100 protein-coding genes, 3 tRNA genes and 1 pseudogene (1 of these 104 cut by a window edge) are annotated in these 114181 nt (G+C 71.7%); 53 read left to right on the forward strand and 51 right to left on the reverse strand.

Annotation, left to right across the window (positions count from 1 at the left end; all coding sequences use genetic code 11):
- Nucleotides 1–148 precede the first annotated feature (148 nt).
- Together AB0J04_RS01690 and AB0J04_RS01695 are read left to right on the forward strand one after the other, a co-directional pair.
- Nucleotides 149–3265 carry a glycoside hydrolase family 38 C-terminal domain-containing protein gene (locus tag AB0J04_RS01690; protein WP_363166363.1) on the forward strand — a complete coding sequence of 1039 codons (3117 nt, stop codon included), beginning with the start codon at nt 149–151 and terminating at the stop codon, nt 3263–3265.
- Nucleotides 3266–3360: 95 nt separating this feature from the next.
- Nucleotides 3361–4611 carry an alpha-L-fucosidase gene (locus AB0J04_RS01695; RefSeq protein WP_363166364.1) on the forward strand — a complete coding sequence of 417 codons (1251 nt, stop codon included), beginning with the start codon at nt 3361–3363 and terminating at the stop codon, nt 4609–4611.
- A gap of 320 nt (nt 4612–4931) precedes the next feature.
- Here AB0J04_RS01695 and AB0J04_RS01700 read toward each other — a convergent pair whose 3' ends face one another.
- Both AB0J04_RS01700 and AB0J04_RS01705 read right to left on the reverse strand, forming a co-directional pair.
- Nucleotides 4932–6620: a carbohydrate binding domain-containing protein gene (locus tag AB0J04_RS01700; RefSeq protein ID WP_363166365.1), complete on the reverse strand. Its 1689-nt coding sequence runs from the start codon at nt 6618–6620 to the stop codon at nt 4932–4934.
- A gap of 265 nt (nt 6621–6885) precedes the next feature.
- Nucleotides 6886–8025 carry an ATP-grasp domain-containing protein gene (locus AB0J04_RS01705; protein WP_363166366.1) on the reverse strand — a complete coding sequence of 380 codons (1140 nt, stop codon included), beginning with the start codon at nt 8023–8025 and terminating at the stop codon, nt 6886–6888.
- Nucleotides 8026–8434: 409 nt separating this feature from the next.
- Between AB0J04_RS01705 and AB0J04_RS01710 the strand changes: the two genes are divergently transcribed.
- Both AB0J04_RS01710 and AB0J04_RS01715 read left to right on the forward strand, forming a co-directional pair.
- Nucleotides 8435–9262, forward strand: a complete 828-nt coding sequence (locus AB0J04_RS01710; protein ID WP_363166367.1) for a metallophosphoesterase — start codon at nt 8435–8437, stop codon at nt 9260–9262.
- Entirely contained in the window at nt 9259–9948 is a 690-nt protein-coding gene (locus AB0J04_RS01715) for a 4'-phosphopantetheinyl transferase superfamily protein (RefSeq protein WP_363166368.1), read from the forward strand. Before AB0J04_RS01710 ends, AB0J04_RS01715 begins: the two co-directional genes overlap by 4 nt.
- Nucleotides 9949–10409: 461 nt before the next feature.
- Here AB0J04_RS01715 and AB0J04_RS01720 read toward each other — a convergent pair whose 3' ends face one another.
- Entirely contained in the window at nt 10410–10670 is a 261-nt protein-coding gene (locus tag AB0J04_RS01720) for a hypothetical protein (protein WP_363166369.1), read from the reverse strand.
- Between the two features lie 242 nt (nt 10671–10912).
- Here AB0J04_RS01720 and AB0J04_RS01725 point away from each other — a divergent pair, with 242 nt between their 5' ends.
- Nucleotides 10913–11944 carry an alpha/beta hydrolase gene (locus AB0J04_RS01725; protein WP_363166506.1) on the forward strand — a complete coding sequence of 344 codons (1032 nt, stop codon included), beginning with the start codon at nt 10913–10915 and terminating at the stop codon, nt 11942–11944.
- Nucleotides 11945–11997: 53 nt separating this feature from the next.
- On the opposite strand, the gene AB0J04_RS01730 is transcribed toward AB0J04_RS01725, so the two are convergent.
- Nucleotides 11998–12528 carry a toxin-antitoxin system, toxin component gene (locus tag AB0J04_RS01730; protein WP_363166507.1) on the reverse strand — a complete coding sequence of 177 codons (531 nt, stop codon included), beginning with the start codon at nt 12526–12528 and terminating at the stop codon, nt 11998–12000.
- Between the two features lie 32 nt (nt 12529–12560).
- Nucleotides 12561–13214 (reverse strand): helix-turn-helix transcriptional regulator, encoded by a 654-nt coding sequence (locus AB0J04_RS01735; RefSeq protein ID WP_363166370.1) that lies wholly within the window; start codon nt 13212–13214, stop codon nt 12561–12563.
- 244 nt (nt 13215–13458) lie between these two features.
- Here AB0J04_RS01735 and AB0J04_RS01740 point away from each other — a divergent pair, with 244 nt between their 5' ends.
- A complete protein-coding gene (locus tag AB0J04_RS01740; RefSeq protein WP_363166371.1) occupies nt 13459–14127 on the forward strand; it encodes a hypothetical protein in 669 nt (222 codons plus the stop codon).
- Nucleotides 14128–14224: 97 nt separating this feature from the next.
- Here AB0J04_RS01740 and AB0J04_RS01745 read toward each other — a convergent pair whose 3' ends face one another.
- Genes AB0J04_RS01745 through AB0J04_RS01760 form a run of 4 tightly spaced genes read right to left on the reverse strand, consistent with a single transcriptional unit; the run spans nt 14225 to nt 17584 of the window.
- Nucleotides 14225–15037 carry an ABC transporter ATP-binding protein gene (locus tag AB0J04_RS01745; protein ID WP_363166372.1) on the reverse strand — a complete coding sequence of 271 codons (813 nt, stop codon included), beginning with the start codon at nt 15035–15037 and terminating at the stop codon, nt 14225–14227.
- A 29-nt stretch (nt 15038–15066) separates the two neighbouring features.
- Complete coding sequence (locus AB0J04_RS01750; RefSeq protein WP_363166373.1) at nt 15067–15846, reverse strand: ABC transporter permease; 780 nt, start codon at nt 15844–15846, stop codon at nt 15067–15069.
- Complete coding sequence (locus tag AB0J04_RS01755; protein ID WP_363166374.1) at nt 15843–16616, reverse strand: ABC transporter permease; 774 nt, start codon at nt 16614–16616, stop codon at nt 15843–15845. The genes AB0J04_RS01750 and AB0J04_RS01755 overlap by 4 nt, the downstream gene beginning before the upstream one ends.
- A complete protein-coding gene (locus tag AB0J04_RS01760) occupies nt 16613–17584 on the reverse strand; it encodes an ABC transporter substrate-binding protein (RefSeq protein ID WP_363166375.1) in 972 nt (323 codons plus the stop codon). Before AB0J04_RS01760 ends, AB0J04_RS01755 begins: the two co-directional genes overlap by 4 nt.
- Before the next feature lie 147 nt (nt 17585–17731).
- Between AB0J04_RS01760 and AB0J04_RS01765 the strand changes: the two genes are divergently transcribed.
- A complete protein-coding gene (locus AB0J04_RS01765) occupies nt 17732–18583 on the forward strand; it encodes an IclR family transcriptional regulator C-terminal domain-containing protein (protein ID WP_363166376.1) in 852 nt (283 codons plus the stop codon).
- Here the strand turns inward: AB0J04_RS01765 and AB0J04_RS01770 are convergent.
- The 5 genes from AB0J04_RS01770 to AB0J04_RS01790 all read right to left on the reverse strand — a co-directional run bounded on the left by AB0J04_RS01770 (nt 18498) and on the right by AB0J04_RS01790 (nt 23048).
- Nucleotides 18498–19436, reverse strand: a complete 939-nt coding sequence (locus AB0J04_RS01770) for a PDR/VanB family oxidoreductase (protein ID WP_363166377.1) — start codon at nt 19434–19436, stop codon at nt 18498–18500. The two genes, AB0J04_RS01765 and AB0J04_RS01770, sit on opposite strands and share 86 nt — an antisense overlap.
- Complete coding sequence (locus tag AB0J04_RS01775; RefSeq protein ID WP_363166378.1) at nt 19433–19648, reverse strand: hypothetical protein; 216 nt, start codon at nt 19646–19648, stop codon at nt 19433–19435. The genes AB0J04_RS01770 and AB0J04_RS01775 overlap by 4 nt, the downstream gene beginning before the upstream one ends.
- On the reverse strand, nt 19645–20712 hold the full coding sequence (locus AB0J04_RS01780; RefSeq protein ID WP_363166379.1) for an aromatic ring-hydroxylating dioxygenase subunit alpha: 1068 nt from the start codon (nt 20710–20712) through the stop codon (nt 19645–19647). The genes AB0J04_RS01775 and AB0J04_RS01780 overlap by 4 nt, the downstream gene beginning before the upstream one ends.
- A gap of 590 nt (nt 20713–21302) precedes the next feature.
- Nucleotides 21303–21923 carry a hypothetical protein gene (locus tag AB0J04_RS01785; RefSeq protein ID WP_363166380.1) on the reverse strand — a complete coding sequence of 207 codons (621 nt, stop codon included), beginning with the start codon at nt 21921–21923 and terminating at the stop codon, nt 21303–21305.
- Nucleotides 21924–22034: 111 nt separating this feature from the next.
- Nucleotides 22035–23048, reverse strand: a complete 1014-nt coding sequence (locus AB0J04_RS01790) for a helix-turn-helix domain-containing protein (RefSeq protein ID WP_363166381.1) — start codon at nt 23046–23048, stop codon at nt 22035–22037.
- Nucleotides 23049–23860: 812 nt separating this feature from the next.
- Between AB0J04_RS01790 and AB0J04_RS01795 the strand changes: the two genes are divergently transcribed.
- Complete coding sequence (locus tag AB0J04_RS01795; protein WP_363166382.1) at nt 23861–24400, forward strand: GNAT family N-acetyltransferase; 540 nt, start codon at nt 23861–23863, stop codon at nt 24398–24400.
- Nucleotides 24401–24574: 174 nt separating this feature from the next.
- Here AB0J04_RS01795 and AB0J04_RS01800 read toward each other — a convergent pair whose 3' ends face one another.
- From AB0J04_RS01800 to AB0J04_RS01815, 4 genes are all read right to left on the reverse strand, one after another.
- On the reverse strand, nt 24575–25918 hold the full coding sequence (locus AB0J04_RS01800; protein ID WP_363166383.1) for a hypothetical protein: 1344 nt from the start codon (nt 25916–25918) through the stop codon (nt 24575–24577).
- Nucleotides 25919–25945: 27 nt separating this feature from the next.
- Nucleotides 25946–28462 (reverse strand): M48 family metalloprotease, encoded by a 2517-nt coding sequence (locus AB0J04_RS01805; protein ID WP_363166384.1) that lies wholly within the window; start codon nt 28460–28462, stop codon nt 25946–25948.
- Entirely contained in the window at nt 28459–29019 is a 561-nt protein-coding gene (locus AB0J04_RS01810) for a hypothetical protein (protein ID WP_363166385.1), read from the reverse strand. The genes AB0J04_RS01805 and AB0J04_RS01810 overlap by 4 nt, the downstream gene beginning before the upstream one ends.
- Nucleotides 29020–29168: 149 nt before the next feature.
- On the reverse strand, nt 29169–30041 hold the full coding sequence (locus AB0J04_RS01815; RefSeq protein ID WP_363166386.1) for a hypothetical protein: 873 nt from the start codon (nt 30039–30041) through the stop codon (nt 29169–29171).
- A 370-nt stretch (nt 30042–30411) separates the two neighbouring features.
- Here AB0J04_RS01815 and AB0J04_RS01820 point away from each other — a divergent pair, with 370 nt between their 5' ends.
- Nucleotides 30412–32466 (forward strand): phosphocholine-specific phospholipase C, encoded by a 2055-nt coding sequence (locus AB0J04_RS01820; RefSeq protein ID WP_363166387.1) that lies wholly within the window; start codon nt 30412–30414, stop codon nt 32464–32466.
- Nucleotides 32467–32515: 49 nt separating this feature from the next.
- Here the strand turns inward: AB0J04_RS01820 and AB0J04_RS01825 are convergent, their stop codons facing one another.
- Both AB0J04_RS01825 and AB0J04_RS01830 read right to left on the reverse strand, forming a co-directional pair.
- Nucleotides 32516–33472 (reverse strand): hypothetical protein, encoded by a 957-nt coding sequence (locus AB0J04_RS01825; protein ID WP_363166388.1) that lies wholly within the window; start codon nt 33470–33472, stop codon nt 32516–32518.
- Nucleotides 33469–34272, reverse strand: coding sequence for a phosphatase PAP2 family protein (locus tag AB0J04_RS01830; protein ID WP_363166389.1), 804 nt, complete (start codon nt 34270–34272; stop codon nt 33469–33471). The genes AB0J04_RS01825 and AB0J04_RS01830 overlap by 4 nt, the downstream gene beginning before the upstream one ends.
- A 266-nt stretch (nt 34273–34538) precedes the next feature.
- Here AB0J04_RS01830 and AB0J04_RS01835 point away from each other — a divergent pair, with 266 nt between their 5' ends.
- Nucleotides 34539–35165, forward strand: a complete 627-nt coding sequence (locus AB0J04_RS01835; protein ID WP_363166390.1) for a TetR-like C-terminal domain-containing protein — start codon at nt 34539–34541, stop codon at nt 35163–35165.
- Between the two features lie 149 nt (nt 35166–35314).
- On the opposite strand, the gene AB0J04_RS01840 is transcribed toward AB0J04_RS01835, so the two are convergent.
- Nucleotides 35315–36340 (reverse strand): DUF2510 domain-containing protein, encoded by a 1026-nt coding sequence (locus tag AB0J04_RS01840; RefSeq protein ID WP_363166391.1) that lies wholly within the window; start codon nt 36338–36340, stop codon nt 35315–35317.
- A gap of 308 nt (nt 36341–36648) precedes the next feature.
- On the opposite strand from AB0J04_RS01840, the gene AB0J04_RS01845 reads away from it, so the two are divergent.
- Nucleotides 36649–39366 (forward strand): AAA family ATPase, encoded by a 2718-nt coding sequence (locus AB0J04_RS01845; RefSeq protein ID WP_363166392.1) that lies wholly within the window; start codon nt 36649–36651, stop codon nt 39364–39366.
- A gap of 79 nt (nt 39367–39445) precedes the next feature.
- Here the strand turns inward: AB0J04_RS01845 and pcaD are convergent, their stop codons facing one another.
- From pcaD to AB0J04_RS01880, 7 genes are all read right to left on the reverse strand, one after another.
- Entirely contained in the window at nt 39446–40609 is a 1164-nt protein-coding gene (pcaD, locus tag AB0J04_RS01850) for a 3-oxoadipate enol-lactonase (protein WP_363166393.1), read from the reverse strand.
- Nucleotides 40606–41910, reverse strand: a complete 1305-nt coding sequence (gene pcaB, locus AB0J04_RS01855; RefSeq protein WP_363166508.1) for a 3-carboxy-cis,cis-muconate cycloisomerase — start codon at nt 41908–41910, stop codon at nt 40606–40608. The genes pcaD and pcaB overlap by 4 nt, the downstream gene beginning before the upstream one ends.
- 107 nt (nt 41911–42017) lie before the next feature.
- Nucleotides 42018–42623: a protocatechuate 3,4-dioxygenase subunit alpha gene (pcaG, locus tag AB0J04_RS01860; protein ID WP_363166394.1), complete on the reverse strand. Its 606-nt coding sequence runs from the start codon at nt 42621–42623 to the stop codon at nt 42018–42020.
- A gap of 6 nt (nt 42624–42629) precedes the next feature.
- On the reverse strand, nt 42630–43403 hold the full coding sequence (gene pcaH / locus AB0J04_RS01865; protein WP_363166395.1) for a protocatechuate 3,4-dioxygenase subunit beta: 774 nt from the start codon (nt 43401–43403) through the stop codon (nt 42630–42632).
- Nucleotides 43404–43421: 18 nt separating this feature from the next.
- A complete protein-coding gene (locus AB0J04_RS01870) occupies nt 43422–44636 on the reverse strand; it encodes a thiolase family protein (RefSeq protein WP_363166396.1) in 1215 nt (404 codons plus the stop codon).
- Nucleotides 44633–45280, reverse strand: a complete 648-nt coding sequence (locus AB0J04_RS01875) for a CoA transferase subunit B (protein ID WP_363166397.1) — start codon at nt 45278–45280, stop codon at nt 44633–44635. The genes AB0J04_RS01870 and AB0J04_RS01875 overlap by 4 nt, the downstream gene beginning before the upstream one ends.
- Entirely contained in the window at nt 45280–46077 is a 798-nt protein-coding gene (locus tag AB0J04_RS01880) for a CoA transferase subunit A (protein WP_363166398.1), read from the reverse strand. Before AB0J04_RS01880 ends, AB0J04_RS01875 begins: the two co-directional genes overlap by 1 nt.
- Before the next feature lie 198 nt (nt 46078–46275).
- On the opposite strand from AB0J04_RS01880, the gene AB0J04_RS01885 reads away from it, so the two are divergent.
- On the forward strand, nt 46276–46740 hold the full coding sequence (locus AB0J04_RS01885; protein ID WP_363166399.1) for a MarR family transcriptional regulator: 465 nt from the start codon (nt 46276–46278) through the stop codon (nt 46738–46740).
- Nucleotides 46741–46767: 27 nt separating this feature from the next.
- Here the strand turns inward: AB0J04_RS01885 and AB0J04_RS01890 are convergent, their stop codons facing one another.
- Nucleotides 46768–47814 (reverse strand): DUF3048 domain-containing protein, encoded by a 1047-nt coding sequence (locus AB0J04_RS01890; protein WP_363166400.1) that lies wholly within the window; start codon nt 47812–47814, stop codon nt 46768–46770.
- 214 nt (nt 47815–48028) lie between these two features.
- Here AB0J04_RS01890 and AB0J04_RS01895 point away from each other — a divergent pair, with 214 nt between their 5' ends.
- The gene (locus tag AB0J04_RS01895) at nt 48029–49219 is read left to right on the forward strand and encodes an alcohol dehydrogenase catalytic domain-containing protein (RefSeq protein ID WP_363166401.1); all 1191 of its coding nucleotides are present in this window, start codon (nt 48029–48031) and stop codon (nt 49217–49219) included.
- 13 nt (nt 49220–49232) lie between these two features.
- Here AB0J04_RS01895 and AB0J04_RS01900 read toward each other — a convergent pair whose 3' ends face one another.
- Together AB0J04_RS01900 and AB0J04_RS01905 are read right to left on the reverse strand one after the other, a co-directional pair.
- Nucleotides 49233–50324, reverse strand: coding sequence for an ATP-dependent DNA ligase (locus tag AB0J04_RS01900; RefSeq protein ID WP_363166402.1), 1092 nt, complete (start codon nt 50322–50324; stop codon nt 49233–49235).
- A gap of 253 nt (nt 50325–50577) precedes the next feature.
- Nucleotides 50578–51222 (reverse strand): PASTA domain-containing protein, encoded by a 645-nt coding sequence (locus tag AB0J04_RS01905; RefSeq protein ID WP_363166403.1) that lies wholly within the window; start codon nt 51220–51222, stop codon nt 50578–50580.
- Nucleotides 51223–51312: 90 nt separating this feature from the next.
- Here AB0J04_RS01905 and AB0J04_RS01910 point away from each other — a divergent pair, with 90 nt between their 5' ends.
- Nucleotides 51313–52056: a hypothetical protein gene (locus tag AB0J04_RS01910; RefSeq protein ID WP_363166404.1), complete on the forward strand. Its 744-nt coding sequence runs from the start codon at nt 51313–51315 to the stop codon at nt 52054–52056.
- Nucleotides 52057–52176: 120 nt separating this feature from the next.
- Nucleotides 52177–53214: a non-homologous end-joining DNA ligase gene (gene ligD, locus AB0J04_RS01915; RefSeq protein WP_363166405.1), complete on the forward strand. Its 1038-nt coding sequence runs from the start codon at nt 52177–52179 to the stop codon at nt 53212–53214.
- Between the two features lie 34 nt (nt 53215–53248).
- Here the strand turns inward: ligD and AB0J04_RS01920 are convergent, their stop codons facing one another.
- Complete coding sequence (locus AB0J04_RS01920; RefSeq protein ID WP_363166406.1) at nt 53249–55474, reverse strand: family 16 glycoside hydrolase; 2226 nt, start codon at nt 55472–55474, stop codon at nt 53249–53251.
- 20 nt (nt 55475–55494) lie between these two features.
- Nucleotides 55495–57972, reverse strand: a complete 2478-nt coding sequence (locus AB0J04_RS01925; RefSeq protein ID WP_363166407.1) for a ThuA domain-containing protein — start codon at nt 57970–57972, stop codon at nt 55495–55497.
- Between the two features lie 210 nt (nt 57973–58182).
- On the opposite strand from AB0J04_RS01925, the gene AB0J04_RS01930 reads away from it, so the two are divergent.
- Both AB0J04_RS01930 and AB0J04_RS01935 read left to right on the forward strand, forming a co-directional pair.
- The gene (locus AB0J04_RS01930; RefSeq protein WP_363166408.1) at nt 58183–59226 is read left to right on the forward strand and encodes a multicopper oxidase domain-containing protein; all 1044 of its coding nucleotides are present in this window, start codon (nt 58183–58185) and stop codon (nt 59224–59226) included.
- Between the two features lie 86 nt (nt 59227–59312).
- On the forward strand, nt 59313–60341 hold the full coding sequence (locus tag AB0J04_RS01935; RefSeq protein WP_363166409.1) for a LacI family DNA-binding transcriptional regulator: 1029 nt from the start codon (nt 59313–59315) through the stop codon (nt 60339–60341).
- Between the two features lie 362 nt (nt 60342–60703).
- Here the strand turns inward: AB0J04_RS01935 and AB0J04_RS01940 are convergent, their stop codons facing one another.
- The gene (locus AB0J04_RS01940; RefSeq protein ID WP_363166410.1) at nt 60704–61495 is read right to left on the reverse strand and encodes a VOC family protein; all 792 of its coding nucleotides are present in this window, start codon (nt 61493–61495) and stop codon (nt 60704–60706) included.
- Nucleotides 61496–61785: 290 nt separating this feature from the next.
- Here AB0J04_RS01940 and AB0J04_RS01945 point away from each other — a divergent pair, with 290 nt between their 5' ends.
- From AB0J04_RS01945 to AB0J04_RS01970, 6 genes are all read left to right on the forward strand, one after another.
- A complete protein-coding gene (locus AB0J04_RS01945; RefSeq protein ID WP_363166411.1) occupies nt 61786–62031 on the forward strand; it encodes a WhiB family transcriptional regulator in 246 nt (81 codons plus the stop codon).
- A 76-nt stretch (nt 62032–62107) separates the two neighbouring features.
- Nucleotides 62108–62180: transfer RNA gene (locus AB0J04_RS01950), tRNA-Gly, on the forward strand.
- Nucleotides 62181–62189: 9 nt separating this feature from the next.
- Nucleotides 62190–62261: transfer RNA gene (locus AB0J04_RS01955), tRNA-Glu, on the forward strand.
- 28 nt (nt 62262–62289) lie between these two features.
- Nucleotides 62290–63654 (forward strand): SDR family oxidoreductase, encoded by a 1365-nt coding sequence (locus tag AB0J04_RS01960; RefSeq protein WP_363166412.1) that lies wholly within the window; start codon nt 62290–62292, stop codon nt 63652–63654.
- Complete coding sequence (locus tag AB0J04_RS01965) at nt 63651–64883, forward strand: ribonuclease inhibitor (RefSeq protein WP_363166413.1); 1233 nt, start codon at nt 63651–63653, stop codon at nt 64881–64883. The genes AB0J04_RS01960 and AB0J04_RS01965 overlap by 4 nt, the downstream gene beginning before the upstream one ends.
- Nucleotides 64872–64947 (forward strand) — tRNA-Trp (locus tag AB0J04_RS01970). Before AB0J04_RS01965 ends, AB0J04_RS01970 begins: the two co-directional genes overlap by 12 nt.
- Nucleotides 64948–64960: 13 nt before the next feature.
- Here AB0J04_RS01970 and AB0J04_RS01975 read toward each other — a convergent pair.
- The 4 genes from AB0J04_RS01975 to AB0J04_RS01990 form a co-directional block, all read right to left on the reverse strand.
- Nucleotides 64961–65935 carry an acyl-ACP desaturase gene (locus AB0J04_RS01975; protein WP_363166414.1) on the reverse strand — a complete coding sequence of 325 codons (975 nt, stop codon included), beginning with the start codon at nt 65933–65935 and terminating at the stop codon, nt 64961–64963.
- 220 nt (nt 65936–66155) lie between these two features.
- Complete coding sequence (gene ddaH / locus AB0J04_RS01980; RefSeq protein WP_363166415.1) at nt 66156–66932, reverse strand: dimethylargininase; 777 nt, start codon at nt 66930–66932, stop codon at nt 66156–66158.
- A gap of 162 nt (nt 66933–67094) precedes the next feature.
- The gene (locus AB0J04_RS01985) at nt 67095–68717 is read right to left on the reverse strand and encodes an ABC-F family ATP-binding cassette domain-containing protein (protein WP_363166416.1); all 1623 of its coding nucleotides are present in this window, start codon (nt 68715–68717) and stop codon (nt 67095–67097) included.
- Nucleotides 68718–69030: 313 nt separating this feature from the next.
- A complete protein-coding gene (locus AB0J04_RS01990) occupies nt 69031–69447 on the reverse strand; it encodes an SsgA family sporulation/cell division regulator (RefSeq protein ID WP_363166417.1) in 417 nt (138 codons plus the stop codon).
- A gap of 223 nt (nt 69448–69670) precedes the next feature.
- On the opposite strand from AB0J04_RS01990, the gene AB0J04_RS01995 reads away from it, so the two are divergent.
- Genes AB0J04_RS01995 through AB0J04_RS02005 form a run of 3 tightly spaced genes read left to right on the forward strand, consistent with a single transcriptional unit; the run spans nt 69671 to nt 71896 of the window.
- Nucleotides 69671–70780 (forward strand): oxidoreductase, encoded by a 1110-nt coding sequence (locus tag AB0J04_RS01995; protein ID WP_363166418.1) that lies wholly within the window; start codon nt 69671–69673, stop codon nt 70778–70780.
- 50 nt (nt 70781–70830) lie between these two features.
- Nucleotides 70831–71163: a plasmid stabilization protein gene (locus tag AB0J04_RS02000; RefSeq protein WP_363166419.1), complete on the forward strand. Its 333-nt coding sequence runs from the start codon at nt 70831–70833 to the stop codon at nt 71161–71163.
- 25 nt (nt 71164–71188) lie between these two features.
- Nucleotides 71189–71896, forward strand: coding sequence for an endonuclease V (locus tag AB0J04_RS02005; RefSeq protein WP_363166420.1), 708 nt, complete (start codon nt 71189–71191; stop codon nt 71894–71896).
- On the opposite strand, the gene AB0J04_RS02010 is transcribed toward AB0J04_RS02005, so the two are convergent.
- Nucleotides 71872–72060, reverse strand: coding sequence for a hypothetical protein (locus AB0J04_RS02010; protein WP_363166421.1), 189 nt, complete (start codon nt 72058–72060; stop codon nt 71872–71874). The genes AB0J04_RS02005 and AB0J04_RS02010 overlap by 25 nt on opposite strands.
- A gap of 249 nt (nt 72061–72309) precedes the next feature.
- Here AB0J04_RS02010 and AB0J04_RS02015 point away from each other — a divergent pair, with 249 nt between their 5' ends.
- On the forward strand, nt 72310–72456 hold the full coding sequence (locus AB0J04_RS02015; RefSeq protein ID WP_363166422.1) for a hypothetical protein: 147 nt from the start codon (nt 72310–72312) through the stop codon (nt 72454–72456).
- A 24-nt stretch (nt 72457–72480) separates the two neighbouring features.
- On the opposite strand, the gene AB0J04_RS02020 is transcribed toward AB0J04_RS02015, so the two are convergent.
- Nucleotides 72481–73653 (reverse strand): saccharopine dehydrogenase NADP-binding domain-containing protein, encoded by a 1173-nt coding sequence (locus tag AB0J04_RS02020; protein ID WP_363166423.1) that lies wholly within the window; start codon nt 73651–73653, stop codon nt 72481–72483.
- Between the two features lie 91 nt (nt 73654–73744).
- Here AB0J04_RS02020 and AB0J04_RS02025 point away from each other — a divergent pair, with 91 nt between their 5' ends.
- The 4 genes from AB0J04_RS02025 to AB0J04_RS02040 all read left to right on the forward strand — a co-directional run bounded on the left by AB0J04_RS02025 (nt 73745) and on the right by AB0J04_RS02040 (nt 78949).
- Complete coding sequence (locus AB0J04_RS02025) at nt 73745–74125, forward strand: MmcQ/YjbR family DNA-binding protein (RefSeq protein ID WP_363166424.1); 381 nt, start codon at nt 73745–73747, stop codon at nt 74123–74125.
- A gap of 138 nt (nt 74126–74263) precedes the next feature.
- Nucleotides 74264–75472 (forward strand): CaiB/BaiF CoA-transferase family protein, encoded by a 1209-nt coding sequence (locus AB0J04_RS02030; RefSeq protein WP_363166425.1) that lies wholly within the window; start codon nt 74264–74266, stop codon nt 75470–75472.
- 41 nt (nt 75473–75513) lie between these two features.
- Nucleotides 75514–76728, forward strand: a complete 1215-nt coding sequence (locus AB0J04_RS02035) for an acetyl-CoA C-acetyltransferase (RefSeq protein ID WP_363166426.1) — start codon at nt 75514–75516, stop codon at nt 76726–76728.
- A gap of 43 nt (nt 76729–76771) precedes the next feature.
- A complete protein-coding gene (locus AB0J04_RS02040; protein ID WP_363166427.1) occupies nt 76772–78949 on the forward strand; it encodes a 3-hydroxyacyl-CoA dehydrogenase NAD-binding domain-containing protein in 2178 nt (725 codons plus the stop codon).
- Here the strand turns inward: AB0J04_RS02040 and AB0J04_RS02045 are convergent.
- Nucleotides 78933–79702 (reverse strand): annotated as a pseudogene (locus AB0J04_RS02045) (MerR family transcriptional regulator). The gene AB0J04_RS02040 and the pseudogene AB0J04_RS02045 sit on opposite strands and share 17 nt — an antisense overlap.
- 78 nt (nt 79703–79780) lie before the next feature.
- Here AB0J04_RS02045 and AB0J04_RS02050 point away from each other — a divergent pair.
- Nucleotides 79781–80263, forward strand: coding sequence for a macro domain-containing protein (locus AB0J04_RS02050; RefSeq protein ID WP_363166428.1), 483 nt, complete (start codon nt 79781–79783; stop codon nt 80261–80263).
- A 53-nt stretch (nt 80264–80316) separates the two neighbouring features.
- Nucleotides 80317–81228, forward strand: coding sequence for an adenosine kinase (locus AB0J04_RS02055; protein WP_363166509.1), 912 nt, complete (start codon nt 80317–80319; stop codon nt 81226–81228).
- 15 nt (nt 81229–81243) lie between these two features.
- Here the strand turns inward: AB0J04_RS02055 and AB0J04_RS02060 are convergent, their stop codons facing one another.
- Together AB0J04_RS02060 and AB0J04_RS02065 are read right to left on the reverse strand one after the other, a co-directional pair.
- Entirely contained in the window at nt 81244–81411 is a 168-nt protein-coding gene (locus tag AB0J04_RS02060) for a hypothetical protein (protein WP_363166429.1), read from the reverse strand.
- A 77-nt stretch (nt 81412–81488) separates the two neighbouring features.
- The gene (locus tag AB0J04_RS02065) at nt 81489–83030 is read right to left on the reverse strand and encodes a M1 family metallopeptidase (RefSeq protein ID WP_363166430.1); all 1542 of its coding nucleotides are present in this window, start codon (nt 83028–83030) and stop codon (nt 81489–81491) included.
- Between the two features lie 201 nt (nt 83031–83231).
- Between AB0J04_RS02065 and AB0J04_RS02070 the strand changes: the two genes are divergently transcribed.
- Nucleotides 83232–85202, forward strand: coding sequence for a Xaa-Pro dipeptidyl-peptidase (locus AB0J04_RS02070; RefSeq protein WP_363166431.1), 1971 nt, complete (start codon nt 83232–83234; stop codon nt 85200–85202).
- Between the two features lie 123 nt (nt 85203–85325).
- Here the strand turns inward: AB0J04_RS02070 and AB0J04_RS02075 are convergent, their stop codons facing one another.
- Entirely contained in the window at nt 85326–86336 is a 1011-nt protein-coding gene (locus AB0J04_RS02075; RefSeq protein WP_363166432.1) for an FAD-dependent oxidoreductase, read from the reverse strand.
- A gap of 94 nt (nt 86337–86430) precedes the next feature.
- On the opposite strand from AB0J04_RS02075, the gene AB0J04_RS02080 reads away from it, so the two are divergent.
- On the forward strand, nt 86431–88071 hold the full coding sequence (locus tag AB0J04_RS02080) for an ABC-F family ATP-binding cassette domain-containing protein (protein WP_363166433.1): 1641 nt from the start codon (nt 86431–86433) through the stop codon (nt 88069–88071).
- On the opposite strand, the gene AB0J04_RS02085 is transcribed toward AB0J04_RS02080, so the two are convergent.
- The 4 genes from AB0J04_RS02085 to AB0J04_RS02100 form a co-directional block, all read right to left on the reverse strand.
- Nucleotides 88068–88658, reverse strand: coding sequence for a DinB family protein (locus AB0J04_RS02085; RefSeq protein WP_363166434.1), 591 nt, complete (start codon nt 88656–88658; stop codon nt 88068–88070). The two genes, AB0J04_RS02080 and AB0J04_RS02085, sit on opposite strands and share 4 nt — an antisense overlap.
- A gap of 41 nt (nt 88659–88699) precedes the next feature.
- Nucleotides 88700–89263 carry a putative glycolipid-binding domain-containing protein gene (locus AB0J04_RS02090; protein ID WP_363166435.1) on the reverse strand — a complete coding sequence of 188 codons (564 nt, stop codon included), beginning with the start codon at nt 89261–89263 and terminating at the stop codon, nt 88700–88702.
- 279 nt (nt 89264–89542) lie between these two features.
- Nucleotides 89543–91942: a Tex family protein gene (locus AB0J04_RS02095; RefSeq protein WP_363166436.1), complete on the reverse strand. Its 2400-nt coding sequence runs from the start codon at nt 91940–91942 to the stop codon at nt 89543–89545.
- Between the two features lie 112 nt (nt 91943–92054).
- Nucleotides 92055–92804 carry an enoyl-CoA hydratase/isomerase family protein gene (locus AB0J04_RS02100; protein ID WP_363166437.1) on the reverse strand — a complete coding sequence of 250 codons (750 nt, stop codon included), beginning with the start codon at nt 92802–92804 and terminating at the stop codon, nt 92055–92057.
- A gap of 311 nt (nt 92805–93115) precedes the next feature.
- Here AB0J04_RS02100 and AB0J04_RS02105 point away from each other — a divergent pair, with 311 nt between their 5' ends.
- Nucleotides 93116–93640: an ATP-binding protein gene (locus AB0J04_RS02105; protein WP_363166438.1), complete on the forward strand. Its 525-nt coding sequence runs from the start codon at nt 93116–93118 to the stop codon at nt 93638–93640.
- Between the two features lie 20 nt (nt 93641–93660).
- On the opposite strand, the gene idi is transcribed toward AB0J04_RS02105, so the two are convergent.
- The 3 genes from idi to galE form a co-directional block, all read right to left on the reverse strand.
- Nucleotides 93661–94254, reverse strand: a complete 594-nt coding sequence (gene idi / locus AB0J04_RS02110; RefSeq protein ID WP_363166439.1) for an isopentenyl-diphosphate Delta-isomerase — start codon at nt 94252–94254, stop codon at nt 93661–93663.
- A 193-nt stretch (nt 94255–94447) separates the two neighbouring features.
- Nucleotides 94448–95389 (reverse strand): cation diffusion facilitator family transporter, encoded by a 942-nt coding sequence (locus AB0J04_RS02115; RefSeq protein WP_363166440.1) that lies wholly within the window; start codon nt 95387–95389, stop codon nt 94448–94450.
- Nucleotides 95390–95550: 161 nt separating this feature from the next.
- Nucleotides 95551–96519: a UDP-glucose 4-epimerase GalE gene (gene galE, locus AB0J04_RS02120; RefSeq protein WP_363166441.1), complete on the reverse strand. Its 969-nt coding sequence runs from the start codon at nt 96517–96519 to the stop codon at nt 95551–95553.
- A 340-nt stretch (nt 96520–96859) separates the two neighbouring features.
- Here galE and AB0J04_RS02125 point away from each other — a divergent pair, with 340 nt between their 5' ends.
- The 17 genes from AB0J04_RS02125 to dxs all read left to right on the forward strand — a co-directional run.
- Entirely contained in the window at nt 96860–98647 is a 1788-nt protein-coding gene (locus AB0J04_RS02125) for a DUF5941 domain-containing protein (RefSeq protein ID WP_363166442.1), read from the forward strand.
- Nucleotides 98644–99396: a phosphocholine cytidylyltransferase family protein gene (locus tag AB0J04_RS02130; RefSeq protein ID WP_363166443.1), complete on the forward strand. Its 753-nt coding sequence runs from the start codon at nt 98644–98646 to the stop codon at nt 99394–99396. The genes AB0J04_RS02125 and AB0J04_RS02130 overlap by 4 nt, the downstream gene beginning before the upstream one ends.
- Nucleotides 99384–100445 carry an iron-containing alcohol dehydrogenase family protein gene (locus tag AB0J04_RS02135; protein WP_363166444.1) on the forward strand — a complete coding sequence of 354 codons (1062 nt, stop codon included), beginning with the start codon at nt 99384–99386 and terminating at the stop codon, nt 100443–100445. Before AB0J04_RS02130 ends, AB0J04_RS02135 begins: the two co-directional genes overlap by 13 nt.
- Nucleotides 100423–101202 carry a CDP-alcohol phosphatidyltransferase family protein gene (locus AB0J04_RS02140; protein ID WP_363166445.1) on the forward strand — a complete coding sequence of 260 codons (780 nt, stop codon included), beginning with the start codon at nt 100423–100425 and terminating at the stop codon, nt 101200–101202. The genes AB0J04_RS02135 and AB0J04_RS02140 overlap by 23 nt, the downstream gene beginning before the upstream one ends.
- On the forward strand, nt 101199–102083 hold the full coding sequence (locus tag AB0J04_RS02145) for a glycosyltransferase (RefSeq protein ID WP_363166446.1): 885 nt from the start codon (nt 101199–101201) through the stop codon (nt 102081–102083). Before AB0J04_RS02140 ends, AB0J04_RS02145 begins: the two co-directional genes overlap by 4 nt.
- A gap of 99 nt (nt 102084–102182) precedes the next feature.
- Complete coding sequence (locus AB0J04_RS02150) at nt 102183–103112, forward strand: ABC transporter permease (protein ID WP_363166447.1); 930 nt, start codon at nt 102183–102185, stop codon at nt 103110–103112.
- Nucleotides 103105–103905 (forward strand): ABC transporter ATP-binding protein, encoded by an 801-nt coding sequence (locus AB0J04_RS02155; protein ID WP_363166448.1) that lies wholly within the window; start codon nt 103105–103107, stop codon nt 103903–103905. The genes AB0J04_RS02150 and AB0J04_RS02155 overlap by 8 nt, the downstream gene beginning before the upstream one ends.
- 378 nt (nt 103906–104283) lie before the next feature.
- Nucleotides 104284–105195, forward strand: coding sequence for a squalene synthase HpnC (hpnC, locus tag AB0J04_RS02160; RefSeq protein ID WP_363166449.1), 912 nt, complete (start codon nt 104284–104286; stop codon nt 105193–105195).
- A complete protein-coding gene (gene hpnD / locus AB0J04_RS02165; RefSeq protein ID WP_363166450.1) occupies nt 105192–106142 on the forward strand; it encodes a presqualene diphosphate synthase HpnD in 951 nt (316 codons plus the stop codon). The genes hpnC and hpnD overlap by 4 nt, the downstream gene beginning before the upstream one ends.
- Nucleotides 106142–106294 carry a DUF6380 family protein gene (locus tag AB0J04_RS02170; RefSeq protein WP_363166451.1) on the forward strand — a complete coding sequence of 51 codons (153 nt, stop codon included), beginning with the start codon at nt 106142–106144 and terminating at the stop codon, nt 106292–106294. Before hpnD ends, AB0J04_RS02170 begins: the two co-directional genes overlap by 1 nt.
- On the forward strand, nt 106291–107712 hold the full coding sequence (hpnE, locus tag AB0J04_RS02175) for a hydroxysqualene dehydroxylase HpnE (RefSeq protein WP_363166452.1): 1422 nt from the start codon (nt 106291–106293) through the stop codon (nt 107710–107712). Before AB0J04_RS02170 ends, hpnE begins: the two co-directional genes overlap by 4 nt.
- A 74-nt stretch (nt 107713–107786) precedes the next feature.
- The gene (locus tag AB0J04_RS02180; protein WP_363166510.1) at nt 107787–108851 is read left to right on the forward strand and encodes a polyprenyl synthetase family protein; all 1065 of its coding nucleotides are present in this window, start codon (nt 107787–107789) and stop codon (nt 108849–108851) included.
- 119 nt (nt 108852–108970) lie between these two features.
- Nucleotides 108971–110992, forward strand: a complete 2022-nt coding sequence (gene shc / locus AB0J04_RS02185) for a squalene--hopene cyclase (protein ID WP_363166453.1) — start codon at nt 108971–108973, stop codon at nt 110990–110992.
- Nucleotides 110992–111633: a 1-hydroxy-2-methyl-2-butenyl 4-diphosphate reductase gene (locus AB0J04_RS02190; RefSeq protein ID WP_363166454.1), complete on the forward strand. Its 642-nt coding sequence runs from the start codon at nt 110992–110994 to the stop codon at nt 111631–111633. Before shc ends, AB0J04_RS02190 begins: the two co-directional genes overlap by 1 nt.
- A 5-nt stretch (nt 111634–111638) precedes the next feature.
- On the forward strand, nt 111639–112661 hold the full coding sequence (gene hpnH, locus AB0J04_RS02195; protein WP_363166455.1) for an adenosyl-hopene transferase HpnH: 1023 nt from the start codon (nt 111639–111641) through the stop codon (nt 112659–112661).
- A 5-nt stretch (nt 112662–112666) separates the two neighbouring features.
- Nucleotides 112667–113824, forward strand: a complete 1158-nt coding sequence (gene ispG, locus AB0J04_RS02200; protein WP_363166456.1) for a flavodoxin-dependent (E)-4-hydroxy-3-methylbut-2-enyl-diphosphate synthase — start codon at nt 112667–112669, stop codon at nt 113822–113824.
- A 26-nt stretch (nt 113825–113850) separates the two neighbouring features.
- Nucleotides 113851–114181, forward strand: the beginning of a protein-coding gene (gene dxs, locus AB0J04_RS02205) for a 1-deoxy-D-xylulose-5-phosphate synthase (protein WP_363166457.1). The gene runs 1559 nt beyond the window's last position; 331 of the gene's 1890 nt are visible here — the first part of the coding sequence; its start codon is at nt 113851–113853; the stop codon falls past the right edge of the window.

Genomic DNA, 114181 nt, shown 5'->3' on the forward strand with positions numbered 1-114181 from the left:
AGTACGTCCAGTACGAGGACTTCCGGCCGGCACGCCGAGAGCACGCACCGGACGCCGCTCCTTGACGGGCAAACGTTGCCTGCCGCGGCACTAGCTCTAGCCGTCCCCGAGTTCCCCGCCCTCCGTGGTCCCTCTCTGGAGATTCCCCATGCATGACGAACGCCGCCGCATCGAGGAGCGCGTCGAGCGCGTCCACAACCAGCGCATCAAGCCCGCGATCTACGCGGCGACCGTGCCCTTCGAGGTCGAGGCCTGGCAGGCGCCGGGGGAGCCGGTCCCCTTCGCGGAGGCCGCGGCCGCCGCCTACAAGCCCTTCGCCATGGACACCCCGTGGGGCCCGCCCTGGGGCACCACCTGGTTCCGGATGCGCGGCCGGGTGCCCGCCGAGTGGGCCGGCAAGCGCGTCGAGGCCGTCATCGACCTCGGTTTCGTGGGCGACTGGCCCGGCAACCAGGCCGAGGCCCTCGTCCACCTCACCGACGGGACGCCGCTCAAGGCGGTCAACCCGCTCAACCAGTACGTGCCGATCGGCAACCCGGCGGTGGGCGGGGAGAGCATCGACTACCTCGTCGAGGCGGCCTCCAACCCGGACATCCTGGCCAACGACTTCGCGGCGCCGACGCCGCTGGGCGATGTGCTGACGGCAGGCGACCGTCCACTGTATACATTCCGCCGCGCCGACATCGCCGTCCTCGACGAGGAGGTCTGGCACCTCGACCTCGACCTCCAGGTGCTGCGCGAGCTCATGGTCCACCTCGGCGAGCACGAGCCGCGGCGCCACGAGATCATGCACGCCCTGGACCGGGCCATGGACGCCCTCGACCTGGACGACGTCTCCGGCACCGCCGCCGCCGTCCGCGAGGTCCTCGCCCCCGTCCTGGCCAGGCCCGCCCACGCCAGCGCCCACACCGTCTCCGGCGTCGGCCACGCGCACATCGACTCCGCCTGGCTGTGGCCCATCCGCGAGACGAAGCGCAAGACCTCCCGCACCTTCTCCAACGTCACCTCGCTCGCCGACGAGTACGACGACTTCATCTTCGCCTGCTCGCAGGCGCAGCAGTACGAGTGGGTGCGCGACAACTACCCGCAGGTGTGGGCGCGGATCCAGGAGTCGGTGCGGCGCGGGCAGTGGGCGCCGGTCGGCGGCATGTGGGTCGAGTCCGACGGCAACCTGCCCGGCGGCGAGGCCATCGCCCGCCAACTGGTCCACGGCAAGCGGTTCTTCATCGAGCACTTCGGCATCGAGACCAAGGGCGTCTGGCTGCCGGACTCCTTCGGCTACAACGCCGCCTACCCGCAGCTCGCCAAGCTCGCCGGCAACGACTGGTTCCTCACCCAGAAGATCTCCTGGAACCAGACGAACAAGTTCCCCCACCACACCTTCTGGTGGGAGGGCATCGACGGCACCCGCATCTTCACGCACTTCCCGCCGGTCGACACCTACAACGCGCGCTTCAGCGGCGAGGAGATGGACCGGGCGGTCCGCAACTACTCCGAGAAGGGCGGCGGCACGCGCTCGCTCGCCCCGTTCGGCTGGGGCGACGGCGGTGGCGGCCCCACCCGCGAGATCATGGAACGGGCGCGCCGGCTGGCCGACCTGGAAGGCTCGCCGAAGGTCGTCGTCGAGCACCCCGACACCTTCTTCGCCAAGGCCCGCGAGGAGTACCCGGACGCGCCCGTCTGGGTCGGCGAGCTCTACCTCGAGCTGCACCGCGCCACCTACACCACCCAGGCCCGCACCAAGCAGGGCAACCGCCGCAGCGAACACAAGCTGCGCGAGGCGGAGTTGTGGGCCACGACGGCCGCACTGCACGCGCCGGGCTACGCCTACCCGTACGAGAAGCTCGACCGGCTCTGGAAGACGGTGCTGCTGCACCAGTTCCACGACATCCTGCCGGGCTCCTCGATCGCCTGGGTGCACCGCGAGGCGGAGGCCGAATACGCGCGTGTCGCCGAGGAGTTGGAGGTGCTGACGGCCGAGGCGGTCGCCGCGCTCGGCGGCGGCCGGGCGGGCGAGGGCCGGCCGGGCGACAGCGCGGCGCGGGTGTTCAACACCAGCCCGTTCGACCGCGCCGAGGTGGTCCGTACGCCCGAGGGCGCGCCGGCGTATGTCGAGGTGCCCGCGAGCGGCAGCGCGCCGCTGGCGGGTTCGGCGGGTTCGGCAGGCGGCGGGCAGCCGCCGCAGCCGGTGACGGTGTCCGGCCGTGTCCTCGACAACGGGCTGGTGCGTGTACAGATCGCAGAAGACGGCACACTGTCTTCTGTATACGATCTACGGGCGAACCGTGAGGTCCTCGCCGACCAGGGCAACCTGCTGCGTCTGCACACCGACCTCCCCAACTACTGGGACGCCTGGGACATCGACAAGCACTACCAGAACCGCTACACCGACCTGCTGGAGCCGGACGCGGTGACGGTCGTCGAGGAGGACCCGCTCGTCGGCGCGATCCGGATCACCCGCTCCTTCGGCAAGGGCTCGACGATCACCCAGACCGTCACCCTGCGCGCCGGCAGCCCCCGCATCGACTTCGAGACCGACATCGACTGGCACGAGGCGGAGAAGATCCTCAAGGCGGCCTTCCCGGTGGACATCCGGGCCCCGCACTCCTCCGCCGAGATCCAGTTCGGCCACATCCAGCGCCCCACCCACACCAACACCAGCTGGGAGGCGGCCCGCTTCGAGGTCTCCGGCCATCGCTGGGTGCACATCGGCGAACCCGGCTACGGCGTCGCGGTCATCAACGACTCCACCTACGGTCACGACGTCTCCCGCACGGTTCGCGAGGACGGCGGCACGACCACCACCGTCCGGCTCAGCCTGGTCCGCGCCCCGCGCATCCCGGACCCCGAGGCCGACCAGGGCCGGCACCGCTTCGCCTACGCGCTGCTGCCCGGCGCGAGCATCGAGGACGCGGTCGCCGAGGGCTACGCCCTCAACCTCCCGCTCCGCGTCGCGGACGTGGCGGACGCGGCTCACGCGCCCGAGCCGGTCGTCTCGGTGGACGGCGACGGCATCACCGTGGAGGCCGTGAAGCTCGCCGACGACGAGTCCGGCGACGTCGTGGTCCGGCTCTACGAGTCCCGCGGCGGGCGGGCCACCGGCGCGCTGCGCACGAGCTTCCCGCTCGCGGGCGCGCAGATCACCGACCTGCTGGAGCGGCCGCTGGAGCCTGCGGTCGTCGGTGCGGGCGGCGGAGTCGACGTCGTACTGCGGCCGTTCCAGATCCTGACGCTCCGTCTGGAACGCGCCGCCACCGGCCGCTAGCAGCGGTCCCTCGGGGCGGGCGCACACTCCACGCGCCCGCCCCTGCCCTGAAGTGCCCAGCTCTGAAGTGCCCTGTTCTGCGGAGGAGTTCATCCGTGTCCATGCAACCCTGGTTCACCGACGCCAAGTTGGGGATCTTCGTCCACTGGGGCATCTACGCCGTCGACGGCGTCCAGGAGTCCTGGTCGTTCTACGACGACATCGTCCCGCACGACCAGTACATGTCCCAGCTCGACCGCTTCACCGGCGCCGCGTACGACCCGAAGGCATGGGCCGACCTGTTCGAGCGCGCCGGCGCCAAGTACGCCGTCCTGACCAGCCGCCACCACGACGGCGTCGCCCTGTGGGACACCGCGTACGGTGACCTCAACCTGGGCCGCGACTACCTTTCCGGCTACGCGGACGCCCTGCGCGAGAAGGGCCTCAAGGTCGGCCTGTACTACTCGCACTCCGACTGGAACCACCCCGACTACGCCTCCACGCGCAAGCCGGGCCGCCCGCCTGAGCTGGAGGACAACCGCTACTCCGAGTGCTCCGCCGAGGACGAGGACCTGGACGCCTGGGAGCGGTTCATCGTCTACCGGGACGGCCAGATCAGGGAGTTGGCCTCCCGCTACCGGCCGGACCTGATGTGGTTCGACGGCGAGTGGGACCGCAGCGAGGAGCAGTGGCGCATCCCGGAGCTCGCCGCGCTGATCCGCTCGTACTCGCCGCACGTCGTCTTCAACGCCCGCATGCTCAGCGAGGGCGACTACGCCACCCCCGAACAGGGCGCGCCCATCGAACCGCCCGCCGGTCCCTGGGAGTTGTGTCTCACCATCAACGACTCGTGGGGGTACCAGCACCACGACCACAACCACAAGTCGCTGAGCCAGCTGATCCGTTACTTCGCGGAGACCATCGGAGGCGGCGGCAACCTGCTGCTCGACGTCGGCCCGAAGGAGGACGGCACCATCCCGCAGCCGCAGGTCGAGCGCCTCGAAGGTCTGGGGGAGTGGATCCGCAAGCACTCCGAGGCCGTGTACGGAACGGTACGGGGGCTGCCGGCCGGGCACCACTACGGGCCGAGCACCCTCTCCGTCGACGGCCGTACGCTCTACCTCACCCTGTTCGACATCCCGCGTGCCGAGATCGGCGTCCGGGGTCTGGTCACGCCGGTCCGCAGGGTCACCGTGCTCGGTACCGGCACGGAGCTTGCCCACCGGGTCGTCGGCGGTCTGCACGAGGCGGTCGGCGTGCTCTGGATCGACCCGCCGGCCGGCTCCGACCTCGACCCGCACGCCACGGTCCTCGCCGTCGAACTGGACGGCGAACTGGAGCTGTACCGGGGTTCGGGACGCTTCTGACGGCCACCTGGCCACCTGGCCACCTGGTCTCCCGGTCGGGTCGGTCGGTCGCTCCCCGTGACAGCGGCCGACCGACCCGATCCCCCGTTCCCCCGGGAATCCCCCGTCGATTCCCGTGTTTCCCCCGTCGATCCCTGTGCTTCCCCCGAGGCGCCGTGCTCCCCCAGCCGTTCCCCGGTGGGCCCTACACACTTAGGAGCAGCCACCCCGGGCCCTGATACACCCCTCAGGAAAAAAGTCCCCCGGACCGGAACCCGGGGGACTTTCGCTCGCGCAGTCTCGCTCGGCAGCCGAACCGAGCTGCTCGGCAGCCGAGTCGCTCAGCCGGTGAAGCCGGCCGTGATCGAGGTGAACTGCCAGGTGCTCTGGCTGATGCCGGAGCAGTTGCTCACCACGCCCCCGCCCGGGCACGGCCGGTCGCGGTTGACGGCCCAGAAGGCGAGCCGGGCGATGTGGTGGCCGTTGGCCCAGTCGCGGATCGACGTCCAGATCGCCGGGGTGGTGTTCTCCTGCTGGTCGGACAGTCCGTTCATACCGGAGATGCCGATGTGCGCGTAGGCGGTCGCGTCGTCCCAACCGAAGGTGGACTTCAGCTTGTTCTTCAGTCCCTCCGTGGCGTTCACGGTGTTGCCGTACATGTCGGCACCGCCGCCGAAGTCGAACGGCATGATGGTGAAGACGTCGATGTCGGCGCCGAGGGACTTGGCCTGCTCGATGAGACGGTTGCCGTAGTAGCTCGGCCCGGTCGTGGACGTCCCGAAGGTGACGATGGTCTTCAGGCCGGGGTTGTTCGCCTTGACGGTCTTCAGCGCGGTGAGGATCCGCGCCTGCACGGCCTCGTTCTCGAACTCGTCCGTGTTCTCGATGTCCATGTCGATCGCCTTGAGCGAGTAGGCGTCGATCACCTTCTGCAGCGCGGCCGCCAGCGCGCTCGCCGAGGAGCAGTTGGCGCCGAGCTTGCTGCCCTGCCAGCCCCCGAACGACGGCACGATGTCCCCGCCCGCCGAGCGGATCTGGTTGATCACGCTCTGGTCGACGCCGCCGGTCAGCGGACGGTTGCTGTCCCACATCGGATTGCAGCCGCCGCCGTCCAGCATGAAGGCCATGGTGAACCACTTGACGCCGGTCGCGTTCATCACCGTGGTCGCGCTCGGCGGATCGCCCCAGCCCTCGAACAGATAGGGCGCAGCCTGCTTGAACCCGGTGCCGCCCCCGCCGCCCGCGTTCGTCGTGACGGACACGGAGTTGGAGGCCGCGGAGGTGTTCCCGGCGGCGTCGCGCGCCTTCACCGTGAAGGTGTACGCCGTGCTCGCGGACAACCCGCTGACCGTGGCGGACGTACCGGAGACGGTGAGGACGTTCGTGGACCCGCGGTAGACGTCGTAGGCCGTGACGCCGACGTTGTCGGTCGAGGCGTTCCAGGACAGCGACACGCTGGACGACGTCTTGCCGGTCGAGGTGAGCGCGCCGGGCGCGGTCGGTGCCTGGGTGTCCGAACCGCCGCCCCCGCCGGGACCGTCGAGGCTGATGTCGTCGGCGTAGTAGGTGCCCTGGGCGTACCAGCCGTGCACATAGATCGTGGCGCTGGTCTGCGCGGCCCCGGTGGTGAAGGACACCGACAGCAGGCTGTAAGTCGACGGCGACGACGTCCAGGTGGAGGCTCCGCCGTCGACGCCGAGGTAGACGTAGGAGCCGCGCACCCAGCCGGTCAGCGCGTAGGTGGTGTTCGGCCGGACGGCGACGGTCTGGCCGCACTTGGCGATGTCGCTCGAACTCACGGCCCCCGCAAGGGCCTTGGAGCCGCCGTGCACGGGTGAGGAGACGATCGAGCCGAGGTTGCCGCTGCAGGACCAGGGCGAGACGGCGCCCGACTCGAAGCCGGGATTGGTGAGGACGTTGGCCGCCTGAGCGGTGCCCGGCAGGGCGACGGCCCCGGCGAGGGCGAGCCCGGCGGTGCCGAGCAGGGCGAGGAATCGACGCCATGGGCGTCCGAGGGATCTGGTGCGCACGCGATCTCCCTGAAGGTATGGGGGTGTTCGGGAGTGCAGGGGAGTGTGCAGGGGTGCGCAACAAAGTTGGTATGGACCAATCCGCCTGTCAAGGCGACGGGCGGAATTGGTCCATACCGGTGAGGAGAGATTCAGTTTCTTGAGGCGTACCGCCGGACTCGACGTGCTGCCCGGCGCGGCGTATCGCCTAGGGGGCTTCTGATGGATCTCCGTGGGAGAAGGAGCGGCGTTCGGTGCGACGCCGCGGAGATCTATCAGAAGCCCCCTAGTGCTGCAACGCCTCGGCCGCACCCGCAGGCGCCACCTCGACGGCCTCGGCAGGCGCCGGCACGGCAGGCAGCAGCGGCTCGGGCGTCTCGTCCACGCGCTGGTGCGGAAGCGAGACCGCGCGTAGCGGCCGCGGGCCCGACACCACGGTGTAGTCCTGCCCCAGGAACGGCGGCACGATCTCGCCCGGGTCCTCGCCGAGCGCCAACTGCACCGCCGCCCACGGCGCGTTGACGCCGCACAACGACAGCTGGTGGAGTCCGCCGGCCGGGCGGGTGTTGACGTCCATCAGGACCGGCCGGTCGCCGAACATCCGGAACTGGATGTTGGACAGGTAGTGCAGCCCGAAGCCCTCGGCGATCAGACGCGCGGGCTCCAGCCACTGCTCGTGCAGCGTGAAGCCACGGCGACGGCCGTTCTTCGTGCGGCCGATGGCCATCCGCAGGACGTTGTCGGGGCCGGTGAGGCAGTCCACGGACACCTCGGGCTGCTCCAGGCGGGGCATGACCAGCAGGTCGACCGACTCCTCGGACTGCTTCAACGCCTCGACCACCATGTCCAGTTGGACGTACGCGCTTGGGAAACCGCTGAGGTGCATGAGTGAGAACGGGGCCCGGGTGATCATGCGGAAACCGACACCGCCGGCGCCGGACGCGGGCTTGAAGCAGGGCTTGTGTCCGGCCGCCTCCAACTCCTCGACAGCACCGACGAGTTCGTCCGCGGAGCGGGCCCGGTACCACGGCGGCACGGGCACGCCGATCGCCTTCACGGCCTCGTACGCGATCACCTTGTCGTGGAAGACGGCGACGGCCTCCGGCGGCGGCGCCAGCAGTGCGGTGCCGATCGCCTCGAAGTCGGCGCGGTGCGCCACGATGGCCGACTGGTTCAGCCGGGGCACGAAGACGTCGATGCTGCGGCGCTTGCACTGGGCGAGCGCGTACTCGACGTACGCGGCCGGGGAGAGACCCTCCGGCTCCAGCTCGGCGGTGTCGGCGGCGGCCAGCACGGGAGAGTCGGCGTCACCGTGCGTGGCATGGATCTCGACGGCGCGATCGCTGGGATTTCGTCGCAGCTGATCCGTGAAGAACACGTTCTCCGCGTACGTGCGGTTGAGCCAGACGCGTACGCGAGAGACCATGCGAGGCCGCCTTTCACGGTTCGCGGGCAGGGCGGAGCAAGCCCGGCCCGGGCAGGGGGAATGGTGGGTCACCAAAACCGCCCTGCGGAAGGGACGTCCATGGCGGTGGTGTTGGGGCGATCATACGGGTTCTCGGGGGTGCGGCGTGCAACGCGCGTGTTACGGATTTTCCGATCTTGTTCACGTGTGGCGTGCGGTCGGGTAGTGGCGCGCTCCGGCGCAGGTGGCGCCGGGTGTCGACGTGGCGGGCGACCCGATCCGACCTTGAACCGCAGGCGTGAATGTGTTCTCGTGGTGGCACTGGTGTGTTCGTGAGGATGCGGAGCGTGGGCGACGTGAGCGGGGGCGCAAGGTGACGACGACGGCCGGTGACGCAGGGCGACGGGCCGGACCACCCGCCGGACGACTGTTGGCCATCAGCGATCTGCACATCGGATATCCCGAGAACCGCGCCCTGGTCGAGGCCATGGCCCCGGAGTCGGACGAGGACTGGCTCCTCGTCGCCGGCGACGTCTCGGAGAACGTGGCCGACATCCGCTGGGCGCTGAAGACCCTCGCGAGCCGGTTCCGCAAGGTCGTCTGGGCCCCCGGCAACCACGAGCTGTGGACCCATCCGAAGGATCCGGTCACCCTGCGCGGGGTCGCCCGCTACGAGCACCTCGTCGAGCTCTGCCGCGACCTGGGCGTGACGACGCCCGAGGACCCCTATCCGGTGTGGGAGGGGCCCGGCGGCCCGGTGGCCGTCGCACCGCTTTTCCTGCTGTACGACTACTCGTTCCTGCCCGCCGGCTGCTCGACCAAGGCGGAGGGGCTGGCGTACGCGGAGGGCACCGGGATCGTCTGCAACGACGAGTACCTGCTGCACCCCGACCCGTATCCCACCCGTGAGGCCTGGTGCCGGGCACGGGTCGCCGAGACCGAACGCCGGCTCGCCGAGCTCCCGGACGACCTGCCCGTCGTCCCCGTCAACCACTATCCGCTGCACCGGCATCCGATGGACGTGCTGTGGCACCCCGAGTTCGCCATGTGGTGCGGCACCGAGCTCACCGCCGACTGGCACCGCCGGTTCCGCATCGAGACCATGGTCTACGGCCACCTCCACATTCCGCGGACCACCTGGCACGAGGGCGTCCGCTTCGAGGAGGTGTCGGTGGGCTACCCCCGCGAATGGCGCAAGCGGCCGCAGCCTCCGGGTCGGCTGCGGCGCATCCTGCCCAGGGAGGCCGAGGCCGAGTGATCGAGGAACTGTTGCCGGAGTCGGCGGTGGCGGTGGAGGCCTTCGGCGAGGAGGGCGTCCGGGAGTTCGGGGACGGGCCGCTGTACCCGGAGGAGGAGGCGCTGGTGGCGCGGGCGGTCGAGAAGCGGCGCCGCGAGTTCACCGTCGTACGCGCCTGCGCCCGGCGCGCCATGGAGAAGCTCGGCGTGCCCCCGCAGCCCGTGCTGCCCGGCGAGCGCGGCGCGCCGCAGTGGCCGGACGGCCTGACCGGCAGCATGACCCACTGCGAGGGCTACTGCGGCGCGGCGCTCGTCCGGGCCGACGATCTGGCCTCCCTGGGCATCGACGCCGAACCCCACGCGCCCCTGCCCGAGGGCGTGCTCTCCGCCGTCGCCCTGCCCGCGGAGGCGGAGCGGCTCGGCCGTCTGGCCGCGGACCGTCCCGAGGTGCACTGGGACCGGCTGCTGTTCAGCGCCAAGGAATCCGTCTACAAGGCGTGGTTCCCGCTCACCCGTAAGTGGCTGGACTTCAGCGAGGCCGACATCGACATCACCGCCGACCCCGCCGACCCCTCGCAGGGCGCCTTCCGCGCCCGGCTCCTCGTGCCCGGCCCGCTCGTCGGCGACCGTCGGCTCGGCCACTTCGACGGCCGCTGGACCGTCCGCCGCGGCCTGGTGGCCACGGCGGTCACGATCCACCACGCCTGAGGAGACCGACCACCCGTCAGCCTGCCCGGCCGCGGCCCGACGGATCAGGGCGCGGCTGGCACGGTCCCCCGGACCCGAGGCGACCACTCGCAGGCATGCCCGGCCTCGGCCGGGACGGCGAACGGCAACCGGAAGGACCGCTACTCGTCGTCAGCTGGGCACGCATCGGCCGGGACGGCGACCGTCGGCCGGCCGGCGGCCGCCGCGGACCGAGGCCCGACGCCACGGGCCATCACGCCCGGGCGCGCCCGGCGACGTCACGGCGCGGGCGCCGGCTGCGCGGCTGCCGGAAAGAGCGCTGGTCGTCGTGGTCGACGGCGGCGGCCATGCGTCGGCCGGGGCAACGGGCGGTGGACCGAGCCGGGGCGGTACGGTCCACCACGCCCTGAGGGCGAGCGCACGACGGCGTCACGGGCCGGGGCGGGCACGGTCTGGCAGGCCCGCGGCGACGGCCCGCGGCATCATGGGCCGGGGCACCAGTTGTGCAGCAGGCGGAAGAATTCCTCCTCGTTGCCGGCCAGGCCCGCGTCGGCCAGGGCCTGTTCCGCCTCGGCCAGGACGGCGGGTGGGACCACGGGCGGCAGCCGGTCGTACGGGGGTCCGGAGGCGCCGGCGCCCCGGCCGGCCCCCTCGTCGCCGAAGGCGGCTCGTACGGTGTGCAGCAGCCGCAGGTAGGCCTGTACGGCGGTGCGCTCGCGGTCGGTCAGTACGGCAGTGGGCATCGGTCGGCTCTCCCCGCGTCGGCGTCGGCTCCCACGCGCCCTGACGGCGCGTACGCCCCCATGCGGCGGCGCACCCCCCAGCTTGCCGCGCACCACTGACAATCCGGCCGTCCTCCACTTCGGTTCGCCCGCTTAGCGGAGGTGAAACCTGTCCGAAATCCCCTGGGGGAAAGGGGTCCTACGCTGGCGGGAAGGGCTTTCGGCGGACTGCCGTGCGGCCGGTGGAACAGGGAGGCGAGCGGGTGGTCGACGTCCCGCAGCGGCGCCCCGCGCGCGCCGCACGGCTGCGCTCGGTGGGCGACGGAGAACTGGAGCTGCGCCACCGGGTGGTGCACGGTTACCGGCGTGCCTTCCGGATGGCCGGAGAGGGTCCGGCGCTGGTCCTCATCCACGGCATCGGCGACTCCTCGGCGACCTGGGCCGAGCTGATTCCCGACCTGGCCCGCACCCATACCGTGATCGCCCCCGACCTCCTCGGTCACGGGGCCTCCGACAAGCCCCGTGCCGACTACTCGGTGGCCGCGTACGCCAACGGCCTGCGTGATCTGCTGTCCGCGCTCGGCGTGGAGTCGGCGACCCTGGTCGGGCATTCGCTGGGCGGGGGAGTGGCCATGCAGTTCGCCTACCAGTTCCCCGAGCGCACCGAACGGCTGATCCTCGTCAGCGCGGGCGGAGTCGGCCGTGAGGTCAACCCCGCGCTGCGGTTGGTCTCGCTGCCGGGCGCACAACTGGCTTTGTCCGCCCTCCGGCTGCCGGGTGCGCGGCTCCAAGTAGGGCTGGTGATCAAGCTGATGGAGCTGCTCGACACCGATCTCGGCCAGGACGCACCCGACTTGCTGCACCTCGTCGACGCCCTGCCGGACGAGACCTCCCGCAGCGCCTTCATCCGCACCCTGCGTGCGGTCGTCGACTGGCGCGGCCAGGTCGTGACCATGCTCGACCGCTGCTATCTGACGGCCGGCATACCGACGATGCTGCTGTGGGGCGACCGGGACAGCGTGGTGCCGGTGCGGCACGCGTACGGCGCCCATGAGGCGATGCCGGGCAGCCGGCTGGAGATCTTCGAAGGGGCCGGCCACTTCCCGTTCCACAGCGACCCCGCCCGATTCCGCGCCCTCGTCGAGGAGTTCACCCGGACGACGGCCTCGGCCGACTGGAGCCGCGACCGCTGGCGCGAACTCCTGCGCGAGGGCCGTCCGGGGACGGGCCCGACGGGGCTGCCGGACGGTGCGGGAGAGGATCTGCGCGAGGCGAGCGAGCGCAGCGCCACCTGACCGGCGGACCTGACCGGGTGCCACTGCCCACCGGACCCCGACCCGGCGGGAGGTCAGTTCTGCGGCCCCAGGTAGCCCAGCGACGCCTCGATCCGGCCCGCCAGGTGATCACGCTGTCCGCGGCCCCGCGGCGACGAACCCGGCAGCCAGGTACGGCACTTGCTGGCCAGCAGCAGGCCGAAGCTCTCGGCGTCCCGCTCGTCGGCCAGGTCGAAACGCGTGCGCGCGGCGACGCTGCGGACCGTCGCCTGGAGGTCCGCCCCGTCGCTGAGTAAACGGGCCGCGACCGCGGCGCCCTGGACGTGATGGCCGCAGTGGCCCGCGTTCATGTGCCACAGCTCGTGGCCCAGGATCACCAACTGGTGGTCGGGCGCGGTGCGTTCCTCGATGACGACCAGATCCTGGTCGGCCATGTCCAGCCACAGCCCGCTGGCCGTGTCGGCCGGGAAGGGGGCCATTCGGAAGTGGACGGGGCGACCGCGCCGTCTGCTCATCCCGTCGCACAGGGCGGTGTACAGCTCGGCGGGCGCGGCGGGGGCCGCGAGGGTCAGTTCCGAGACCAGTTCGCCGCTGAGGCGGCGCATTTCCTTGGCGATGTTCACCCTTCTCCCCCGGATCACGACTCGGGCCGCTTCACGCTCTCCAGCAGCATGTCCAGCCACTCGGCGACCTTGTCGCGGTGCTGGTCGGTGGGCAGTTGCGCGGCCCGCCACGCGATCCCGCGGACGCCGTGGTCCTGGAGCAGCCGCTCCAGCGGGTCCTCGGCGGCCGCGGCCGCCTCGCGTGCGGCGAGCTTTTGCAACAGCTCCTGCTCGGTGTGCTGGAGGGCCCCCGCGAGCGCCTCCGGGTCCTCGGCCGTCAGGAAGCCCGCGTGCACGCGGAAGAACCGCTGGAGGGCGTCGCAGTGCTCCATCGTGGGGCGCCGGTCGCCGTTGATGAGGGCGCCCGCCTGCTGGCGCGACATGCCGGCGCCGTCGGCGATCTCCTGCTGGGTGTACTTGCGGCCGTTCGGCTTGAGCCGGGTACGGCGCAACAGGTCGAGGCGCTGGAGGAAGCGGGCCTGCACATCGGGTTCGCCGGCGGCGCGGCCGCTCAGCAGGGCCTTGACCACGGACTCCGGGACACCGGAGGCGACGGACAGCCGCCCGGTGCCGAAGACCTCCGCGTGCGGTACGCCGAGCCGGTCGGCCAGCGTGGCGACACGGGCGACGACGGCCGACAGCAGCACCGTCGCCGTGGCGCCCGGAACCTCGAAGCCATCCTCCGACACCGTCAGGTCTCCTAGGTCTCTCACGTCCCTCTCACACAGGCACACGCTCACCGTACAGACGGTCGCCGTGAACTGCGTGGAGAGTAGCGGTTATTTCGAACTCACATCCAGGTCTCGCCACAACTGTGGCCAATTCCAGCCGTCAACGAGCATGGAATGCCACGATAGTTGACATGCGAAGCGTCCGGGCAGCAGGATCGGGGCGCCGCGTGAAGGCCGCATAGGCAAGAGGGGTGACCTCCCGATGGCATATCAGGCAGGAGGGCAGCGGTCCGTACCGCGGCCCGTCCCCGAGAGTCTCGAGGCCCAGGCGTATCTCCAGGACTACGCCACATATCTGGAAGCCGTCCCCTTCCCGTCCGTGGTCCTCGACCACCGCTGGGACGTGGTGCTTTCCAACACCGCTTTCGCGTCACTTTTCCGCGACGTCGGCCCGCATCCGACGGCTCTGCCGGGTGAGAACTTCCTGCGGTTCGTCCTCTTCCATCCCGAAGCGTCCTCGGTGCTCGGCGACCACGAGGCCGGCTGGTGTCTGCCGATGCTCGCCGGTTTCGCGGCGGCGGTGGAGCGCAACGGCCACGATCACGGGCTGCAGGCGATTCGTCGCGACATCGCGCAGGACCCGATCATGGAGGCCGCCTACCGGCACGGGCTGCCGCACTGGATCCGCGCGGTCGGCGAGGGGGCCGTCGAGCACGACGGGGCGGTCCGCTCCCTGCTGCACCCGGACCCGCGCTGGGGCGTCACCGAGTGCCGCATCGTGGGCGACACGCCCAGGACCCTTCAGGACATGGGGTACACCCGGCTGACCATGGTCCTGCGCGACAACCGGCCGGCGCTCGCGCCGCGCAGAACGCGCCCCGCGCGGCGCACCGCGAGCCACCTCAGCGTGGTCCCGGCCCCCGAGGTCTGACGGCCCCCGTGGGCTGACCGGGCACCGTCGGCGTTCAGGTCGCCGACGGCGCCCGGTCGGCGACTCGTCCCCTGCGCCCGCCCCGTGCATCCGCTTCTCAGCGCGGCGCAGGCGCGTCCGTCTTCGTGAAGCGGTCCACGGGAGCGCCCCGCTTCGCGGCCTGGATCTGCTCGTAGACATGGGTGCGCAGTTCGGCGAACCGCGGGGCCACCCGGGTGTGCAACTGGTCGCGCTCCAGCGGCAGATCGACCTTCAGCTGCTCCTGGACGACCGTCGGCGAGGCGGACAGGACGACGACCCGCTCGCCGAGGTAGACCGCCTCGTCGATGTCGTGCGTGACGAACAGGACGGTGATCCCGCGCTGCCGCCACAGGCCCCGCACGAGGTCCTCCAGGTCGGCCCGGGTCTGTGCGTCCACCGCCGCGAACGGCTCGTCCATCAGCAGGACTCGGGGTTCGTAGGCGAGAGCCCGGGCGATCGCCACCCGCTGCTGCATGCCGCCCGACAACTGCCACGGATACGCGGTGGCCGCGTCCGCCAGTCCGACCGACTCCAGGGCGTCGGCGACCAGCTCCCGCCGCCGCGACTTCGACAACCCCTTCTGCTTCAAAGGGAGTTCCACGTTCTCGCCGACCCGCATCCAGGGGAAGAGGCTGCGCCCGTACTCCTGGAAGACGAACGCCATGCCCGGCGGCGGTCCGGTCACCGGCTGTCCCGCCAGGAGCACTTCGCCGCCGGACGGCTCGAGCAGCCCGGCCATGCACTTCAGCAAAGTCGTCTTGCCGCAGCCCGACGGGCCCACCAGGCACACGAGTTCGCCCGCCTCGACCGTGAAGGTCAGGTCGCGCACCGCCTCGACCCGGCGTCCGGAGCCTTCGTAGACCTTCCGCAAGCCGCGTACGTCGAGCATGGACCGCCCTTTCGCGGGGGACACGTCGGTCATGAGGACCGCCGGGTGGATGCGCGCAGACCGTGGTACCAGCCGAGCACCCGACGCTCGACGACCTGGAAGAGCACCGACAGCACGAAGCCCAGCAGACCGAGCACCAGGATCCCGGTCCACATGTCGGGGATGGCGAAGCCCCGTTGGAACTGCACGACGGTGAAGCCGAGCCCGTTGCTCGCGGCGAACATCTCGCTGATGACCATCAGGATGATCCCGATCGACAGTGCCTGGCGCAGACCCGCGAAGATCTGCGGGCTCGCCGCGGGCAGGACCACGTCGCGCAGCCGGGCGACGCCCGTGATGCCGTAACTGCGGGCCGTCTCCGCCATCACCGGGTCCACCGCCCGCACGCCCTCGACCGTGTTCAGCAGGACCGGCCACACACAGCCGCTCGCGATCACGACGACCTTCATGGTGTCGCCGATGCCCGCGAACAGCATGATGATCGGCACCAGGACGGGCGGCGGCACCGCCCGCAGGAACTCCAGGACCGGCTCGCACACCGCCCGCACCCGCCGGTAGGAGCCGATGACCGTGCCCAGCGCGATCCCGACGACGGCCGCTGTTGCGTAACCGCTGACGAGTCGCAGCACGCTCGGCCGGACGTCGGTGCGCAGCCGCTCGCCCGTCCACACGTCGGGAAACGCCTTGAGGATCGCGCGCAGCGGTGGCCAGTACACGTCCGTGCTGCCGTCGGACGCCAGCCACCACGTCGTGACCAGGACGGCCGGCAGGCCGAGCGTGTACAGCAGCCACAGCAGGAACCGCCTCACACCGCCACCTCCTGGCGCACCGACTGATGCCAGGCCAGCGCCCGCCGCTCCACCGTCCGGGCGCCCACGTTGATCAGCAGCCCGAGCACCCCGGTGACGACGACCAGCGCGTACATCTCGGGCACGGCCTGCGAGGTCTGCGCGACGGCGATGCGCGCGCCCAACCCCGGTGCGCCGATGACCAGTTCGGTGGTGATGGTCAGGATCAGCGCGACGGCCGCCGCAAGCCGCACGCCGGTCATGACGTACGGCAGCGCGGTCGGCCACAGCACGTACCGGACGCGCGCCCAGGGGCCGAGCCCGTAGGAGCGGGCGGTCTCCTCGGCGACCGGGTCGACGTCCTGGACGCCGTACAGGACCTGGATCAGTACCTGCCAGAAGGAGGCGTAGACGACCAGCAGGAGGACCGAGCGGAGTTCGGTGCCGTACAGCAGCACCGCGAGGGGGATCAGGGCGACCGACGGGATCGGGCGCAGGAACTCGATGGTCGAGGCCGTCGCCTCGCGGAGATGGGGGACGACCGAGACGAGCACGCCCGTCACGATCCCGGCGCACACCGCTATCGCCAGGCCCAGCGCCCAGCCGGTGAGGGTGTCGCCGAGCGCGGTCCAGAAGGCGGAGTCGGCGAGTTCGTCGCCGAGGGCGCCGGCGATCCGGGTCGTGGGCGGGAAGTAGGCCTCTTTGACCAGGCCGAGCCGCGGCACCGCCTCGCCCAGGGCGAGGAAGGCCGCGAGCCCGGTCCCACCGAGTGCGAGGTTAGCTCCCTTCACGGCAGCAGCTTGTCCAGGTCCGGGGTCGACTTGAAGAGCTTGTCCCGCTCGCCCAGCTTCTCCAGCGCCTCGATCGACGAACGGTTGGCCTCGGCGGGCCACTTGGGCAGGGTCACCTGCGCCAGCACCGACGCCGGGATCTTGGTGTACGTGGTGACGATCTGCCGGACCTCGTCGGGGTGGGAGTCGGCGTAGGCGAGGGACTCGGCGGTGGCCTCCTGGAACTTCTTGACCACGTCAGGGTTCTTCTGCGCGTACTGCGTGGAGGTGAAGTACATGGCGACGGTGAGGTCGGGCGCCACGTCCACCAGCGGCGAGGCGATCTCCACGCCGCCCTGGCTCTTGACGGTGGCGAGCGCCGGCTCGACCACCATCGCGGCGTCGATCTGTCCGCTGTCCAGGGCGGCGGCCATCTGGTCGAAGGCCAGCTCGACGAAGTCCACCTTGTCGGGGTCGCCGCCCGCCTTGCGCACGGACTCGCGCACCGCGGTCTCGTTGATGTTCTTCAGGGTGTTGATGGCGACCTTCTTGCCCTCCAGGTCCTTCGCGGACTTGATCGGGCTGTCCTTCTTCACCGTGATCGCCCCGAAGTCCTTGCCCTGGACGCCCGTTGACGCGATGCCGTTCGAAACGGTCTGCACGGGAACGCTGTTGGACTGGGCGACCATGAGCGAGGTCATGTTGCTGAACCCGAACTGGAACTGGCCGCTGACGACTCCGGGCACGATGGCCGCGCCGCCCTGCGCCGTGGTGATCGACAGTTTCAGGCCGTGCTTCTCGTAGAAGCCCTGTTTCACGCCCAGATAGACGGGCGCCACGTCGACGATGGGGATGAGGCCGAGTTTGACGGTCGTGACGCCTGTGGACGACGAACTCCCGGTGGACGTACCGGAGTCGTCGGACGAGCCACAGGCCGCCGTGACGAGCAGGATGGTGCCGGTCGCGAGACCGGCGAGCAGACGACGCAAGGCTCCTCCTGTGCAGACAACGGGTTCCGACAGGCTGTGCGCACACCGCACAGTAGTGCTCAATTGGCGTGCAGGGAACGTAGAGCCCGCCGTCCGACGGGGTCAATGGGCTTGGCTGACGAAATTGTTGACAGTTGGGAGGGCGGCATGTCCGGCGCGGCCCGAGAACCGCACTTCGTGAGGTCCTTCGAGCGGGGTCTCGCGGTCATCCGCTCCTTCGACGCCGAGCATCCCGAACGCACGCTCAGCGAGGTGGCCCGCGCCTGCGGCCTGACCAGGGCGGCCGCCCGACGCCTCCTGCTCACCCTCGCCGATCTGGGCTATGTGCGCAGCGACGGACGGCTGTTCCGGCTCACCCCGCGCGTGCTGGAACTCGGCTACGCCTACCTGGCGGGCCTGACGCTCCCTCAGGTCGCCGAACCGCACCTGGAGCGACTCGTCGCGCAGGTCAAGGAGTCGTCGTCGCTGTGCGTCCTCGACGGCGACGACATCGTCTACGTGGCCAGGGTGCCGACCGCCCGGATCATGTCCGCGGTCATCACCGTCGGCACCCGCTTCCCCGCGCACGTCACCTCGGTGGGCCGGGTCATGCTCGCCGCACTGCCGGAAGCCGAGCTCGAAGTCCGGCTCGCCCGCACGGAGTTGCGCCCGCTCACCGCGCGCACGCTCGTCGCTGCGGACGCTCTGCGGGCGGAACTGGCACGGGTACGACGGCAGGGATACGCCCTCGTCGACCAGGAGTTGGAAGAGGGGCTGCGGTCGGTGGGCGCCCCGGTGCGCGGCCGGGACGGCACGGTGGTGGCCGGCGTGAACATAGCCGTCCACGCCGGCCGGACCTCGGCGGCCTCGGTCCGCCGGGAGCTGCTCCCGCCACTGCTGACGGCCGTGGCACGGATCGAGGCCGATCTACGGGTCACAGATCCAGCACGAGCTTCTTCCCCCGACACCGGGACACACAGATCATCATCGTCTCCCCGGCCTCCCGCTCCTCCGGGCTGAGGACGGAGTCCCGGTGCTCCGGCTCGCCCTCCAGCACATCCGTCTCACAGGTGCCGCAGGTGCCCTCCGCGCAGGAGTAGAGCACCTCGACACCGGCCGCGCGCACGGTGTCCAGTACGGAGACGCCCGGCGCGACCGTCAGGGTGTGGCCGCTCTGCGCGAGCTCGACCTCGAACTCGCCGTCCTCGCCCGCCGGTTGCTCCTTGGCCTGGAACCGCTCGACATGCAGCGCACCGGCCGGACAGCGCTCCTCGACGGCGTCCAGCAGCGGCCCGGGGCCGCAGCAGTAGACGAGGGTCCCCTCGGGCATTGTGCCGAGCACGGAACCGAGGTCGAGCAGGCCGGTCTCGTCCTGCGGGGCCACCGTGACCCGGTCGCCGTAGCCCGCCAGCTCCTCGGTGAACGCCATGGATGCGCGGGTGCGGCCGCCGTAGAGCAGGCTCCACTCGGCGCCCGCGGCCTCGGCCGCCGCGAGCATCGGCAGCATCGGGGTGATCCCGATGCCGCCCGCGACGAAGCGGTAGCCGGGCGCCGGACGCAGCGCGAAGTGGTTGCGCGGGCCGCGCACCCGGACTTTGTCACCCTGCCGCACCTGCTCGTGCACATGCGCGGAGCCGCCCCGCCCGGCGGGCTCGCGCAGCACCGCGATCCGCCAGACGGCGCGGTCGGCCGGATCGCCGCACAGCGAGTACTGCCGCTCCAGACCCGGGCCGAGCACGACGTCGATGTGGGCGCCCGGTTCCCAGGCCGGAAGCGGCTCGCCCAGCGGATGGCGCAGCGTGAGGGCGAGCACGCCGTTCGCCGCGAACTCCCTTCGGTCGACGACGAGTTCGTCTTCGTACACGTCGCTCATGGCGTGCTTCCTCGCGGTTCGGTTCCTCGCGGTTCGGTTTCCTGCGGCTCGTGTGCTTGCGGCTCGTGTCCTTCGGGGTGGCCGAGCATCCACTCCCACATCTCGATCGGGTCCTGTGAGGCGTGCTCGGCGCCGCAGTGACAGGTGCCGTGCAGGACATCGGTGCCCGGCAGCCAGTCGACGCGGTAGATCTCGCCCGTCGGGGAGCTCAACTGACCTGCTCCATCGGCTTGTCGCCCTGCTCCACCAGCCGGGCGAGGATGCGGCGGGCGGCCAGGCCGCCGGTGTCGATGTTGATGCTCAGCTCCTGGTAGCCGGCCCGCTCCGAACCGAGGGTCCGCTGAAGGAGGTTGAGGGCGTCGACGTCCTGCATGACGACCGTGTGGTTGTTGCCCCGCAGGAACTCGGTGACCTCGTCGTCGTCCGTCGCCCAGTCCCGCGAGACCATCCAGAAGTCGTACACCTTGCCGTCGTCGGACGGTGTGATGGCGTACGTGATCTCGGTGTGGAAGCCGTTCGGGTCGCTGCCGTCGGCCTCGGGCAGCACTCCCACCGGTGCGATGCGGCTGTGCAGCAGGTAGAGGCAGGGCGCGTGGTACTCGATGTCCTGCCAGCGGGTGATGCGGCCCTCGATGCCGGTGGACCTCGCGTAGAAGGGCGGGCACTCGGCGTCGTCCATGTGCCGGCTCACCCGCACGATGCCGGCGCCCTCGTCGACCTCGGTGGTGATCGGCGTCTCCGCGACCTCCGGGGTGCCGATGTAGCCGCCGTGCAGGTAGGTCTCGTGGGAGAGGTCGAGGAGGTTGTCGACGAGCAGACCGTAGTCGGCGTCGATGGGCTCCATGCCGCGGACGGTCGTCCAGCCGGGGGAGTCGAGGTGCCGGGCGCGCGGGATGGTCTGCGGGTCGGCGAGGGCCGGGTCGCCTATCCACACCCACACCAGGGCGTCCTGCTCGACGACCGGGTAGGCGGTGACCCGGGCGGTGCGCGGGATGCGTTTCTGCCCCGGCACGTACACGCACGCGCCGGTCGTGTCGTACGTGAAGCCGTGGTAGCCGCACACGATGCGGTCGCCGTCGAGCCGGCTCTCGGAGAGCGGGAACCGGCGGTGCACACAGCGGTCGTGCAGCGCGACGGGCGTCCCGTCCTCCTCGGTCCGGTAGAAGACGAGCGGCTCACCGAGAATCGTCCGGCCGAGCAGTTCCTCGCGCCCGACCTCGTGGCTGTAGGCGGCGACGTACCACTGGTTCCTGGCGAAGGCGGTCGTGTGCGGCATGGCTGCGGCTCCCGTCGTTGGGTGATGGCGACATCGTCCGGAAGGGCGTCGCGGCACCGCAATACCTCTTCCGCCTCACGGAAGGGGCTTGGGAAACTGCCTGCTCAGGGCGGGTGCTCGCCTGTGGGAAGTATCGACTGTTGCGCCGCGGACTGTCTACGTCGGCCACAGGCAGCCCGAAAACCCTGCCGCAGGCGAGGTCCAGGAGGGAGATCCGGCCCCCGCCGAAGAGCCTGACCGAGACAAGTTCCAGCACAGAACGGCGCCCGCGCAGCCGCGCTTCCGAGCGTCCTCCGAAGGCCGGCTCCACCTGACCACGTACGACTCGACCAGGGAGACCATGAGCAACGACACCGGAGCCATCACCCGCCGACGCCACTGCGTCACCTTCCGAAACGCGGACAGGGAAGTCCTCCGCCGGACCTGGTCTCAGAGCCCAGACCCCCCACATGACGCGGGAATCCGCGGTTCACCCCCGCGTCCGCGGGGGCGAACCGCCGTTCTTGACCGCCACGAGGAAGTCGGGACAGTGCTCCCCGCGACGACGGATTCCGCTCGCTGGTACGTCTCGAGGGTGGCGTGCACCCGTGTCAGTTCCAGGCTGTGCAATTGATGTTCCAGCCCCACTGAGGGTTGCCCCAGGGGTCCCCGTAGCCGAAGCTCGCTCCGCAGACGCGTACCCAGTACCCCGGACCGTTGTAGTGGGTGTGCTGGGTGGTCCAGCGGGAACCGCCGGTCCAGGTGTCGCCTCGGTACGCCTGCCAGGGCCAGTGCCCGTTGCCGGCGGTGGTCGAAATGTCGACGTAGACCTCGTCGCTCTCGTGGTACAGGTACGCCTCGCCCCACGCCCAGTCATGGAGCAGCCCATCGGAGCCGTAGTCGAGGTACACGTGCATACGGACCTGGCTGACGAGTCCGTCGGGACTCCAGGTGACCCAGGGAGTGGTCCATTCGTCGGCTCCGGCGATCAGCCCGGTGGTGTTCTTCGGCGTCGCTCCCTCCTTGATCCTCTGTGCGGCGGCCGGGGAGATCTGTTTGGGGGGTGCCGTCACGTGCCGGGGCTTCACCGGGCCAGTGGTGTTCTTGCCCGGTTCGGAGGAAACGACGACCGGTTCTCCGGCCGACGACGGATGCGCGGTGGCGTTGCCGGCGAGCGGTAAGCCCATCATGCCCAAGGCCGCCACGACAACGAGAAGTCTTCTACCCAGCATGGAAGGTCTCCTTTGCTTTTCCCGGTCTCTTTGTTCCCTGCGGATCGCAGGGACCCAATCGTGCTTTGGGGATGCGGGAAGGAGTTGTGCTTCCGTGCGAGATTGCTTGTCCTACAGTGCAGACTTCGCCTGTCGAGCGACTTCGTGTCGGAATTCTCGCGGAGTCATGCCGTAGGCCCTGCGGAACGCTCGGCTGAATTCGGCCGGCACCAGCAGGCCCCATCGTGCGGCGATGGCACTGATAGGCCGTCCGCTGAGTCGCGGGTCGGCGAGATCGGCACGGCAGCGTTCCAGGCGACGCCGCCGGATGGTCGCCGCGACCGTCTCCGACTCCGCACTGAACAGCAGGTGGAGGAACCGAACGGAGATGTTGTGATGCGCGGCGATCTGTAGCGGCCTCAGATCGAGGTCGGCGAGGTGATCTTCGATGAAGGCGTGAATCCGGGTCGACAGAACCTGTCGGCGGGTTTCGGACGGCAGCAGGTGCTCGGCGTCGAGATGCTCGGACAGAAACATGGCGGCCAGGTCCACCGCGATCGTTCCCAGGCGGTAACTCCCGGCCGGGTGCATTTCTGCGGCGCCGCCGACGACGGTCTCCAGGTACTGACACAACAGACGTCCCGTCACCCCTTGTGGAGTCAGACGCCGAGACAGCAGACTGTCGGCCTTCTGGGCCGGCAGGGGCAACAAGCTTTTCGGCAACCGCAACAACGTCGCCCTTCCGACACCGCCCTCGTCGGGGATGTCTGAAGCCATCGGGTACGAGGTGTCGAAGAGGACCAGGCTGCCGGTGTGTATCACGGTTTCCTGGCGTCGCTGGCTCACCCGCATCGGACTCCCGTGCACCAGCGCCAGTTGGTAGGTCTCGGGATCCGCGCGCCGAATGTGCCTCGACGTGCGCTGAGCCGCGAGAGGGGAGAAAGAGAAGGTCGTGACCTGTACCTCGCCAAGGTTGACCGCCTGAATGTGCGCCCGGAAGTTGTGGGCGTGTGCGCTGGTGAGCGAGTAGGGGGCGATGTTTCGCCCTACGACGTCGGCATACCAGGGAAAACGGTCAGGCGTGGGGAGTCCTCCGCTCGACAGCGACACCGATGCGTCTGCGGCCTTTCCGGACGGCTCGGACACCACGCCATTTTGGGGATGACGGAAGCTGGGTGACCAGGCGATCGTCGGCCATGTTCGCTCAGCGCCGCTGAGAACGGGCGCGAAACGACCCGTTGACCATCTCGTGCCAGAGGGACACGGTACGGTCCCACGCTGCTGCGGTCGTTTCGATCAGCAGGTTCGCCACGCGTGGTTTCGAGAAACCGGCGCTGCTCAGCCGGCTTCTCGGGGCTGGCGACGGTATCGAAGAGCAACTGGTGGACGCGGCCGAATTTTCCGGCGCCGAAGACTTCGATGCGCTTGCGGGGGTTCGCTCTGCCCGTTCCGGTGGTACCCGATCTCCAGCAGGATGGCGGCCTTGCCGTTGTGCCGGGTCGTTTGGGCGACAACCTTTCAGATCGGCCATCGACGACTTATCAGTGGCCACACTGCAAGACGCACTGAGCCGTCCTCACGTCGCCCAGGGTGGTCAGCTGATTCCTTCAAGCCGGCTGAGGGTCCCCATGGCCTGGATGGCGCCAGGGGTATCGAGGGGGAGACCTCCTTCCACGATCGTGACGTCCACGCTTTGCAGGGCAGGAGCCCTGGGCCGGGCTCGGTACACAGGGTGATCGTTCGGGCCCGAGACGAACTCGGCGACCGCGGCTGTCTGGGCGTGTGGCTCAGGCAGACGGCATCGCACGAAGTCCGCGAGGCCGGCCGGCTCCACCACAACGAACTCCTGCTGGGGTTCTACTCCAGCCGTAGATCGTTATGTGCCCTGGTCTTGGGGCTGTCTGCCACTGGTCGGAAACTCAGATGGCCTCAGCGCACGATCTGGGTAGAGTCGGGCAATGCCCGAGCTGCAGCGGCTGCATGCCGGCCACGCCCCGGCGGTCCTGGCCTTCGAGCTGGCGAACCGCACCTACTTCGCCGCCTCGATCTCCGACCGCGGCGACGACTTCTTCGACCGGTTCACCGACCGGTACAACGCCTCGCTGGCCGAGCAGGAGGCCGGCATCTGCGCCTTCTACGTGCTCGTCGCCGAGGACGGCTCGGTACTCGGCAGGTTCAACCTGTACGACTTGGAGGACGGCACTGCCAGACTCGGCTACCGGGTCGCGGAGCGGGTCGCCGGCCGCGGCGTGGCGACCGCGACCGTCCGGGAGCTGTGCCGGATGGCGACAGCGATGCACGGCCTGCTCACACTGCGGGCGGCCACCTCGCACGACAACGCCGCGTCCCAGAAAGTCTTGGCCAAGGCCGGGTTCGTCTCGGTTGGCCCTGCCGCCCCGGCCGATCTCGGCGGCAAGTCCGGCACTTGGTACCAGCGCGACCTCCCGCCATGGACGGGGGGGACCGAGCGGTCCGAAAACGAGACGGCGGCGGGTTGAAGTACCGGGTCGGGCCCTCCCGGCCATGACCGACCCGCAACCGGCGCATCCAGCCCTGCGGCTTGAGGACGATGTCGTGGACGGCCCGCAATGTCGTCCGGGAGATGCCTGCCTCTTCGGCGGTCTGCCGTTCGCCGGTGTGGTGCAGCGGGCCGCCCGCGAGCTCGGCGAAGTTCAGACGCGCCCGCAGTACCCGCAGGCGGTGCGGCCCCGCTCTCCGCGCCAGGCCGTCGTCTCGATACGGTCGCGCTGGGCAGCGAGAACCTCGTACGCGTCGTGCCGGGAGCCCAGCGCCCTGGTCGTGCCGACCGCTTCCGAGGCACTGGACCACACCCCGCGGACGTAGCTGAGCGCGCGCGACTCGCCAGAGCGCTGCAGGGCCGTCTCGGCCTCCAGGCGGGCCGGCGGGGCGCCGAGGCAGTGGTGGAGGCCGGCGGCGAAGGAGAGACGGTCGGGGCCGCCGGTGCGGGTGATGTCGTAGCGGTCGGGGTCGGTGAAGACCTCGGGGCCGCGGTTTGCCGCCGCCGGCAGGAGCAACACCGTGTTGTCGGCCGGCATGCGGTGAACGCGGGCCGTCGCGGTGCGGGCGAGGGTGACGGTTCGCGAGCGGGAGGGCCCCGTGGGGCTGCCCGCCTCGCTGAGGACGACCAGGGTCTTCCCCACGACCGCCAGGACCAGCGTCTCCTGCACGGTGAACGTCCCGGTGGTCGCGGTGACCGTGGCGTGCCACGAGGCGTCCCCGATGCCCGCAGAACCGTGCGCCACCACACGCTCCGTGCCGGTCATGCCGTCGCTCCAGCCGATGGCGAACTCGGCGCACCCCGACAGCACGGCCGCCGCCTGCCGAAGGTCCTGGCGTGCACCGGCGCCCGGCAGCCACCGCACGACCTCCTGGAGGAACGGCCCGCTCTGGCTCTGCGCGAAGGTGACCCTGGCCTCGACCGCGCCGGCGCGGGTGCTGCGGTAGGACTCCAGGGAGTTGAGCGCATCGAGGCAGTCGGGACGGTCGGAGCGGGTGGGGGGATCGTTCTGCAGCACGGTCTTCACGTAACCGGAGGGCAGTTGACCGGTCGTCAGCAGGGCGGAGGACAGCGCGGCGGAGGTCGGGGGCCTGGGCGCAGCGGGGGCGCCGGGAGCTTTCGTCCCGGGCGTGGCACGGTCGCCGGATCCGCCTCCGCTGCTGCCGCCGGATCCGCGGCCGCCTGAGGCGCCGCCGGCTCCGCGCGTCGCGGTGGGACCGCTCGCTCGCGCCGAGGGGGACGACGATCCGGCCGAGGCCTTCGGCGACGCGGACGGGGAGCCGGAGACGGCCGGTGACGCGGTCGTGGCCGTCGCAGTCGAGGCGGTGTCCGGCGAAGTGGACAGCGACGGCCGCGTCGGCACGACGGTGTCCGCCGACCGGTCGCCTGCGTCGCCGCACGCCGTGAGGACGGCGGCCAGCAGCGTTGCCACGACCGGCACGGCGACCGACCGGCGTCGACCGGCGGCCCTGGTCGGCACGGCGGGGGTCCGGCTCACAGATGCCTCCTCGGAGGGTGGGGCGGGTCAGCGGCGGTAGCGGGAATACAGGTCGCAACGGAGGACGGACGCGACCAGCGCGTCGCGGTCCACCGGGCCGGTCAAGTCGCGCAGGAGTACGGCGGAGGCGGAGCGCAGAACGGTGTCGTCGAGGCCGCCCAACAGGTCGGCCGTGTCGCGCCGACGCTCCGGGTCGGTCCAGACGACGGTTCCGCCGAGGGTCAGCGCGCGGCACACGAGGGCGGTGTCCGTGCGCAGTTGCGGCGTGCGCTCCGCCGCGGGCGGGAGGACGGGGAGTTCGCCCAGGGGGACGGTCTCGTCGCCTCCGGCGGCCGCCGAGCCCGGCCGGACGGTGACCGTCGCCGGGGGACCGGAGGACCGGCCGGCCGAGCTCGCCGACGCCCCGGCGAACCGGCCGCCGACCGTGGCCCACCCGGCCCCCGCCGCGACGACGACCCCGGCGACCACGAACACCGCCACCGGCGGGAACCGACGTACGGCGGCGCCTTCTGCGGGGCGGCGGCCGGGTGCGGCCTCTGTTCCCGCGGTCTGTTTCTGTCGGCCGGCGAGTGCCGACTCGGTGGCGGTGGTCGGTGCCGGCTCGGGCGGGAGCCGGGGTGTGGTGGTGCTTTTTGAGGGTTGTTGGGCGGGCGGTGCCGCTTCGGGCGGGAATCGGTGTACGGCGGTGCTTTCTGCGGGGCGGCGGCCGGGCGGCTGCGTTGTTTCTGCGGTCTGTTTCCGTTCGCCGGCGAGTGCTGTTGCGGTGCAGGTGGTCAGCGGCGGCCCGGGCGGGATTCCGCGTGCGGTCGCGCCCGCCGTGGGGCTGCGGTCGTGCGGTGCCTCCGCCGCCGGCGTTCGTCCCCGGGCCCTTGTGAGGACGGCCGACCAGGCGATGGGGGTCAGCGCGCCGCAGACGGTCACTGCGAACCCCGTCGCCCACCAGGGCGTGTCGATCACGCTCCAACGGATGTCCGGAGTGGCGCGGGCCGCCGTGAGTCGGGCGAAGAGGAACCAACTGCCCAGCGGGACGGCCGTCATGAGCCCGGACAGGACGACGGCCGCGGCGCACGCGGGCGCCGAGCGGGGCCCGGTGACCGCGGCCCGCGCGGCTCGGGCGAGGGCGGTGGTCCACAGGCCGAACAGCGCCCCGCCGATCATCAACGACGTGGCCAGGGCCAGCACTTGTGCGCGCGGGGCGTCGGCGAGGGAGAGCGCCGCGGCCAGTCCGTCGGCTGTCCCGGTGTCCCGCAGCCAGTCGCCGGCCGCGCGGCCGGACAGCTGGCTCCCGACGAGGACGCCGAGCCCGAGCGCGGCCCCGGCCGACGCCGGACGCCGTCCGCGGGCGTCCCGGTGCCCCACCGCGACGGCCCGCCACCACGCCACGGTCGTCACCCCGGCCACCGCCCAGCCGACGATCAACCCCGTGAGTGTGTAGGCGAGTTGGACCTGAGTGGGCATCAGGGACACGACCAGCAGGGCGAGGTCGGTGAAGAGCAGGCCCGCGGCGAGTCCCGTCGTCAGGCATGCGGAGGCGGACAGTCCCCACGTACGTGCCGGGTCGGCCAGTACGTCGAGTCGGGCGGCGGCAGTGGGGTGGCTGGCGAGGCCCGCGGCTCGCAGGAGCCGGCCGCGGCGGTTCTGCGGGAGGTCGGATCCGAGGTGGTCGGCGGTGGCGCCCACCGGCGCGCGCGGATCCGCCTCCGCACCGAGATCGGCGTCGTGCTCCCGGACGCGCAGCACCGCGCACAGGGTCAGCAGGAAGATCACCAGCACGACCGTCATCCGTGCCAGCAGGTCCATGCCGAGGAGGCCGGGGTTCAGCACCAGGGCCGCGCCCATCGGCAGGGTGACCCCCATGAGCAGGATCCACCAGGCCGCGGCGGCGAGCCGTACCCGGCTCACGTCCCGCAGGCGAAGATGGGCCAGTTCGTGGCGGAAGATCGCCTCCACCTCCCGGTCGGCCAGGTTGAAGACGTTCGAGTCGGCCACGATCCACGGCCTGCGGACGGTGCCCGACGCCCGGGCCCGGACGCCGACGCGCCGCCTGCGCACCCACAGCGTCGGCCGGGGGCCGCCGCCGGCGTCGTCGCCGTCGGGCAGTACGGCGGTCAGGCGTGCGGCGAGGGACGAGTCCTCGTCGGCCTTCGCCGCCGCCCACCGCCACAGGTTCAGCCGGCGTCCGGCGGCCCGGCCGAGCAGGGCGAGGGCCAGCAGGGCGAGCGGCCCGCACAGCACCACCGCCGACTGGGCCAGCCGGACGTCGTTGACACAGCCGGTGAAGCGGGACAGAACCGCGTCGGGTGAGGCGGCGACTGCGGTCTCGGGGGTCTCGGGGACGGGCAGACAGGCGAGTTGGGCCCCTTGCCAGTTGCCCCGGCCCAGGACCAGCCACCACCACGTGGCGAACGTGGCGCCCGCGGCGGCCACGAGGACCAGCAGCACCAGCCGGGTGGTGGTGGGCAGCGGCAGCGGGCTGGAGACGAGCGCGCGGGCGACCTCGCGGCGGTCGGTGGCGGGCGTGGCGGCGCCCGGCGCGACTCTCACGACGGCGGCGTGTCGGCGGACGCCTGCACGTCGCCGGTCTGCGCGCGGGCGTCCGCGCCGGCCTCCGGGACCGCGGCGCTCGCCGACTCGGCCTCGGGCCGTACCACGGCCACCACGATGACGTGGGCGCACGCTTCGGCCTGGGCCGACGACAGGCCGACGGCCCGACTCCGGGCCAGGGCCCACTCGGTGAGTTCCTGCCGTGTCACGTCGGAGAGTTCCGGCACGGCGCAGGTCAGCGCGGCGCGTCGGCCCTCGGCCTCGGCTCGGCTCGCTCGCCGTCGCCGCCACCACCGGGACAGTCGGCTGCCGCCCGCCCGGATGCGTCCGGAGGCCAGGTCGGCGAGGATCTGCGCGACCACGGCCACCAGGACCGGCAGCAGGACGAGCGTCTGGATGCCGTCGCCCAACGGGTCCCCGGCCGGCCGGTGCAGGGGCTGCGGGGGGTAGGGCCGAGCGAGGTAGACCCGACACGTCTCGTCCAGCTTCTCCAGTTCGGCCGGCGCGACGCTGCGGACCACGTCCCGCAGGACGTCCTGCCCGTTGCGTGGGTGCATGAGTTCCTCCCGTGGGGACATCGGGACATCGGGACATGGAGACATCGGGACATGGGGAGACAGGGCGTGGGGACGAGGAGGCGTGGCGACGTGGGACGGACCGGTGTCGCGCACCCGCGTCCTGCGGCGGGCTCGGCGGCCCGCCGGGATCAGTCCCCTCCCCGTCCGCGGGCCGGGCGTCGGGTCACGGCGAGGGCGACACCGGCGGCGCACACGAGCACGGCCACGCCGGCGATCGCGGCCGCGGCCGGGGTTCCGCTGTCCGCGAGCTGGTCGCCTCCGGTGCCGCCGGTCAGCGCCGACGGGGCCGGCCCGGCGGACAGCGTCGGCGCGGCGGACGTCGGGAACGAGGACGGTGTCGAGGAGCCGGAGGCGCCGCCGCTCGGTGTCGCCGTGCCGCTCGCGGACACGCTCGGCGTGGCACTGGCGGACGTCGACGCCGACGGCGAGTTCGTGGCAGTCGTCTGTGTGACGACGGCGTACGAGGCCTTGCCGTCCATCAGCACCACCGGGTCGATCAGCGGGCTGGGCTGGACGAGGCCCTGCGCGACGAACTGGAGCGTGGTGGCGGTCGGCACCTCCGGGGCGAGCGAGAGGCGCAGACCGATCCGGGCGTTGCCGGCGGCCGGGAGCGAGCCCACGGAGGGCAGCCCGGCGTCCGTGCTGAGATAACCGCTGAGCGCGGTAGCGCCCGACGTCAGCTCCACCGCCCGCCACACCGACGCGGCCGCGTCGAACCATTCCACGGTGACCTGTTGGGGCGTCAGCAGCGGTGCGGGCGGGGCGAGTCGGATGCCCACGGCGACGATGAAGCTGTCCGTGATGGCCGTGTCCAGGGTGTTGTGGAACACGGTGTCGACGATCAGCGGGGCACCGCCGGGCGACAACTGCCCCGAATCCGGGGCCAGTTCGACGTACGGGGCCACCGGGTCCGCGGCCTGTGCCGGCGCGGCGAAAGCCCCCGATGAGAACAGAAGTGCGGCACAGCCCAACAGGGTGGCGAACAACGCTCTACGGCGCACGTCGACCAGCTCCCCCCGACAGCGCGCCCCCGGCGCGCTTCCTGGCGTGATGCCGGAGAGTTTAAAGGATAAAACACCTAAAGCGATAGTCTCGCTACATTCGGTCAATATTTAACAGAAGTGGGTGTTTTCATCTCTTGTGGCGAAAGGGAACGCACTTACCGGCCACGGGACTTCGGGCAGGGCTCGCGGACCGGGACCAGGTCCGCTTGGTGATTTCTTGGCCTGTCGCACCCCCCACGTACCGGCGACCTTCACACCGGCGTCATCCGACCCTTCCCGGACTTTCTGTGCCCTTGGAACACTCCTTGCGCGCGCACTCCGCACGAACCGGCCGGCAGAACCCTTCTGTACGAGAGGTGCCTCACCCATGTCCGAAGTCAACCGGCGCCGCTTCCTCCAACTCGGGGGCGCCACCACGGCGTTCACCGCCCTTTCCGGCAGCATCGCACGCGCCGCGGCGCTGCCCGCGAACCACCGCACGGGGTCGATCGAGGACGTCGAGCACATCGTCGTCCTCATGCAGGAGAACCGCTCCTTCGACCACTACTTCGGCAAGCTGAGGGGCGTGCGGGGCTTCGGCGACCCCCGCCCGGTCACCCTCGCGAACGGCAAGTCGGTCTGGCACCAGGCGGACGGCAACGGCAAGGACGTCCTGCCCTTCCACCCGAACGCCGACGACCTGGGCATGGCCTTCCTCCAGGACCTCCCGCACGGCTGGAACGACGGACACGCCGCCTTCGACGGGGGCAAGTACGACAAGTGGGTCCCCTCCAAGGGCGCCACGACCATGGCGTACCTGACCCGCGAGGACATCCCCTTCCACTACGCGCTCGCCGACTCCTTCACCATCTGCGACGCCTACCACTGCTCGTTCATCGGCTCGACCGACCCGAACCGCTACTACCTGTGGACGGGCTACACCGGCAACGACGGCCAGGGCGGCGGCCCGGTCCTCGGCAACGACGAGGCCGGCTACAACTGGACGACGTACCCCGAGCGCCTGGAGAAGGCCGGGATCTCCTGGAAGGTCTACCAGGACGTCGGCGACGGACTGGACAAGAACGGCAGCTGGGGCTGGATCCAGGACGCCTACCGCGGCAACTACGGCGACAACTCGCTGCTCTACTTCACCCAGTACCAGACCGCCCAGCCCGGCGACCCGCTGTACGACAAGGCCCGCACCGGCACCGACGCCCGCAAGGGCGAGGGCTTCTTCGACCGGCTGAAGGCCGACGTCAAGGGCGGCAAGCTGCCGCAGATCTCGTGGATCGTCGCCCCCGAGGCCTTCACCGAACACCCCAACTGGCCCGCCAACTACGGCGCCTGGTACGTCGCCCAGGTCCTCGACGCGCTCACCGCGGACCCCGAGGTGTGGGCGAAGACGGCCCTGTTCGTCACCTACGACGAGAACGACGGCTTCTTCGACCACCTGCTCCCGCCGTTCCCGCCGTCCTCGGCCGCGCAGGGCAGGTCGACGGTCGACGTCGGGCCGGACCTCTTCAAGGGCGACGTCAGCCACACCGCCGGTCCCTACGGGCTCGGCCAGCGGGTGCCGATGCTCGTCATATCCCCCTGGAGCAAGGGCGGTTACGTCTGCTCCGAGACGCTCGACCACACCTCGGTCATCCGGTTCATGGAGCGCCGCTTCGGCGTGCACGAGCCGAACATCTCGCCGTGGCGGCGCGCGGTCTGCGGCGACCTGACCTCAGCGTTCGACTTCTCGCACCGGGACACCCGGTCGGTCGTCCTGCCGGACACCGAGGGCTACCGGCCCCCGGACAAGGACCGTCACCCCGACTACGTGCCCGCCCTGCCCGCCCACCCCGTCCTGCCGAAGCAGGAGCGCGGCCGGCGGCCCACCCGCCCGCTCAGGTACACGCCCGGCGTGGACGGCTCGGTGGACTCGACCGCCGGGACCCTCACCCTCACCTTCGCCTCCGGGGCCAAGGCCGGCGCCGCCTTCCTGGTCACCTCCGGCAACCGCGCCGACGGCCCGTGGAGCTACACCACCGGGGCGGGCGCGACCGTCTCCGACACCTGGAACTCGGCCTACTCCGGCGGCGCGCACGATCTGACCGTGCACGGCGCGAACGGATTCCTGCGCGTCTTCAAGGGGGCGGGGAAGGCGGCCGGGAGCGAGGTGGTCGCCCGGCACGTCGGCGACTGCGTCGAGCTCACCTTCAACAACCGCGGCCACGGCACGGCGGAGCTGAAGGTGGCGGACGGGTACGGCGGCCGGACCACGACCGTCAGGCTGCGCCCCGGCGCCGTCCTCAAGCGCACGGTGGATCTGCGGGCGAGCCGGCGGTGGTACGACCTCACCGTCACGTCGTCCGCCGACCCGACGTTCCTGAGGCGGTTCGCCGGACATGTCGAGAACGGCCGCCCCGGCGTCAGCGACCCGGCGATCGTCACGGACTGACCCGGCCCGGAGCGGAGGCCCGCCGCAGACCCTCTGCGGCGCGCCTCCGCTACAGAGCGGTGAGATGTCCCGGTTCGGCCGTCGGCCGGGGCAGCAGCGCGGGCTCGGCCGACGCCGTCTCCGGCCGCAGCGCCAGCACCGCCGCCACGGGGTGGTCCTCGTCGTCATGGACGGCGAGGGGCCCGGTTTCCGGCGCGGCCCGTGAGAGCTGCACCACGCCCCATCCCGCGATCCCCGCTCCGGCCAGCGCGAGCAGCCCGCCCGCCGCGCCGCCCTGGAGCCGCTCGCCCAGCAGCACGAGGCCGATCGCCGCGGCGGCCACCGGGTTCGCCAGGGTCACCATCGCCAGCGGCGCCCCGAGGCCGCCCCGGTAGGCGGTCTGCGACAGCAGCAGCCCGCCGGTCGCGAAGGCGGCGACCAGCAGCGCGACCCCGATCACCTGCACGCTGAGCAGCGGGCCCGAACGGTCCGTCGCGGCCACCGTCACCGTCTGGGTGAGCGCCGAGGCGACGCCCGAGGCGAAGCCGGACGCCGTCGCGTGCCGTAGCCCGGGCTTGGCGCCGGGCCGGGCCAGCAGCCCGATCAGCGCCGTGGTGGCTCCCGCCACCGCGACCGCCTCCGGCACGCTCAGGACGTCCTCGGGAGCCGGCCCCGACGCCGTGACCAGGATCGCGGCCAGGCCGGCCAGGGTGAGGGCGGTGCCCCGCCACTCGGCGGCGCTGACCCGGCGCCCGGCGACCCGGGCGCCCATCGGCACCGCCGCGACCAGGGTGAGCGCCCCGAGCGGCTGCACCACGGTGAGCGGCCCGTACTTGAGGGCGACGACGTGCAGCAGCGCGGCGGAGGCGTTCAGCCCCACCGAGGACCACCAGGACCCGTTGCCGAGCAGCCGCAGCAGGCCCGTGCCGGGATGCCGGGAGGCCAGCCGCTCCTGGGCGACGGCGGCGGCCGCGTAGGCGGCGGCCGAGAAGAGGGACAGGACGACGGCGATCAGTGTGGCGTTCATCCGGCCGCTCCCACCAGGACCGGCTCCTCGGCCGGGTCGAGCGTGCCCGCACCGCTTCCCGCGGTGGTGGCCGGGGTCTTGCGCCGGGGGGCGCGGATCAGCGCGAGCGCGAGTGTGAGCAGGACGCCCGCCACGATCGCGTCGAGCCAGTAGTGGTTCGCCGTGCCCACGATCACCAGCAGGGTCACCAGCGGATGCAGCAGCCACAGCCACCGCCGGCGCGACCGGGTGGCGACGATCATGCCGATCGCGACCATCAGGGCCCAGCCGAAGTGCAGCGAGGGCATCGCCGCGAACTGGTTCGACAGATGGTCCGTCTGCGGCGGGCCGTACACCGACGGCCCGAACACGCGCGCGGTGTCGACCAGCCCCGTCGCCGCCGGCATCCGGGGCGGGGCGAGCGGGAACGCGAGATGCACCGCCAGCGCGGCGGCGGTGACCGCGGCCAGCACCCGGCGGGCCCACACATAGTGGGCCGGCCGCCGCAGATACAGCCAGACCAGGAAGGCCACGGTGGCCGCGAAGTGCACGGTCGCGTAGTAGGTGTTCGCGATCTTGATCAGGGTGTCCCCGTGCATCAGCAGGGACTGCACCGAGCCCTCGCCGGGCAGTCGCAGCCGGCGTTCGAGGCCCCACACGTCGTGGGCGTTGCGGAAGGCCTCGGCGGTATGGCCGGTGGCCAGCTGTCGGCCGAACTTGTAGACCAGGAAGAGCCCTGCGACAAGCAGGAGCTCGCGGACTATGGGCGGCCGCGCCGGTGTGGCCGGCTCCGCTTCTGCAGGCTCGGTGCGGGCATTCATCCCCCGACCCCTTCGCTGACGGTGGTGCGTGTGACGTGGTGCTGCCGCGCTCATGACCCGTGCATACACCACCGATACGATGCCGTACCGATACGCCAGTGTACCGATACGCGGTCGTACCGGTACACTGGCGTATCGATTGACATAGGACACACTGGGGAAGAGGGCTCCCGGGCGGACGGCAGGGACCTCGAGGCGAGCGGCCGAGCGACAGAGCGGCCGAGTGGTCGAGTGGTCGAGCGGCAGAGAAACGAGGCGAAGAGCAGATGACGTCGCAGGCAGCGGACGGACCCGAGCGGGTCTCCGCCACGCGCCGCTCCAAGATCACGCCCGAGCGTGAGCGGGAGTTCTTCGACGCCGTCCTCGACCAGGTCCGCGAGTGCGGGTACGAGGCCGTCACCATGGAGGGCGTCGCCGCCACCACCCGGTGCAGCAAGTCCACGCTCTACCGGCAGTGGAAGACCAAGCCCCAGTTCGTGGTGGCCGCGCTGCGCGCCCGTCGGCAGACCCGGCTCACCGGCATCGACACCGGCTCGCTCGCGGGCGACCTGCGCGAGGCCGCGCGGGCCACCGGCCGCTGGTCCGCCAACGAGACCAAACTGCTGCAGGCGCTCGGCCACGCCGTCACCGGCGACGAGGAACTCGCCCGGGCGCTGCGCGAGGCGCTCATCGACCCCGAGATCGCCGCGCTGCGGGAGATCCTGCGGCGCGGGGTCGAACGCGGCGAGATCGCCGGCGACCACCCGGCGCTGGAGTACATCCCGGTGCAGATGTTCGGAGTGATCCGCGCCCGTCCCGTCATCGACGGGCAGTACGCCGACCAGGAATACCTGGTGCGCTTCGTCGAGGCCGCCGTGCTGCCGGCGCTCGGCCTCACCTGGAAAGCGACATAGGACTCAGGCCGCCGTCCACGGGATGACTGGACGGTGACCTGTAGCGCGCCGCACCGTGGGGACGGGGGCGGCGCGCACCACCGGCCGGGTGGGGCTCCCCTTTGAGCGGAGGGGCCCCCGCCCGGCCGACCGTGTCCGCGCGGGCCGGGTCAGACGTCCTGTCCGCTGCCGCCGCCCGTCGACACCTTGATGCCCTTGGTGATGGTGTCGATGACCGACACGCTCTGGTCGGCGTCGACGCCGAAGCGCAGCACCACCAGCCGCTTGGTGTCCGCGGGCGCCGGGAACGCCAGCGACTCGACGTAGCCGTCCGCGCCCTTGCTCGTGACCGCCTTCCATCGCACCAGGTAGCCCTTCTGCCCGGCCACCGTCACCGCCTTCGAGGCGAGCACCGTGTGCGAGGTGATCGCGCCGTACGTCGTGCCGCCGTAGGACTCCTCGGCGTTGGCTGCGATGTCCGCCTTCGCCACCGCCTCGGCGGTGGCGCCCTTGGTCTCCAGGGCCTCGACGGGCGCCGAGTACACGCCCCCCTTGGTGCAGGTCTTGGAGGTGTCGCCGGGGCACTTGTAGGAGGAGTCGGAGGTTATCTGCGCGCCCACGCTGAGCTCCTGGCCGGTCCAGCCGGCCGGGATGGGGATGCTGATCCCGTTGAGCGCGTCGGTCACCGAACCGCTCTTGATCTTCGGCGCCTCGGACGTCTCCGGCGAGGGAGACGCCCCGCCGGAACCCCCGGAGCCGCCCGAGCCTCCCGACCCGCCGGAGTCGCCGAACGGCCCGCCCCGGCCGCCTGTGCCGCCCTGACCGCTCTGCCCGCCCGGGCCCTGGGCCGTGCCGCCGCCGCCCGAGCCGTCGCCGGCCAGCGCCCACACGCCGACCCCGATGCTGGCCAGGACCGCGACGGCCAGGCCGACGGCTATCCCGGTCCGCAGCCCGCGCCGCGGACCCGTGGTCGGCGCCGCCGGATACCCCGGATACCCCGGATACCCCGGCTGCCCCGGGTACGCCGGATATGTTCCGTCGGCCGGGGTCTGCGCCGGCGGACCCCATACGGCGGCCGAGCCCGCGGCGCGGGTCTGGTCCGTCCATGCCTTGCCGTCCCACCAGCGTTCGGTGGCGGGACCGTCACTTGTCTGCCCCGGGTCGGGATACCACCCGGGAGGAGTCACCTGCGTCATGCCCCCACCGTATGAGGCATCGGTGAAAGCCGGATGAGAGGGAGGGCACTCTCTTGAAATCGGCTCCGGACATCCCGCCACCCGTCCGCCACCCCCGCGCCACCCGCGTGGCGCGAATTGGACGTCAATTCGGTGTGTGTCACTCGCTGTTGACGTCGTGGGGGCACATCCGCAGGCCCGCCAGGGCGTTCCGGACCGTCCCCCGTCACTCGTGGAGGCGGACCTGCCCGGACCGCCCTCCGTGAGGGCCCACGGACGGCTACGCTCGACGTCGGTACGTCGTTCGGGCGACTTGGGGAGGTAGCGGGATGACGGAGGTCAGGCCGGCGGCGGCCGCCTCGGCTTCCCTGTGGGAGCGCGACGAGGAAGTGGCCGCCATCGCACAGGCGGTGGAGACACTCTGCGCCGACACGTCCTCCTCGGGGCACCTGCTGGTGCTCCGGGGCGAGGCGGGATTCGGCAAGACCGCGTTGCTGGCCGAGACACGTCGCATCGCCGAGGACCGCGGCTGCGCCGTGTGGTCGGCCCGCGGCGGCGAGACACTGAGGTCCGTTCCCTTCAACGTGGTGCGGCAGCTGCTCCAGCCGGCGCTGCTGTCCCTGCACCCGGAGGAGGCCCGCGAGTACCTCGGCGACTGGTACGACGTCGCGGGCCCCGCGCTGGGCATAGCGGAACCCGGCGAGGGCCACGCCGACCCGCAGGGCGTGTGCGACGGCCTGGTGGCCGCCGTGACCCGGCTGGCCCGGCGGGACTACCCGCTGGTGCTGCTGATCGACGACGCGCACTGGGCCGACCAGGAGACCCTGCGCTGGCTCTCCGTGTTCGTCGAACGCCTCGACGAGCTCTCCGTCCTGGTCGTCGTGGCCCGCAGGCCGGGCGAGGTGAAGGGCGAAGCCGCCCGCCACCTCGACGCCGTCGGCGAGGCCGCCGGCCGCGCCGTCACCGTCCTCAACGCGCTCACCCCGACCGCGGTCGCCGGACTCACCCGGGCCACGCTCGGCGAGCACGCCGACGCCGCGTTCTGCCGTGAGGTGTGGGCCGTCACCGCCGGCAACCCCTACGAGACCGTCGAGCTCCTCGCCAAGGTCGGCGAGAGCCGACTGGAACCGAGCGAGTCCTCGGCCACCGAACTGCGCCCCCTGAACCGCGCGGCCCGCGGCGGCGGCCTCGTCGACCGCCTGGAGACCCTGGGCATGGAGGCCCACAAGTTCGCCATGGCGGCCGCGATCCTCGGCGCGGACATCTCCGTCGCCCAGGCCGCCCGGCTCGCCGGCCTGGAGCGGGACGAAGCGGTGCGCTGCGCCGAACTGCTGCGCAACGCCCGCATCCTCACCGAACCCGGCCCCGGCGCCGTCCCCGCGGACGACGGCGACCTGGAGTTCGTCCACCCGCTGATCGCCACCGCCGTCTACGACTCCATCCCCGGCGGCCTGCGCACCGCGATGCACGGCATCGCCGCCCAGGTCGTCACCGACGCCGGCAAGGGCCTCGCGGCCGCCTCCCGGCACCTGCTCCAGGTCCACGCGGACGGCGACGAGGAACTCGTCGAGCAACTGCGCGAAGCCGCCCGCGAACACCTGGCCGTCGGCGCCCCCGACGCGGCCCGCCGCTGTCTGGAACGGGCCCTGAAGGAACCGCCCGCCCCCGAGGTCCACGCGCGCGTGCTCTACGAACTGGGCTGCGCCACCCTCCTCACCGCGCCCGCCCGGACCATCGAACACCTGCGCACGGCACTCGCCACCGTGCCGGGCCTCGGGGGCGACGTCCGCGTCGACGCCGTCTACCGCCTGTCCCAGGCGCTCCTGCACAACAACCAGCTGGAGGAGGCCGTTCGCACGGTCGAGGCGGAGGCCGCCCGGCACGCGCCCGGACCGGCTCGACTGCGGTTGCAGGCCGTGCAGTTCATGTGGGAGGGCGTCCACGCCGGCGAGGCGACCACCCCGCGCCGTTCGGAGCGGCTCGCCGAGCTCGCCGCGACCTGCGCCGGCCGGGACAACGCCGAACGCGCGCTGCTCATCCTGCGCGGCTTCGACGCCGTGACCCGCGGCGAGAACGCCGAGGAGGTCGCCGAGTTCTGCGACCGCGCCCTGGTCAACGGCAGCCTCGCTCCCGGGCTCGGCTGGACCGACCAGGAGTGGGGCATCGAGCTGCTCATGATGCTGGCCAGCTCCTACGCCTACACCGACCGGCTCGACCGTGCCGTCGCCCTCTTCACCGAGGCCCTGCGCACCTATACGTCCTCCGGCTGGAGCGGCGGCCACCTCGCCCTGGCCCACGCCTACCTGGGACTGGGCCTGCGCCGCCGGGGCCGTCTGAAGGACGCGGAGGAGTCCCTCAGGGAATCCCTGCGGGTCGCCGAACGCGTCGGCCGCGGCCTGCCCCTCTACTGGTCGGCCACCTGCAACCTCGTCGACACGCTGCTGGCCCGCGGCCATGTCGCCGAGGCCTGGGAGATCGCCGAACAGTACGACTTCGCCCCGCCGTACCCGTCGACGATCGTGCTGCCCGACCCCCGCTCGGTCCGCGGCCGGCTGCTGCTGGCCGTCGGCCGCGTCAAGGACGGCATCAACGAACTGGAGGCGGCCGAGAAGGCGGCCGCCGTCCGCGGCCACCTCAACCCGGTGATGGTCCCGTGGGCCGTCGACCTCGCCCGGGCCCTGGCCGTCGAGGACCCGGCCCGTGCGAACCGGCTCGCGACCGAGGCCCGCCGCCGGGCCGAGCGCTTCGGCACTGACACGGCGATCGGCGAGGCCCTGCGCTGCGCCGCCGCCCTGGAGACCGGACAGCGCGCGGTCCGGCTGGCCCAACAGGCCGTCACCTACCTGGAGTCCTCGCCCTGCCAGTACGAACACGCGGCCGCCCGCGTCGAGTACGGCATCCTCTCCCGCTCGGTGTCCGAACTCGGCCGGGGTCTGACCCTGGCCCGGTCCTGCGGCGCGGACGGCCTGGCGGACAAGGCACAGCAGGCCCTCCAGAGCCTGGGCGCGCCCCAGGTGGGACTCGTCCCCGGACAGACACGGAGGTAGCGGTCGGACAGGGGCAGGGACGACGGCGTCCGCTTCCGGTCCTGCGCCCCGTGCGCGGGACCGGAAGGCGGGATCCCGCTCAGCCGGTCCCGTCCTCCCCGTCCCTGTCCCCGTCGACGGGGACGTCCACATCTTCCTCCGCCAGTACCCGCTGGGCCGTCGCGAAGGCCGAGTTCGCGGCCGGGACCCCGCAGTAGACGGCCGTCTGGAGCAGGACGGCGCCGATCTCCTCCGGCGTCAGCCCGTTGCGCCGAGCCGCCCGTACATGCATGGCCAGCTCGTCGTAGTGGCCGTGCGCCACCAGCGCGGTCAGTGTGATCATGCTGCGCTCCCGGCGGCTGAGCGTCGGGTCGGTCCAGATCTCGCCCCAGGCGTAGCGGGAGATGAAGTCCTGGTAACGCGCGGTGAACGTGTTCTGCCGGGCCTGTGCCCGGTCCACATGCGCGTCGCCGAGCACCTCGCGCCGCACCGCCATGCCCCGCTTCGCCCCGCCGTCGAGATGAGCCCGCAGCGCGGTCAGCACCGCTTCCGGGCACTGGGCGGGCGCGAGATGCGCGGACCCCGGCAGCTCGACCAGCGTGGCGTCCGGCACTCCGTCCGCGATCTCCCGCAGATGCGCCGGCGGTGTCGCCTGATCCTTGCGCCCGGCGATCAGCAGGGTCCGCACGGAGATCTCCGGCAGCCGCTCGCGCACGTCGAACGCGCCCAACGCGTCACAGCACGCGGCGTAGCCCGCCGGGTCCGCGTCACGGTGGTCGGCGACCAGCTCGGGCACGGTGAACCCGGGTGTGAACCAACGGGCGTTCGCGGTCTCGGCGAGCCCCGCCAGCCCCTCGCGGCGCACCAGCGCGGCCCGTTCCTCCCACGGCTTCGACCCGTTGAAGTGGGCCGAGGAGCAGATCACCGCCAACGACGACACCCGCTCCGGGTGGTCCAGCGCCAGCCGCAGACCCACCGCGCCGCCCAACGACACGCCCGCATACGCGAACCGCTCCACGCCGAGCGAGTCGGCCAGCGCCAGCACCAGGTCGGCGAGGTCGCCGACGGTCGCGCCGGGGCCGATCAGGTCGGCGGCCGAACCCCCGTGCCCGGGCAGATCCCAGCGGATCACCCGGTGCGTGATGGACAGCTCGGGGGCGACCTTGTCCCACAGGGCGTACGAGGTGCCCAGCGAGGGGCCGAGCAGCAGCGGGGGAGCGGAAGTCGGCCCCTCCGCACGGTGGTTGAGCAGCTTCTCGGTCAACGTCGCTCCAGCGCACGGTCGGTGAGGGCTCCGGCGGAGCCGGCGTAGCGGGCGGGGTCGGTGAGGTCGCCGAGGTCGACGTCCTTCAAGTCGGGCTCCTCGGCGAGGAGTTCGGCCAGCGGACGGTTGTCCGTGTAGGTGCGCCGGGCCAGCTCCGTGAGGAGCTCCCGGGCGCGGGCACGGCCCAGCAGGGCCGACAGCTCGGCGGACAGCCGCTCGGAGACGATCAGTCCGTGGGTGAGATCGAGGTTCGAGCGCATCGCGCCCGCGTCGACCCGCAACCCCTCCGTCAGCTCGGCCGCGTCCCGGGCGGCCCCGCCGGCCAGCCGCAGCAGATCCCTGAGCGGCTCCCACTCCGCGTGCCAGGCCCCGGCCGGCCGCTCGTCCTCGGCGGTCAGCGAGCCGTACAGCGTGGCCGCGAGCTGTGGAGCCCGCCGGGCGGCGGCCGCGATCAGCGTGGCCCGCACGGGGTTGGCCTTGTGCGGCATGGCCGAGGAACCGCCTCCGTTGCCCTCCGCCAGCTCGCCGATCTCGGTGCGGGCGAGGTTGAGGACGTCCGTCGCGATCTTCCCCAGGGCGCCCGCCGTGAAGGCGAGGCAGCCGGCCAGGTCGGCGATCGGAGTCCGCAGGGTGTGCCACGGCAACAGCGGTGCCCGCAGCCCGAGTTCACCGGCGAACGCGGCGGGCAGCGCGGTCGCGTCGACGGCTCCGTACGCGGCGAAGGCCGCCAACGTACCGGCGGCGCCGCCGAGTTGGGCGGGCAGCGCGTCCCGTACGGCCGTCATCCGGTCCCGTGCGTCCAGCACCAGCGACCGCCAGCCGGCCGCCTTGAGGCCGAACGTGGTCGGTACGGCGTGCTGGGTGAGCGTCCGGCCGGGCATCGGCGTGTCGCGGTGCTCGGCGGCGAGCCGGGCCAGGGCCCGCCCGGTGCGGTCGAGGTCGGCCAGGACGAGGCCGAGGGTGCGCACCGCGACCAGCATCGTCGCCGTGTCCATGATGTCCTGGCTGGTCGCGCCCCGGTGGACGTACGGTCCGCACTCCTCGCCGACCGCCTTCGTCAGGTCGGCGACCAGCGGGATCACCGGGTTTCCGCCGCCGCGGGCCCGCTCGGCGAGGGAACGCACGTCGAAACCGTTTTCGACCGCCGCCGCCGTGACCGCCGCCCCGGCTCCCTCCGGGGCCAGCCCCAGCGCTTCCTGGGCGCGGGTCAGCGCGGCCTCCGCGTCGAGCAGCGCCCGGAGAAACGCGTCGTCACCGGTCGCGGAGGCGGCGGGGGAGCCGGTCCACCCGGGGGCGAGCAGACCGGCGTCGGACCGGGCGTCGGACGAAGCATCGCCGGAAGTACCGGTAGAAGAACCGGTAGAGGAACCGGCAGGAGAACCGGTAGAAGAACCGGAGTGAGCAGCTGTCACTGGAACTCCAGGAAGACCGTTTCGCCCTCGCCCTGAAGGCGGATGTCGAAACGGTAGGTCCCCAGCTCCCCGCGCGTCGCGATCAGCGTGTCGCGGCGCGCCGGGTCCACCTGCCGCAGCAGCGGGTCGGCGGCCAGCGCGGCTTCGTCGCCGGGCAGATAGATCCGGGTGAACAGGTGGACGAGCAGACCGCGCGCGAACACGCACACACTCAGGTACGGGGCGCTCTGCCCGCGCGCGCCGGGCCGCAGCGTCCGCGCCGACCAGTGGCCGTTCGCGTCCGTCTGGATCCGGCCCCAGCCGGTGAACTCGACGCCGTTGCGGCCGAGGAAGCCGCCGCTCGACGGGTCGCGCCGCATCGAGCCGTCGACCTGCGGCAGATCGCCCTCGGGGTCCGCGCCCCACAGCTCCAGGAACGCGTCCGGCAGCGGGTTTCCCTCGCCGTCGTACACATAGCCCTGGAGCGCGATCGTGTCCGGGTGGCCGGCCGGGGCGATGTCACCGCCGCCGGGGAACGGCAGGGCATGGCCGTAGAAGGGGCCGACCGTGTGCGAAGGAGTGGGGAGCACGGTCTCCGGACGGCTCGTGTCGATCTTCGTCATGGCAGGTCAGCGTCCTTCTTCGATCCAGGTGGCGTGCGGCCCGTCGAGAACGATGTCCCAGTGGTAGCCCATCGAGAACTCCGGCGCCGACAGGCTGTGGTCGTAGGTCGCGACCAGCCGCTGGCGGGCCGCGTCGTCCGTCACCGACTGGATGATCGGGTCGTACGGGAACAGCGGGTCGCTGGGGAAGTACATCTGCGTCACGAGCCGCTGGGTGAACGCCGAGCCGAACAGCGAGAAGTGGATATGGGCCGGCCGCCAGGCATTGACGTGCTGACGCCACGGGTAGGGGCCCGGCTGCACGGTGGTGAAGTGGTAGAAACCGCTGTCGTCGGTCAGCGTGCGGCCGACGCCCGTGAAGTTCGGGTCCAGCGGCGCGTCGTGCTGCTCGCGCTGGTGCGCGTAGCGACCCGCCGAGTTGGCCTGCCAGATCTCCACCAGCTGACCGCGGATCGGACGCCCGTCGCGGTCCAGCAGCCGGCCGGAGACCGTGATCCGCTCACCGATCGGCTCGCCGTTGTGCTGCCGGGTCAGATCGTTGTCGATCTCGGTGATGTCCCGCTCGCCGAACGCGGGGGAGTACAGCTCCACCAGCTCCGGGTCCCGGCTCACGTCGATGGCGACGGGCGGCTGCTTCGGGTGGCGCAGGACGGAGGAGCGGTACGGCGCGTAGTCGCGGCGCGGCTGGTGCTCGACGGGGGCGCCGTCGGCGATGCGCTTCTCGTAGGCGGCGTGCTCGGCCGCGATCTCCTGGTCGATGTCATGCTGCGTGAGAGTCATGGTGTTTCCTGGAGATCCCTAGCGTTCGAGGACGAGGGCGAGGCCCTGGCCCACGCCGATGCAGAGGGTGGCGACCCCGACGCCGCCGCCTCGACGGGCGAGCTGATGGGCGACGGTGCCGGCGAGCCGGGCGCCCGAGGAGCCGAGCGGGTGACCGAGGGCGATCGCGCCGCCCTGCGGGTTGAGGACCGCCGGGTCGAACTCGGGCCACTCGGCGACACAGCCGAGCACCTGCGCGGCGAAGGCCTCGTTCAGTTCCAGCACGGACAGATCGTCGAATCCCTTGCCCGCCTTGGCGAGTGCGCGGTTGACGGCCTCGACGGGGGCCAGCCCGAAGTACTGCGGATCGATCGCGGACACCCCGGTGGCGCTGATCCGCGCCAGCGGTTCGCGGCCGGTCGCCTTCAGCCCCTCCTCGTCCACGAGCAGCAGGGCGGCGGCGCCGTCGTTCAGCGGTGAGGCGTTGCCGGCCGTCACCGTGCCGTCCTCGGTCCGGAACGACGGCTTGAGCTTCGCCATCGCCTCCAGTGAGGCGTCCGGCCGGACGCATTCGTCGGCGTCGAAGACGACCGGGTCGCCCTTGCGGCGCGGGATCGACACGGGCGCGAGCTCGGCGTCGAACAGGCCCGCCTGCTGGGCGGCGGCGGCCTTGCGGTGGCTGGCCAGGGCGAACTCGTCCTGCTGGGTGCGGCTGATCTTGTGCTTGTCGGCGATGAGTTCGGCCGACTCGCCCAGCGGGATCGTCCACTGCGGGTCCATCTTCGGGTTGACCATCCGCCAGCCCAGCGTGGTCGAGTACAGCTCGGCGTGCCCGGCGGGAAACGCGCGATCCGACTTCGGCAGCACGTACGGCGCCCGGGTCATCGACTCCACCCCGCCGGCGACGGCGACGGAGGCGTCGCCGACCGCGATCGCGCGGGCCGCCTGGACGACCGCCTCCAGGCCGGAGGCGCACAGCCGGTTGACGGTGACGCCGGGCACGGAGGTGGGCAGGCCCGCGAGCAGCGCACCCATGCGGCCGACGTTGCGGTTCTCCTCGCCGGCCCCGTTGGCGTTGCCGAAGTACACGTCCTCGACCCGGGCGGGGTCCAACGCGGGCGTGCGGGCGAGGAGTTCACGGATGGCGTGGGCGGCGAGGTCGTCCGGGCGCACCGCGGCCAGGGCGCCGTTGTAGCGCCCGATCGGGGAGCGGACGGCGTCGACGATGTAAACGGTCTTGAGAGTTTTGCTCATGACTGGATCCCCTCGGCCACCCGGACCTCGGCGGCGGTCTTGGTCACGATCTCCTCGGCGGTGACGCCCGGCGCGGTCTCCACCAGCAGCAGGCCCTCCTCGGTGACGTCCAGGACGCCGAGGTCGGTGATGATCCGGTTCACGCAACGCTTCCCGGTCAGCGGCAGCGCGCAGTCGGTGAGGATCTTGGGGCTGCCGTCCTTGGCGGTGTGGGTCATGACGACGATGACCGTGCGGGCGCCGTGCACCAGGTCCATCGCCCCGCCGATCCCGGTGATCATCTTGCCGGGGATCGCCCAGTTCGCCAGGTCGCCGCGCTCGGAGACCTGCATCGCGCCGAGCACGGCGACGTCGATGTGTCCGCCGCGGATCATGCCGAACGACAGAGCCGAGTCGAAGTAGGACGCGCCCGGCAGGACCGTCACGGTCTCCTTGCCGGCGTTGATCAGATCCGGGTCGACGGCGTCCTCGGTGGGGTACGGCCCGGTGCCGAGGATGCCGTTCTCGCTCTCCAGCACCACCTCGACGTCGGCCGGGAGGTAGTTGGGGATGAGCGTCGGCAGTCCGATGCCGAGATTGACGTACTGGCCGTCCTGGAGCTCGCGCGCGGCGCGGGCGGCCATCTGCTCGCGGGTCCAGCCCATCACTCGCTCACCGTTCCCTCTGCCGCCGTGCCCTGCGCGGCGGGCGTGGAGACCGTCCGCTGCTCGATCTTCTTGTCCGCCGCCTGCTCGGGGGTCAGCGCGATCACGCGCTGTACGAAGATCCCGGGCAGATGCACCGCGTCCGGGTCGATCTCCCCGGGCTCGAGAAGCTCCTCCACCTCGGCGATCGTGATCTTTCCGGCCATCGCGGAGAGGGGGTTGAAGTTGCGCGCGGACTTGTTGAACACGAGGTTGCCGTGCCGGTCGCCCTTGGCGGCCCTGACCAGGGCGAAGTCGGTGCGGATGCCGTGCTCCAGCACATACTCCACGCCGTCGAACTCCCGGACCTCCTTCGGCGGCGAGGCCAGCGCGACGCCGCCGGCGCCGTCGTAGCGCCACGGCAGCCCGCCCTCGGCGACCTGCGTGCCCACGCCCGCCGGGGTGAAGAAGGCGGGGATGCCGGCGCCGCCGGCCCGCAGCCGCTCGGCGAGCGTGCCCTGCGGGATCATCTCGACCTCGAGCTCACCGCCCAGGTACTGGCGGGCGAACTCCTTGTTGGCGCCGATGTAGGAACCGGTCACCCGGGCGATCCGACCGGCGGCGAGCAGCACCGCGAGGCCCGACTCCATCGCACCGCAGTTGTTGGAGACGACCGACAGTCCGGTGACGCCCCGTTCGTACAGGGCCTGGATGAGGACGCCTGGCACGCCGCTCAGCCCGAATCCACCCACCGCCAGCGACGCGCCGTCCGGCACGTCGGCCACCGCCTCCAGGGCCGTGGCGACCACCTTGTCCATGCGTGCAGCCTCATCTCTGCGAATTAATCAGCGCACTGAGTATTTCAGCGAGGTTTCACACGCTGCCATCCGCGCGCCGCAGCGTCAAGGCCTCGGATGATGGCGTCCGTCTCGGGTGTGCGGAGACACGCGGTTGCCGGTTGGGTATTGTTCAGTACACAGACTAATTGGAGACCGGTTCCGACGACGGGAGTGCACATGGCCGCGGTGGACCTCACCAGCCACCCCGGGCACCTGGCCCGGCGGCTGCAGCAGGCGCACTACCTGCTGTGGAACACGATGGTCTCCGAGGAGATCACCTCCCCGCAGTTCGCGGTCCTCAACGCGCTCGTCGCCGAGCCGGGCCTCGACCAGCGCACGGTGGGGGAGCGGGTGGGGCTCGACCGCTCCACCGTCGCCGAGGTCATCAGCAGGCTCATCCGCCGAGGGCTCCTCGACAAGGTCCGCGATCCGCAGGACGGACGCCGTTTCCTGCTGAGGCTCACCGAGGACGGACTGCGCACCCACCGCAAGCTGACCGTGCGCACGGCCCGGATGAACCAGGTCTTCCTGTCCCCGCTCTCGGCCGCGGAGCAGACCCAGTTCCTCGAACTCATCCAGCGCGTCTCGGACGCGGCGGAGGGGCTGCGCAACCCGGGGGAGCCGCTGGTCCCGTCGTCCTGACGGGGCCGGTGGGTGCGCCGGGCCCGATCAGGGCGCAGTCGCGAGCACGACCCATACCTGACCCCGGGCGAAGGCGACCGGCTCGCCGTCGGCGGTCGTGAAGTCCGTGCCGTCCGCCGCCGTCGGCCGTGTCCAGTTCACGTCGTAGGCGCGTCCGTCGCGCAGCACCTCCGCCTTCCCCGAGCCCACCGTCTCGGTGTACGGCGTGTTGTTGCCGAGGAAGTCGTGGAAGCCCGACGCGCGCACCTTCACGTACTGCACGACCACCGTGGCCGGCGCCGACCGCTGCCCGTCGGCCGACACGGTCGGCGTGCCGTCCTCCGAGACCAGCCAGCGGGCCCTGCTCGCGGACCACGTGAACGTGAAGCGGGCCGCCGGGTAGCGCACGGTGCGCGAGGCCGCCGCCTCGCCGCCGGAGGGCGCGGCCCCGTAGCGGAAGCCCGTGGTCAGCGCGGCGGCGCCCGGCGCGGAGGGCAGCAGACGGCTGGGCCGCAGGTAGAGGTTGTGCGGCGCGGCCCGGTCCGTTCCACGGAAGTAGGCGCCGGACGCCTCCTCGGGCGTGACGGCGTCCAGCGGCGCCCGGTCGATCAGCGGCAGCAGCTTGCCCTGCGCGCCGGAGAACGCCAGCAGCGGCTGCTCGAACTGGCGCAGCAGCTCCAGATCGGACTCACGGGCGCTGCGCACGGGACCCACGGCCGCGGGCAGCTTGGTCGCGTACACGGCCATCAGCCGGCTCAGTCCGCCTTCGACCTGCTCGACGTACACGATGTCCGCCGCGTCGAGACCGGTCTGCGGCCGGGCGGCCGGCGCGTTGTCGATCTTCACGGCGAGCACCGAGCCGGCGACGGCGGTGGGGTCGGCGCTGCCGCTCGGACTGCGCTGCTCCGACGCGCTGCGGCCGTCGTCGTCCGGCGAGGGCTCGCGGCTCGTCGTGCAGCCCGCCGCCAGGCATATCGCCAGGGCGATGGCCAGCGCCGTCGCCGGCAGCGCCGCCGCGGCGGGGGAGCGCCGGGCGCGCCCTTCGCCCGCCGTACGTCTCGAACGACTCCAACGTCTCGCACGACTCGTGCCCATCTCGGTCACCCCGTTTCGTGTCTCGATTGTGCGCTCGTCCGTTCGAAAGTGGCTATGCGTGACGGCGGCGGGCGGCGGACCTCGAGGTGGCGGCGGCGGGCGGCGGGTGGCTGGCGTGGTTCGGGGACGGCGGCCCGGGTACCCGGGCCGCAGCCGGGACCCGGGACGCCCGGACCCGCCGGGACGTGTCCGCCGGCGGAGGGAGCGCGGCACGATGAAGGCAGTGACGTGGCAGGGCAAGCGGGACGTACAGGTGGACACCGTGCCCGACCCGACGATCCAGGAGCCGACGGATGCCGTCATCCGCATCACGTCCACCGGACTCTGCGGCTCCGACCTGAATCTGTACGAGGTGCTCACCGCGTTCATGACGCCGGGCGACATCCTCGGCCACGAGCCGATGGGCATCGTCGAGGAGGTCGGCGCGGGCGTTCCCGACCTCCGGGCCGGGGACCGGGTCGTGGTGCCCTTCCAGATCGCCTGCGGCGGCTGCTGGATGTGCCTCAACGCGCTGCCCACCCAGTGCGAGACCACCCAGGTCACCGGGGAGGGCATGGGCGCCGCCCTGTTCGGCTACACCCGCCTGTACGGCGCCGTGCCCGGCGCGCAGGCCGAGTACCTGCGCGTGCCGCAGGCCCAGTTCGGCCCCATCAAGGTGCCCGAGGGCCCGCCGGACGACCGTTTCGTCTACCTCTCCGACGTCCTGCCCGCCGCCTGGCAGGCCGTCGCCTACGCGGACGTCCCCGAGGGCGGCAGCGTCGCCGTGCTCGGTCTCGGACCCATCGGCGACATGGCCTGCCGGGGCGCCCAGGTGCGCGGCGCGGGCCGGGTCTTCGGCGTGGACCTCGTGGGCGACCGGTTGCGCCGGGCCCGCGCGCGGGGCGTGGAGACGTACGACCTGCGGAGCTTCGACGGCGAGAAGGAGCTCGTCGCCGCGATCCGGGACGAGACCGACGGCCGCGGCCCCGACGCCGTGATCGACGCCGTCGGCACCGAGGCGCACGGCAGCGCGGTCGCCCGGATGGTCCAGAACGCCTCCGCGCTGCTGCCGCGGAAACTGGGCGGCCCGCTCGCGGAACGCTTCAGCGTCGACCGGCTGGCGGCCCTGCACACCGCCATCGAGCTGGTGCGCCGCGGCGGCACCCTCTCCCTGGTCGGCGTCTACGGCGGCCAGGCCGATCCGCTGCCGATGCTCACCCTGTTCGACAAGCAGCTCCAGATCCGCATGGGCCAGGCCAATGTGCGCCGCTGGAGCGACGAGATTCTTCCTTACCTCACGGACGAGGACCCCCTCGGCGCCGACGACTTCGCCACCCACCGCCTGCCGCTGACCGAGGCCCCGCACGCCTACGAGATGTTCCAGCGCAAGCAGGACGGCGCGGTGAAGATCCTGATGACACCGTGAAACCGGTTGTGGATCAGGTCGGTTCCGTGGCCGTTCCCGGCGGTGTTCCGAGGATCTCCGCCAGGTCGTAGCGCACCGGCTCCTCCAACTGCGCGTAGGTGCAGCTCTCCGGGGTGCGGTCCGGGCGCCAGCGGCGGAAGCGGGCGGTGTGCCGGAACCGCGCCCCGTTCTCCATGTGGTCGTAGGCCACCTCGGCCACCCGCTCGGCCCGCAGCGGCACCCAGGACAGGTCCTTCTTGCCCGACCAGCGGCTCGGCGCCCCGGGCAGTCGTGCAGTCTCGTGCGCGGCCTCGTCCGACCAGGCCGCCCACGGATGCCCGGCCGCGTCCGCCATGCGCAGCGGCTCCAGTTCCTCGATCAGCTCCGCCCGGCGCTTCATGGCGAAGGCGGCGGACACTCCGACGTGCTGGAGGACGCCCCGGTCGTCGTACAGGCCCAGCAGCAGGGAGCCCACCACCGGCCCGCTCTTGTGGAACCGGTAACCGGCGACGACGACGTCCGCGGTGCGTTCGTGCTTGATCTTGAACATGGCGCGCTCGTCCGGGCGGTAGTGCAGGGTGAGCGGCTTGGCGATCACACCGTCCAGGCCCGCGCCCTCGTACTCGTCGAACCACCGCCGGGCCACCTCGGCGTCGGTCGTCGCCGGCGCCAGGTGCACGGGGGGCGTCACTCCGGCGAGCGCCCTGGTCAGCAGCGCGCGCCGGTCGGCGAGCGGTACGTCGAGGAGCGACTGGTCGGCCAGCGCCAGAAGGTCGAACGCGACGAACGACGCCGGCGTCCGCTCGGCGAGGGTGCGCACCCGGGAGGCCGCGGGGTGGATGCGCTCCGTGAGGGCGTCGAAGTCGAGCCGCCCCTCCCGGGCGATCACGATCTCGCCGTCCAGCACGCACCGCTCCGGCACCCGCTCCCGCACCGCCTCCACCAGCTCGGGAAAGTAGCGGGTAAGCGGTTTCCCGGTGCGACTGCCCAGCTCCACCTCGTCGCCGTCGCGGAACACGATCGCCCGGAAACCGTCCCACTTCGCCTCGTACTGCATGCCCGGCGGGATCGCCGCCACCGACTTGGCGAGCATCGGTTTCACGGGCGGCATCACCGGTAGATCCATGTTTCCGACTCTACGAGCGGTCCATGGCGTCCGCCCGTTACGCGTGCCCGTCCAGAAAACAGCGCTCACGGTCCCGTGCGGCGGGGGTCCGCCGATCGGCCTCAGGATGTCCGGAGCCTCAAGAAGCACTGCGTGGACATGCTCGCCACGACTGCCTCGGGCACCCCGCTGACCATGGCCTCGTGCACCCATGCCGACGTCCGAAGCGGCGAATCGTCGTAGGCCGGCTCCACCGCCGGGGTCCCCGGTCCGGTCAGGGGCAGATCTCGCCGAACTTGACCGCACCGAACTCGACCGGCTGCCTGGACAGCTTCGCCCCGGCCGCGGGCTTCTGCGTGCACACCTGCCAGTTGGACTCCACGAGCACGAAACGGTCGTCGCCGGATACGTCCGTCACCGTGAGGGAGGTGCTGGAATCGAGCGCGCCGCGTGCGGCCTTCACGGACTTTCCCTTGAAGTCCGGCATGGTCGACCCGGCGTCAGCGGGCGCGCTCTGGTCCTCGGCCGGGCAGGTCTCCTCCGACTTGACCGCGCCGAAGTCCAGTTCGGTGTCGGTCGACACGCTCTTCCCGGCAGCCGGCGTCTGGGAACAGACCTTCCAACTGCGGTCGAGGATCTGGTTGCGGTCGCGGCCGAGGGAGTCGTGGGAGGTGAGCCTGCGGAACCCGGCGGCCTGGGCGCTGTCTTGGGCGGCTTGCAGGCCCATGCCGATGAACTCGGGCACCGTCTTCCTGTCGGCGGTGGGCCTGGCGTCGCCGCTGCCCGCGGTAGCCCCCGCGCCGGGCTCGGCACCCGGGATCCCGCTGCTCGCGCCGCTGTTGTCGTCGCAGGCGGATGCGATGCCACCGAGGACGATGACGCCCGCGGTGATCGCGCAGACGAGTTTCCGGTCGGCCATGGTCGCCCCCTTGGTGCGGGTTGTGATGAAGGGTGAGCGTACGGGCAGGGGGCAGCGGCATCGTCTCCGTCCGCATGGTTGGATTCCCGCATGACGGACTGGTCGAAACTCAGCCACGCGTACGGCTCCGCGGAGGACATACCCGCGCAGCTGGACCGGCTCGCCTCGGACCCCACCCCCGAGTCGTGGAGCGATCTGTGGTCGTCGCTCTGTCACCAGGGCAGCGTCTATTCAGCCAGCTTCGCGGCGCTCCCGTGGCTGGCCGGTGTGGCCGGCGGGGACGATCCCGCGCAGACCGTGAACGCGCTGACCCTGGCGGGCGCGATCATGGCGGGTGCGCAGCCGTCGCAGGAAGCCGACGATGTCCGGGTGGAGCATGCGGCCGAGATCGCGGCCTTGCTGTCGCTGGCGAACGCCGGTCTTCGGACCGCGTCCGACTCCACCGAGTACATCTATCTTCTGGAAGCCGTGCTGAGCTTCGAGGGCGTGGTCGGCTGGGGCGAGGATCTGGCCTGGGGGCTGGTGAACGAGGAGTATCAGGTTTCCTGCTCCGGCTGTGAAACCGATCTGTTCATCGTCATCGGCGAGCGCGGACACTTCGCCTGCAGCGACGACTACGCGCTCGCGGACGCGGACGACGACGTCGAGACCAGGCCGCTCCGCCCGGCGAACCCCGCGGAGCTGGACGGCATCGGCCGTCGTCTCCACGCCGTCGCGCTCGCCGACGGTCGGCACGAGGTCGCCGGCGCGCTGACCTACGTCTTCGGTGACGGGACATGCCCTGACTGCGAGGCGGACTTCTCGGTGGCGGCGCAGATCGGTGAACACTGGTAGGCCGCCCAGGATGTGCGGATGCATGTTCGATTCTGACCTGCTGATCGCCGGGATCATCGCCGGGATCACCCGGTGTGCGTGCTGATGCGAGTTGTGAGTGGTGTGTCTACCGTGGCTCGCATGGGCGATGCGGTGGAACTGGAAGTGGCCGGCCGGACGGTACGGCTGTCCAGCCCCGACAAGGTCTTCTTCCCGGAGCGCGGCTTCACCAAGCTGGACCTCGCCCGCTACTACCAGGCGGTCGCACCCGGCATCCTGCGCGCCCTGCGCAACCGCCCCACCACCCTGGAGCGCTACCCGGACGGCGTCACCGGCGAGTCCTTCTTCCAGAAACGGGCGCCGAAGAACATGCCCGACTGGATCCCCACCGCCCACATCACCTTCCCCAGCGGGCGCAGCGCCGACGAGATGTGCCCGACGGAGCAGGCTGCCGTCCTGTGGGCCGCCCAGTTCGGCACCCTCACCTTCCACCCCTGGCCGGTGCGCCGCACCGACGTCGACCGCCCCGACGAGCTGCGCATCGACCTCGATCCGCAGCCCGGCACCGACTTCGACGACGCCGTCCGCGCCGCACACGAACTGCGCGCCGTCCTCGAGGAGTTCGGGGGGCTGCGGGGCTGGCCCAAGACCTCCGGGGGCCGCGGTCTGCACGTCTTCGTGCCGATCGAACCCCGCTGGACCTTCACCCAGGTCCGGCGCGCCGCCATCGCCGTCGGCCGGGAGATGGAACGGCGGATGCCGGAGCGGGTGACGATCAAGTGGTGGAAGGAGGAGCGCGGCGAGCGGATCTTCCTCGACTACAACCAGACCGCCCGCGACCGCACCATCGCCTCCGCCTACTCCGTACGCCCCCGCCCGCACGCCCCCGTCTCGGCGCCGCTGCGCTGGGAGGAGGTCGGTGCGGCCCACCCGCGCGACTTCGACCTCGCGACCATGCCGACCCGCTACGCCGAACTCGGCGATGTGCACGCCGACATGGACGACCACGCCTTCTCCCTCGACGCCCTTCTCGACCTCGCCCGACGCGACGAACACGACCACGGGCTGGGCGACCTGCCGTATCCGCCGGAGTACCCGAAGATGCCGGGCGAGCCCAAGCGCGTACAGCCCAGCCGGGCCCGGCACGAGACAACGCCGGACGAGCCGGAGGCGTCCTAGACGGGGTGCCGCCCGGGACGCCTCCGGCCCACCCTCACAGTTCCTTGATCCGGATGTCCCGGTACGAGACGACGTCCGTCGTGCCGTGCACCTGTAGTCCGATGTATCCGGAGGCGAACCGCCGCCCGTCCGTGCCCGGGTCGTCCGCGCGTGGCGGGGTGAACGCCTGGCCGCCGGTGTTGTCGAACTCGTTGATCAGCACGCCGTTGCGGTAGACCGAGTAGTGCTGGTCGACGACCCTGATCTCGTAGTCGTTCCAGGTGCCCTTCTGCGTGACGCCGGCCCCGGCCAGCCCGACCCGGTCGAAGCCGTACACCGACCCCGTCTTGTACATGTCGCCGTCGGGCCGGTCCAGTACCTGCACCTCGTGCCCGTACTTGATGGCGACCCACTCGGGCCGCGACTCCTCGGGGTGGTCATGGACCCACGGGAAGCGCACGAACACGCCGGAGTTGGCGTTGCCTGCGCCCGGAGCGTCGTCGCGCCACTGGAGCTTCAGCGAGAAGTCGCCGTACTTGCGCTGCGGGAACCAGAGCATGCCCAGGCCCTGCTGCGTGGTGCCGCTGGTGATCGACCCGTCGGGGTTCTGCGCGAACGAACCGCCGCCCACCTGCTGCCACTTGGCGAACGACCCCGCGCTGCCGTCGAGGATCGTGCGGTAGCCCTCGGTCTGGCCGGGCCTGCCGATCCCGGACTCCCCGGCGGCCTCCTGGATCGCGTCGTACTCGCGCTGGTCGACGACTCCGTCACCGAGCAGCTGGTCCAGGACCGTCTTCACATGCTTGAGGAACAGCGCGTGGGACGTCCATTCCTTCTCGTCCTCGATCAACTCGTTGATCCGGCACCGGCTGTCGGTCAACCGGTTCGGCACCCCCGAGTCGACCGTGCCCACGATCACCGTCAACCGCTCGTCGTACTCGGGGCAGTTGGGGGCCGGGACCTGGCTCGCGACCACGGTGAAGGTCACCGTGCGCGCGGTGGAGGTGTTGCCCGCCTTGTCGACGGCGCGGTAGGCGAGGGTGTGCGCGCCTGCACGGTCGACCACCACCGGAATGCTGTATGCAATATACGGTCCACCGTCGAGTGAATACTCGATCCGGTCGACACCCGACCCGCCCCCGTCCGTCGCGCTCACGGCGATCTTGGCATTGCCGACGTACGCCCCGTCGGAGTTTCTCGTGCCCTCCACGCTCACGCCGGTCACCGGTGGCGTGGTGTCCTGCGGGGCCGCCGTGACCACCGTGAACCGGGCGGTCTTCTCGGGGGAGGCGTTGCCCGCCTTGTCGGTGGCCCGGTAGCGCACGGTGTGCGTGCCGACCTGGTGCACCATCACGGGTGCGGTGTACGGCTGCCAGGTCCCGGTGTCGACGGCGTACTCGATGGTGTTGACCCCGGATCCGGTGTCGGAGGCCGACACGGTGACCGTCGCCATGTCGATGTACGTTCCGTCCGGGTTCTGCTCGCCCGTCACCGTGGCGGAGGTGTCCGGCGGTGACGTGTCGTCGGAGGGCTGGGCGACGACGGTGAACTCGGCGCTCTTCTCGGCCGAGACGTTGCCGGCCTTGTCGAACGCCCGGTAGCGGATCTTGTGGGCGCCGACCTGGTCGACGACGATCGGTGCGGTGTACGGGATCCAGTCGGCAGGATCCCCCGAGTCGCCGACAGCATACTGTATGCGGTCGACCCCCGACCCGCCCGCCTCGTCCGTCGCGCCGATCGCGACACTCGCCGAGCCGACGTACTCGCCCTTCGCGTTCTGTGCGCCGGTGACCTGCGCCGCCGTCGCGGGCGGAGTCGTGTCCTCACCGCTGCCCTCGGTCACCACGAGGATGCCCTGCATCTGGCCGTGGCCCGGGATCGTGCAGTGGTAGAAGTAGCGGCCCGGGGTCAGGGTGACCTCGGCGGTGTGGCGGCCGCCCATGTCGTCGTTCGGGTTGGCCAGGATGTTCAGTTCGACGTCGTTGTTGAACTCGGGATCGCTGGTCACGAACGTCAACGTGTGCGGCATGCCGATCGTGTTGCCGGTCGCCGCGCTGTTCTCGAAGACGATCGTCGCCTGACCCGCCACCGCCGTCGTGGGCGCCGACACGTACTTGGTGATGTCGTCGCCCGCGGTCCAGGTGAGGACCTGGGCAGCTCGGGCCGCGGCCGCGCGTTCGGGCTGCGCCGCGGTGGGCGCCGCCTGCAGCCCGAGCATCATCAGCACGGCGGCCAACAGAACCGTCAGGACTCTTCTCTGCCGGGTCGCTTGCCGTGTCATCTGCCGTGTCGCTGGTCGTCTCACTGCGTCCCCCTCGCCAGCAGTCCGACCGCCGGGGTCGGGCCGCCGCCCGTGTAAGTGACCTTCCACAGCGCCGACTTGGCGTCCGAGGTGAAGAAGCCGCGGCCGTAGTCGAGGACGTACAGAGCGCCGTCGGGTCCGAACTTCCAGTCCATGAGGTTCTTGATGCCGTCGTTGCCGACCGGCACGATCTTCTTCAGCGACTCCGAGTGCACGGGCAGACCGCCCGTCCCTTGCGTCTTCGGGTCCATGACCACCGCGTTGCGCGGCTGGTCGGCGTCGTAGAAGTCGCCGACGAACCACTTGCCGTCCCAGTACGCGGGCCACTTGGCCGTGCTTGCGGTCGTGGCGTCGTAGCGGTAGACCGGCCCGTTCATCGCCGCCTGGCCGCCGCCCTTGAGCCACGGCAGCCGGTAGGTGGCCTGGTCCTTCCGGTACGAGGGCACGCCGTTCGCGTCGCGCGGGTAGTCGGGGGCGCCGCCCTGGGGCGAGTACCAGATGTTGTTGCCGGTGACCGGCGGCAGGTTGACCAGGCCGTCGTTGTTCGGCGACTCGTTCTTCGGGTGGTCGCAGTCGTACCAGCCCAGCGGCTGCGACGGATCCGGCAGGTTGCGGTCCCGGTAGGGCTGCTTGTTGCCCATGCAGTACGGCCAACCCCGGTTGCCCGCCTGGGTGATGACGGCGAAGGTGTCGTACTTCGCCGGTCCCCATGTCGTCGACGGCTCGCTCGCGTCCGGACCGACCCAGCCCGCGTACAGCGCGTCGGTCGTCCGGTCGACGAAGATGCGCGCGGGGTTGCGGACGCCCATCACATAGATCTCGCCCCGGGTCTTTCCGCCGCCCTCCTCGGTCTCCCGGCCCGTGAAGAGGTTCCCGGCCGGAAGCGTGTAGGTGCCGTCGGCCTCCGGATGGATGCGCAGGATCTTGCCGTTGAGGTTGTTCGTGTTGCCGGCGGTGCGGCGCGCGTCGGCGAAGGAGACGCCCTTGAAGTTCGGCTGCGGGTTGTTGCCGGAGTAGCCGCTGCTGAAACCACTGGAGTTGTTGTCACCGGTCGCGATGTACAGGTTGCCCTTGGAGTCCCAGGCCATCCCGCCGCCCGCGTGGCAGCAACTGTGCACCTGGACCGGCCACTTGAGCAGCACCTTCTCGCTGTTGAGGTCGAGCCGGTTCGTGGCGAGGTCGAGGGTGAAGCGCGAGACGCGCCGCTCGGCCATCCGGGTCTCGCGGTTGACGCCCGAGTGCGGTGTGTAGTGCAGGTACACCCAGCCGTTCTGCTGGAAGCGCGGATCGACCTCGATGCCGAGGAGCCCTTCCTCGACCTTGATGAGCTCGTCGCCCCCGCCCTTGTTGCCGAAGACCGTCAACTCGCCGGCCAGAGACACCTTCTTGGTGGCCGGGTCATAGACATGGATCTGTCCCTTGCCCTTGCCGACGTCCGGGTTGTTCCAGTCCGTGACGACCGGCTGGGAGGAGTCGGCGCCGCCCCGGCCGATGTAGAGGACGCGGCCGTCCGGCGCGGTGACCAGGCCGTGCGGTTCGCCGATCTGGTCGTTCCTGCCCGGCTGGTTGGCCGGGGTCAGGCGCTCGGCCTTGTAGTTCCCGGTGATGGTCGCCTTGCAGTCGGCCTGCACCAGCCGGGTCGTCCACAGCAGGGCGCCGCGCAGGTGCGAACGGAAGTCCGTCTCGTCGTACGACGACACCGTGCCGCCCATGCCGGTGTAGAACGAGCGGCCGCCGTCATAGTCGCGGCACCAACTGACCGGGTGATCCCAGCCGTTGGCGCTCGCGCCCGGCTGGTACGTGGACTCGCGCACCCGGGCGACGGTGTGCACCTCGCCGGACGGGTTCTTCACCCAGTTCGACCACACGTCCGGGCGCTTCCATTCCAGCGGCAGCTCCTTGGTGGCCGGATGCTGCCGGTCGCCGATCTCAACGGTCGCCCGCTGTACGGCAGTCGGGCTCGACGCGGCCGGTCGGGCGCCGATCAGTCCGGTGAACCAGTCCGAGTACGGCTCCGCGCGGGCCGCGTCATGGAGGCCGACGAATCCGCCGCCGGCCTCCATGTAGGTTTCCAGGCCCGCCTCCTGCTCCGGATCGAGGACGTCGCCGCCCCCGGTCAGGAACACGACCGCGTTGTAACTGCTCAGTCTTGTCCCGCTGGTGAAGACCGAGGCGTCGTTCGTCGCCTCGACCTCGAAGCGCTGGGCGGCCGGACCGGACAGGCCGATCCGCTCGACGGCCTCGATGCCGGCGTTGACCACCGGCGACTCGTCCCCGGCCGCGGCCGACCCGTGGAAGACCAGGACGCGAACATCGGCACTGCCCGGCGGAGACTTGACAGACATCGTTGTCAGGGGTGGTTCCGGGACGGGGCGCGCGTCCGCGGCAGGGGCGGACAGCAGGCCGGCGACGAGCGTCCCGCACGCCACGGTCGTCACCCGGATTCGTCTTCTCGTGCTCAACCCTCGTAAGTGCATGGGCGCCTCCTCGGTCACGGCGACAGCGCCAAGGAAGCTAGACGTCTTTGCGCGGTTCGCCAATACCTATGACCGCAATGGCACGAACTTTGTCCTGGGTGTGGAGAAACAGCGGAACGACCGGTACCGTCGCACAGGTTCATCACAGGCTCGATCACGGGCTCGTCTTCTTCATCGTCGCAAATTCCGTACCAGGGTGGGGAGTTCGGCATGGACAGACGCGGGTTCAACCGGCGGGTGCTGCTGGGCGGCGCCGCGGTCGCGACATCGTTGTCCCTGGGGCCGGAGGCGGTGAGCGCCGAGGCGCCGGCGAAGACCGCGCCGGCCGGGGGAGCGGTCCGGCACATCAAGCTCTACGCCGAGAAGCTCGCCGACGGGCAGTTCGGCTACGGCTTCGAGAAGGGAACGGCCTCGATCCCCGGGCCGTTGATCGAACTCAACGAGGGCGACACCCTGCACATCGAGTTCGAGAACACCCTGGAGGTGGCCGCGAGCCTGCACGTTCACGGCCTGGACTACGAAGTGTCCAGCGACGGCACGAAGATGAACCGGAGCGACGTCGAACCCGGCGGTACCCGCACCTACACCTGGCGCACCCACGCCCCCGGCCGCCGTACCGACGGCACCTGGCGGGCGGGCAGCGCGGGCTACTGGCACTACCACGACCACGTCGTGGGAACGGAACACGGTACCGGCGGCATCCGCAAGGGCCTGTACGGCCCGGTGATCGTCCGGCGCAAGGGCGACGTCCTGCCCGACGCCACCCACACGATCGTCTTCAACGACATGACGATCAACAACAGGCCCGCCCACTCGGGCCATCAGGGCCCCGAGTTCGCGGCGACGGTGGGCGACCGGGTCGAGTTCGTGATGATCACGCACGGGGAGTACTACCACACGTTCCATATGCACGGCCACCGCTGGGCCGACAACCGCACCGGCATGCTCACCGGCCCCGACGATCCCAGCCAGGTCATCGACAACAAGATCGTGGGCCCGGCCGACTCGTTCGGCTTCCAGGTCCTCGCCGGGGAGGGCGTGGGCGCCGGCGCGTGGATGTACCACTGCCACGTACAGAGCCACTCCGACATGGGCATGGTCGGCCTGTTCCTGGTCAAGAAGCCCGACGGCACGATCCCCGGCTACGAGCCGCACGAGGCCCACCAGGCGAACGAGACGAACAAGACGAACAAGACGAGCGATACGAGCGATACGAACAAAGCGAGCGGGACGAGCGGGACTCACGAACACTGAGGGCGCCTCCCCTCGGTGAGAGCGCTCTCACCGAGGGTTTCCTCCGGAGCTATCCTGAGCCGCAGTCGGCCAGGAGGAGTTCTGCAGTGACCGAGACAGCGTCGCGTCCCACGCTGGAGGCCGTGGCCGCGCGGGCCGGGGTCTCACGGGCGACCGTGTCTCGGGTCGTCAACGGCGGGGACGGCGTCCGGGAGCCGCTCGTCGAGCGGGTCAGGAGGGCTGTGGAGGAACTCGGGTACGTCCCCAACCAGGCCGCGCGCAGCCTGGTGACGAAGCGGCACGACGCGGTCGCCGTCGTCATCGCCGAACCGGAGACGCGGGTCTTCGCCGACCCCTTCTTCGCGCTCCAACTGCGCGGCATCAGCAAGGAACTGACCGCCCGCGACAACCAGCTCGTGCTCCTGCTCACCGAGGGCCGCGACGACCACGCCCGCGTCGCCCGCTATCTCGCCGGCGGCCATGTCGACGGGGCGCTGGTCTTCTCCCTGCACATCGACGACCCGCTCCCCGGCCTGATCCAGGGCGCCGGTGTCCCCACCGTGTTCGGCGGCCGCCCGGGCTGGAGCGACGGCATCCGGAACGTGGTCTACGTGGACAGCGACAACCGCGGCGGCGCCCGCGAGGCCGTGCGCCACCTGGCCGGCCTCGGTCGCGCCCGCATCGCGCACATCACCGGCCCCCTCGACCAGACCTCCGCGGCGGACCGGCTCGACGGGTACCGGGAGGTCATGGGAGACGGCACGGACCCGCGGCTCGTCGTCGAGAGCGACTTCACTCCCGGCGGCGGCGAGCGGGCGATGCGGGAACTCCTCGACCGTTGCCCGGACCTCGACGCCGTGTTCGCCGCCAACGACCTCACGGCCGCGGGCGCCCTGCGCGTGCTGCGCGAACACGGACGGCGGGTGCCCGAGGACGTCGCCGTGGTCGGCTTCGACGACATGCTGCCCGTCGCAGAACAGAGCGCCCCGCCGCTGACGACGGTCCGTCAGGACATCGAGGAGATGGGCCGGATCATGGCCCGCCTCCTGCTGCGCCGCCTCGACCGCCGCGTCGTCGGCGACGAACCCGGCGGTGTGGTCCTCCCGACCACTCTGGTGCGCCGCGCCTCCGCCTAGACCCGTACTTCGCAGGTCGCCGAAAAGGTTCGCCGCAGCGGCCTCTCAGCGTCCGATCTCGACTGGGTCGGTCCGGGACCGCTATTGCCGTAGCGGTTCCGATCGGCGAGCGATCAGCCACGACCACTTGATCTTCACGATCGGGTGACCTGCGAAGTACGGGCCTAGAGCCTGTCCGGCCGATCCTGTCCGGCCGATCCTGCCTGCAGACACGAGGTGCGGGCACGCGCCCCTCAGAGGGGGACCCCAGCACCCCGCTCACCGGCACTGCCAAGGCGCCGCCGATTTCCCGCGCCCGGCTCGGCCGGACAGGTTCCAGCCCGCTCCGGGTCTCGTCGCCGGTCCCTGGGCCTCGTCCCGCCTCATGTCTGCTGCGGCACGCTCTTGATCACCGCGAAGCGTGCCCCGTAAGGGTCGGCGAGCTTGGCGATGCGGCCGACGTCCTCGACGTCCGTGGCGGGCATCCGTACTCTGCCGCCCAGCTCCGTCGCCTTGCCGACGACCGTGTCCACGTCGCTGACCTCGAAGTACGGCAGCCAGTACGCCCCCGACTCCGCCTCCGTGGGGTCGTCGGCCAGCGGCACGATCCCGCCGAACATCGCGGCCTCCCCGCCCTCGGCAGGGTTGACGCAGGTGTAGGTGCCGCCGGGGAAGGAGACGGCCGAGGTCTCAAGGCCCAGTGTTCTGTTGTAGAAGGCGGCGGCCGCGGCGATGTCCGGCGTGTACAGCTCGACCCAGCACAGCGAGCCGGGTTCGCCCGCCACGTCCACGCCCTTGGTCTGCGCGGGCTCCCAGAGGCCGAACGTAACGCCCGCCTGGTCGGCGAGGACCGCCATCGTGCCCTGGCCCATGACGTCCATCGGCGCGAAGAACACCCTGCCGTGCGCCTGCTCGGCCGTTTTGGCCGTGGCCTGCGCGTCCGACGTCCGGAAGTACACCGTCCACGACGGCGGGCCCTGCTCGGGCGTGGTCTGCATGCCGCCCGCCACGGTCTTCCCGTCCAGCTGGAAGAAGCCGTAACCACCGGCGTCGGGGCCCGCCGACTCGAACCGCCAGCCGAAGAGCGCGCCGTAGAAGGAGGTGGCACCGCCGATGTCGGACGTGCCGACGTCGATCCAGTTCGGAGCGCCGTCGACGAAACGGGTGGTGAGCATCATGGCCCTCCTCGAAGGGGTCCCGTCCTCTGCCTCTGCCCTGCACTGCCGAGTCTTGCACCGACCACTGACAATCGCTGCCGGAGCACGCCCACGGCCGCGAGCCGCCCGCACGGTCACTGTCGGTAACTGTCGGTCACCAGTGCAATGCGGGGTTCCGTGTCCTGAGCGCGCCGCCGTGCGTCGCGGTGCCCGGCGGGGCCATCATCGGGGCGGTCCGGGCTTCTGCGCGCCCGCACATATATCCGGCGTTGATCGAACGTTTTTCGCCGCCCGGCACGATTCTCGCCATGTACACCGACACGATTCCCACGCCCGAACTCACCTGGCAGAGAGAGGCGCTGTGTGCGCAGACAGGGGCGGAGTTCTTCTTCCCCGAGCCCGGCAGCTCGGTGCGGGAGGCGAAGCGCATCTGCGGCATGTGCGAGATGCGCCCCGCCTGCCTGGAGTACGCCCTGGCCAACGACGAGCGCTTCGGCGTCTGGGGCGGCCTGTCCGAGAAGGAGCGCCTGCAGATCAGACGTACGGCGCACTGACTGCCGAAGTCGCCCTGTTCCTCGGATAATTCAGACGACCGCGTCGCGGGGGTGCGGTTAGGATCCGGGGGCGCGTCCGGACGTAGCGCAGAGGCAGGCGCATCGCCTTGCCAAGGCGAACAACGCCGGTTCGAATCCGGCCGTCCGGATGTGCGCGAGGTCCCGTAGAGCAGTGGCAGACTCGCCACCTTCTCAGGGTGGATACGCCGGTTCGATTCCGGCCGGGACCACAGTTCGACGAGGGCGGGGCGGGGACGTATGGGCGAGGACAACCAGGGGACGGCGGTCACCTCGCCGGTCACCGAGGCGGAGTTGGCCGCCTTCCACGACGTCATGGGCAAGCTGCGCGCCCTGCCCGTCGACGATCCCGTACGCCTGCGGGCCGAGCAGGTCGCCGCGTCCTTCGCACGCGACGGACGGCTGCGGCGGCGCAAGGTCCGCGGCACCGAGATATCGGCCGCCGACGCGGCGGCGATGGCCGCGACCGCGACCGGCGCCCTGGACCGGCGGGAGGACGCGGCCCTGGCGGACGGCGGCCGAGGCGGCGCCTTCCACCGGCCGCGCACCTGCTACGTCTGCAAGACGCCCTATCGAGAAGTCGATGCCTTCTACCACCGGTTGTGCCCGGCCTGCGCCGCCGACAACACCCGCCGCCGCTCCTTGAGCACCGACCTCGGCGGACGCCGGGTCCTGCTGACCGGCGGCCGGGTGAAGATCGGCTTCCGGCTGGCGCTGATGATGCTGCGCGACGGCGCGCAGACCGTCGTCACCTCACGTTTCCCGCACGACACCGTCCGCCGCTTCCGTGCCGAGCCGGGCAGTGCGCAATGGCTGGACCGGCTCACCGTCCTCGCCGTCGACCTGCGCGACCCGCGCCAGGTGCTGGGCCTGTGCGAGGAACTGCGCGAGGAGGGCGAGCCGTTCGACATCCTCGTCAACAACGCGGCGCAGACCGTGCGCCGTCCGCCGCAGTCGTACGCCCTGCTGGCCGCCGGCGAGTACGACGCGCTGCCCGAAGGCGCGCGCCGGGCGCCCGGGTTCACCTCGATGCGGATGCTGGAGGGGCTCGGGGGCAGCGTCTCCCCGCTGCCCGCGGCCCTGCGCGAGGCCGACGAGGCGGGGCTGCTGCCCGACCCGTCCCCGGAGAACTCCTGGTCGGCGCGGCTCGGCGCGCTCGACCCGGCCGAGGTCCTGGAGACGCAGCTCGTCAACGCCCTCGCCCCCGCGCTGCTCTGCGACCGGCTGTTGCCGCTGCTGCTGGCCTCCCCGCATCCGCGCCGGTACGTGGTCAACGTGACCGCCGTCGAGGGCCGGTTCGCCGTGCGCAACAAGATGCCCGGGCATCCGCACACCAACATGGCCAAGGCCGCCCTCAACATGCTGACCCGGACCAGCGCCGCCGCCCTCGCCGAGCAGGGCGTGCACATGTGCGCCGTCGACACCGGCTGGATCACCGACGAGAACCCGGCGCCGAAGAAGGCCCGGATGGCGGGAGCGGGCTTCCGCACCCCGCTGGACGTCGTGGACGGCGCGGCCCGCGTGTACGACCCGATCGTGCGCGGCGAGGCCGGGCATCCGGTGTCGGGCGTGTTCCTCAAGGACTACCAGGAGGCTCAGTGGTGAGCGAGGAGAGCGCGCCGGCCGGCCCCGGGTCGGCCGGCTTCGCCGGCGTGCCGTATGTCCTGCCGCGTCCCCTCGCCGATCTCGCCCCGCTGCTCGACTGGCTGCGGGCCGGGCGCCCGGCGGGTGAGCGGCTGGACTTCGCCGCCGGCACCGCGCTGCCCGACGGGCGGCTCGACCTGTGCAAACAGGGTCTCGGCGCGGCGGGCGCCGCCCTGGTCGCCGAGGCGCTGGCCGACGGGCCCTCGCCCGTACGGCATCTGCTGCTCGGCACGGACGCCCTCGGGGACGACGGTGCCGCCGCCGTCGCGGGCACGGACGCGCCGGTCGAGACGCTCTATCTCGGCTGCAACGGCATCACCGCGGGCGGCGCCTGCCGCATCGCCGACCAGCTCCGGGCCTCGCCGCAGGTCGTCACCGGAGTGTGGCTCAAGCGCAACCCGCTGGGCGGGGGAGGGGGCCGGGCGGCAGCCGAACTCGTCGAGTCGGTGCGGACGTTGCGCACCCTCGACCTCGTCCAGACGGGGCTCGACGGGGCCGGCGTCACCGTGCTCGCCGACGCGCTGCTCGCCGCCGCGGACGACGGGCGGCGCGTGGAGCGGCTGTTCGTCGGCGGCAACCCGCTGGGGGAGCGGGGCGCGGAGGCGCTCGCGGCCGTGGTCGCGGCCGGGGCGATCGACGAACTGTACGTGTCCGCAGCCCGGTTGGGCGACGCGGGCGCGGGCCGGCTCGCCGACGCCCTGGAGCGGGCGCCGTACGGGCGGCTCACCCGGCTGTCGGTGGCGAGCAACGGCATCGGGCCGTCGGCCGCCGCGCGTCTGGTGGGCGCCGCCACCGCCTCGGGCGTCACGCTGCTGGACCTCGGCCGGGTCCGGGCCGCGGCCGTGCTCGGCGCCGAGGACAACCGGCTGGACGTGGCCGCCGCCGAGGCCGTCGGGCGGACGCTGGCGGCCGCCGGGCATCGGCTCGCGCATCTCGTCCTGCGCCACACCGGTCTGCGCAGCCGGGAGGCGCACCGGCTCCTGGACCACGCGCCGCGCGCGGTCACGGCCACCCGCTTCGTCCTCGGGCAGGGCGTCGCCGCCAGCGTCAAACAGCGTCTGGCGGCCCTCAGCGCCCATGTCCCGGCCCCGACCGTGCCCCGCGACGTGGCGGCCGTACACAGCGTGCACCGCACGCCGACGCGGCCGGCACCGGCCGGGCTACCATCTGGCGCAAGGGCGGGGTCGTAGCGCAGAGGCAGGCGCGCCGGTCTCCAAAACCGGGTCACGCTGGTTCGAATCCAGCCGCCCCGCCCCCTCGGACGTGATCAGCCGGCGATGCGCGCCGCCATGCGGGCCTTGCGCGTGGCGAGCTTCTCGTCGAACTTCGCGGCTTCCGCGTCCAGGCCGCCCATGAACAGGCCGATCTCCTCCTGCGCCTTCTGCCCCTCGGGGCCGAGGCCGTCGATCTCCATGATCTTCAGGAAGCGCAGCACGGGCTGGATGACGTCGTCGTGGTGGATGCGCATGTTGTAGACCTCGCCGATGGCCATCTGCGCGGCCCACCGCTCGAAGCCGGGCATGCCGTGGCCGGGCATGCGGAAGTTCACGATGACGTCCCGGACGGCCTGCATGGTGAGGTCGGGGGCGAGCTCGAAGGCGGCCTTCAGCAGGTTGCGGTAGAAGACCATGTGCAGGTTCTCGTCGGTCGCGATGCGCGCCAGCATGCGGTCGCAGACCGGGTCGCCGGACTGGTGACCGGTGTTGCGGTGGGAGACGCGGGTCGCCAGCTCCTGGAAGGCGACGTAGGCGACCGAGTGCAGCATGGAGTGCCGGTTGTCGGACTCGAAGCCCTCGCTCATGTGGACCATGCGGAACTGCTCCAGCTTGTCCGGGTCGACCGCGCGCGAGGCGAGCAGGTAGTCGCGCATCACGATGCCGTGCCGGCCCTCCTCCGCCGTCCAGCGGTGCACCCAGGTGCCCCAGGCGCCGTCGCGGCCGAAGAGCGAGGCGATCTCGTGGTGGTAGCTGGGCAGGTTGTCCTCGGTGAGCAGGTTCACGACGAGCGCGATCCGGCCGATCTCGGTGACCTTGGACTGGCCCTTCTCCCAGGCCTCGCCGTCCTCGAAGAAGCCGGGGAAGTTGCGGCCGTCGCTCCACGGCACATACTCGTGGGGCATCCAGTCCTTGGTGACCTTGAGATGCCGGTTGAGTTCCGTCTCGACCACTTCCTCCAGGGCGTACAGCAGCTTGGCGTCGGTCCAGACGGCGGGGCTGCCGAGGTGCGGGGAGGTGATCGTCACGGGAACTCCAGAAGGGGACGTGAAGCGGAGTGGAACAATCCGGCGAGCGAGGCCGGCAACTTACGGGATCGTAAGCTACGTACCCGTAGGTTACGAAGCCGTAGGTTAAGTTCTCTGTAAAGATCGCTGATCAGCCAGGTTTCATCGGTCGATTCGGGGCGTGTCAAACAGCCCCGGGATCCGCAGGTCCCTGGGCTGAAGAGGTGATCCGTTCACCCGGTCAGGCGTACAGCTCACGCAGCCGGACCGAGAGGCATGTCACACAGCCTTCGAGTTTCTCGAACTCGCTGATGTCGACCACGACGGGCTCGTGACCGAGATCGGCGAGCAGTTCCGCCGTCTTGGGCGCGCCGGCCGAGATGAGGACGTGCGGGCCGCCGAGGAGCACCACGTGCGAGCCGGCCTCCTCGGGCACCGACAGGAAGCGCGGGAACAGCGACGGCCGGTCCACCTTGGGGATGTGGCCGATCACCGTGCCGTCGGGCAGCGCCGTGACCGCGGACTTCAGATGCAGCACCTTGCTCACCGGCACGGCCACGACCCGCGCCCCCAGCGGTTCGAAGGCGGCCCGCACCTGCTGGACGCCGGCCGCGTTGGTCCGTCCGCCCCTGCCGACGTAGATCGTGTCGCCGATCTTGAGCACATCGCCGCCGTCCAGCGTGCCCGGCTCCCAGATCCAGTTCACCGAGCAGCCCAGCCGGGCCACGGCCTCCTCGACCCCGAGGGTCTCGTCGCGCCGGGACTCGGCCCCGGAGCGCGCGATCAGGGCGACGTTCCTGTACATCACCACCGTGTCCTCGACGAACACGGAGTCGGGGCAGTCGTCGGCCGGATCGACCTCGACGGTCTCCCAGCCGTGCGTCCGCAGTGTCTCGGCGTACGTCTCCCACTGCCCCTGGGCGAGCTCGACGTCGACCTTCTCCCGCTCGACGTGCGTCACCAGGCCTTCGGCGAGGCGCGGGCTGGGACGGCGGATGAGGGCCTTCTTGCTGGGCACGTCCAGGTCTCCGAATCGGGTGGCACAACCGGCGCCTCGGACGCGGCGCCGGTCAGCCATCATGCAGGGCGCGACCATGAGCACAAAACCCCGCAGTAACAATGTGCCCTTCCTGAGACCCGCGCCCTGTCGCGCGCCCGCTGTCGCGCCCTGCGCCCGGCCCTACGCCGGATCCGTCACCTCCGCCGCCGTCGTCTCGCGCAGTTCCCCGTCCAGCAGCAGCCACCGGGTGATGCCGATCGACTCCAGGAACGGCAGGTCGTGGCTGGCCACGATCAGGGCGCCCTCGTACGACTCCAGGGCTGTGGTGAGCTGGCGCACGCTCGCCATGTCGAGGTTGTTGGTCGGCTCGTCCAGCATCAGCAGCTGCGGCGCGGGCTCGGCCAGCATCAGGGCCGCCAGGGTCGCCCGGAAGCGCTCCCCGCCCGAGAGCGTCGCCGCCTTCTGGTCGGCGCGGGCGCCCCGGAACAGGAAGCGGGCCAGCCGGGCCCGGACCCGGTTTTCGGTGGCGCCCGGCGCGAACCGGGCCACGTTCTCGGCGACCGTGCGCTCGCCGTCGAGGACGTCGAGGCGCTGGGGCAGGAAACGCAGCGGCACGTGCGCGTGCGCCTCGCCGTCCTTGGGCGCCAGCTCCCCGGCGATCGTGCGCAGCAGTGTCGTCTTGCCCGTGCCGTTGCGCCCGACCAGCGCCACCCGCTCCGGACCGCGCAGGTCGAAACCACCCGCCACGCGCGCGCCGTACGCGAGTCGGAGGTCCTGGAGGGTGAGGACCTCCCGCCCCGGGGGCACGGCCGTGTGCGGCAGGTCGACGCGGATCTCGTCGTCGTCCCGGACGGCCTCCACGGCGTCGTCGAGCCGCTCCCTGGCCTCGGCGAGCTTCTCCTCGTGCATGATCCGGTGCTTGCCCGCCGACTCCTGGGCCGAACGCTTGCGCGCCCCCATGACGATCTTCGGCTCGCGCTTCTGGTCGAACATCTTCTGCCCGTACCGCTTGCGGCGGGCGAGTTTGACCTGGGCGTCGACCAGTTCGCGCTTCTGCTTCTTCAGATCGGCCTCCGCGACGCGCACCATGCGCTCGGCGGCCTCCTGCTCGGTGGTCAAGGCCTCCTCGTAGGCGGAGAAATTGCCGCCGTACCAGCTGATCTCGCCGCTGCGCAGGTCGGCGATCTGGTCGACGAGGTCCAGCAGCTCCCGGTCGTGGCTGACCACGACCAGCACGCCCGGCCAGGACGCGACGGCCGCGTAGAGCCGCCGTCGGGCGTACAGGTCGAGGTTGTTGGTCGGCTCGTCCAGCAGCAGGATGTCCGGCCGGCGCAGCAGCAGTGCGGCCAGCCGCAGCAGCACCGACTCGCCGCCCGACACCTCGCCGATGGTGCGGTCGAGGTCGACATGGCCGAGCCCGAGCTCGCCGAGGGTGGCCAGGGCGCGCTCCTCGACGTCCCAGTGGTCGCCGACGGTCTCGAAGTGCGCCTCGGACGCGTCTCCGGCCTCGATGGCGTGCAGGGCGGCGCGCTGCGCGGCGATGCCGAGTGCGTCGTCGACCCGCAGGGCGGTGTCCAGGGTGACGTTCTGCGGGAGGTAGCCGACCTCGCCCGCCAGGCGCACCGCGCCGTCGGCGGGGGCGAGTTCCCCGGCGATCAGTTTCAGCAGGGTCGACTTTCCGGAGCCGTTGACGCCGACGAGTCCGGTGCGGCCGGAGCCGAAGGCGACGTCGAGCTCTTCGAACACGGGGGTGCCGTCGGGCCAGGAGAAGGCGAGGGAGGTACAGGTGATGGAATGAGTCAAAGCGGGCCTCGCGGATGCGTGTGCGGTCAGGGCGACACGTGTCGAGACACCGGAAGGCGACGACCACCGCAGCAGTGCGGGAGCACGAGGGCGTGAAGAAGGCCCTGCTCCGCAAGGACGGCATGGACGGCTCGAAGGCCGAGGTCGCACGCGACGCACACACCCGACGGGTGTGGCGCGGTGTCTCAGGACCTCAGACGAGCAACGTCCTTCTCCAATCGGCGGCAACAGAACCGCTTCACACCGTAGGAGGGTCTGCGGGAGCCGTCAAAGGATTAAACGGATCGGCCGACGTCGGCAGGCTTCGGCGGCCTCAGCAGGCGTCGCGCATCAGCTCCGCCAGGTCGTGGTCGAGGTCGAGCTGCCGGTGCTCCGTGCCGGCCGGCACCAGCTCGCTCGTGGCCTGGAGGAAGCGGCGGATGTCGGCCGAGTGGACGTGCACGACGGCGGTGCCCTCGGGCGCGTGGAACTCCAGCACCGTGCGGTCGTACCCGTAGGGGCGCACCCGGACGTCGCCGTGGCCCTCGGCCGTGTGCAGGCCTGCGGCGAGCAGTTCACGGGCGAAGGTCCAGCAGACCTCGACGCCCTCCAGGGTGGCCGGAGCGGGGAAGGTCATACGGACGGCGAAGGGATCCCGGCGGTCGTAGTGCAGCGTGGCGGGGATGTTCGGCATCCGGGGCGCGGCGGCGACAAGACGGGCCTCTACGGGCTGCTCGATGACGATGGACAACGCCTTGCTCCCTCGTGACGGCGGGACGAACTTCCGGGCGGTGGGTCCGGACACTGGAAGAGACGCCGGAACCGGTCGATCCGTGCACACCGATTTCGAGTGACCTCGGTCACCGCGATTCATGCACGGGAGTGACTCAGCTCTCCTCCCGGCCCCTAGGGGCAGTTGAGGAGATCGAGGGCATCTGGACGCCACCGAGAGCCGTGGGCTAGCTTCCCCCGCCATGAGGCCCTTGGGGAAGACGCGGCGCACGGTACGTACGACACGAGGGAGCGGCCGGGTGGCTGCGGCGGTCTGCGGGGCGGCGCTCGCCGTCCTCACGGCCCTGCCCGCCCAGGCGCACCCGCAGCGGCCCGCGACGCCGCACTGGGACCTCAAGGACACCGGCGCCGCTTCCGTGCGCTTCCGGGGTCTCGCGGCCGTCGACCGTGACACCGCGTGGGTGGCGGGCACCCAGGGCACCGTCCTGCGCACCGCCGACGGGGGCGGGAGCTGGCGGAACGTCTCGCCGCCCGGCGCGGCCGACCTGCAGTTCCGGGACATCGAGGCGTTCGACGCGCGCCGCGCCGTGGTGCTGGCCATCGGCGAGGGCGAGGCGTCGCGCGTCTACCGCACCGAGGACGGCGGGACGACCTGGACGGAAGCCTTCCGCAACACCGACTCCCGCGCCTTCTACGACTGCATGACCTTCTTCGACCGCCGCCACGGCCTCGCCATGAGCGACCCGGTGGACGGAAGGTTCCGCATCCTGTCGACCAGCGACGCGGGCCGCTCCTGGAACGTGCTGCCCGACGAGGGGATGCCGGCCGCCCTGACCGGCGAGGCGGGCTTCGCCGCCAGCGGCCAGTGCCTGGTCGCCTCCGGGGCGAAGGACGTCTGGCTGGCGACCGGCGGGGCCGCACGCGCGCGTGTGCTGCACTCCTCCGACCGGGGACTGACCTGGACGGCCACCGACGCCCCGATCCCCGCGGGGGACCCCGCGCGCGGGGTCTTCGCCCTCGCCTTCCGCGACCGCACCCACGGCCTGGCCGTCGGCGGCGACTACCGCGCCGACCAGCCGTCCCCGCGGGCCGCCGCCACGACCGGCGACGGCGGCCGCACCTGGCGGCCCGCCGGCACGCCGCCGCCCGCCTACCGCTCCGGCGTCGCCTGGCTCCCGCACAGCCGCACCGCCGCCCTCGCGGTCGGCCCCACGGGCACCGACCTGACCACCGACGCCGGCCGCACCTGGCGCACCCTCGACACCGGCTCGTACGACACCGTGGACTGCACCCCGGACCTCGGCTGCTGGGCCGCCGGCGAACAGGGGCGCGTGGCGCGCCTGGAGAGCTGAGCCGTTTCCGGGGTACCCGGTGGGCGACGACGCGAATGGAGTGAGCGCACATGCCACGCGGTTCCAGCCCCGAGCGGGAACGCCAGTACGAGCACATCGAGGAGAGCGCGCGGGACCGGGGCGAGAGCACCGAGCGCGCGAAGGAGATCGCCGCCCGGACGGTCAACAAGGAACGAGCCCGGGCCGGCGAGTCGAAGACGGCCGGCCGCACGTCCGTCGAGGACATGTCGTCCGGCAGGCGCGGCGGCCTGCGGTCCGGCAAGGGCGCCCAGGGGCCCACCTACGACCAGCTCTACGAGGAGGCGAGGCGGCGGGGCGTCAAGGGCCGCTCGGGCATGGACAAGAGCGAGCTGCAGCGCGCCCTGGACGGCCGCAGGAGCTGACGCGAGCCGTACGCTCGTCCCCACCATGAGGATCGTGAACATTCCCGCGGGCTGGCCCGCGACCGAGGAAGAGGCCCGCGCCGTCCAGGACGAGCTGCGGACAGGGGTGGTGCTCGACGAACCGGGTCCGCAGCCCGGGACCGGGTATGTGACGGGCGTCGACGTCGCCTACGACGACGAGCGGGACGTCGTCGCCGCGGCGGCCGTCGTGCTGGACGCGGTGAGCCTCGACGTCGTCGCCGAGGCCACCGCGGTCGGGCGGATCTCCTTCCCGTACGTCCCCGGACTGCTCGCCTTCCGCGAGATCCCCACCGTGCTGGCCGCGCTGGCGGCTCTGCCCCGCCCGCCCGGCCTGGTCGTCTGCGACGGCTACGGCGTGGCCCACCCGCGCCGCTTCGGCCTCGCCAGCCACCTGGGGGTCCTCACCGGGCTGCCCACGATCGGCGTCGCCAAGAACCCGTTCACCTTCGCCTACGACGACCCGGACGCCCCGCGCGGATCGGCCTCCCCGCTGCTGGCGGGCGACGAGGAGGTGGGGCGTGCGCTGCGCACCCGGGCGGGGGTGAAGCCGGTCTTCGTGTCCGTCGGCCACCGCGTCACCCTGGACGACGCCTGCGCCCACACCCTTGCCCTCACCCCCGAGTTCCGCCTTCCGGAGACGACCCGCAGGGCGGACTCACTGTGCCGGAGGGCGCTTCAGGAGACGCTTCAGGAGGCGACGATCCGCCACTGACCCACTTCTTTGTACTCGGAGTCGTAGATCGCCGAACCGTCCTCGGCCTCCAGGGCGTAGTGCTTCAGGTTGCCGCCCCAGTACCGCAGGATGCGCCCCAGCTCACCCACCGGGTCCTGCGCCAACGCGCCCTCGTCCACGGTGACTTCGAGAACGAACTTCATGCTGCTCCCCTTCCGCTCCGGTTCTGTTCCGATCTGCTGCTTCAATCGTTTCATTGAAGTGCTTTTTGGCACTTGGGAGCACTTCGGGGCGCTGGGGAGCACTTGAGGGGCCGAGGGGAGCCGTGGGCGGCGGCGAAAGTCCCCAATGGGGGGCAAGGGGATCGGTGCGTGGCGTGCCTGCCCCTGAGTACGTCGTCTGAGTACCTGCACGGATGTGCGCCCCGCCACCGGCTCGGCAGGCTGGGCCGCATGACCACGCACCGAGCTCCGAAGCCCCTCGCCGACCCGACCCGATCCGTCGAGCGTGCCGTCAACGCCGCGTTGATCCTCGCCGTCCTGGCGGGGCTCGGCTGGATCGTCGGGATGATCTACACCCTCGTGCAGTGGCCGGTCTGAGGCCGCAGGCGCGACCGGGGCCCGTCAGCGGCGGGCCGCGACGCGGAAGCGGACGCCCGCGCGGGTCAGCCGCTCGGTCAGCGCGTCGCCCATCGCCACCGCCGTCGTGACCTGCCCCGCGGTCGGAGGGAGGTCGTCGCAGGCCAGGGCGAGCGCCGCCTCGGCGAACATCTTCGCCGTCTCGTCGTAGCCGGGGTCGCCGCCCGAGACCTCGGTGCACACCCGCCGGCCGCCGCCCTCGCCGACGAACCGGACGGAGAACCAGCTCCGCGCCCGCTTGTCCGCGCTCGGCCCCTCGCCGGGCCTGAGCCGGTCCGACAGCCAGCGCCGGGCGGGCGGCAGTTGGGCCGCCGCGACGAGCGTCCCGACCGCCGCGACACCGCCCACGGCGACGGGCAGCCGCCGTACGGCCGCGTAGTGCCGGTAGCGGAAGTCGGGCCCGTAGCGCGACAGCGACCTCGCCGAGCGGAGCACGATCCGCGGGTCGATGGTCGGCAGCGGCAGCGCCCAGGACCCGACCTCGGGGGCGAACCGGGGTGCGCCGATCGGCGCGGTGGCCCGGCGGCCCAGGAGCCGCGGTTCGTGCCGTCCCCGCTCCCGCGCGGCGGCCGCCATGTGCCGGCCGCGCGCGAACTGGCCCAGGGCGGAGGCGAAGGTACCGCCCGAGAAGGCGGCGTCGACGGTCACGAAGCCGTCCACGGTCAGCGGCACGCCCTGCGGGAGCTGCCGGACGGTGAAGTACACGCCCAGGTCGTGCGGGACGGAGTCGAAGCCGCACGCGTGGAGCAGCCGTGCGCCCGTCTCCCGCGCGCGTGCGTCGTGCCGGACGTACATCAGGTCCACGAACTCCGGCTCGCCGGTGAGGTCGAGGTAGTCGGCGCCGGTGTCCGCGCAGGCGGCCACGAGCTCCTCGCCGTACGTCACATAGGGGCCCACCGTCGTGGCCACCACGCGCGCGTGCTCGGCGAGGGCGCGCAGCGACGCAGGGTCCGAGGCGTCGGCGCGCAGCACCCCGACGTCCACGGCGAGCCGTTCGCGCAGCTCCTCCAGCTTCCGCTCGTCGCGGCCGGCGATCGCCCAGCGCAGATCGGCGGGCGCGTGCGCGGCGAGGTACTCCGCGGTGAGAGTTCCGACGAAGCCCGTGGCCCCGAAGAGCACGATGTCGTACGGACGGTCCGACCTTTTCAGCCTGCTCATGACATCCCTTCGCCTTGCAGCCCGCGCCGCTGTCGGTGGCTGAGGCTAGCGTGAGGAGTGCGGAGGCCGACGACGAGCCCGGAGGCAACAGGTGACCGTGGACAGGAACGCCCTGAGGAAATGGGCGAAAGTGCGCGAGTTCGCGCTCGGGCTGCCCGGCGCGACCGAGGAGTTCCCCTGGGGCGAGACGGTCGCCAAGGTCAACAAGAAGGTGTTCGTCTTCCTCGGCGTGGACGACGGCAGTCACCCGCTGGGCGTCACGCTCAAACTCGCGGAGGAGACGGCCCACGCCCACGCGCTGGCCGCGCCGGGCGCCGAGCCCGCCGGATACGGCCTGGGCAGGTCGGGCTGGGTGAGCCTGCCGCTGGAGGAGAAGGGCGCCCCCGCGGCCGAGCTGCTCTGCGACTGGGTCGAGGAGAGCTACCGCGCGATCGCCCCCAAGCGGCTCATAGCGGAGTTCGAAGCGCGCTGAGCCGGTCCGGCGGCCGACGGTGCGGCGGCCGGTGCGGGCATACTGGCTAAGCGCTTGCTTGTTCTGCTCTTGTGCCTGCTGGAACGTGTTCCTAACATCACTGGCGTTACATCGGTCGTGCCACAGCAAAGGAGCCGGATGACAACGGGACGGACGACCGGGCAGGCCGGGCAGGCCGGGCAGGGCCCACTGACCGGCGTGCGCGTGGTGGAACTCGCCGGGATCGGCCCCGGCCCCTTCGCGGGCATGCTCCTGGCCGACCTCGGCGCCGACGTCGTCCGCGTGGACCGCCCCGGCGGCTCGGCCCTCGGCATCGCCCCCGCCCATGACGTCACCAACCGCAACAAGCGCTCGGTGATCGTCGACCTCAAGGCGCCGGACGGCCCCGCGCGCGTGCTCGACCTGGCCGCCCGCGCCGACGTGCTCATCGAGGGAAACCGGCCGGGCGTGGCCGAGCGCCTCGGGGTCGGCCCCGCGGACTGTCACGCCCGCAACCCCCGACTGGTCTACGGCCGGATGACCGGCTGGGGCCAGCAGGGCCCCCTGGCCCACCGCTCCGGCCACGACGTCTCCTACATCGCCGTCACCGGCGCCCTCGGCATGATCGGCGCCCCGGACCAGCCGCCGCCGGCTCCCGCCAACCTGCTCGGCGACTTCGCGGGCGGCTCCCTCTACCTCGTCGTCGGCCTCCTCGCCGCCCTCCACCACGCGCGCGTGAGCGGCGTCGGCCAGGTCGTCGACGCGGCCATCGTCGACGGCACCGCCCACCTCTCCGCGATGATCCACGGCATGCTCGCCGCCGGCGGCTGGCAGGACCGGCGCGCCGCCAACCTCCTCGACGGCGGCTGCCCGTACTACGGCACCTACGAGACCGCCGACGGCGGCTACATGGCCGTCGGCGCCCTGGAGCCGCAGTTCTACGACGAGTTCGTCGACCTGCTGGGCCTGGCGGACTTCCGGGACGCCCGAACGGACTGGACGCGCTGGGGAGAGCTGCGCGAGGCCGTCGCCGCCCGCTTCAAGTCCCGCACACGCGACGAGTGGACGGCCCTTTACGAGGGCACCGACGCGTGCGTCGCGCCCGTGCTGTCGCTGCGCGAGGCCCCGCACCACCCGCACCTCGCCGCCCGCGGCACCTTCACCGACCACGGCGGCATCACCCAGCCCGCCCCGGCGCCCCGTTTCTCCGAGACCCCCACCGCCGTCCGCACCGGGCCCGCACGCCCCGGCGCCGACACGCGCGAAGTGGCCCGAGACTGGGACATACCGGGCCTCGTGGCGGATCTTGTGAAGACCTCCGAGAACACTCTCGCGCCCCAGAACGACTTCCCGCATCAGGGCGGCTGACCCCGCCCCGCTCGGCCCACCCTCCCGAAAGGCCTACCAGAGTGAGCACCGAAGCGTACGTGTACGACGCGATCCGCACCCCGCGCGGCCGCGGCAAGGCGAACGGCGCCCTGCACGGAACGAAGCCCATCGACCTCGTCGTCGGACTCATCCACGAGCTGCGAAGCCGCTTCCCCGGCCTCGACCCGGCCGCGATCGACGACATCGTGCTGGGCGTCGTCGGACCGGTGGGCGACCAGGGCTCCGACATCGCGCGCATCGCCGCGATCGCGGCCGGTCTGCCCGACACCGTGGCCGGCGTGCAGGAGAACCGCTTCTGTGCCTCGGGTCTGGAGGCGGTCAACCTGGCCGCCGCCAAGGTCCGTTCGGGTTGGGAGGACCTCGTCCTGGCGGGCGGCGTGGAGTCGATGTCCCGGGTGCCGATGGCCTCGGACGGCGGCGCCTGGTTCAACGACCCGATGACCAACCTGGCCGTCAACTTCGTTCCCCAGGGCATCGGCGCCGACCTCATCGCCACCATCGAGGGCTTCTCCCGGCGCGACGTCGACGAGTACGCGGCCCTGTCGCAGGAGCGGGCGGCGACGGCCTGGAAGGAGGGCCGCTTCGACCGCTCGGTCGTCCCCGTGAAGGACCGCGCCGGCCTCGTCGTCCTCGACCACGACGAGCACCCGCGGCCCGGCACCACGGCCGACTCCCTGGGGAAGCTCAAGCCCTCCTTCGCCGACATCGGCGAACTGGGCGGCTTCGACGCGGTCGCGCTCCAGAAGTACCACTGGGTGGAGAAGATCGACCACGTCCACCACGCGGGCAACTCCTCCGGCATCGTCGACGGCGCCTCCCTGGTCGCGATCGGCTCCAAGGAGGTCGGCGAGCGCCACGGCCTCACCCCGCGCGCGCGGATCGTCTCCGCCGCGGTCTCCGGCTCCGAGCCGACGATCATGCTCACCGGCCCCGCGCCTGCCACCCGCAAGGCGCTCGCGAAGGCCGGCCTGACCATCGACGACATCGACCTCGTCGAGATCAACGAGGCGTTCGCGGCGGTCGTCCTGCGCTTCGTCAAGGAAATGGGCCTGTCCCTGGACAAGGTCAACGTCAACGGCGGCGCGATCGCCCTCGGCCACCCGCTCGGCGCCACCGGCGCGATGATCCTCGGCTCGCTCGTCGACGAGCTGGAACGCCAGGACAAGCGCTACGGCCTCGTCACGCTGTGCGTGGGCGGCGGCATGGGCGTAGCCACCGTCGTCGAGCGCGTCTGACCACCCCAGCGGCAGCCCCAAGACTTCTACGGAGACCACCGTCATGACACTGAGCACCACCATCCGCTGGGAACAGGACCGCACCGGCCTGGTCACCCTCGTCCTCGACGACCCGGACCAGTCCGCCAACACCATGAACGCGGCGTTCCGCGCCTCCCTCGCCGCGGTCGCCGACCGCCTGGAGGCCGAGAAGGACACCGTCCGGGGCGTCGTCATCACCTCCGCCAAGAAGACCTTCTTCGCCGGCGGCGACCTGCGCGACCTCATCCGCGTCACCCCCGAGACCGCCCAGGAGCTGTTCGAGGGCGGGCTGGAGATCAAGCGCAACCTCCGCCGCATCGAGACCCTCGGCAAGCCGGTCGTCGCCGCGATGAACGGCGCGGCCCTCGGCGGCGGTTACGAGCTGGCCCTCGCCTGCCACCACCGGGTCGCCCTGGACGCGCCCGGCTCGAAGATCGGCTGCCCCGAGGTCACCCTCGGCCTGCTCCCCGGTGGCGGCGGCATCGCCCGCACCGTGCGCCTGCTGGGCATCACCGACGCCCTCCTCAAGGTCCTGCTCAAGGGCACCCAGTACAGCCCCCGGCAGGCGCTGGAGAACGGCCTGATCCACGAGGTCGCCGCCACCCCCGACGAACTCCTGGCCAAGGCCCACGCCTTCATCGACGCCAACCCCGAGTCCCAGCAGCCCTGGGACAGGCCCGGCCACCGCATCCCCGGCGGCACGCCCGCCCACCCGAAGTTCGCCGCCAACCTGCCCGCCTTTCCGGCCAGCCTGCGCAAGGAGACCAACGGCGCCCCCTACCCGGCGCCGCGCCGGATCCTCGCCGCCGCCGTCGAGGGCGCCCAGGTCGACTTCGAGACCGCCCAGGTCATCGAGGCCCGCTACTTCGTCGAGCTGGCCGCCGGGCAGACGTCGAAGAACATGATCCAGGCGTTCTTCTTCGACCTCCAGGCCGTCAACTCCGGCGCCAACCGCCCCAAGGGCGTCGCGCCCCGCCAGGTGCGCAAGGTCGCCGTCCTGGGCGCCGGGATGATGGGCGCCGGCATCGCCTACTCGTGCGCCCGCGCGGGCATCGACGTCGTCCTGCGGGACGTCTCCGCGGAAGCGGCCGCCAAGGGCAAGGCCTACTCCGAGAAACTCTGCGCCAAGGCCGTCTCCCGGGGCCGTACGAGCCAGGAGAAGGCGGACGCTCTGCTCGCCCGCATCACGCCCACCGCGGACCCGCAGGACCTGGCGGGCTGCGACGCCGTCATCGAGGCCGTGTTCGAGGACACCTCCCTCAAGCACAAGGTCTTCCAGGAGATCGAGCACATCGTCGAGCCCGACGCCCTGCTCTGCTCCAACACCTCCACCCTCCCCATCACCGTCCTCGCCGAGGGCGTCGAACGCCAGAACGACTTCATCGGGCTGCACTTCTTCTCGCCCGTCGACAAGATGCCGCTCGTCGAGATCATCAAGGGCGAGCGCACCGGGGACGAGGCGCTCGCGCGCGCCTTCGACCTGGTCCGGCAGATCAAGAAGACGCCGATCGTCGTCAACGACTCGCGCGGCTTCTTCACCTCGCGGGTGATCGGCCACTTCATCAACGAGGGCGTCGCCATGGTCGCCGAGGGCATCGAGCCCGCGTCCGTGGAGCAGGCGGCCGCCCAGGCGGGCTACCCCGGCAGGGTGCTGGCCCTGATGGACGACCTGACGCTCACCCTCCCGCAGAAGATCCGCAAGGAGTCGAAGCGGGCCGTGGAGGAGGCCGGCGGCACCTGGCCCGGGCACCCCGCGGAGACCGTCATCGACCGCATGGTCGAGGAGTTCGACCGCCCCGGCCGCAGCGGCGGCGCGGGCTTCTACGAGTACGGGGCCGACGGCAGGCGGGGCGCGCTGTGGCCGGGCCTGCGCGAGCACTTCACGCGCGCGGGCGCCGAGATCCCCTTCGAGGACATGCAGGAACGCATGCTCTTCGCCGAGGCCCTCGACACCGTCAAGCTCATCGAGGAGGGCGTGCTGACGTCCGTGGCCGACGCCAACATCGGCTCCCTCTTCGGCATCGGCTTCCCCGGCTGGACCGGCGGGGTGCTCCAGTACATCAACGGCTACGAGGGCGGGCTCCCCGGATTCGTGGCACGCGCGCGTGAGCTCGCCGAGCGCTACGGCGACCGCTTCACCCCGCCCGCGCTGCTGGTGGCGAAGGCGGAGCGGGGCGAGCCCTTCACGGACGCCCGCTGAACCACCGGCCGGTCACCGTCAAGGGGGAGCCGTCGTCCGTCGGCGGCTCCCCGAGCCACTCCCGCAGCTCCTCCGTGAGCGACCGCTGGAAGGCCGTCGGCAGCGCCTGGACGACCAGGGGCTGCATGTGCGACGAGAGCGACCTCACCGCCTGCGCGTCCCGCTTCGGCACCTCCTCGCGCAGCAGCCGGGACAGCTCGTGCGCCGCGTCGCGCGCATGGTCGAGGAGGACGGTCCGGGCCGCGCGGATCGACTCCGGCGGGAGCGGCACGTCCAGGAGGCGGACGCCCAGCCTGACCAGACCCGGATCGACGCGGTACGCGTCCGCGCCGCCCGGGTCTGCGGTGCGGGCCTGCACCACGCCCATCGCGACGAGCCGGTCCACGTCCTCCGCGCCGAGCGTCCGCCCCGCCCGCCGCCGGAGTTCCTCCGGCGTCACGGTCTCCACGGCGTCCGGCGCCAGGAGGCCACCACGGCCCGGTGCACGGCGAGGTCATGGGCGTCGAGACCGGGCGGCAACCGGTCCAGACAGCGCTCGATCGCCGTCGGCGTCAGGCCCTGCCGCCGCAGCTCCTCGATCAGCGCGAGGCGGGCGAGATGCCCGGCGCCGTAGTGCCCCACCCGGCGCGGCCCGATGACCGGCGGGGGCAGGAGCCCCTTGGCGCCGTGGAAGCGCACCGTCCGCACCGTGACTCCCGCCCGGGCGGCCAGTTCGTCCACCGTGAGGGCCGGCTCGTCCGTCTCGCTCGTCAGGCGCGGCAGTATCGCCGTCGCGGCTCGTGGAGCAGCGGCTCGGGGCCCGTTGTCAGTGGCACCGCCTACGGTGGCGTCATGTCGGAGATCGCTTATGTCCGGGGTGACGCCACCGTTCCGTCGGTGAAGGGCGTCAAGGTGATCGCCCATGTCTGCAACGACATCGGGGGATGGGGCAAGGGCTTCGTCCTGGCGCTGTCCCGCCGCTGGCCGGAGCCGGAGGCCGCCTACCGAGCCTGGCACCGCGACCGGGCCGCCAACGACTTCGGCCTGGGCGCGCTCCAGCTCGTCCAGGTGGAGCGGTACGTGTGGGTCGCCAACCTGGTCGGCCAGCGCGGCACCCGGACCGGCAGCAAGGGCGTCCCGGTGCGCTACGAGGCCATCGACACCGCGCTGTCCGGGCTCGCCGACCGGGCGCTCGAACTCGGCGCGTCGGTCCACATGCCGCGGATAGGCTGCGGACTGGCCGGCGGCAAGTGGTCCCGCGTCGAGCCGCTGGTCACCGAGCGGCTGGTGCGGCGGGGCGTCGCGGTGACGGTGTACGACCACGGGGAGGGGTAGCGCACATGCGCGAAGGCATGCGCGGGGACGTGCACCCTGACTTCCACGGGGACATGAGCGAGGACACGGTCGGGGACGTCGACGTCCTGGTCCTGGGCGGGGCCGGCGTCGACACGATCGTGTACGTGCCGGAGCTGCCGCTCCCGTACGCCGACAGCTACATGATCGACAGCGGGATCCGGGCCCGCGCCGGACAGACCGGCGACTTCGTCGCCCTGGGCCTCGCCGCCCTCGGCCTGCGCACCCACCACCTGGACTTCCTCGGCGACGACCCCGAGGGCGACCTGGTCCGCGCCCTGCACGAGAAGCACGGCATCGCCCTCACCGCGATTCCGCAGCCCGCCGGAACCAAGCGCGCGGTCAACCTGGTGAGCCCGGACGGCCGGCGGCTCTCGCTGTACGACACCAGCCGCGGGCGCCCGGACGACCGCTTCCCCGAGGGCACCCTGCGGGCGCTGGCCGCGGCGAGCCGCCACGCGCACGTCTCCATCACGCAGCCCTGTGCCGAGGCCCTGCCCCTGCTGCGCGAGGCGGGCCTCGGCATCTCCACCGACCTGCACAACTGGGACGGGGAGAACCCCTACCAGGAGGCCTTCGCCCACGCGGCGGACGTCGTCTTCGTCTCCGCGGCGGTGCTGTCCGATCCGGAGGCGACCATGCGCCGTATCGCGGAGCACGGCCGCGCCGAGGTCGTCGTCGCCACGGCGGGCGCGCAGGGCGCGTATCTGCTCTCCGAGGGCGAGTTGACCCACATACCGGCCGTCACCCCGCCCGCGCCGGTGGTGGACTCCAACGGCGCGGGCGACGCCTTCGCGTCCGCCTTCCTCTTCGGCCGCCTCAGCGGCGAACCGCCGCGCCGATGCGCCGAGTACGGCGCACTGGCGGGGGCGTACGCGTGCACGGTGCCGTCCACGGAGAGCGCGGCCCTCTCGCGCGAAGCGCTGCTGGCCCGAGCCGGATCCTGAACGGGCGCGCCAGGCCTACTTGCGCCTGGCCGCCGTGAGGCCGATCAGACCGACGAGGACGACGACCGCGCCCAGCAGGGACAGCACGGGGATCCCGGCGATCAGCCCGATGCCGACCCCCAACGACCCGATGCCCGCTGTCACTCTCCACCCGACCTCGTTGCTGTTCTGCGCACTCGCCATGACCGTCCCCCCACCTCGTCCGTGATTCCTTCACGCGTTGTTACCCAAAGTCGACCGGAATCAGACGGGAGTTCGGGTCAGTGCTCGTGCAGGTCGTTCGTCGCCGCGATCTTCTTCCAGGACTTCGGCGGCACGGGCGCGCCGCGAACAGCGGCAGCGGCCTTCGCGGCCGGCGCGTCGGCAGCCGCCGGCGTCGTCGGTGTCGTAGGGGCCGTCGGTGTCGTAGGGGCCGTCGGCTTCGTCGGCTGGAACAGCCAGGTGTCGAACAGCGCGCCCAGCCGCTTCCCGGAGACCTGCTCGGAGTACGCCTGGAACTCGGCGATCGTCGCGTTGCCGTACGCGTGCTCCTGCGGCCAGCCCTTCAGAAGGGCGAAGAACGCGTCGTCGCCGATCTCGTTGCGCAGCGCCTGCACCGCCAGCGCGCCCCGGTCGTAGACGGCGATGTCGAACTGGTGCGCGGCGCCCGGGTCGCCCGGCTTCACCGTCCAGAACGCGTCGTCGGCCGGGTGCGAGGCGTACACGTAGTCCGCGAGTTCCTGCGCTGTGCCCTCGCCCTCGTGCTCGGACCACAGCCACTGCCCGTACCGCGCGAAGCCCTCGTTGAGCCAGATGTCCTTCCAGCCCTTCACGGACACCGAGTCGCCGTACCACTGGTGCGCCAGCTCGTGCACCACGAGGGAGCTGTTGGAGCCGCTCGCGAACTGCCGCGGGCTGTAGTACACCCGGCTCTGCGTCTCCAGCGCGAACCCGGTGGTGGTGTCGGGGACATACCCGCCGGCCGTGCTGAACGGGTACGGCCCGAAGTAGCCGCTCAGCCAGTCGACGATCTCGCCGGTGCGCTCCACGCTCGCCCGCGCGGCCCCGTCGTTGTCCCCGAGGTTCCTGCTGTAGGCGTTGATCACCGGCACGCCGCCCTCGGACGTGCTCGTCGTGACGTCGAATCTCCCGAGCGCCAGCGTGGCGAGATAGGTCGCCTGCGGCTTGTTCTGACGCCAGGTGTAGCGGGTCCAGCCGAGGCGTGAAGTCGTCGACTGGAGGGTGCCGTTGGAGATGGCCTGGGTGCCGTCCGGCACGGCCACCGACACGTCGTAGGTCGCCTTGTCGAGCGGGTGGTCGTTGCTCGGGAACCACCACCAGGCCGACTCGGGCTCGTCCGCCGCGACCGCTCCGTCCGGTGTGCGGTGCCAGGTGGAGAAGCCGTACGCGCTCTTCGTCGACGGCACCCCGCTGTACCGGACGACGACCGTCACGGACGTCCCCTTCGCCAGCGGGCTCTTCGGCGTGACCACCAGCTCGTGCTCGCCGGAGGTGGTGAACGCGGCCGTGGCGCCGTTGACGCGGACCTCGCTGACGTCCAGCAGGAAGTCCAGGTCGAAGCTCGACAGGTCCTCGGTGGTCCGCGCGAGGATCGTCGCCGTCCCCGCCAGCTCGTCCGTGGCCGGCTGGTAGGTCAGCCGCAGGTCGTAGTGGGAGACGTCGTAGCCGCCGTTGCCGTAGGCCGGGTAGTAGGGGTCGCCGATGCCCGACGCGCCGGGGGAGTGGCTCGCGGCGGACGCCGGGATCGCCAGCAGCACGGACGCGGCGGCGAGTGCGCCCGGCGCGATGAGTCTGCGGTGCACGAAAGCTCCAAGTCGTGGGGGACGGAGGTCTGTTCGGAGCCTATTGAGTCCCTGTGCGCGCAGTGGTGTCCACCGCCGCCCCTGTCACACGATCGCCATTCGGCCGTCATGGGCACACCCCTTTCCTGGATGCCTTTCGGTCACAGCGGGCGCACAGCGGCCCTCTTCTGCACGGGAGTTGACCGGGGTAGCGTCCCGCGCATGTCGACACGCATGCGCTTCACGATCTGGAGACCGCTCGCGAGTGCCGTCATCACCCTTGTGACGGCCGCCCTCCTCGCCCCGACGGCAGCCCACAGCGCCACGGGCGCCGCAGGGTTCTCCGGCCCCCCGCGCGAGAGCAGGCCCGTCTACTCCTACGAGCACGCCATCCGCGAAGCCGTCTGGGTCGACACCGGACTCGACGGCGACGGCGACGGGCGGACGGACCGCGTCGCCGTCGACGTCGTCCGCCCCCGCGAACTCGCCGCCCAGGGCCGCAAGGTGCCCGTCATCATGGACGCGAGCCCTTACTACTCCTGCTGCGGACGCGGAAACGAGAGCCAGCGCAAGACGTACGACGCGGCCGGGAACGTCGTCCGGATGCCGCTTTTCTACGACAATTACTTCGTTCCGCGCGGCTACGCCTTCGTCGGCGTCGACCTGGCCGGCACCAACCGCTCCGACGGCTGCGAGGACGTCGGCGGCCGCTACGAGGTCCAGTCCGCGAAGGCCGTCGTCGACTGGCTGAACGGCCGCGCCAAGGCCTACACCACCCGCACCGGCGGCGCTACCGCCAAGGCGGGCTGGACCAACGGCAGGACCGGCATGATCGGCAAGAGCTGGGACGGCACCATAGCCAACGCCGTCGCCGCCACCGGTGTGCGGGGCCTGAAGACGATCGTGCCGATCAGCGCCATCTCCTCCTGGTACGACTACTACTTCGCCCAGGGCGCGCCCCTCTACGACTCGGGGCCCGACTGGCTCGCCGACTACGTCGACAGCCCGGAGTCCCACGCCAAGTGCACGGCCGTCCAGCAGCGACTCGTGGACGAGGCCCCGCGCACCGGCGACCTGACCTCGCTGTGGGCCGAACGCGACTACGTCAAGAACGCGCACCGCGTGAAGGCCAGCGTCTTCCTCGTGCACGGCCTCCAGGACCTCAACGTCCGCACCAAGCACCTCGGCCAGTGGTGGGACGCCCTCGCGAGGAACGGGGTGGACCGCAAGATCTGGCTCTCCCAGACCGGCCACGTCGACCCCTTCGACTTCCGCCGCGCCGCCTGGGTGGACACCCTGCACCGCTGGTTCGACCACGAACTCCTCGGCTACGACAACGGCATCGACCGCGAGCCCATGGCCGACATCGAGCGCCACCCCGACCAGTGGGTCACCTCCACGGTCTGGCCGCCGAAGGGCACGCGGACCGCGACGCTGCGTCCGGCCGCCGGCGCCGAGTCGGGCGTCGGCACCCTCGGCCTGCGCAAGGCCGCCGGCACCGCGACCTTCACCGACGACCCGCGGGTCGGCGAGACCGAGTGGGCCGCGCAGATCGACACGCCGACCCCCGAGAAGGCCGGGTTCGTCACCGGCGCCCTCACCCGCGACCTGCGGCTGTCCGGCTCCTCGAAGGTCACCGTCACCGCCACGCCCAGCACCGCGACGGCGCATCTGAGCGCCGTCCTCGTCGACATCGGCCCCGACACCGTCCGGGACTACGCGGCGAGCGGCGAGGGCATCACCACGCTCGCCGACCGCACCTGCTGGGGCGCGAGCACCGCGGGCGACAGCGCCTGCTTCAAGGAGACGACGGCGAAGACGGCCGACGTCGGCCGGACGGTCGTCAGCCGCGGCTGGGCCGACCTGGGCACTTACGCCGACCCGGGCAAGGGCGTCCCGCTCACCCCGGGCAGGGCGTACACGATCACCCTCGACCTGGCGGCCACCGACCACGTCGTGCCGGCCGGACACCGCCTGGCGCTGATCGTCGCGGGCACCGACAAGGACCTCATCGACCCGCCCGCCGACACCCCGACCCTCACCCTGGACCTGTCCCGCACCTCGGCCCGGGTCCCGTTCGCCGGCGGCGCCGAGGCCTTCGCCCGCGCCACGTCCGGATCGGCGTCCCTCACCCCCGACACCGGGCCCCTGGACGGTGTACGGACACCGCACCACACGTACCGGATCCCGTGATCCCTGGGACGCCTGGCCAGGCCCTGTCGGCCGATCACGCCGCAGACGCGGGGTGTGGTGCGCTCCCCCGGAGGGGGTGCCCCCACCCCCGGAGGAGCACGCACCACACCCCGCTCACCGGCACTACCGAGGCACCGCCGCTTTCCTGCGACTTGATCGGCCGGACAGGTCTTGGTCGGCGGCCGGGCGAACGAGCTCGGCCGCCGCCTCCGCGCACCCCCAGGCCACCGTCACGCCCGCCCCGCCGTGCCCGTAGTGATGGACCACCGTCCGCCCGTCCGGCAGCGGGGTCCGCTCCAGCCGCACCGCGGCCCGGGCCGGCCGCAGCCCCACCCGGTGCTCCAGGATCCGCGCCCCGGCGACCTCCGGCCGCAGCGCCGCACACCGCCGGACGATCGCCTCTGCGGTCTTCGGGTCCGGCTCCAGCGACCAGACGTCGTCCTGCGCGGTGCCCCCCAGCAGCAGCCGCCCGGGCTGCGGGAAGAGGTAGGCCATCTCCCCGTCCGGGCCGGTGGCGACGAGCCAGGTGTCGACCCCGGGGTTCTCCACCACGACGAGCTGCCCGCGCACGGGCCGCACCGACGCGTCCGCCGCCAGCTCCCGCGCGCCCAGCCCGGTGCAGTTGACCACGACCGGCGCCTCGACCTGCGCCAGGTCGGTCACCGTGCGCTCCTCGACCGTGCCGCCCGCCCGCAGCAGCCGCTCCCGCAGCCACGGCAGATGTCTCGCCATGTCGATCAGCGGCAGCCGCGCCCGGATGCCGGCGCCGGCGGCGTACTCCCGCGCGGTGGACCGGCGCAGCCCGGCCAGCCGGCCGACGGCCCAGCTCTCGACGTCGGCCAGGTCCGTTCCGCCCATCACCCCGTCGACCAGGCGCACCCCGGTCTCCGCGGGTCGCGCGGCGAGCCGTTCGTAGATCTCCAGCGACCGCAGGGCCCACGCCCGCGCCGATGCCATCGGCTCGATGTGGTACGGCCACCACAGCCCACCGGCCACGGCCGACGTGGTCCGCTCGGCCGGTTCCCGCGTCCACACCCGCACCCGCAGACCGCGCTCGGCGAGGACGACGGCCGTCGCCAGCCCGATGACCCCGCCGCCGACCACGATCACATCACCGCTCGATCGACTGTCCACGCCCGGACGTTAACCGACCGCGCGGCCGTCCGGCGAGACCGCGGGGGACCGCGGCGGCCGGGAGCCCCGGACGACGACTAGGATCTACGACCTGATGACTGCCACCCTCGTCGCCAAGAACCTCGCCGCCGGGCACGGCGACCGCTCCCTCTTCTCCGGGCTCGACCTCGTCGTCGCCCCCGGAGACGTGATCGGGCTGGTCGGTGCCAACGGCGCGGGCAAGTCCACCCTGCTGAAGCTGCTCGCCGGGCTCACCACGCCCGAGCAGGGCGAGCTCAGGCTCTCCCCGCCGACCGCGAGCGTCGGCCATCTGCCCCAGGAACCGGAGCGCCGCCCCGGTGAGAGCGTGCGTGGGTTCCTCGCCCGCCGCACCGGCGTCGCCGAGGCGCAGCGCACGATGGACGAGGCCACCCAGGCCCTCGTCGACGGCGCGCCCGGCTCCGACGACGCGTACGCGACGAGCCTGGAGCGCTGGCTCGACCTCGGCGGCGCCGACCTCGACGAGCGCGCCGAGGAAATCGCCGACTCGCTGGGGCTCGGCGTGGACCTCGACCAGCCGATGACCGCCCTGTCCGGCGGCCAGGCCGCCCGCGCGGGCCTGGCCTCCCTCCTCCTCTCCCGCTACGACGTCTTCCTCCTCGACGAGCCGACCAACGATCTCGACCTGGACGGCCTGGAGCGCCTCGAACGCTTCGTGACCGGTCTGCGGGCCGGCACCGTAGTCGTCAGCCACGACCGCGAGTTCCTGACCCGCACGGTCACCAAGGTCCTCGAACTCGACCTCGCCCAGCAGCAGATCAACCTCTACGGCGGCGGCTACGACGCCTACCTGGAGGAGCGGGACGTGGCCCGCCGGCACGCACGCGACGACTTCGAGGAGTACGCCGACAAGAAGGCCGCCCTCCAGGACCGTGCGCAGACCCAGCGCTCCTGGATGGACAAGGGTGTGAAGAACGCGCGCCGCAAGGCGGGCAACGACAACGACAAGATCGGCCGCAAGTTCCGCAGCGAGGCCAGCGAGAAGCAGGCCGCGAAGGCCCGGCAGACCCAGCGGATGATCGAACGCCTGGACGTCGTCGAGGAGCCCCGCAAGGAGTGGGAGCTGCGCATGGAGATCGCGGCCGCCCCGCGCTCCGGCGCGGTCGTCGCCACCCTGCGCGAGGCCGAGGTGCGGCGCGGCGACTTCACGTTCGGGCCGGTCACCCTGCAGATCGACTGGGCCGACCGGGTCGCCGTCACCGGCGCGAACGGCGCGGGCAAGTCGACCTTGCTCGGCGCGCTCCTCGGCCGGATCCCGCTGGACGCCGGACAGGCCGGCCTCGGCTCGGGCGTCCTGGTCGGCGAGGTCGACCAGGCGCGGCAGCTGTTCCACGGCTCCGAGTCGCTGCTGGACGCGTTCCGCGCGGCCGTCCCGGACACCGAACCGGTCGAGGTGCGCACCTTGCTGGCCAAGTTCGGTCTGAAGTCGGACCATGTCGTGCGCCCGGCGGCCACCCTGTCACCCGGCGAGCGCACCCGCGCCGCTCTCGCCCTCCTCCAGGGCCGGGGCGTCAACCTCCTCGTCCTCGATGAGCCGACGAACCACCTCGACCTGCCTGCCATCGAGCAACTGGAGTCGGCCCTCGACGCCTACGAGGGCACGCTGCTCCTGGTCACCCACGACCGCCGCATGCTGGACGCGGTCCACGTCACACGCCGTCTGGAGGTCGCGGACGGCAAGGTGACGGAACGCTAGGACCTGTCCTGGCCGGCGTCCCGGGCGGCCCGTTCCACCCGCTCCCGGTGGGCCGCCCACCAGGCCGCGTCCGCCTCGGGTGTGTTGCGGCCGCCGGGCCGCTGGCCGACCGCCCCGTCGATCAGTTCCCGCACGATGTCGGCGTGTCCGGCGTGCCGCTGCGTCTCGGCGATCATGTGGGTGAGGCTGTGATGGAGCGTGAGCTCGCTGCCCGGGTCCCCGGGGATCCGGCCGACGGCGTCCAGCGGCAGCGCCGCGATCGTCTCGTCCGCGTGTGCGCAGGCCCGCCGGTACAGCCCGACGATCGCCTCCCGCGTCTCGTCGGCCCGCGCCCACAGGTCGGCGTTCGGCTCGGCGTCCCCGGCGATCCACAAGGGCGGTCCCGCGAACGGTCGGCCGTAGGTCGACCCGAAGTACAGCGCCTCCGCGCCCGCCAGATGCTTGACCAGCCCCAGCAGACTGGTGCCGGTCGGTGTCATGGGCCGGCGCACGTCGTACTCCGCCATCCCGTCGAGCTTCCACACCACGGCGTCGCGGGCGTCCTGAAGATACTTCCGAAGGTCTGTCTTCGCGTCCGGTCCGGTCATACGGACATTCTGCGGACCCCGAGATCTCCGGCAACAGCTTTTCAGACGAGGCGAGTCGCCAGCCCCGGGTAGTCGACGACGTACCCGTCCGCGTCGAACTCGACGTCGCTGCGCAAGGACCCGGAGCCGAACCGGACCCGGGTGCCTTTCCGACCCGGTCCGAGGTAGGTGTACGTCTGCCACGACGGCCGCACGGTCAGCGCCGGCACCGACACCCACGCCATCAGCAGGCGACGCTCGCCCGGCCCCCGGTGCAGCCCGTGGCGCAGCACCGGCATGGTGTTGGTGAGCGGGCAGAGGCCGAGGTCGCAGTCGAGGGCGCCGTCGAAGCCGGGCAGCGGCTCCCCGTCCGCCGTCCAGCCGCCCCGGCCGTCGTGCCGCAGATCGAGGGACCGCGTCCGCTCGGCCGTCTCCACGGTCACCCGCAGCCGCCGCGTGACGAACCCGTCGACGGCGTCGAGCTCGTACGACACCCAGTACGGCGCCGGCGTCGTACCGACCGCCCGCCCCCGGGCCCGCAGCACCCCGTCGCCGTCCTCGACCCACGCGGTCTCGTACCCCCCACTCGCGGCGACGCTCCAGCTGAGGACACGGGAAGTACGCATACAGTCACTGTACGAGGGGTGCCGGGGACGGGCCCCGCACGTGTGGCCCGCGGTCGGGCATGTCGCATGTGCGCGGCCACGCCCCCGCCTGCCGCAGCAGAAGGCCGACCGCGCCGCGGCCCGCGCGTTGTTGGGCCCCGACAGCCGTACTCGGGCTGCCCGGGTCCGACCTGCCTCAGCCGTCCCCCGCTTCGCACGGCCCGGGCTCACCTCGCTTCGGCCGAACCGCCGGGCCCGCCGCGCCTCACGCGAGGTCGGGCCCGACGCCTCACGTTCTGCTCAGCGCTTGCCCTTCTTCGGGTCGGCCAGGCCGGCTCGGCGCAGGGCGTCGGCCATCGCGCTGTTGGCCGGCGGGGGAGCCTGGCGGGAACCGCCGCCGGCGCCTCCGCCGCGCTGGCCGCCCTGCTGGCGTTGCTGCGGCGGGCGACCGCCGCCTCGCTGCTGCCGACCGCCGCCGGAGGACCGGTCCTGGCCCTGCGGGGCCGCCTCGTCGTCCAGACGGAGCGTCAGCGAGATCCGCTTGCGCGGGATGTCGACGTCGAGGACCTTCACCTTGACGATGTCACCGGGCTTGACGACGTCCCGAGGGTCCTTGACGAACGTCTTCGACAGGGCGGAGACATGCGCCAGACCGTCCTGGTGGACGCCGATGTCGATGAATGCCCCGAAGGCCGCCACGTTCGTCACGACCCCCTCCAGGACCATCCCGGAGGACAGGTCGGAGATCTTCTCCACGCCCTCCTTGAAGGTGGCCGTCTTGAAGGCGGGCCGCGGGTCGCGACCGGGCTTCTCCAGCTCCTTGAGGATGTCGCTGACGGTCGGCAGACCGAACGTCTCGTCCACGAAGTCGTTCGCCCGCAGCGAGCGAAGGACGCCCGTGTTGCCGATCAGGGACGCCACCTCCTGGCCGGAGGTCTTCACCATGCGCCGCACCACCGGGTACGCCTCCGGGTGCACGCTGGAGGAGTCCAGCGGGTCGCTGCCGCCGCGGATGCGCAGGAAGCCCGCACACTGCTCGTAGGCCTTCGGGCCGAGCCGGGCCACCTTCTTCAGCTCGGAGCGGGAGGTGAACGGCCCGTTGGCGTCCCGGTGCGACACGATGTTCTCGGCGAGGCCCGAGGAGATCCCGGACACGCGCGACAGCAGCGGCGCCGAGGCCGTGTTGACGTCCACGCCCACGCCGTTCACGCAGTCCTCCACCACCGCGTCCAGCGACCGCGACAGCTTCACCTCGGACAGGTCGTGCTGGTACTGGCCGACGCCGATCGACTTCGGGTCGATCTTCACCAGCTCGGCGAGCGGGTCCTGGAGGCGGCGCGCGATCGAGACGGCGCCGCGCAGCGACACGTCCATCTCGGGCAGCTCCTGCGAGGCGAACGCGGAGGCCGAGTACACGGACGCGCCGGCCTCGGACACCATCACCTTGGTGAGCCGCAGCTCCGGGTGCTTGGCGATGAGCTCACCGGCGAGCTTGTCGGTCTCCCGGGACGCCGTGCCGTTGCCGATGGCGATCAGCTCGACCGCGTGCTCCTTCGACAGCCGCGCGAGCCCCGCGATCGCCTCGTCCCACTTGTTCGCGGGGACGTGCGGGTAGATCACGTCGGTGGCGACGACCTTGCCGGTCGCGTCGACGACGGCGACCTTCACGCCGGTACGGAACCCGGGGTCCAGGCCGAGCGTCGCACGCGTGCCGGCCGGGGCGGCGAGCAGCAGGTCACGGAGGTTCGCGGCGAACACGTCGACCGCCTCGTCCTCGGCGGCCGTCCGCAGCCGCAGCCGCAGGTCGATGCCGAGGTGGACGAGGATCCGGGTGCGCCAGGCCCAGCGGACCGTGTCCGTCAGCCACTTGTCGCCCGGGCGGCCGCGGTCGGCGATCTTGAACCTCGACGCCACGATGGGTTCGTACGACGACGGACCCGGCTGCTCGGAGGGTTCCTCCGGCTCCAGGACGAGGTCGAGGACGTCCTCCTTCTCGCCGCGCAGCATCGCCAGGATCCGGTGCGAGGGCAGCGCGGTGAACGGCTCGGCGAAGTCGAAGTAGTCGGCGAACTTCGCGCCCGCCTCCTCCTTGCCCTCGCGCACCTTGGCCGCGAGCCGCCCGCGCGTCCACATGCGCTCGCGCAGCTCGCCGATCAGGTCGGCGTCCTCCGAGAACCGCTCGGTGAGGATCGCCCGCGCGCCGTCCAGCGCGGCCTGCGGATCGGCGACGCCCTTGTCGGCGTCGACGAACGCGGCGGCCGCAGTGAGCGGATCGACCGACGGGTCGCCGAGCAGCCCCTCGGCGAGCGGCTCGAGGCCCGCCTCGCGCGCGATCTGCGCCTTGGTGCGCCGCTTGGGCTTGAACGGCAGGTAGATGTCCTCGAGGCGCGCCTTGGTCTCGGCCCCGCGGATCTGCGCCTCGAGCGCGTCGGTCAGCTTGCCCTGCTCGCGGACCGACTCCAGGATCGCCGTCCGCCGCTCCTCCAGCTCCCGCAGATAGCGCAGCCGCTCCTCGATCGTGCGCAGCTGCGCGTCGTCGAGCATCTCGGTCGCTTCCTTGCGGTAGCGGGCGATGAAGGGCACCGTCGAGCCGCCGTCGAGCAGCTCCACGGCGGACCTCACCTGCCGCTCCCGTACGCCGAGCTCCTCGGCGATCCTGCCTTCGATGGACCCTACTTCGATGGACCCGGGTGTCGTCACGATCCCGTACCGCCTTCTCCACTGAGGTTGCGCGGCAATTGTGGCAGGTGGCGCCGACACCCGGGCAGCAGGGCGCACCCCCGGCGGCCGTCGAGCACGGCCCGCGGCCGCTTCAGCCCGACGTGGTCCAGGTGAAGCGCGGCTCCCTGCGTTCCAGGAAGGCGGCGACACCCTCCGCGGTGTCGCCGGCCGCGCGCGCCTGCGCGCTCCAGTGGGCGTCCCGGTCCGTGCGTCCGTTCGCGAACTCCTTCGCGGCGGCCTGCGTCAGCTGCGAGCGGGACACGAGCACGCGCGTGAACTCCGCGACGCGTCTGTCGAGTCCGTCGGCGGGCAGCACCTCGTCGACCAGCCCCGTGCGCAGCGCCCGCTCCGCGTCGATCAACTCGCCCGAGAACAGCAGATACTTGGCGGTGGCCGGGCCGACCAGGGAGACCAGCCGCCGGGTGGCGGACGACGCGTAGACGATCCCGAGCTTCGCCGGCGTCACCCCGAACAGCGCGCCCTCCTCGGCGAACCGCAGGTCGCAGGCCGCGGCGAGCTGGGCGCCCCCGCCCACGCAGTGGCCCCGGACCGCAGCGAGCGTCGGCTTGGGGAACGCGGCCAGGGCCTCCTCGGCACGCACCGACAGCTTCTGCGCCTCCTCCGGCGACCCCTGGAGCGTGGAGATGTCGGCCCCCGCGCAGAAGGTGCCGCCCGCGCCGGTCAGCACCAGCGCCCGCACTCCGGGGTCGGCGGCCAGGGCGTCCAGCAACGGGGGCAGCGCCGCCCACATCGCGGCCGTCATGGCGTTGCGCTTCGCCGGGTGGTGCAGGACGACGGTGGCGACCGCGTCGGTGACGCCGTGCAGCAGTTCGGGCTCCATGCTTCGGATCTAATCACCCGGCGGCCTCCATGATCGAGACGGCCGATGGGAGACGGCCCATGTGAGAGCGGCGACACCGGTGGCAAAGGGAGGTAAAAGGGAAGAGCGGCGCCGTCGAACCCGTACAACCCGAAGAGTGCGCGAAGGCGGCGCGGAGGGGACAGAAACGGTCCTGCGGTCGACCGCAGCCGCCATGGGCGGTCGGAAGCGCTCGATAACTGCTGACTTCTGTTCAGTCATCCGGTCGGAAGCGCCTCGTTACCAACACTCGACGTGTGGTGACAATCGAGCGTGAGGGTGGCGACCGGACGATGGACGATCAAGGGCGTGGGCCGGACCCACGCCCAGAGGACGGCCCGGGCCCGGGCGCACCTGCCGAATCCATCGAGGAGAGCGTGCCGCGACCGCTGCCCTACGAGGGCGTCTGGCGGTTCACCGCGGCCGCCGTGGACGTCTCGGTCCCGCAGGCCCGGCACGCCGTCCGGGACCTGCTGTACCGCCAGGGCGTGCCGGTCTCGGACGACCTGGCCCAGGGGATCCTGCTGATCGTCTCCGAGCTGGTGACCAACGCCGTCCGGCACGCGGCGGTGCTGTCGCCGATGCTCGCGGTGGAGATCGCCGTCGGAGCCGAGTGGGTCCGGGTGTCCGTGGAGGACGGCCACCCCTACCGCCCGACCGCCCTGGAGGCCGACCACGGCCGGACGGGAGGCCGGGGACTGCTCCTGGTGCGGGAGATCGCCAGGGAGGCGGGAGGGGTCTGCGACGTCGAGCACACGGCGAGCGGCGGCAAGGTGATCTGGGCAGCCCTGCCGCTCAAGCCCGGCCGCGTGCTCTGAGGAACGGGGTGCCCCGGGGGTCACCAGCCGGCCGAGGGACCCGTCAGCTCCCGGACCGCCGGCCGCGCCGCGTCCAGCACGGTCATGAACCAGGCGGAGAACGTGTCCTTCGCGTGCCGCTCCGCCAGCTCGGCGGGCGTCACGTAGGCCGTGTCGCCGACCTCCGCCGCGTCCGGCCGCAGCGGTGCCTGCACCAGCCCGACGAACAGGTGGTTGTACTCCTGCTCCACCAGGCCCGAGTCCGGGTCCGGGTGGTTGTAGCGGACCGTGCCCGCCTCGGCGAGCAGCGACGGCGAGACGCCCAGCTCCTCGAAGGTGCGCCGGGCGGCCGCCGCGAACGGCGCCTCGCCGGGGTAGGGGTGACCGCAGCAGGTGTTGGACCACACACCGGGGGAGTGGTACTTGCCGAGCGCCCGCTGCTGGAGCAGCAGTCGGCCCCGCTCGTCGAACAGGAACACCGAGAACGCGCGGTGCAGTTGCCCGGGCGGCTGATGGGCGGCGAGCTTCTCCGCGGTGCCGATCGTGACGCCGTTCTCGTCGACCAGCTCCAGCAAGATCGCGTCCGCGGTGCCGTTCGAAGAGTTGTGTGTCGCGGTGGCAGGTGTGATCGGCATACCCATCCTTAGCATCGGTCCTCGCGCCCCCAAGTCTGCCGCACGCGCCGGGCACTCCCGGCACTTCGCGGGAAAGCGCGCATGTCCCGTGCGCGGAGAGGGAGCCCGTAGGCGATCTTGCCCGGCGCCGCGGGCGGGGAACCGTCCGGAACGTGTGTGCGGACGCTGTCGCGAGGACGGGTTGCGCGCCCGCTCAGTGGCAGAGCCGCGCCTCGTGCTCCGCGTGTCCGATCGGCTCCAGCTGGAAGGTGCAGTGCTCCACGTCGAAGTGGTGTCCCAGGCAGCCCTGGAGCTCGTGCAGCATCTTCTCGTGCCCTATGGCGTTCAGCACGTCCGAGCGCACCACCACGTGCGCCGACAGCACCGGCATCCCGGAGGTGATCGTCCAGGCGTGCAGATCGTGGACGTCCTCCACCCCGTCGAGGGCGAGGATGTGGCTCCGTACCTCCGCCATGTCGACGTCCTTGGGAGCCGACTCCAGCAGCACGTCGAGCGTCTCGCGCAGCAGCTTCACGGTCCGCGGCACGATCATCAGGCCGATGACCAGCGAGGCGATCGGGTCGGCGGTCTGCCAGCCGGTGGTCAGGATCACCACCGCCGAGATCAGCACCGCCACCGAGCCCAGCGCGTCCGCGGCCACCTCCAGGAACGCCCCGCGCACGTTGATGCTCTCGGCCTGGCCGCGCATCAGCAGCGAGAGCGAGACCGTGTTCGCCACCAGGCCGATCGCGCCGAACCAGATCATCAGCCCGCCTTCGGTGGCGGCCGGCGTGAAGAACCGCTGGACCGCCTCGTACAGGACGTAGCCGCCCACCCCGAGCAACAGCAGACAGTTGGCGAGGGCGGCCAGGATCTCGGCGCGGGCGAGCCCGAAGGTGCGCTTCGCGCTCGGCGGCCGGCTCGCGAAGTGGATCGCGAGCAGCGCCATGCCCAGTCCCAGTGCGTCCGTCGCCATGTGCGCCGCGTCCGCGATCAGCGCCAGGGAGTCCGCGAGCAGCCCGCCGACGATCTCGACCACCATGACGCCGAGCGTGATCGACAGCGCGACGCGCAGTCTGCCGCGGTACGCCGCCGCGGCCGTACCGGTGGTCGGCGCGTGCGCGTGCGTGTGGCCGTGGTCGTGCCCAGCCCCCATGGGAGAAGCCCTTCTGTGGTCCGTCGCGGGCCGTGGTGTGCTGCCCCGGGATCACAGTGAACTACGGGTGGGGGGTATCCGGCAACGCGGCACTGAACACCGTTGTCATGTGCCCTGACCTGCGGAAACGAATCGCAGGTCAGGGCACCCTCAGCTGAGGTTCAGGAGTGGTGCAGCCGCCAGCCCCGCCACGCCGAGTCGACCGTCTCGCGCACCCCGCGCCGGGCCGTCCACCCCAGTTCCCGGGCCGCCAGCTCCGCCGAGGCCACCGCGCGTGGCGCGTCCCCGGGCCGACGCCCCTCGACGACCGCCGGCCGGGTGTCGCCGGTGACCTCGCCGATGAGGGTGATCAGCTCGCGCACCGAGACGCCCTCGCCGCGGCCGATGTTCACCGTCAGATCGCCCGCCGAGTCCGGCGCGGTCAGCCGCCGGGCCGCCGCGAGATGCGCCTCGGCCAGATCGGCGACGTGGATGTAGTCGCGGACACAGGTGCCGTCCGGCGTCGGGTAGTCGGCGCCGAAGATCCTCGGCGCCTCGTCCCGGGTGAGCCGGTCGAAGACCATCGGGACGATGTTGAAGACACCGGTGTCGGCCAGCTCGGGCGCCGCCGCCCCCGCCACGTTGAAGTAGCGCAGGCACGTCGTCGCGATGCCGTGCGCCCGGCCCGCCGCCCGCACCAGCCACTCGCCGGCGAGCTTCGTCTCGCCGTACGGGTTCACCGGGGCGCACGGGGTGTCCTCGGTGATGAGGTCCACGTCCGGGTTGCCGTAGACGGCCGCGGAGGACGAGAACAGGAACCGTCGGACCCCGGCCTCGGCGACCGCTTCGAGGAGGCCGGCCAGACCGCCGACGTTCTCCCGGTAGTAGCGGGCGGGCTCCGCCACGGACTGGGCGACCTGCTTGTGGGCGGCCAGGTGCACCACGCCCGTCACGTCGTGCTCGGCGAGGACCCGCGCGACCAGCTCGGTGTCGAGTGCCGAGCCCTTCACGAGCGGCACGTCCGCCCCGAGCCGTGCGGCGGCGCCGGTGGAGAGATCGTCCAGGACGACGACCCGCTCCCCGGCCGCGGTCATGGCCCGTGCCGCGTGCGCCCCTATGTAGCCGGCTCCGCCGGTGATCAGCCACGTCATGGCTAAGACCCTATGTCGACCGGCCGGGAAGTCCCTGCGCGAGCCCCTGCGCGAAGCTATGTCCCGGATGTCAGGTCTGGGGGGCACGGTTTGTCGGCCGGGCCGTCGATCACCGATGATGATCTCGGCAAAGGGCGGTTCAAACGGAGTCGGAGCCGCGCCGCAGGACCGGTCGATCGTGCCAGAACGGGCGGTGAACACGGCCTTCCCGGCATCCGATAACCTCTGCCGAATGCCGCCCGCCTGTGCAGTCACCGGTGAAGTCGCCGGTGCGGCCGAGGGGCGCCCCTACCGTGTACATGACCGGCGTTGACGCGCCGGACCCAGGGAGTGAGTTCGGTTGTCGACCGCCATCCTCACCGGCTCGCCGGTCCCCGGATCGTCGATCGAGGGCGATCTGCGGTCCCTCGGCTTCGAGATCCGGACCGCCTCCGACGCCGCCGAGGCCGAGACCCTGCTGGCCGCCGTGCCCGGCGACCGGCGCGTCGCCGTCGTGGACGCCCGCTTCGTGGGCCATGAGCACGCGTTGCGCCTCGGCCTCACCGACCCGCGCTTCCCGCTCGCCGCGATCCCGGGCGCGGTGACCGCGCAGCCGGCCGGCCGCCAGGCCCTGACCCGCGCGCTGGCCCGGGAGAAGTCCGCGAGCGGCGGCACCGCGCTCGCGGTGGACAGCCTCGCAGACCGAGTGATCACCGCCCTCGACGACGACGGCGCCGACCTGCACCGCCCCGAGCTGGGCAGGCTGGTCGCGGAGGTCCCCGCCGACCCGCAGGCCCGCAACGAGGCACGGCAGGCCGTCGCCGCCGTCGACGACGAGGCCGTCCGCCTGAAGTCGGCGGTCAAGGCCCGCGACGGCTTCTTCACCACCTACTGCATCAGCCCGTACTCCCGCTACATCGCCCGCTGGTGCGCGCGCCGCGGCCTCACCCCGAACCAGGTCACCACCGCCTCGCTGATCACCGCGCTGATCGCGGCGGCCTGCGCGGCCACCGGCACCCGCGGCGGCTTCGTCGCGGCCGGCGTCCTGCTCATAGCGTCCTTCGTCCTGGACTGCACCGACGGCCAGCTGGCCCGCTACTCGCTGCAGTACTCCACGCTCGGCGCCTGGCTCGACGCCACCTTCGACCGGGCCAAGGAGTACGCCTACTACGCCGGCCTCGCGCTCGGAGCGGCCCGCGGCGGCGACGACGTATGGGCCCTCGCCCTGGGCGCCATGATCCTGCAGACCTGCCGGCACGTCGTGGACTTCTCCTTCAACGAGGCCAACCACGACGCCACCGCCAACACCAGCCCCACCGCCGCCCTCTCCGACAAGCTCGACAGCGTCGGCTGGACGGTCTGGGTGCGGCGGATGATAGTCCTGCCCATCGGCGAACGATGGGCCATGATCGCCGTCCTGACCGCGGCCACCACCCCCCGCGTCACCTTCTACGCGCTGCTGGTCGGCTGCGCCTTCGCGGCCGTCTACACCACGGCCGGGCGTGTGCTGCGCTCGCTGACCCGGAAGGCCAGCCGGACGGACCGGGCGGCGAAGGCGCTCGCGGACCTCGCGGACAACGGACCGTTGGCCGGCTTCGTGGCCCGTGGGACCCGGGCCCGCCTGGGCGCCCCGTTCCTGGTGGCGCTCGCCGGCACGGCCGTCCTCGCCGTCTCTCTCTTCTCCGGCGTGACCTGGGCCCCCGTCGCGGGCGCCGTCGTCTACGCCGTCACCTCCGGCCAGGCGCTGCACCGCCCGCTCAAGGGCGCCCTCGACTGGCTCGTCCCCCCGCTCTTCCGCGCCGCCGAGTACCTCACCGTCCTGATCCTCGCGGCCCGGGCCGATGTGAGCGGGGCGCTTCCGGCGGCTTTCGGGCTGGTGTCCGCCGTCGCCTACCATCACTACGACACGGTGTACCGCATCCGCGGCAACGCCGGAGCGCCGCCGGCCTGGCTGGTGCGCGTGATCGGGGGGCAGGAGGGGCGGACGCTGCTCGTCGCGCTGCTGGCCGCGCTGCTCACCGGTTCGCAGTTCACGGTCGCCCTCGCGACGCTCGCCGTGGCCGTCGCGCTCGTGGTGCTCGTCGAGAGCACCCGCTTCTGGGTCTCCGCAGGGGCCCCAGCCGTACACGATGAAGGAGAACCCGCATGATCGGCCTCGTGCTGGCGGCCGGCGCCGGACGGCGTCTGCGCCCCTACACCGACAGCCTGCCCAAGGCGCTGGTGCCGGTGGGGCCCGCGGGTATAGAGGGCGAACCCACGGTTCTCGACCTCACCCTCGCCAACTTCGCTGAGATCGGCCTGACCGAGGTCGGGATCATCGTCGGCTACCGCAAGGAGGCCGTGTACGAGCGGCAGGCGGCGCTGGAGGCGAAGTACGGCCTCAAGCTCACCCTCATCGACAACGACAAGGCCGAGGAGTGGAACAACGCCTACTCCCTGTGGTGCGGCCGTGACGCCCTCAAGGACGGCGTGATCCTCGCCAACGGCGACACCGTGCACCCGGTCTCCGTCGAGCGGACGCTGCTCGACGCCCGCGGCGACGGCAAGAAGATCATCCTCGCCCTCGACACCGTGAAGTCGCTCGCGGACGAGGAGATGAAGGTCGTCGTCGACCCCGACCAGGGCATGACGAAGATCACCAAGCTGATGGACCCGGCCGAGGCCACCGGCGAGTACATCGGCGTCACCCTCATCGAGGGCGACGCCGCGCTCGAACTGGCCGACGCGCTGAAGACCGTGTGGGAGACCGACCCGCAGCAGTTCTACGAGCACGGCTACCAGGAACTGGTGAACCGCGGCTTCCGCATCGACGTGGCGCCGATCGGCGACGTCAAGTGGGTGGAGATCGACAACCACGACGACCTCGCCCGTGGACGGGAGATCGCGTGCCAGTACTGACCCGGCTGATCCCCTCACCGGTCGTCGTGGACATCCGCCCGGGTGCCCTCGACGACCTGGTCGGGGTCCTCGCCGACGAGCGCATCTCGCACTCCGGCAAGCTCGCGATCGCCGTCAGCGGCGGCTCGGGCGCCCGGCTGCGCGAGCGCCTCACCCCCGCCCTGCCCGGAGCCACCTGGTACGAGGTCGGCGGCGGCACGCTCGACGACGCCGTCCAACTGGCCGGCGACATAAGGGCCGGCCACTACGACGCCGTCGTCGGCCTCGGCGGCGGCAAGATCATCGACTGCGCGAAGTTCGCCGCGGCGCGCGTCGGCCTGTCCCTGGTCGCCGTCCCCACGAATCTCGCGCACGACGGCCTGTGCTCGCCGGTCGCCACCCTCGACAACGACGCGGGCCGCGGCTCCTACGGAGTGCCGACCCCGATCGCGGTCGTCATCGACCTCGACGTCATCCGCGACGCCCCGGTCCGCTTCGTGCGGGCCGGCATCGGCGACGCGGTGTCGAACATCTCGGCCATCGCGGACTGGGAGCTCGCCAACCGGGTCAAGGGCGAGAAGATCGACGGCCTCGCCGCCGCGATCGCCCGCCAGGCCGGCGAGGCGGTGCTCCGGCACCCGGGCGGCATCGGGGACACCGAGTTCCTCCAGGTGCTGGCCGAGGCGCTGGTGCTCAGCGGCATCGCCATGTCGGTGTCGGGCGACTCCCGCCCGTCCTCCGGCGCCTGCCACGAGATCAACCACGCCTTCGACCTGCTCTTCCCCAAGCGGGCGGCCGCCCACGGCGAACAGTGCGGACTCGGCGCGGCCTTCGCGATGTACCTGCGCGGCGCCGTCGAGGAGTCGGCCCACATGGCCCAGGTGCTGCGCCGGCACGGACTGCCCGTCCTGCCGGAGGAGATCGGCTTCACGGTGGACGAGTTCGTCCGCGCCGTGGAGTTCGCCCCCGAGACCCGGCCCGGCCGCTACACGATCCTCGAACACCTCGACCTCAAGACCGAACAGATCAAGGACATCTACGCCGACTATGTCAAGGCCATCGGTAGCTGAACTCAGACCGGTCGTGCACCCCCCGGGGGTGAAGGACCGGCGCAGCGGTGAGCACTGGATGGGACGCCTCTACATGCGTGAGGTGTCCCTGCGGGTGGACCGCTACCTGGTGAACACCAGGGTCACGCCCAACCAGCTCACGTACCTGATGACCGTCTTCGGGGTGCTCGCGGCCCCGGCCCTGCTGGTGCCGGGCGTCACGGGCGCCGTGCTCGGCGTGGTCTGCGTCCAGATGTACCTGCTGCTGGACTGCGTGGACGGCGAGATCGCCCGCTGGAAGAAGCAGTACTCGCTCGGCGGCGTCTACCTGGACCGGGTCGGCGCCTATCTGACCGACGCGGCCGTGCTGGTCGGCTTCGGACTGCGCGCCGCCGACCTGTGGGGCAGCGGCCGGATCGACTGGCTGTGGGCCTTCCTCGGCACGCTGGCCGCGCTCGGCGCGATCCTGATCAAGGCCGAGACCGACCTCGTCGGCGTCGCCCGGCACCAGGGCGGCCTGCCGCCGGTCAAGGAGTCGGCGTCCGAGCCGCGCTCCTCCGGCATGGCGCTGGCCCGCCGGGCCGCGTCCGCCCTCAAGTTCCACCGACTGATCCTCGGCATCGAGGCGTCGCTGCTGATCCTGCTCCTGGCCGTCCTCGACCAGGTGCGCGGCGATCTGTTCTTCTCCCGGCTCGGCGTCGCCGTGCTGGCCGGCATCGCGCTGCTCCAGACCCTGCTCCACCTGGTGTCCATCCTCGTGTCGAGCAGGCTGAAGTGAGCGCCCCGATGAAGGTCGGCGCGGTCGTCATCACCATGGGCAACCGCCCCGACGAACTCAGGGCCCTGCTCGACTCGGTCGCGGGGCAGGACGGCGACCCGGTCGAGGTCGTCGTGGTCGGCAACGGCTCGCCCGTCCCGGACGTCCCCGAGGGCGTCAGGACGGTCGAGCTGCCCGAGAACCTCGGCATCCCCGGCGGCCGCAACGTGGGCATCCACGCCTTCGGCCCCAGCGGCCGCGACGTCGACGTCCTGCTGTTCCTGGACGACGACGGCCTGCTCGCCCAGCACGACACGGCCGAGCTGTGCCGTCGGGCCTTCGACGCCGATCCGAAGCTGGGCATCGTCAGTTTCCGGATCGCCGACCCGGACACCGGTGTCACCCAGCGCCGCCACGTACCCAGGCTGCGCGCCGCCGACCCGATGCGCTCCTCCCGGGTCACGACCTTCCTCGGCGGCGCCAACGCCGTCCGTACGAAGGTCTTCGCAGAGGTCGGCGGACTCCCGGACGAGTTCTTCTACGCCCACGAGGAGACCGACCTGGCATGGCGGGCCCTCGATGCGGGCTGGATGATCGACTACCGGGCCGACATGGTGCTGAACCACCCGACGACCGCGCCGTCGCGGCACGCGGTGTACCACCGCATGGTGGCCCGCAACCGTGTCTGGCTGGCCCGCCGCAACCTTCCCGCCCCCCTGGTCCCGGTCTACCTCGGGGTCTGGCTGCTGCTCACGCTGGCGCGCCGCCCCTCGGGGTCCGCGCTCAAGGCGTGGTTCGGCGGGTTCCGGGAAGGCTGGAGCACCCCGTGCGGACCGCGCAGGCCCATCAAGTGGCGTACGGTGTGGCGGCTGACCCGGCTGGGCCGACCGCCGGTGATCTGACAAGCTCGTCCCTGAGAGCCCCCGGGCCGTACCGCGGGCTCCCCGGCTCATGCCGGCCTCGTCAAGGCTGCGCATCCCGAAGACGAAAGTTTCCTACTTGTGAGTGAGACAACGCATGACGTCGGAGTCGTGGTGACTGCGCCTCCGTCGCCCGACGAGGGCCTCACGGCGGCGCAACTGGCCGCCAAGTACGGGCTGGCCGTGAGCGGCGCCCGGCCTCCGCTGCGCGAGTACGTCCGCCAGCTGTGGGGGCGCCGTCACTTCATCCTGGCGTTCTCCCAGGCGAAGTTGGCCGCCCAGTACAGCCAGGCCCAGCTCGGCCAGCTGTGGCAGGTGGCCACGCCGCTGCTGAACGCCTTCGTGTATTTCATGATCTTCGGGGTGCTCCTCGACGCCAGCAAGGGGATGTCCAAGGAGGTGTACATCCCCTTCCTGGTCACTGGCGTCTTCGTGTTCACCTTCACGCAGACCTCCGTGATGAGCGGCATCCGCGCGATCTCCGGCAACCTCGGCCTGGTCCGCGCCCTGCACTTCCCGCGCGCCTCGCTGCCGATCTCCTTCGCGCTCCAGCAGCTCCAGCAGTTGCTGTACTCGATGCTCGTGCTGTTCCTCGTGGTGATCGGCATGGGCAGCTATCCGGACGCGTCCTGGGCGCTGATCGTCCCGGTGCTGGCCCTGCAGTTCTGCTTCAACACCGGCCTGGCGCTGGTCTTCGCCCGGGCCGGCGCGAAGACCCCCGACCTGGCGCAGCTGATGCCGTTCGTGCTGCGGACCTGGCTGTACGCGTCCGGCGTGATGTTCTCCCTCCCCGTCTTCCTCGCGGACAAGCCGCAGTGGGTGGCGAACGTCCTCCAGTGGAACCCGGGGGCCGTCTACATGGACCTGATGCGCTTCGCGCTCATCGAGGAGTACGGCGCCGAGAACCTCCCCGACCACGTCTGGCTGGTCGCGGGCGGCTGGGCGGCGCTGGTCGCCATCGGCGGTTTCGTGTACTTCTGGCAGGCTGAGGAGAGGTACGGCCGTGGTTGAGCCGCTCGCGGGGCAGCGGTCGGGACAGCGCATCCCGACCGTCATCGCCGAAGAGGTGCACATCGTCTACCGCGTCAACGCGGCCAAGACGGGCAAGGGCAGCGCGACCGCGGCCCTCAGCCGGATGGTCAGGCGCCGTTCCGGCGACGAGGAACGCGGGGTGCGCAAGGTGCACGCCGTGCGGGGCGTCTCCTTCGTCGCCCACCGCGGCGAGGCCGTCGGCCTGATCGGTTCCAACGGTTCCGGCAAGTCCACGCTGTTGCGCGCCATCGCCGGCCTGCTGCCGCCGGAGCGGGGCAAGGTCTACACCGATGGCCAGCCCTCCCTCCTCGGCGTCAACGCGGCCCTGATGAACGACCTGACGGGCGAGCGCAACGTGACGCTCGGCGGTCTGGCGATGGGCATGTCCCGGGAGCAGATCAAGGAGCGCTACCAGGAGATCGTCGACTTCTCCGGCATCAACGAGAAGGGCGACTTCATCACGCTGCCGATGCGCACCTACTCCTCCGGCATGCAGGCCCGGCTGCGCTTCTCCATCGCCGCGGCGAAGGACCACGACGTCCTGATGATCGACGAGGCCCTGGCCACCGGCGACGCGAAGTTCCGCAAGCGCTCCGAGGCGCGGGTCCGGGCGCTGCGCGAGCACGCCGGCACGGTGTTCCTGGTCAGCCACAGCAACCAGTCGATCAGGGACACCTGCGACCGGGTGCTCTGGCTGGAGCGCGGCGAACTGCGCCTGGACGGACCGACCGACGAGGTCCTCAGGGAGTACGAGAAGTTCTCCGCCAAGTAGGACAAGTTGCGTAGGCGGTGTGATTCAGGCCAGGGCCTCGCCGGAACTGTCCGGCGGGGCCCTGCGTCTGCAAAGGAAGCGTCAACTCCGCTGCGCCTTAGGAATCTTGACACCAATCGGTGTGTTGTTGTGATCTGCAGGACACCCCCGCGAACCGCACTCCGTTGTACAACGTAAGCTGGACCGGTCCCCAAATGCATCAAGTGGGGCGATAATGCGCGACACCCATGGTCCGGGCCGCCGCGCGGGCGGCCGGGCGGCGTGTCCGAAATAGTGCGTATCAGGTCCGCAGTGTAGAACGGGAGATGTGACGGCAATGGCTACGGAAACTCCCCGGCTCGACGCAGGCCGCGCCGTCCCTGGTCCGGGCGGCCGACGGTGACGGCACCCGCCGCGCCGCGTACCGGCGACCCGGAACGCGGCACGCTCGACAAGGCCGCGCACGAGAACTTCCCCGTGGCCCCGTTCTTCCTGCCCAGGGCCTGGCGCGACGACCTGATGGCCGTCTACGGCTTCGCCCGGCTCGTCGACGACATCGGCGACGGCGACCTCGCCCCGGGCGGCGCCGACGCTCGTCTGCTCGGCGTGTCGGCCGCCGAGGCCGAGGACCGCGCGGTCCTGCTGGACGCCTTCGAGGCCGATCTCCGCTGGGTCTTCGACAGCGGCGACGCCCCGCCCCGCCACCCCCTGCTGCGCCGCCTCCGGCCGACCGTGCGCCGCTGCTCGCTCACCCCCGAGCCCTTCCTCGGCCTGATCGCCGCCAACCGGCAGGACCAACTCGTCACCCGCTACGAGACCTACGACGACCTGCTCGCCTACTGCGCACTGTCCGCCAACCCCGTCGGCCGCCTCGTCCTCGCCGTGACCGGCACCTCGACCCCGGAGCGGATCCGCCTCTCCGACGCGATCTGCACCGCGCTGCAGATCGTCGAACACCTCCAGGACGTGACCGAGGACCTCGGCCGAGGCCGCGTCTATCTGCCCGCCGCGGACCTGAAGCGCTTCCACGTCCAGGAAGCGGATCTCGCCGCGGGAACCGCGGGCGCGTCGGTGCGCGCACTGGTCGCGTACGAAACGCAACGCGCCCGCGATCTGCTGAATGAAGGCGCCCCCCTGGTGGGTAGCGTCCACGGCAGGCTGAGGCTGCTGCTCGCGGGATTCGTGGCGGGAGGAAGGGCGGCGATCCGGGCGATCGCCGCCGCCGAATACGACGTACTTCCCGGCCCGCCCAAGCCCGGCAAGCTGAAGCTGCTGCGCGAGGTGGGCGTGACCCTGCGAGGAGAGGGGTGATCCGGACCGTGGAGTCGTCACCGCACGTGTCCGCACCGGTACTCGCCGCCTACGGCTACTGCGAGGCCGTCACCGGACAACAGGCCCGTAACTTCGCCTACGGCATCAGGCTGCTGCCCACGCCCAAGCGCCGTGCGATGTCGGCCCTGTACGCGCTCTCGCGCCGCGTCGACGACATCGGCGACGGCGCGCTGGACGACGAGGTCAAGATCGCCAGACTCGAGGACACCCGCGCGCTGCTCGCCCGGCTGCACGCGGGCGAGGTCGAGGAGGACGACACCGACCCCGTCGCGGTCGCCCTCGCGCACACGGCTCGGGCCTTCCCGGTCCCGTTGCGCGGGCTGGACGAGCTGATCGACGGCGTGCTGATGGACGTGCGCGGCGAGACCTACGAGACCTGGGACGACCTGAAGGTGTACTGCCGCTGTGTGGCGGGCGCCATCGGGCGGCTCTCGCTCGGGGTGTTCGGCACCGAGCCGGGGGCCCGCGGCGTGGAGCGCGCGCCGGAGTACGCCGACACGCTCGGGCTCGCGCTCCAGCTCACGAACATCCTCCGAGACGTCCGGGAGGACGCGGCGGGCGGCCGGACCTATCTGCCCGCCGACGACCTCGCCAAGTTCGGCTGCTCGGCCGGGTTCGACGGGCCGAAGCCGCCGGAGGGCTCCGACTTCGCGGGCCTCGTGCACTTCGAGGTGCGGCGGGCCCGCACCCTGTTCGCCGAGGGCTACCGGCTGCTCCCCATGCTCGACCGGCGCAGCGGCGCCTGCGTCGCCGCCATGGCCGGCATCTACCGGCGTCTCCTCGACCGCATCGAGCGCGACCCCGAGGCGGTGCTGCGCGGCCGGGTCTCGCTGCCCGGCCGGGAGAAGGCCTACGTCGCCGTCCGCGGCCTGTCGGGGCTGGACGCCCGGCATGTGTCGCGGCGGACCGTCAGGAGGCACACCTGATGGACGCGGCCGACGACAAAGTGGACCAAGGGGATTCCACCTGCGAAAAGCGGCACGCAACCCTCCGGTGCGGCGCGGCGTCCCTGACTGCGACGGCCTGCGGTGCAGAGTTCAAGCACCATGGCCGGCCCGCACGGGAGGGTGCACGATGAACGACGAGGAGCTCGCGGACGCCGAGGAGGCGTCCGGTCCCGCAGGACGTAGCGCGGTCGTCGTCGGGGGCGGGCTCGCCGGTGTCACCGCCGCACTCGCGCTCGCGGACGCGGGCGTCCGCGTGACGCTGCTCGAAGGCCGGCCCCGGCTGGGCGGCCTGGCCTTCTCCTTCCGGCGCGGCGAACTGACCGTCGACAACGGACAGCACGTGTACCTGCGCTGCTGCACCGCCTACCGCTGGTTCCTCGACCGGATCGAGGGCAGCGCGCTGGCGCCGCTGCAGAACCGGCTGGACGTGCCCGTCGTCGACCTCGACAGGCCCGCCGGGCGGCGGCTCGGCAGACTGCGGCGCGACGCGCTGCCCGTACCCCTGCATCTGGGGCGCAGCCTCGCCGCGTATCCGCATCTCTCCCTCGCCGAGCGCGCCCGGGTGGGCCGGGCCGCGCTCGCGCTCAAGGGGCTCGACCTCGCCGATCCGGCCCTGGACGCGCAGGACTTCGGGAGTTGGCTGACCGCGCACGGTCAGTCGGCACGCGCCGTCGAGGCCCTGTGGGACCTGGTCGGGGTCGCCACGCTCAACGCGGTCGCGGGCGACTCCTCGCTCGCGCTCGCCGCGATGGTGTTCAAGACCGGTCTGCTGTCCGACCCGGGCGCCGCCGACATCGGCTGGGCGCATGTCCCGCTGGGCGAACTGCACGACCGGCTCGCCCGCAAGGCGCTCGACTCCGCGGGCGTGCGCACCGAGGTCCGTTCACGCGTCACCTCCGTCTCCACTGACGAAAACGGGACTTGGAGCGTTCAGGTTCCCGGCGAGACGCTCCGCGCGGACACCGTCGTGCTCGCCGTGCCCCAGCGCGAGGCGTACGACCTGCTCCCCGACGGAGCGCTGGACGACGCGGCCCGGCTGCTGGAGATCGGTACCGCGCCGATCCTCAACGTCCACGTCGTCTACGACCGCAAGGTGCTCGACAAGCCCTTCTTCGCCGCCCTCGGCACCCCCGTGCAGTGGGTCTTCGACCGCACCCACGCCTCCGGTCTGCGCACCGGCCAGTACCTCGCCCTCTCCCAGTCCGCCGCGCAGGACGAGATCGACGCACCCGTCGCCGAACTGCGCGAGCGCTATCTGCCCGAGCTGGAGAGGCTGCTGCCGGGCACACGCGGCGCCGAGGTGCGGGATTTCTTCGTGACCCGGGAGCGCACGGCGACCTTCGCCCCCGCCCCCGGCGTCGGGCGCCTTCGGCCCGGCGCCCGCACCAAAGCCCCCGGCCTGTACCTGGCCGGAGCGTGGACCGCCACAGGGTGGCCCGCGACCATGGAGAGTGCGGTCCGCAGCGGCGTGAGTGCGGCCGACGCCGCGTTGAGCGCCCTCGGCCGGCCCCGACCCAGCCGTCTCTTCGCATTCGAGGAGGCCGCGTGATGCTCGAACAGCACGGCTCGGCACACCCCCGCACCCCCTCCGGTACCGCGACAAGAGGAGAAACTGTGCCCACTGTGCCCCCGGCCATGCCGGCCGCCCGGAGGACGGCGGTGGACGTGACCGCGCTCCTGGAGCGCGGCCGCACCCTGGCCACACCGGTGCTGCGGGCGGCCGTCGACCGGCTGGCGTCGCCCATGGACACGGTCGCCGCCTACCACTTCGGCTGGATCGACGCCCAGGGCAAGCCGACCGACGGCGACGGCGGCAAGGCGGTGCGCCCCGCGCTGGCCGTGCTCTCCGCCGAGGTCGCCGGGGCGGCCCCCGAGGTCGGCATCCCCGGCGCGGTGGCCGTGGAACTGGTCCACAACTTCTCGCTCCTGCACGACGACCTGATGGACGGCGACGAGCAGCGCCGGCACCGCGACACCGTCTGGAAGGTGCACGGCCCCGCCCAGGCGATCCTGGTCGGCGACGCCCTGTTCGCCCTCGCCAACGAGATCCTCCTCGAACTCGGCACGGCCGAGGCGGGCCGCGCGACCCGGCGCCTGACCACCGCCACCCGCGCCCTGATCGACGGCCAGGCCCAGGACATCTCCTACGAGCACCGCGACCGCGTCAGCGTCGAGGAGTGCCTGGAGATGGAGGGCAACAAGACCGGCGCCCTGCTGGCCTGCGCCAGCTCCATCGGCGCGGTGCTCGGCGGCGCGGACGAGGCCGCCGCCGACACGCTGGAGAAGTACGGCTACCACCTCGGCCTGGCCTTCCAGGCCGTCGACGACCTCCTCGGCATCTGGGGCGACCCGGTCGCCACCGGCAAGCAGACCTGGAGCGACCTGCGCCAGCGCAAGAAGTCCCTGCCCGTGGTGGCCGCGCTCGCGGCGGGCGGCTCCGCCTCCGAGCGGCTCGGCGAGATGCTCGCCGCGGACGCCAAGCGCAGCGACTTCGAGAACTTCTCCGAGGAGGAGTTCGCGGCCCGCGCCGCGCTGATCGAGGAGGCGGGCGGCCGTGAGTGGACCGCCGAGGAAGCCCGCCGTCAGCACACCGTCGCCATCGATGCCCTGAACGCCGTCGACATGCCCGCGCAGGTGCGGGACCGGTTCACGGCGCTCGCCGACTTCGTCGTCGTACGAAAGAGATGATCACTATCGGTCGAATAGCCCTCGCGTAGTCGCCGGCCGGTGTGCGAGGAGAGACAGCACCGGCCGACGGCGGACCCACAGCAGACGCAACCACATGCACACTGCACGAAGGGGAAGCCATGACAGCGACGACCGACGGAAGCACCGGGGCACTGCCGCCCCGCGCTGCCGCGGCCAGCGAAACCGACATCACCATCCCCGTGGCGGCCGGGGTACAAGAAGTCGCCGCCCGCGCCATGCAACGCGCCACCGACTTCCTGCTGGCCCGGCAGGACGCCGAGGGCTGGTGGAAGGGCGACCTCGAGACGAACGTCACCATGGACGCCGAGGACCTGCTGCTCCGTCAGTTCCTGGGCATCCGCGACGAGGCGACCACCCGGGCCGCCGCCCGCTTCGTCCGCGGCGAGCAGCGCGAGGACGGCACCTGGGCCACCTTCTACGGCGGCCCGCCCGACCTCTCCGCCACCATCGAGGCGTACGTCGCCCTCCGCCTGGACGGCGACGCCCCCGACGCACCCCACATGCAGAAAGCCGCCGCCTGGATCCGCGACCAGGGAGGCATCGCCGGCGCCCGGGTCTTCACCCGGATCTGGCTGGCCCTGTTCGGCTGGTGGAAGTGGGAGGACCTGCCCGAACTCCCGCCGGAACTCCTGTACTTCCCCAGGTGGTTCCCGCTCAGCATCTACAACTTCGGCTGCTGGGCCCGTCAGACGATCGTGCCGCTCACCGTCGTGTCGGCGAAACGCCCGGTGCGCCCGGCGCCGTTCCCGCTCGACGAGCTGCACACCGACCCGGCGAACCCCAATCCACCGAGGCCCCTCGCGCCGGTGAACAGTTGGGACGGGCTCTTCCAGCGGCTCGACAAGGTGGTGCGCGGCTACCGGTCGGTCGCGGTGCGCCGACTGCGCAAGGCGGCCCTGAACTCCGCCGCCCGCTGGATCATCGAACGGCAGGAGAACGACGGCTGTTGGGGCGGGGTCCAGCCGCCCGCCGTGTACTCGGTGATCGCCCTGCATCTGCTCGGCTACGACCTCGAACACCCGGTGATGCGCGCCGGGTTGGAATCCCTCGACCGGTACGCCGTGTGGCGCGAGGACGGCGCCCGGATGATCGAGGCCTGTCAGTCGCCGGTGTGGGACACGTGCCTGGCGACCATCGCGCTCGCCGACGCGGGGCTCCCCGCCGACCACCCGCAACTGGTCAGGGCCGCCGACTGGATGCTCGGCGAGCAGGTCGTGCGCCCCGGCGACTGGTCGGTGCGTAGGCCCGGACTCCCGCCCGGCGGCTGGGCGTTCGAGTTCCACAACGACAACTACCCCGACATCGACGACACCGCCGAGGTCGTCCTCGCCCTGCGCCGGGTCGAGCACCACGACCCGGAGCGGATGGAGCGGGCCATCGCGCGCGGGGTGCGCTGGAACCTCGGGATGCAGTCCAGGAACGGCGCGTGGGGCGCGTTCGACGTCGACAACACCAGCCCGTTCCCCAACCGGCTGCCGTTCTGCGACTTCGGCGAGGTCATCGACCCGCCGTCGGCCGACGTCACCGCGCACGTCGTGGAGATGCTGGCGGTCGAGGGGCTCTCGCACGACCCGCGCACCCGGCGCGGCATCGAGTGGCTGCTGTCCGAACAGGAGCCGGACGGCTCGTGGTTCGGTCGCTGGGGCGTCAACTACATCTACGGGACCGGCTCGGTGGTGCCGGCCCTCGTCGCGGCCGGCCTGCCCGCCCGGCATCCCGCGATCAGGGCGGCGGTCGGCTGGCTGCAGCGGGTGCAGAACGACGACGGCGGCTGGGGCGAGGATCTGCGCTCCTACCAGGACCCCGCCCGCTTCAGCGCCCGGGGCGCCTCGACGGCCTCCCAGACGGCGTGGGCGCTGATGGCGCTGCTGGCGGCCGGGGAGCAGGACTCCAAGACCGTCGAGCGGGGCATCGCCTGGCTGGCGCAGACCCAGCGGGAGGACGGCTCCTGGGACGAGCCCTACTTCACCGGCACCGGCTTCCCGTGGGACTTCTCGATCAACTACCACCTCTACCGGCAGGTCTTCCCGCTGACCGCGCTCGGCCGGTACGTGCACGGGGAGCCGTTCAGCAAGAAGCCCGCATCGCACGCGGTTTCCGCCGAGGCCAAGGGGAGCTGATGAGCACACAGCCCGTCCCGACCCCGCTGCTGATCGCCTGCGCGCTCGGCATCGAGCAGCTCGCCCTGCGCATGGGCGACCGCAGCGGGGCGGACGGGCCGGTCACCGTCCTGCGGACGGGCATGGGGCCGAAGGCGGCGGAGCGTTCCGTCACCGAGGTCCTGGCCGACCCGGTGCTGGCCGGCGCGGCCGTGCTGGCCACCGGGTTCTGCGCCGGGCTCGCCCCCGGCATGCACCCCGGTGACCTGGTCGTCGCCGAGGAGACCCGCGACCCGCGCGGCAGGGTCCCCTGCGTCGGCACCGAACTGCTCGTCAAGGAGCTCGTGCGCACCCTGCCCGGACGGACCGTCCACACCGGGCCCCTCACCGGATCCGACCACGTCGTGCGCGGCTCCGAGCGGGCGGATCTGCTCGCGACCGGCGCAATCGCGGTCGACATGGAGTCGGCGGCCACGCTCCTGAGCGCCGTGCGCACCGAACTGCGCCCGGTTGCGGCCGTCCGGGTGGTCGTGGACGCTCCAGAACATGAACTCGTCCGGATCGGCACGGTGCGCGGTGGAATATCGGCTTTCCGTGTTCTTCGTTCAGTCCTGCCTGCTTTTTTCGAATGGCACCGTAATGTTCTGCTCCCCCGGAGGTGAGCCACATGGCCATGCCACTGCGCCAGTCCATCAAGGTCGCTACATACCTGGCCGAACAGAAGCTCCGCAAGCGGGACAAGTTCCCGCTCATCGTCGAGCTGGAACCCCTCTTCGCCTGCAACCTCAAGTGCGAGGGCTGCGGCAAGATCCAGCACCCGGCGGGGGTGCTCAAGCAGCGCATGCCGGTCGCCCAGGCCGTCGGCGCGGTGCTGGAGTCCGGTGCGCCGATGGTGTCCATCGCGGGCGGTGAGCCCCTGATGCACCCTCAGATCGACGAGATCGCACGGCAGTTGGTGGCCAAGAGGAAGTACGTCTTCCTCTGCACCAACGCCATGCTGCTGCGCAAGAAGATGGACAAGTTCACCCCGTCCCCCTACTTCGCGTTCGCCGTGCACATCGACGGGCTGCGCGAGCGGCACGACGAGTCGGTGGCCAAGGAGGGTGTGTTCGACGAGGCCGTGGCGGCGATCAAGGAGGCCAAGCGGCGCGGCTTCCGGGTGACCACCAACTCGACCTTCTTCAACACCGACACCCCGCAGACCATCATCGAGGTGCTCAACTTCCTCAACGACGACCTCAAGGTCGACGAGATGATGATCTCGCCCGCCTACGCCTACGAGAAGGCGCCCGACCAGGAGCACTTCCTGGGCGTGGAGCAGACCCGCGAGCTGTTCAAGAAGGCCTTCGCGGGCGGCAACCGGCGCAAGTGGCGGCTCAACCACTCGCCGCTCTTCCTGGACTTCCTGGAGGGCAAGGTCGACTTCCCGTGCACGGCCTGGGCGATCCCGAACTACTCCCTCTTCGGCTGGCAGCGCCCCTGCTACCTGATGAGCGACGGGTACGTGCCGACGTACCGGGAGCTGATCGAGGACACCGACTGGGACAAGTACGGCCGCGGCAAGGACCCGCGCTGCGCCAACTGCATGGCGCACTGCGGCTACGAGCCCACCGCCGTCCTCGCCACCATGGGCTCGCTCAAGGAGTCCCTGCGGGCCATGCGCGAGACCGTCAGCGGAAACCGGGAGTGACAGCCGTGACCGCCGTCTCCCTGGGCGTCCCCGAGATGCCGGTCCGGCCGGTGGCCTCGCGACGTGAGTCGCGGCGCATCCAGGTCGGCCCGGTGGCGGTCGGGGGCGGGGCCCCGGTGTCGGTGCAGTCGATGACGACGACGCGTACGTCGGACATCGGCGCCACCCTGCAGCAGATCGCCGAACTCACCGCCTCCGGCTGCCAGATCGTCCGCGTCGCCTGTCCCACCCAGGACGACGCGGACGCCCTCGCGATCATCGCCCGCAAGTCGCAGATCCCGGTGATCGCCGACATCCACTTCCAGCCCAAGTACGTGTTCGCGGCGATCGAGGCGGGCTGCGCGGCCGTCCGGGTGAACCCCGGGAACATCAAGCAGTTCGACGACAAGGTCAAGGAGATCGCCCGCGCCGCGAAGGAGCACGGCACCCCGATCCGCATCGGCGTCAACGCCGGCTCGCTGGACAGCCGTCTGCTCCAGAAGTACGGCAAGGCGACGCCGGAGGCGCTGGTGGAGAGCGCGCTGTGGGAGGCGTCGCTCTTCGAGGAGCACGGCTTCCGGGACATCAAGATCTCGGTCAAGCACAACGACCCGGTGATCATGATCGAGGCGTACCGGCAGCTCGCCGCTCAGTGCGACTACCCGCTGCACCTGGGCGTCACGGAGGCCGGTCCCGCGTTCCAGGGCACGGTCAAGTCGGCGGTGGCCTTCGGCGCGCTGCTCTCGCAGGGCATCGGCGACACCATCCGCGTCTCGCTCTCCGCCCCTCCGGTGGAGGAGGTCAAGGTCGGCATCCAGATCCTGCAGTCCCTGAACCTCAAGGAACGGCGGCTGGAGATCGTCTCCTGTCCGTCGTGCGGGCGGGCCCAGGTGGACGTCTACAAGCTGGCCGACGAGGTCACGGCCGGTCTGGAGGGCATGGAGGTCCCGTTGCGGGTCGCCGTCATGGGGTGCGTGGTCAACGGCCCCGGCGAGGCGCGCGAGGCGGATCTGGGGGTCGCCTCCGGCAACGGCAAGGGGCAGATCTTCGTGAAGGGCGAGGTCGTCAAGACCGTCCCCGAGTCGAAGATCGTGGAGACCCTCATCGAAGAGGCGATGAAGATCGCCGAGCAGATGGAGCAGGACGGCGTCGCGGCGGGGGAGCCGGCCGTCACCGTGAGTTGAACAGCACGGACCTAAGGGGGCCCGACGTGACGATCCTGGAGAACATCCGGCAACCACGCGACCTGAAGGCGCTGTCCGAGCCGGAGCTCGGCGAACTGTCCGAAGAGATAAGGGAGTTCCTGGTGCACGCGGTCGCCAGGACCGGCGGACACCTGGGGCCCAACCTGGGTGTGGTGGAACTGAGCATCGCCCTCCACCGGGTCTTCGAGTCGCCTGTCGACCGCATCCTGTGGGACACCGGCCACCAGAGCTATGTGCACAAGCTCCTGACGGGACGTCAGGACTTCTCCAAGCTGCGCGGCAAGGGCGGCCTGTCCGGCTACCCCTCCCGCGAGGAGTCCGAGCACGACGTCATCG

The organism is Streptomyces sp. NPDC050263, from assembly GCF_040655955.1.
In the GTDB taxonomy this organism is placed as follows: domain Bacteria; phylum Actinomycetota; class Actinomycetes; order Streptomycetales; family Streptomycetaceae; genus Streptomyces.

Excerpts from the sequence above, each read along its gene's own strand:
- AB0J04_RS01785 (WP_363166380.1), bottom strand. The coding sequence starts at position 21,923 with ATGCTGGGTAGAAGACTTCTCGTTGTCGTGGCGGCCTTGGGCATGATG.
- AB0J04_RS02010 (WP_363166421.1), bottom strand. The coding sequence starts at position 72,060 with ATGAAGTTCGTTCTCGAAGTCACCGTGGACGAGGGCGCGTTGGCGCAG.
- AB0J04_RS01780 (WP_363166379.1), bottom strand. The coding sequence starts at position 20,712 with ATGCCGCACACGACCGCCTTCGCCAGGAACCAGTGGTACGTCGCCGCC.
- AB0J04_RS02030 (WP_363166425.1), top strand. The coding sequence starts at position 74,264 with ATGACAACGGGACGGACGACCGGGCAGGCCGGGCAGGCCGGGCAGGGC.
- AB0J04_RS01875 (WP_363166397.1), bottom strand. The coding sequence starts at position 45,280 with ATGGGCTGGACCCGCGAGCAGATGGCCGCCCGCGCCGCGCGCGAGCTC.
- AB0J04_RS02000 (WP_363166419.1), top strand. The coding sequence starts at position 70,831 with ATGCCACGCGGTTCCAGCCCCGAGCGGGAACGCCAGTACGAGCACATC.
- AB0J04_RS02100 (WP_363166437.1), bottom strand. The coding sequence starts at position 92,804 with ATGGAGCCCGAACTGCTGCACGGCGTCACCGACGCGGTCGCCACCGTC.
- AB0J04_RS01845 (WP_363166392.1), top strand. The coding sequence starts at position 36,649 with ATGACGGAGGTCAGGCCGGCGGCGGCCGCCTCGGCTTCCCTGTGGGAG.
- AB0J04_RS01945 (WP_363166411.1), top strand. The coding sequence starts at position 61,786 with ATGTACACCGACACGATTCCCACGCCCGAACTCACCTGGCAGAGAGAG.
- AB0J04_RS01885 (WP_363166399.1), top strand. The coding sequence starts at position 46,276 with ATGGCCGCGGTGGACCTCACCAGCCACCCCGGGCACCTGGCCCGGCGG.
- AB0J04_RS02055 (WP_363166509.1), top strand. The coding sequence starts at position 80,317 with ATGAGCGAGGACACGGTCGGGGACGTCGACGTCCTGGTCCTGGGCGGG.
- AB0J04_RS01765 (WP_363166376.1), top strand. The coding sequence starts at position 17,732 with ATGTCCGGCGCGGCCCGAGAACCGCACTTCGTGAGGTCCTTCGAGCGG.
- AB0J04_RS02080 (WP_363166433.1), top strand. The coding sequence starts at position 86,431 with ATGACTGCCACCCTCGTCGCCAAGAACCTCGCCGCCGGGCACGGCGAC.
- shc (WP_363166453.1), top strand. The coding sequence starts at position 108,971 with ATGACAGCGACGACCGACGGAAGCACCGGGGCACTGCCGCCCCGCGCT.
- AB0J04_RS01840 (WP_363166391.1), bottom strand. The coding sequence starts at position 36,340 with ATGACGCAGGTGACTCCTCCCGGGTGGTATCCCGACCCGGGGCAGACA.
- AB0J04_RS01910 (WP_363166404.1), top strand. The coding sequence starts at position 51,313 with ATGACGGACTGGTCGAAACTCAGCCACGCGTACGGCTCCGCGGAGGAC.
- galE (WP_363166441.1), bottom strand. The coding sequence starts at position 96,519 with ATGACGTGGCTGATCACCGGCGGAGCCGGCTACATAGGGGCGCACGCG.
- AB0J04_RS01740 (WP_363166371.1), top strand. The coding sequence starts at position 13,459 with ATGGCATATCAGGCAGGAGGGCAGCGGTCCGTACCGCGGCCCGTCCCC.
- AB0J04_RS01720 (WP_363166369.1), bottom strand. The coding sequence starts at position 10,670 with ATGCCCACTGCCGTACTGACCGACCGCGAGCGCACCGCCGTACAGGCC.
- AB0J04_RS02115 (WP_363166440.1), bottom strand. The coding sequence starts at position 95,389 with ATGGGGGCTGGGCACGACCACGGCCACACGCACGCGCACGCGCCGACC.
- AB0J04_RS02060 (WP_363166429.1), bottom strand. The coding sequence starts at position 81,411 with ATGGCGAGTGCGCAGAACAGCAACGAGGTCGGGTGGAGAGTGACAGCG.
- AB0J04_RS02170 (WP_363166451.1), top strand. The coding sequence starts at position 106,142 with ATGGACGCGGCCGACGACAAAGTGGACCAAGGGGATTCCACCTGCGAA.
- AB0J04_RS02020 (WP_363166423.1), bottom strand. The coding sequence starts at position 73,653 with ATGAGCAGGCTGAAAAGGTCGGACCGTCCGTACGACATCGTGCTCTTC.
- pcaG (WP_363166394.1), bottom strand. The coding sequence starts at position 42,623 with ATGACGAAGATCGACACGAGCCGTCCGGAGACCGTGCTCCCCACTCCT.
- AB0J04_RS01705 (WP_363166366.1), bottom strand. The coding sequence starts at position 8,025 with ATGGTCTCTCGCGTACGCGTCTGGCTCAACCGCACGTACGCGGAGAAC.
- AB0J04_RS01900 (WP_363166402.1), bottom strand. The coding sequence starts at position 50,324 with ATGGATCTACCGGTGATGCCGCCCGTGAAACCGATGCTCGCCAAGTCG.
- AB0J04_RS01810 (WP_363166385.1), bottom strand. The coding sequence starts at position 29,019 with ATGCACCCACGCAACGGGCAGGACGTCCTGCGGGACGTGGTCCGCAGC.
- AB0J04_RS02050 (WP_363166428.1), top strand. The coding sequence starts at position 79,781 with ATGTCGGAGATCGCTTATGTCCGGGGTGACGCCACCGTTCCGTCGGTG.
- AB0J04_RS01930 (WP_363166408.1), top strand. The coding sequence starts at position 58,183 with ATGGACAGACGCGGGTTCAACCGGCGGGTGCTGCTGGGCGGCGCCGCG.
- AB0J04_RS01880 (WP_363166398.1), bottom strand. The coding sequence starts at position 46,077 with ATGGACAAGGTGGTCGCCACGGCCCTGGAGGCGGTGGCCGACGTGCCG.
- AB0J04_RS01890 (WP_363166400.1), bottom strand. The coding sequence starts at position 47,814 with ATGGGCACGAGTCGTGCGAGACGTTGGAGTCGTTCGAGACGTACGGCG.
- ligD (WP_363166405.1), top strand. The coding sequence starts at position 52,177 with ATGGGCGATGCGGTGGAACTGGAAGTGGCCGGCCGGACGGTACGGCTG.
- AB0J04_RS01940 (WP_363166410.1), bottom strand. The coding sequence starts at position 61,495 with ATGCTCACCACCCGTTTCGTCGACGGCGCTCCGAACTGGATCGACGTC.
- AB0J04_RS01835 (WP_363166390.1), top strand. The coding sequence starts at position 34,539 with ATGACGTCGCAGGCAGCGGACGGACCCGAGCGGGTCTCCGCCACGCGC.
- AB0J04_RS01870 (WP_363166396.1), bottom strand. The coding sequence starts at position 44,636 with ATGAGCAAAACTCTCAAGACCGTTTACATCGTCGACGCCGTCCGCTCC.
- AB0J04_RS02015 (WP_363166422.1), top strand. The coding sequence starts at position 72,310 with ATGACCACGCACCGAGCTCCGAAGCCCCTCGCCGACCCGACCCGATCC.
- AB0J04_RS01905 (WP_363166403.1), bottom strand. The coding sequence starts at position 51,222 with ATGGCCGACCGGAAACTCGTCTGCGCGATCACCGCGGGCGTCATCGTC.
- hpnE (WP_363166452.1), top strand. The coding sequence starts at position 106,291 with ATGAACGACGAGGAGCTCGCGGACGCCGAGGAGGCGTCCGGTCCCGCA.
- AB0J04_RS02105 (WP_363166438.1), top strand. The coding sequence starts at position 93,116 with ATGGACGATCAAGGGCGTGGGCCGGACCCACGCCCAGAGGACGGCCCG.
- AB0J04_RS01820 (WP_363166387.1), top strand. The coding sequence starts at position 30,412 with ATGTCCGAAGTCAACCGGCGCCGCTTCCTCCAACTCGGGGGCGCCACC.
- AB0J04_RS02140 (WP_363166445.1), top strand. The coding sequence starts at position 100,423 with ATGTCAAGGCCATCGGTAGCTGAACTCAGACCGGTCGTGCACCCCCCG.
- AB0J04_RS02130 (WP_363166443.1), top strand. The coding sequence starts at position 98,644 with ATGATCGGCCTCGTGCTGGCGGCCGGCGCCGGACGGCGTCTGCGCCCC.
- AB0J04_RS01825 (WP_363166388.1), bottom strand. The coding sequence starts at position 33,472 with ATGAACGCCACACTGATCGCCGTCGTCCTGTCCCTCTTCTCGGCCGCC.
- AB0J04_RS01995 (WP_363166418.1), top strand. The coding sequence starts at position 69,671 with ATGAGGCCCTTGGGGAAGACGCGGCGCACGGTACGTACGACACGAGGG.
- AB0J04_RS02070 (WP_363166431.1), top strand. The coding sequence starts at position 83,232 with ATGTCGACACGCATGCGCTTCACGATCTGGAGACCGCTCGCGAGTGCC.
- AB0J04_RS01690 (WP_363166363.1), top strand. The coding sequence starts at position 149 with ATGCATGACGAACGCCGCCGCATCGAGGAGCGCGTCGAGCGCGTCCAC.
- AB0J04_RS02085 (WP_363166434.1), bottom strand. The coding sequence starts at position 88,658 with ATGACCGGACCGGACGCGAAGACAGACCTTCGGAAGTATCTTCAGGAC.
- AB0J04_RS01795 (WP_363166382.1), top strand. The coding sequence starts at position 23,861 with ATGCCCGAGCTGCAGCGGCTGCATGCCGGCCACGCCCCGGCGGTCCTG.
- idi (WP_363166439.1), bottom strand. The coding sequence starts at position 94,254 with ATGCCGATCACACCTGCCACCGCGACACACAACTCTTCGAACGGCACC.
- hpnH (WP_363166455.1), top strand. The coding sequence starts at position 111,639 with ATGGCCATGCCACTGCGCCAGTCCATCAAGGTCGCTACATACCTGGCC.
- AB0J04_RS02040 (WP_363166427.1), top strand. The coding sequence starts at position 76,772 with ATGACACTGAGCACCACCATCCGCTGGGAACAGGACCGCACCGGCCTG.
- AB0J04_RS01770 (WP_363166377.1), bottom strand. The coding sequence starts at position 19,436 with ATGAGCGACGTGTACGAAGACGAACTCGTCGTCGACCGAAGGGAGTTC.
- AB0J04_RS01730 (WP_363166507.1), bottom strand. The coding sequence starts at position 12,528 with ATGCGCCGCCTCAGCGGCGAACTGGTCTCGGAACTGACCCTCGCGGCC.
- AB0J04_RS02190 (WP_363166454.1), top strand. The coding sequence starts at position 110,992 with ATGAGCACACAGCCCGTCCCGACCCCGCTGCTGATCGCCTGCGCGCTC.
- AB0J04_RS02005 (WP_363166420.1), top strand. The coding sequence starts at position 71,189 with ATGAGGATCGTGAACATTCCCGCGGGCTGGCCCGCGACCGAGGAAGAG.
- AB0J04_RS01960 (WP_363166412.1), top strand. The coding sequence starts at position 62,290 with ATGGGCGAGGACAACCAGGGGACGGCGGTCACCTCGCCGGTCACCGAG.
- AB0J04_RS01745 (WP_363166372.1), bottom strand. The coding sequence starts at position 15,037 with ATGCTCGACGTACGCGGCTTGCGGAAGGTCTACGAAGGCTCCGGACGC.
- pcaH (WP_363166395.1), bottom strand. The coding sequence starts at position 43,403 with ATGACTCTCACGCAGCATGACATCGACCAGGAGATCGCGGCCGAGCAC.
- AB0J04_RS02090 (WP_363166435.1), bottom strand. The coding sequence starts at position 89,263 with ATGCGTACTTCCCGTGTCCTCAGCTGGAGCGTCGCCGCGAGTGGGGGG.
- AB0J04_RS01920 (WP_363166406.1), bottom strand. The coding sequence starts at position 55,474 with ATGACACGGCAAGCGACCCGGCAGAGAAGAGTCCTGACGGTTCTGTTG.
- AB0J04_RS01925 (WP_363166407.1), bottom strand. The coding sequence starts at position 57,972 with ATGCACTTACGAGGGTTGAGCACGAGAAGACGAATCCGGGTGACGACC.
- AB0J04_RS01895 (WP_363166401.1), top strand. The coding sequence starts at position 48,029 with ATGAAGGCAGTGACGTGGCAGGGCAAGCGGGACGTACAGGTGGACACC.
- AB0J04_RS01830 (WP_363166389.1), bottom strand. The coding sequence starts at position 34,272 with ATGAATGCCCGCACCGAGCCTGCAGAAGCGGAGCCGGCCACACCGGCG.